We start from the raw sequence: 115,343 nt of genomic DNA, 5'->3' as shown, positions 1-115,343 counted from the left end.
GGCGTGGTCGCGTTCCTGGACAACCGAATGATCACTGCGCGGTACGCGGGCTTCCTGCAGAAGTCTCTCCCGCCGTTCTGGCCGACGACCGACCGCGACCTCGTGCTGCGTGCGCTCAAGCGACTGGACGAAACCGCCGAAGCTCCGGTGGCGCCGGCGAAGAAGCCTGTGCCGCATGCCGCCTCCAAGCCCGAGGTTCAGGAGCGCTTCGACGCCGAAGCCGGTCGGGTCACGTCCACCGACGCCGGCGACTACGACGAACTCGTGTTCACCGATGACGAACCGGCCGACGCCGTGGAGACCCCGGAACGGCAGGCCGCCGAGGAACACCCGGCGCCCGAACCGCTGTCGGCGGTGCCGGCCGAGACCGATGTCGTCGTCGAACCGGCCCCTGCTCAGGGCGGGGAATGGACCAGCGACGACGACGAAGAGTTGTCGGACGGTGTCTCACTCGGCCTCGATGTCGATGAACTGGCCGACCATCTCGACCGGCCGGTGGCCGAGGTCGAGGCACGCCTGAAGGAGCTGAACCTCAGCTGACGATCAGCCGTCGGTCAGCGCAGCACGACGGTGCTTGAGCCGTTGAGGAACACCCGGTGCTCGGCGTGCCAGGTGAGAGCGCGCGCCAAGACCTGCGTCTCGACGTCCCGACCGGCCACGACCATGTGGTCAGGGGAGTAGGTGTGGTCGATGCGGGCCACGTCCTGCTCGATGATCGGGCCCTCGTCCAGATCCGGCGTCACGTAGTGCGCGGTCGCACCGATCAGCTTCACGCCGCGGTCGTGCGCCTGGTGATAAGGGCGAGCACCCTTGAAGCTGGGCAGGAACGAGTGGTGGATGTTGATCGCACGACCCTCCAAGGTGCGGCACAGGTTGTCCGACAGCACCTGCATGTAGCGGGCGAGCACCACCAACTCGACGTCGTACTCCTGGACGAGTTCGAGGATGCGCGTCTCCGACTGCGCCTTCGTCTGCGCCGTCACCGGGATGTGGTGGAAGGGGATGTCATGGGTGGCGACGGTCTTCTGGAACGTCAGGTGGTTCGATCCCACCGCGACGATCTCGAGCGGCAACGAACCCACCTGCTGCCGGAACAACAGGTCGTTGAGGCAATGGCCGAGTTTGGACACCAGCACCAGTGCCCGGATCGGCTTCCCGGCCGGCCACAGGCCCCATTCCATGCCGAATTCAGTTGCCACTGAGGTGAACCCGTCCTGCAGCGCGTCCAGTGAGTGCTTCTCGCACCGGAACACCAACCGGATGAAGAAGCGCCCGGTGGACGGGTCCTCGAACTGTTGGCACTCGTTGATGTTCGCGCCCTGCTCGACGAGGTAACCGGTCATCGCGTGGACGATCCCGGGTCGGTCGACGCACGTGGCGGTGAGGACGAAGTCGGACGGATCGGACGGGTGGGTGCCCACAGTTGCTCCTACGGATGGGTGAGGCCCCGAAGATAGGTCATCGCAGCGGTGAGGATGGTGTCGGACCAGGGTGAAAGAGTGTGCCCCATGAGTTCAGTGCCCCCGCTCGTGCTGATCAGCGGCCCCGAACAACTGCTTGCCGATCGTGCCCTGCGCAGCACCATCGACCTGGTACGCGAGACCGAGCCCGACGCGGAGGTGGTGCGAATCGACGCCGCCACCTACGAGCCGGGCGAACTCATGCTGCACATCAGCCCGAGCCTGTTCGGCGGGCTGAAGATCGTGGTCGCACGCGACCTGGACCAGGCCGGCGACGAACTGATCGACGAAGTCACCGCGCTCGTGAAGGCCCCGATGGACGGCGCGGTGCTTGTCGCGATGCACAAGAGCGGAAACCGCGGCAAGCGTGCGCTGGACGCACTCAGGAAGGGCGGCGCACGGGTCATCGAGGCGCCGGCGATCAAGTCCGATCGCGACAAGGCCTCGTTCGTCAGCAACGAGTTCCGCGCTGCTCGGCGCAAGGTCACTCCCGAGGCGGTGCAGGCGCTGTTGGACGCCGTCGGGAAGGACCTCGGCGAACTCGCCGCGGCGTGCGCACAGCTGATCGCCGACACGACCGGCGTCGTCGACGAGGAGCAGGTCGACGAGTACTACGGCGGCAAGGTCGAGGCGACCGGCTTCAAGGTCGCGGAGATGGCCGTCGCCGGCAACGCGGGGGAGGCGCTGCGCCTGTTGCGGCACGCGCTCGCGTCGGGTCTCGACCCGGTCCCGATCGTCGCGGTCCTCGCCGGACAGCTGCGTCAGATCGCGAAGGTCGCCTCGGCCGGCAACGGATCGTCCGCGGCGCTCGCCCGTGACCTGAGCATGGCCCCGTGGCAGGTCGACCGTGCACGCCGCTCGGCCCGCGGCTGGGACGGCGACCGGCTCGGCCGCGCGATCCAGGCCGTCGCGGCCGCCGACTTCGACGTCAAGGGCGGCGGACGCGACCCGGTCTACGCCGTCGAGCGGGCCGTGCTGACGATCTGCCGCGAGCGAACGGCACGCTGACGGCGGGTAACGGCAGGTGAGCCGCGCCCGACCTGCGATTTGAGGGGATCACCGGCAGGCGTGTAGATTTGCTCCTTGCGTGCGCGTATTGGTCGTGCGCGCTCGCAGCAGTACCAACGCACCGAACTCGCCAGGGTCGTCCCCACGCCCCATCCGTTCCGGTGCGTCGTCGCCCTCTACGACAACCATCAGACCGAACCTTAGGAAGAACTTTCGTGGCAAACATCAAGTCGCAGATGAAGCGGATCAAGACCAACGAGATCCGTACCGAGCGCAACAAGGCCTACAAGTCGGAGCTTCGCACCTGGATCCGCAAGACCCGTGAGGCCGTTGCCGCCGGTGACGCCGACAAGGCGAAGGACGCCCTCAGGACCGCCGGCCAGAAGCTGGACAAGGCCGTCTCCAAGGGTGTCATCCACAAGAACCAGGCCGCGAACAAGAAGTCGGCGCTCACCAAGCAGGTGAACAGCCTCTGATTGCGGCTCCTTCGCAGTTCAGGCCCGTAGCAGGCGCTTGGCTTCTGCCACGGGCCTGATGCGTCCCGCCGCGTGAGCCTTGCGCTGTGGTCGCCTCAGTGCCACCACTGGGAGGCAGGGCCACCGTTCGTAGCAACGAAGCCCCGCACCGAACAGGTGCGGGGCTTCTGCGTCGGTCATCCGAAAGTCCGCAGGACTCGCGGGTCAGCGCGCGGGTTCTGCGGACTCTCGGGTCAGCTGAAGGGCGGGCGGGCGTCGATGGCGACCGAGCGACGTCCGGCCCAACGCCAGATACGGGCCGCGCGGTCGCGGTCCTGCTCGGTGACCAGGTTGCCCATCCAGCGCAGCGCCAGGGTCATCAGGAAATCCGAGCGCATGCCGACCGGGCCGAGCGCAGTCAACAGCTTGGGGTTGCTGAACACTCCGGCGAGCCGGCGGGCCACGGAGAACGCCTCGCCGTAGTGCTCGGTCAGCAGCGCCGGCCATGCGGTTTCGAGCGGGTCGCCAGCGACGAGCATGTCGGCGATGAAGCGACCGGTCTCCAGGCCGTAGTCGATGCCCTCGCCGTTGAGCGGGTTGATGCACGCGGCGGCGTCGCCGATGAGCGCCCAGTTCGGGCCGGCGACGTTCGACACCGCCCCGCCCATCGGCAGCAGCGCGGACGTCGGGTTCCGCAGTTCGCCGGACAGGCCGAACTCGTCGCCGATCGTGTTGGCGTACACCTTCATCAGTGGCTTGATCGCCACGTCGGCCGGACGCTTGGATGTGGCGAGGGTGCCCGCACCGAGGTTGACCGAACCGTCGCCGAGCGGGAACACCCAGCCGTATCCGGACAGAATCTGGCCTTCCTCGCCACGGAGCTCGAGGTGGGAGGAGATCCACGGGTCGTCGCTCATCGTCGAGGTGACGTACGAGCGGCCGGCGACGGCGTACACGGTGTCGCGGTGCCATTCGCGCCCGAGCACCTTGCCGAGCGGGGAGCGCACACCGTCTGCGACGACCAGCCGCTCGCACTCGATCTCGAAGGTGCCCTCGGCGCCGCGGAAGGTGACGGCGCGCACTCGTCCGCCGTCCAGTCGAGCGTCGATCGCCCGCGCACCCTCGACCCCGACTGCGCCTGCCTTCAGGGCGGTGGTGCGCAGGTGGTCGTCCAACTCGGTACGCGCAACGGCCGATCCGCGGTCGGGCAGACCTTCGACCTGCGGCCAAGGCAGTTCGAGCCGCTGCCCGAACCCGTGTGCCCGCAGACCCTGGTTGACGGTGTGCGCGAAAACCCAGTCGGTGAGTCCGAGACGGTGGAGTTCACCGATCGCGCGAGGGGTGAGTCCGTCGCCGCAGGTCTTGTCGCGGGGGAAGACCGCCGCGTCGGCGAGGACGACGTCCAGGCCGTAACGGGCGGCCCAGGTGGCCGCAGCCGAACCGGCGGGGCCGGCCCCGACGACGAGGACATCAGTGTGTGTCGGAGCGGGCATGGCAGCGATTCTCTCAGGGGCGTCGCGCGGTGCCAATTCGGCGTCGAACCTGCAGTGCCTGCTCCCGGGGCGGCAGGTCTCCCAGCTGCGATATTCTCTGCTGCATGCATCGCCTGCTTCTGCTTCGAACGCCGCGCTGAACAGACCGGACCTCAGCGCGGCCGCCCCTTGCCTGATGAGCGAGGGGCTTCTTGTTGGCACGGTTCGGTGCCGCAGAACGCGACACGGCAGACAACGAGCAGACGAAACGACGTGAGGGCACCATGAGCGACAGCAATCAGAGCGACACCCCGAAATTCCGGTACACCGCGCAGACCGCCGGCGAGATCGAACGCCGCTGGCAGGACCGGTGGGAGGAGCAGGGCACCTTCCAGGCGCCCAACCCGAGCGGCCCGTGGGCCGACCCGTCCGCCGACGGCAAGCAGAAGTACTTCCTGCAGGACATGTTCCCCTACCCCAGCGGCGCGGGCCTGCACGTCGGCCACCCGCTGGGCTTCATCGCGACCGACGTCTGCGCGCGCTACCAGCGCATGACCGGCAAGAACGTGCTGTACACGATGGGCTTCGACGCCTTCGGCCTGCCGGCCGAGCAGTACGCGGTGCAGACCGGCCAGCACCCGCGCAAGACCACCGAGGACAACATCGTCACCTACCGGCGACAGCTGCGGCAGCTGGGGTTGTCGCACGATCTGCGCCGCTCGTTCGCGACGATCGATCCCGAGTACTACAAGTGGACGCAGTGGATCTTCCTGCGCATCTACAACTCCTGGCACGACGAGCGCGCGGGCAAGGCCCGGCCGATCGAGGACCTGGTCGCGGCCTACGAAAGCGGTGAAATTGCCACCCCGAGCGGTGCGGCCTGGGCCGACCTGTCGGACGCCGAGCGCATCGCAGCCGTCGACGCACGCCGTCTGGCGTACAAGAAGGAAGTGCCGGTCAACTGGGCGCCCGGTCTGGGCACCGTCGTCGCCAACGAGGAGGTCACCAACGAGGGCCTGACCGAACGCGGCGACATGCCGGTCTTCCGGCGCAACCTGTCGCAATGGATGATGCGCATCACGGCGTACGCCGACCGCCTGATCGACGACCTGGACCGGCTGGACTGGCCCGAGTCGATCAAGGCCATGCAGCGCAACTGGATCGGGCGCTCGCAGGGTGCGGCCCTGCGCTTCCCGGTCAACGGCATCGACGCGTCCATCGAAGTGTTCACCACGCGTCCGGACACCATCTTCGGCGCCACCTTCATGGTGCTGGCCCCCGAACACCCGTTGGTCGACGCGATGACCCCGACGACGTGGCCCGAGGGCACCAAGCAGGCCTGGACCGGCGGCCACGGCGATCCGCGCACCGCGGTCGCCGACTACCGGCTGGCCGCCTCGCGCAAGAGCGAGGTCGAGCGGCAGGCCGACGAGAAGACCAAGACCGGAGTGTTCACCGGCACGTTCGCGACCAACCCGGTGACCGGGCGGCCGGTGCCGGTGTTCATCGCCGACTACGTGCTGATGGGTTATGGCACCGGCGCGATCATGGCCGTGCCCGGTCAGGACGAGCGCGACTGGGCTTACGCGTCCGCGTTCGACCTGCCGATCGTGCGTACCGTGCAGCCGTCCGACGGTCATCCCGACGACCAGCCTTTCACCGGGGACGGCGCGGCGATCAACTCTGCCAACGAGCGAATCTCCTTGGACGGCTTGGGAGTAGCCGACGCCAAAGTCAAGATCATCCAGTTCGTCGAAGCCGAGGGCATCGGCAACGGCACGATCAACTACAAGCTGCGCGACTGGCTGTTCAGCCGGCAGCGCTACTGGGGCGAGCCCTTCCCGATCGTGTACGACGAGTCCGGTGCGGCGCACTCGGTGCCGGAGTCGATGCTGCCGGTGCAGTTGCCCGAGGTCGCCGACTACTCGCCCAAGACCTACGAACCGGGCGACAAGGACTCCATGCCCGAGTCGCCGCTGACGCGCGCGACTGAGTGGGTCAACGTCGAGCTGGACCTGGGTGACGGGCCGAAGACCTACCGCCGCGAAACCGACACGATGCCGAACTGGGCCGGATCATGTTGGTACGAAATGCGATACACCGACCCGGAGAACACCGAGCGCTTCGTCGACCGCGAGTGCGAGGAGTACTGGATGGGTCCCGGACGCGGCGCGGGCGAGGGCAGGCCGAACGACACCGGTGGCGTCGACCTGTACGTCGGTGGCGTCGAACACGCGGTGCTGCATCTGCTGTACGCCCGTTTCTGGCACAAGGTGTTGTTCGACCTGGGCGAGATCACGTCCGAGGAACCCTTCCGCCGTCTGTTCAACCAGGGCTACGTGCAGGCGTACGCGTTCCGCGACCACCGCGGCCAGCCGGTCCCGGCGGCCGAGGTGCAGGAGACGACCGACGCCGACGGCACGACCTACACCTGGAACGGAGAGGTCGTCACCCGCGAGTACGGGAAGATGGGCAAGTCGCTGAAGAACGTCGTCACGCCCGACGAGATGTGCGACCAGTACGGCGCCGACACCTTCCGCATCTATGAGATGTCGATGGGTCCGCTGGACCAGTCGCGTCCGTGGGAGACGCGTGCGGTCGTCGGGTCGCAGCGCTTCCTGCAGCGGCTGTGGCGCAATGTCGTCGACGAGGAGACCGGGCAGGTGCGGGTCGTCGACGGTGAGCCGGACGAGGCGACGAAACGCTTGCTGCACAGGACGATCGACGGCGTCGGTCGCGACTACTCGCAGCTGAGCTACAACACTGCGGTCGCCAAGCTGATCGAACTGAACAACGCACTGACCAAGCTGGACGACGTGCCGCGTGCGGTGGTCGAGTCGCTGGTGCAGATGGTTTCACCGATGGCCCCGCACATCGCCGAGGAACTGTGGCAGCGCCTGGGCCATACCTCGACGATCACGTTCGAGCCGTTCCCGCAGGCCGACCCGGCGTTGCTGGTCGACGACACCGTCACCTGTGTCGTGCAGGTGCTGGGCAAGGTCCGCGACCGGCTGGAGGTCGCGGCCGACGTCAGTGACGCCGACCTCGAAGCGGCCGCGCTGGCGAGCGACCGTGTGCGAGCGGCCATGGGGGACAAGCAGGTTCGCAAGGTCATCGTGCGGGCCCCGAAGCTGGTCAACGTCGTCGTCGGATGATGAACGAGCGTCGGCGGGTAGGGGAGGAGATGCGATGACGATCGCGGTCGTGACCGACTCCTCCGCCTACCTGCCCACGCATGTCGCGGTGCGCGGACGCGTGTTCGTGGTGCCGCTGCACGTCGCGGTCGACGGTGTCTCACACGACGAAGGCGTCGACGTGAGCGCATCCGACGTCGCAGCAGCGCTGCGCGAGCACCGTCCGGTCTCTACCTCAAGGCCGTCGCCGGGTGCGTTCCTGGAGGTCTACGAGGACCTCATCGCGCGCGGCGTCGACCAGATCGTCTCGATCCACCTGTCACGACAGATGTCGGCCACCCTCGCGTCGGCCGAGATCGCCGCGGCGTCCTGCGATGCCGACGTCCGTGTGATCGACAGCGAATCCATCGGAATGGCAATGGGGTTCGCAGTCCTTGCCGCAGCGGGTGCAGTCGACGAAGGTGCGACGGTGGACGAGGTGGAACGCATCGCCCGCGACGTCGCGGCGAGGTCGCACACCTACTTCTACGTCGACACGCTGGAATACTTGCGGCGCGGCGGACGCATCGGGCGGGCCTCCTCGCTGGTGGGGTCGGCCCTGTCCATCAAACCGCTGCTGACCCTCACCGACGGCTACATCGAGCCCCTCGAGCGGGTACGCACCACGTCCAAGGCGTTGGCACGGTTGAAGAGCCTCGCCCGGCAGGCTGCGGTCGAACTCGATTCCGGCGACGGAGTCGACGTCGCTGTGCACCACCTGGATGCGCTCGAACGAGCCGAGCAGCTTGCCGAAGATCTTGCGGAAGCGGTGCCGGACGCCCGTCGAGTGTTGCTGGTCGAACTCGGTGCCGCCGTCGGTGCGCACGTGGGCCCGGGCACGATCGCGGTGGCGGTGGCTCCGCGCTGTCGCGCTCCGGGCGCCTGATCCTCCACAGCCCTTCTCCTGCGGCGCAGTTCTCCACAGGCTGAGCATCGGCCGGCGACGTGTTCTGCGAACCCGACCTAACGTGCCTGGCATGTCACGCAACCAGCCACCCGATCGACTCGCCGCGATCCTCGCCGAACTCGACGAAGGTCGGCGGACGCCGTGGCTGCCGGACGAGGACGATCTGATCGACCGTCGTCCGCTGTGGCCGGCGCTGCCCGGCCGTCGTCGACGTGCTGCGGCGACACACATTCCGGACCGCCGGGGCTCGGGAACCGATGGCGATCTCGACGACTTCGACGCTTCGGGGATGGAGGGCGAGACGGTCGAGGACGAGCCGCGTAGCCGGGCCGATCGGCGTCATCAGGGTCTCGGAGGCGGGAACGGGCGCGACAGCGAACGGGTCAGCCCCCACACCCCCTTGTTCCGAACACCGTTGCCCGACACCGAGGTCGACACACATCCCGGTCGCGCCGCTCTGATCGGAGCCCTCGTGGTCCTGTTGGTGGCGGGGGTCGTGTTCGGCGTACGGGTGTTCTCGGCCCGGAGCGCGGCCGAGCCCGTCCCACTCGCGCCCGCCGCCTCAACAGCTGTTACCTCGACCGGCTCGGCCACTGCTACCGCACCGGGTGGGAGGGGAGTTCGAGCACCGTACGCCACCTCGGCCGCCGCAGCTTCGCCGACGAGTCTCCTGGTTCACGTGGTCGGTCAGGTGCAGCGTCCAGGCGTGGTACGGCTCATATCAGGGTCCCGGGTCGAGGACGCCATCCGTGCGGCCGGTGGTGCGGGCCGAGGCGCAGACTTGTCTGCGGTCAACCTTGCCCGCCTGGTCACCGACGGAGAACAGGTGCAGGTGCCCAAGCCGGGGGAGAGCCCGATGCCTGCGCCGGCGCCGGCCGCGCAGTCAGGCGAGGGCACAGCGTCGACGAAAGCCGGCACACCCGCCGGACCGATTCCCCTGAACACCGCCACCGTGGCGGACCTGGACGCACTTCCGGGGGTCGGCCCGGTGCTGGCGGCGCGGATCATCGAGTGGCGTACCACGAACGGCAGGTTCAGCAGCGTCGACGAACTCGGTGAGGTGAGCGGTATCGGCGACAAGCTGCTGGAGCGGCTGCGCCCGCTGGTCGCCGTGTGATCCGATGGCGCAGACGCACCGTGCCCTCGACCTCCGTCTGCTCCTGCCGGCGCTGATCGCCTGGGGCGTCGCTGCCGCACTCCTCGGTGCCGCCACTTCGCTGGTGATCGCCGTTCTCGTCGGGTGTCTCGTCACCGGAATCGGCTGCTGCGGAATGGGCAGACCAACCGTACGAATGATCGGGTTCTGCGCTCTGGCAACGACCTTCATCCTCACCGCCGTCCTCGGCCATCGCGCTGTCGCGCAAGCCGGCTTGGTGCCGACGCTTGCTGAGCGTGGCGCCTCCGTCCGTCTCGAGGCGAGGGTGGTCTCCGATCCGGCACCGGTCCGGTCCCGCTTCGGCGGGGAGCAGGTCTGGCGCGTTCGCCTGCAAGCCACGCGGATCTCCGGACGCGGCGAGGTGGCCGGTGCACGAACGCCGATTCTCGCGTTCGGCGGGCAGGACGTGGGCCGGCTGCGCTGGCACGACACCGTCGTCGCCGCAGGACGCCTCCAACCCGCCGAGACGGGTGCCGACGTACGAGCGATCCTTCGCATTCGTCAGGTGCAGCGCACCCAGCCGGCAGGACGGATCGAAGAGACCGTCGAACACCTACGAACCGGTCTGCGCGACAGCACCGAGGGCTTGCCGACCGACCCCGCCGGGCTCGTGCCGGCACTGGTCATCGGTGACACCAGCCGCATGCCGCAGGAACTGAACGACGACATGCAGGCCACCGGCATGACCCACCTCAACGCGGTCTCCGGCAGCAACGTCACCGTCGTCCTGCTGTGCGTGCAAGGCCTGGCCGGCTACCTGCGGATCCCGCGGCGATGGCGCCTGCCTTTCGCGCTCCTCGGCCTCGCCCTGTTCGTGATGCTCTGCCGACCCGAACCGTCGGTCGTGCGGGCCTCGGCGATGGGAGTGGTCGGGCTGCTGGCGCTGCGCGGCGGGTCCCGGCGCGCAGGAGCCCCGGCACTGGCCGCAGCGATACTGGTGCTGCTCGCGATCGACCCGCACCTGGCTCGCTCCTTCGGGTTCATCCTGTCCAGTTTCGCCACCCTCGGGCTGTTGCTGTTCGCGCGCCCGTGGGCGGATGCCATCGCCCGATATCTCCCGAGACGTTGTGCACCACTCGCGGAAGCCATCTGCGTTCCTCTGGCAGCTCAAGTCTTCTGCGCACCGCTCACCCTGCTGCTCCAGCCCGGCGTCAGCCTGGTCGGAGTGCCCGCGAACGTCCTGGCCGCACCGTTGGTACCGATCGCGACGGTCGCCGGAGTGCTGGTCGTCTGCAGCGCACCGGTGTTGCCGCCGCTCGCCCAGTTGCTCGCCTGGGTGGCCGGCCTCCCGGCCTGGGGAATCGCCACGATCGCGCACCTCGGGGCCGACCTGCCCTATGGAACGCTGCCCTGGCCCGGCGGCTGGGCCGGGCTCGCCCTGCTGGTCCTCGTCATCGCGCTGGTGCTGACCACCGGGCACTGGTGGGCGCACCAGGCCGCGGCCCGACCGTGGCACGGCGCCGCTGCCGCGGTCACCGCGCTGGCCCTCGTCGTTCCGGTGCCCGCCGCACCTCCGTCGCGAGGGTGGACCGTCGCCATGTGTGACGTTGGGCAAGGAGACGCGACGATCGTCCGATCACCCCAGGGCGGAGTGTTGCTGATCGATACCGGTCCCGAACCCGACACCGTCGACAGTTGCCTGAGCCGACTCGGCGTCGAACGGATCGACGCCGTCGTGCTCACCCATTTCCACGCCGACCACGTCGATGGGCTTGCCGGGGTACTGCGCAGCGGCCGCACGGTGCGAGAGCTCGTCGCGACCTTCGTCGAGGGTGAGGACGACGCCGGCCCGCACGAGGAGGCATCACGCCGTGAACCGACGCTGGCTCTCGCCGCACGCGCACGGTTACCGGTGCGGTTGGTGCGGCGCGGCGACAGCGTGGACGCACCCGGCATCACGGGGAAGGTGCTGTGGCCGGCCCGCACCCTCGAGACCGGATCGGTGCAGAACAACGCGAGCGTGGTGCTCGCGGTCGTCGCCGGGGGCGTCCGGGCGTTGTTCACCGGCGACATCGAACGGGACGCCGGACGCGCCGTCCGACAGGAACTCCAGGCCACGGGGGAGGGATCCTTCGACGTGCTCAAGGTGGCCCACCACGGTTCGGCCAACCAGGACGCAGATCTGATGGCGGTGGTGCGCCCGCGGGTCTGCCTGATCGGGGTCGGCCAAGACAACGACTACGGGCACCCGGCGCCGGCGACGTTACGACTGCTCGCCGGATGCACCGTGTTGCGCACCGACCAGGACGGCATGCTGTTCGTCCACCCGCATACGGACGGTGGCGTCTCGGTCAGCAGCTCCGGCTGACGGGCTACCGACTGCGTTGTCAGACAGGCTGTTTCGCCAGGTCGCCGACGCAGGAGGAGTCGCCGGCTGCTTCCACGAGGGCGTCGATCATCGCGGCGACCGCCGGTACGCGGGTCAGGTCGGGGGTCGTCACCGCGTACACGGTGCGGTGGGAGGGCGGGTCGATGGGCAGCACCTTGACCCGTGCGTTCGGTGCCGACCGCAGGATCAGATCGGGCACCAGGGCGACGCCCAGACCTTCGGCGACCAGACCGAGAACGGCCACGTAGTCCTCGGTCTCGAACGCGACGTCCGGGCGATACCCGGCGGCTGCTGCGAGCGAGAGCAGGTGTCCACGGCAACGCGGACAACCGGCGATCCACGGCGCTTCGGCGAGAGCCGCGAGGTCGACACTGTCCTGAGAAGCAAGTGGGTGGTCCAGCGGCAGGGCGATCCGAACGTGGTCGAGCAGAAGTTCCTTGACCTCGAAGTCGTCGAGGTGGTCGCTGCTGATCTCCAGCCCGTCATAGGTGAAGGCCACAGCGACGTCACACTCGCCGGCTCGCAGGGCCGCCAGCGACTCCGGTGGCTCACCCTCTGCGAAGCTCACCTGCACCTGCGGGAAACGCTTCTTCACCAGCGACAGTGCCTTCGGCACCAGCGTCGAGGACGAGGAGGGGAAGGCCATGAGTCGCACGCGTCCTGACTGGAGACCGGCGATCGCCGCGACCTCGGATTCGGCTGCGCTGATCGCGCCGAGGACCGCGCCGGCGTGGCGGGCCAGGACTTCACCGGCTTCGGTGAGTCGCACGTTGCGGCCCAGTCGTTCGACCAGGGGAGTGCCCAAGCGCTCTTCGAGGCGACGGACCATCTGGGAGATTGCGGGCTGGGAGTAACCGAGCGACGATGCCGCGGCGGTGAAACTGCCCTCGTCAGCGATGGCACGAATCACCCGGAGGCCGGCAGCGTCGATCATGCGCACCAGCCTACAAACCGTTCGACCGACCCGCCTGCTCAGCATGAAATCGCAGCGCGAGCCGCAGATCCTCACCGGTCCAGGAACGCCGTTGTGCCGATCAGCTCGGGCGTGGCCCGAACGACGTCGGTCGAGCGCCCGCCTGGGCTCTGGCCAGCCCGAGGATGAGGCCGAGGGACGCTGCGGCGAATCCTTGCCTGACGCCCAGGGCCATGACGGCCGAACCGATGGCGACCAGCAGCGCCGGGTGCATCATCCAGGCCACCGCCGCACCGCCTCCGGCGCTGCTACCGAGGAGGCTGATCGGTGGTGGCCCCTGTGCGCCACCACCAGCAACAACGGCAGGATCAGGGGCGAAGGGGCCTCGGTCGTGTTCGCGCGTCCGCCCGTGGCGACAGCTGCCGCCCATCACCGCGAGCCAACCCAGCGTGACCCACCCCGATAGCGTACGAACCGATGCGCCCGCCGGCTCTCGATGAACCGCGGCCTCGAACTCGGAACAGACCCGACCCTTGGAGAACGAAGGTCCGATGGACGACCGCAGCCACCTGGCCCACCTGCTCCGCGAGGGCGACGTGTTGGTCATGACCGGGGCCGGGCTGTCCACCGAATCCGGGCTGCCCGATTACCGCGGACCGGACGGGGTACGCCGTGTGGAGCCCATGACCGTGAGCGAGTTCCGGGCCGGAGTCGCTGCGCGGCGACGTTATTGGAGCCGGTCCTATGTCGGATGGGAGAGGTTCCGGACGGCGCGGCCCAACGGAGCGCACCGTCACCTCGCCGCGCTGGAGGAGGCGGGCCTGTTCGAGACGACGATCACCCAGAACGTCGACGGCCTGGCCCAGCAGGCAGGGTCCCGCGATGTCATCGAGTTGCACGGCAACCTCGGGCGAGCCGTCTGCCTGAACTGCCGGGCGCTCGCCGACCGAGAGTGGATCCAGCAGCAGTTCGCCACGCGCAATCCGGTGTTCGCGCAGGACGCCGAGAGGGCGCGCGACCTGCCGCTGCGCCCGGATGGCGACGTCGACATCGACCCCTCGCTGATCCATGACATCGAACTGGTGGTGTGCCCGAACTGTGGCAGCGATCTGCTGAAGCCGGACGTCGTGATGTTCGGCGAATCGGTACCCAAGGATCTCGTCACCCATTGCTTCAATCGTCTCGAGCGGGCAAAGTCGCTGCTGGTGGTCGGATCCTCGCTCGGTGTGATGTCCGGCTTCCGTTTCGCGCGGCGTGCTGCCGAGCGCGACATGCCGATCGTGCTGGTCAACACCGGTTGGTCGCGAGCGGAACATCTGGCCACCAGACACGTACACCGCCCCCTGAGCGAGGTGCTGCAGGAGGCGGTGTGGGACGTACTGGGTGACGTCGACCGGGACGCGAGCGGCGATCGACGCCGGTGATCAGACCCGACGCAGGACGGCCGTGACCTTGCCGAGGATCACCGCGTGGTCACCGTCGATCGGGTCGTACGCCGGGTTGTGCGGCATCAGCCAGACCTTGCCGTCGCGACGCTTGAACGTCTTGACGGTGGCTTCGTTGTCGAGCATCGCGGCGACGATGTCGCCGTTGGTCGCGGTCGGCTGCTGGCGCACGACGACCCAGTCGCCGTCGCAGATCGCGGCGTCGACCATCGAGTCACCGACCACCTTGAGCAGGAACAGGTCGCCCTCACCGACGATCTGCTTGGGCAACGGGAAGACGTCCTCGACGACCTCTTCGGCCAGGATCGGCCCGCCGGCCGCGATGCGTCCGACGACGGGCACGTAGGAGGCTGCCGGACGCTGGTCGCCGGTGCCGGTCTCGTCAATGGCGGACTCGTCGCTCGAGGTGACGCTGGAACCGCCACGCACGCCCCGCTTGTCCTGCTGGTGATCGGGGGAGATGACCTCGATCGCGCGGGGACGGTTGGGGTCACGGCGCAGATAACCCTTGCGCTCCAGCATCGACAGTTGGTGGGCCACCGAACTCGGGCTGGTCAGGCCGACGGCCTCACCGATCTCCCGCATGCTCGGCGGGTAGCCGCGCCGGTCGACGGAGTTGCGGATCACTTCGAGGACCTTGCGCTGGCGGGTGGTCAGCGCTACGCCGCCCTCGTCGTCGGGCAGCTGGTGGATCTTGGCCATGTCGTCTGCGTCCTTCGTCATGCCGTCGGTGAGGTGGTGCGGGCGGGTCGATCGGTACGGCCCTGCATGCCCCGGGTGACGCGTCCTGGACGACCGATGAAGCCGATGTCGGCGAGCCGTGTAGCGCTCTTTCGAAGGAGGTTGTCGGTGGTCGGTGCCAGGCTGCGGAGCATGGAAAGAGGCTATGCGGCTCGGACACAGTTTTCAAACATTTGTACGAGGCGTGTCTCGCATCATTCGAACAGCCGTGCTATACATCGTACAGACGTTCTATCGCACACGTGTGCGAACGAGAACTTGATCCGGCGCCTCGCGCCAGGGACGGAGAACATCATGAGTGCAGTTGCTCACTGGGATCAGCCGCGTGTGGTCCGCACACCGCAGCGCCGGCGTCACCTGACCCTCGTGCCGTCGAACCAGCCGGTCGCACGAGTCGGCCGGGATGAGGTTCGGCTCACCATGCGCGGCCGTCGCCTGCTCGCCGCGCTCGTGCTCGCCACCCTGATCGCGGCGGGCTGGGGTGCCGGGCGGGCGTTCGCCTCCTCGCCGTCGACGACGCAGTTGGTGGTGCAGCCGGGGCAGACGCTGTCCGAGGTTGCGCACCAGGCATACCCACAGTTGCCGGTCGCCGAGGCGGTCGTGCGCCTTCAGCTCGCGAACGACCTCAACACTCTGCATGTCCACCCGGGCCAGTCGTTGACGGCTCCTCGCTGACGACGACTTCGCTTACATGGCGCGCCCCGTCTCCCTACCGTCGGGAACGGGGCGCGGGTGTGTCACGGGGGCATGGCGGGCGTGTCGCGACCAGTTCGCGAACGCCTCGGCGCCGTGACCAGCACGTTTGGTGAACGTGCCGGATCGGCCGAGAGACTTTCCGGTCCACGCCTTGCATCTTGGGGTCGAAGCGGAATAACATCCCTACATGTAGTAGTTACACCGATGTAAGTTGTCCACATGTAGGTCCCCAGGATCTCAACAGGAATGACGGGCTTCTTCACCGGTTATCCACAAGAACATCCCCAAATCGGACCGATCAAGGCCGCGTGGCCCGGGCATTCCTATGCCCTTGCGAGCCGAACCGACCCGGATCATCACCAGGAGGTGACCATGCACTGCCCGTTCTGTCGACACGACGACTCCCGGGTCGTCGACAGCCGCAGCAGTGATGACGGCACCTCCATCAAACGGCGTCGCCAGTGTCCGTCGTGCGGCAAGCGGTTCTCCACCATGGAGACCGCCGGCCTCACGGTGGTCAAGCGGTCCGGCGCCAGCGAACCGTTCTCCCGGCAGAAGGTGCTCGCCGGCGTCCGCAAGGCCTGCCAGGGCCGGCCGGTGTCCGAGGACCAGCTCGCCCTGCTGGCGCAGGAGGTGGAGGAGAGCATCCGCTCCGGCGGCGCGGCCGAGATCGACGCGCACGACGTGGGACTGGCGATTCTCGGCCCGCTGCGCACGCTCGACGAGGTGGCCTACCTGCGGTTCGCGTCCGTCTACCAGGCGTTCGACGATCTCGACGACTTCGAGGCGGCCATCGCCCTGTTGCGCGCCGAACGCGATCTCAGCTCGACCGACGGGGCCGGTCACCAGGCCGCAGCTCGAACAGGCGACGAGGCTGTCGGTGGTCGGGTTCAGACTGATCGAACCGTGACCGACCGCTGACCGCCGCCACGCGTACCACCGATTTCCAAGCAATCACACGCAGATCCACAACCGGCATCACACCGAGAGCCCACGGAGGAGCATTATGACGGAGACGACCAACGCACGCTCGCGCACGCGCAAGAGCGGCAAGGGTGTGAAGGTGGAACGCATCTTCACCACCCCAGGCGTGCATCCCTATGACGAGGTCACCTGGGAGCGTCGCGACGTCGTTCAGCAGAATTGGAAGACCGGCGAGACAATCTTCGAGCAGCGTGGTGTGGAGTTCCCCGACTTCTGGTCGCTGAACGCGTCCACGATCGTCACCACGAAGTACTTCCGCGGCGCACTCGGCACCGAGGCCCGTGAGACGAGCCTCAAGCAGCTCATCGACCGTGTCGTGCTGACCTACGTCAAGGCCGGCAAGGAGTTCGGCTACTTCGCCACCGACGACGACGCGACGCTGTTCGAGCACGAGCTCACCTGGTCGCTGCTGCACCAGGTCTTCAGCTTCAACTCCCCGGTGTGGTTCAACGTCGGCACCAAGAGCCCCCAGCAGGTCTCGGCGTGCTTCATCCTCGCCGTCGACGACTCGATGGACTCGATCCTCAACTGGTACAAGGAGGAGGGCTTCATCTTCAAGGGCGGCTCCGGTGCCGGCCTGAACCTCTCGCGGATCCGTTCCTCCAAGGAGTTGCTGTCCAGCGGTGGCACCGCCAGCGGCCCGGTCAGCTTCATGCGTGGCGCCGACGCCTCCGCCGGCACCATCAAGTCCGGTGGCGCCACCCGCCGCGCGGCGAAGATGGTCGTGCTCGACGTGGACCACCCCGACATCGAGGAGTTCATCGAGACCAAGGCGCGCGAGGAGGACAAGATCCGTGCGCTGCGCGACGCCGGTTTCGACATGGACCTCGGCGGCAAGGACATCCACTCGGTCCAGTACCAGAACGCCAACAACTCCGTCCGGGTCAGCGACGAGTTCATGCGTGCGGTCGAGGACGGTAAGCCGTTCGGTCTGCGTGCCCGCGGCACCGGTGAGGTCATCGAGGAAGTCGACGCCCGCGAGCTGTTCGACAAGATCAACAACGCCGCGTGGGAGTGCGCCGACCCGGGTGTGCAGTACGACGACACCATCAACGCTTGGCACACCAACCCCGAGTCGGGGCGCATCACCGCGTCCAACCCGTGCTCGGAGTACATGTCGCTCGACAACTCCTCGTGCAACCTCGCGAGCCTCAACCTGCTGAAGTTCCTGCGTGAGGACGACACCTTCGACGTGCCGACCTTCCAGAAGGTCGTCGAGATGGTCATCACCGCGATGGACATCTCCATCTGCTTCGCCGACTTCCCCACGGAGGCGATCGGCAAGACCACCGTCGACTACCGCCAGCTCGGCATCGGTTACGCCAACCTCGGTGCGCTACTGATGGCCACCGGCCACGGCTACGAGTCCGAGGGTGGCCGCAGCCTCGCCGCTGCCATCACCTCGCTGCTCACCGGTGCGGCCTACAAGCGCTCGGCCGAGATCGCCGGTGTCGTCGGTTCCTACGCCGGCTACGCCCGTAACGCCGACGCGCACAAGAAGGTCATGCGCAAGCACCAGGCCGCCAACGACCAGGTGCGCACGCTCGACACGATGGACGCCGACATCCACCGCGCCGCGACCAAGGCGTGGGCCGATGTCATCGAGCTCGGTGAGAAGAACGGTTACCGCAACGCGCAGGCCTCGGTGCTCGCACCGACCGGCACCATCGGCTTCATGATGGACTGCGACACCACCGGTATCGAGCCCGACTTCTCGCTGGTGAAGTTCAAGAAGCTCGTCGGTGGCGGCTCGATGCAGATCGTCAACCAGACCATCCCGCGCGCGCTGAAGAAGCTGGGCTACCAGGGCGAGCAGATCGAGGCGATCGTCGAGCACATCGCCAACAACGGTCACGTCATCGACGCACCGGGTCTGAAGACCGAGCACTACGAGGTCTTCGACTGCGCGATGGGCGAGCGTGCGATCAGCCCGATGGGCCACGTCCGCATGATGGCGGCCTGCCAGCCGTTCCTGTCGGGTGCGATCTCCAAGACGGTCAACCTGCCGGAGACGGCGACCGTCGAGGAGATCGCCGAGGTCCACTTGGAGGGCTGGAAGCTCGGCCTGAAGGCGCTCGCGGTCTACCGCGACAACTGCAAGGTCGGCCAGCCGCTGTCCGACGGCAAGGCCAAGGCGAAGCCGGTGCAGGATGCCGCCGAGCCGGAGAAAGTCGTCGAGTACCGCCCGATCCGTCGTCGCCTGCCCAAGCGTCGCAGCAGCCAGACCACCTCGTTCGCGGTCGGTGGCGCCGAGGGTTACCTCACCGCCAGCACCTACGACAACGGTGAACTGGGTGAACTGTTCCTGAAGTTCGGCAAGCAGGGTTCGACCCTCGCCGGCGTGATGGACGCGTTCTCGATCGCCGTCTCGGTCGCGCTGCAGTACGGCGTGCCGCTGGAGACCTACGTCGAGAAGTTCACCAACATGCGCTTCGAGCCGGCCGGTATGACCGACGACCCGGACGTGCGGATGGCGCAGTCGATCATGGACTACGTGTTCCGTCGCCTGGCGCTGGACCACCTGGACTTCGAGACCCGTTCGTTCATGGGGATCCACAGCGCCGAGGAGCGCGCCCGCCAGCTCGAGACCGGCTCGTACGCCTCGAACGAGGGCGACGACGTCGAGGGCGAACTGGAGAACTTCTCCCAGTCGGCCGCCACCAAGGAGGCGCCGAAGGTGTCCGCCGCACAGGCGAGCTCCGGCGCCGGTGCTGCCGACGTGCGTGAGGTCTCCCCGGAGATCCACTCCTCGGCCGAGCTGATGGAGAAGTTCCAGGGCAAGGCCGCCGACGCTCCGATGTGCATGACCTGTGGCACGAAGATGCGTCCGGCCGGTAGCTGCTACGTCTGCGAGGGTTGCGGAAGCACCTCCGGCTGCAGCTGAGCCGAGGGCGAAGGGCCGCCGGTTTTCCGGCGGCCCTTCGTCATGTCGTGAGTCTGTCTGGAAACGGTTGCGACTCAGCGCTTTCGGGCGTATCGCTCCAGTTCGTCGGCTGCCTTGGTAGCCAGACTGCGCACCCCCGAGATGGTCGGTCCGCCCGATGCGAGCACGACGATCACTTGGTCGCCCTCTGGGGAAGGGGAGTACCAGGTGCCGTTCTCGACGCCTCCCAGCGCACCGCTCTTGAACCACACCGTCGTCCAGGCGCGGCGCGGTGAACCCGGGTGAGGGCACCGTCATGATCTGCGAGGCGAGGGTGGAACGGGACGCTTTCGCGCGGGTGTGGAGCGCCACCCAGGCCCGGGCAACGTCCTCGGAGCTTGCGAAATAGCCAGACCGCTGCGCCAGGAGCCACCGATCGAGAAGTCGGGGCCACTCGCGTCAGCACGGCGGGAGGGTGCGAAGGACACAAACGCACATACCGGCGAGTAGCATCGCGAACGATGACAGCCAAGACGAAGTCCGGGACGACCTCGCGCGCCGAGGCGGCGGGCGAGGACGCGCGTGGTTTCGTCGCCGGCCTACGCGATGCCCACGGGTCGGCGACCACGAAAATCTTCGGTCGGGCGCGCTCCCTGCTCGGGCCTGTCGCCACACCGCTCGAGCTCGCCCACGATGTCGTCCTCTCCGGCACCTACAGCTCACTGGGACTGGCACTCGACGTCACCGGAGTTGTCGCACGTCCGGCCGCGGGATTCGTTGCGGGACAAGTTCCCTCGCGGGTGGTGAAACGCCGGGCGACGTCGGTGGCGGCCTTCGTCCAAGGCTTCACCGGAGACCGGCTGGTCGACGTCGGCCTGCCGATCTCGTACCCGATGACCTTGCGACGTTCCGGCTACGACGTGCCGATCACCAAGGCAGGTCTGTCGAACGCCTACCCGGACGCGTCCTCGAACCTCGTCGTGTTCGTCCATGGTTTCGTGGGTACCGAGCAGATGTGGAAGCGGCGCGCGAGCCGTGACGACGAGGGCCGCCGACTCTCCTACGGCCGCCGCCTCGAATCGCTCGGTGACTGGTCGGCGGTGTGGGTGCGCTACAACACCGGCCAGCGCGTCTCGACCAACGGCCGCGACCTCGGCCGCATGCTCGCCCGACTCGTCGCACGCTGGCCAGTCCCGGTCGATCGGGTGGTGCTGGTCGGCCACTCGATGGGCGGACTGGTCGTGCACAGCGCGCTGCTCCAGGCTGCGCCGGACGCGCCGTGGGCGGGCCTGGTCACCGACACCGTGTCGTTCGGCACCCCTTACCACGGAGCCCTCCTGGAGAAGAGCGTGAATGTCGTGGCGAAGGAGTTCGACAACCACCGGGCGACCCGTTGGGCCGGCGGGGTGCTCAGGTTCCGCAGCCAGGGCATCAAGGATCTGCGCCACGGCAACCTCGTGGAGGCGGACTGGAAGGGCTTCGATCCGGACGATCCGGAGGATCACCGGGCCCGCGACCGCAAGCACCTGCACCCGATCCGACACCTCGCGGTCGTCGGGATGATCGCGCCGCAGCCGCACGCGTGGTGGGGCCGTCCGCTGGGTGACGGCGTGGTGTCGCGATCCTCGGCTGCGGGCCTTGAGGGCGAGACCTGGGACACCGCGTACGTCGGCGGCGTCAATCACATGGATCTGCTCAACCACCCGAAGGTCTACAACGTCCTGGCCGAGCGCCTCGGGGTGGAACAGCTCCCATTGCGTCACCCGGGCGACTAATCTCACTGCATGTCCGGCGCAGCCTTCTTCGACCTTGATCGCACCCTTGTCCGCAAGGCCTCGGGTCCGGCCCTTTCCCGCGCGATGCGCGAAAGCGGGGTGGTGGGGTCGAAGCTGCCCGGCGAGTCATTGCTGTTCTGGTGGATGAACGCCTTCGGTGAGACGCTCGGCTCCATCGCGCTCGCGCGCCAAGCCGTGCTCATAGCGGCCGGCAAACCCGACGGCGCATTCGACGACGCGGCCCACAAGGCCGCCGAGGTGCTCGTCGACCAAGTAGGCCCGTTCGCCCGAATTCTGGTCGAACAGCACCACGACGCAGGCCGAAAGGTGGTCATGGCGACAACCACGCCGTACCACCTCATCAAGCCGCTGGCCGATGCGCTCGGGTTCGACGACGTGATCGCCACCCGCTACGCCGTCGGTGAGAACGGTACGTACAACGGGCGCCACGACGGCCGGTTCGTGTGGTCCTGGGGGAAGTTGGCCGCCGTCCGCGACTGGGCGGCCGCCAACGACGTCGACCTCGAGGAATCCTTCGCCTATTCCGACTCGGTGTTCGACATTCCGCTGCTCACCGCGGTCGGCAACCCCGGTGCGGTCAACCCTGACCCGCGACTGCTGGTGGTCGCCATGGCCAAGCGCTGGCCGATCCTGTCCTTCGATGCGCCGCCCGGCACCCTCACCTTCCCGGTGGTCGACCTGGAAGCCCGCCGGCTCGCGCTGATGCTGGCCCGGCCGGAGACCTTCCCGTACGTGAGGTTCGAGATCAACGGGCTGGAGAACATCCCCGCAGACGGTCCCGCGATCTTCGCCGGCAACCACCGCAGCTACTTCGACATGGCGACCATGGCGGTCGTCGTCGGACGCACGGGGCGCGGCGCGAGCTTCCTGGCCAAGCGCGAGATGTTCGACGTGCCGCTGCTCGGACCGGTGTTGCGGATGCTCGGTGGTCTGAGCGTCGACCGTGACCATCGCGATCCGGACGCGGCCGACCCGCTGGAAGAGGCCGCGGTCGCGCTCGCCGGCGGTGACCTGGTCGGCGTGATGCCGCAGGGGACGATCCCGCGCGGACTCGACTTCTTCTGCGATGAGTTGCGCGGCTACCCCGGCACGGCGCGCCTCGCCGCCATGACGAAGGCCCCGGTCATTCCGTTTGCGCTCAGCGGGACCGAACTGGTCTGGCCGCGTGCTGCTGCTGCGCCCAACGTGCTGAGTTTCCTGAACCCGCCGAAGATCGTGGTCAACATCGGCGAACCCGTGGAGTTGAAGTACCGCTCGGAGCAGGCCGACACAAAACGCATCATGGCGGCGATCTCGGCGATCCTGCCCGATGCGGCGAAGGGCCTGAAGCCGACCAGCATCGAGCAGGTGGCCTCGACCTACCCCGGCGGCCGCATCCCGCAGAGCGATCTGCCCGACATCGAGCGGGCCATCGCAGCCAACACCGCAAAGGGGCGCAAGGCAGCACTGAAGCGGCGGTGAACAAGAACTGAACGCGTCCTGAACGCTGCTGGCCCCGTTTGGTTCGCCGCGGTGAACTGCGGGTTTGCGTCAGGTGGTCGCACGTCGTCAGACTGCGGGCATGACCACCGAGATTCTCGTGTTGACGCTGGTCGTCATCACGGCGCTGGGGTTCGACTTCACCAACGGCTTCCACGACACGGGAAACGCCATGGCAACGTCCATCGCCACCGGTGCGCTGAAGCCGAAGACGGCGGTCACGCTGTCGGCGCTGTTGAATCTCGTGGGTGCCTTCCTGTCGGTGGAGGTCGCGGTCACCGTCACCAAGGACATCCTGCGGTTGCAGGCCTCGGACGGTTCGTTGCTCAGCGGGATCAGTCCGTCACTGGCGATGACGATCGTGTTCGCCGGGTTGATCGGTGGCATCCTGTGGAACCTGTTCACCTGGTTGCTCGGACTGCCGTCCAGTTCCTCCCACGCCCTGTTCGGCGGGCTCGTGGGCGCGGGCATCGCGGGCATGGGACTCGAGGGCGTCAAGTGGGACGGTGTCACGGCCAAGATCCTGCTGCCGGCGGTGTTGTCGCCGTTGATCGCCGGGTGTATCGCCGCCCTCGGCACGGCGCTGATCTACCTGTTGTCGCGATCGGTGCGCAGTGAGCGCAAGAAGAACAGTGCATTCCGCTGGGGTCAGGTCGGCACGGCCAGCCTGGTGTCGCTCGCCCACGGCACCGGTGACGCGCAGAAGACGATGGGTGTCATCGCGCTCGCGCTCATGGTGCAGGGCGACCTGACGGTCGACGGCATCGAGCAGAACGGTCTGCCGGTCTGGATCATCGTCAGTTGTGCCATCGCCATCGCGCTCGGCACCTACCTCGGCGGTTGGCGCATCATCCGCACGCTCGGTAAGGGCCTGGTCGACATCGAACCGCCGCAGGGAATGGCCGCACAGGCGTCCTCGGCGGCGATCATTCTGACCTCCAGCCATTTCGGCATGGCGCTGTCGACCACCCACGTCGCGACCGGTTCGATCATCGGTTCCGGCGTCGGCAAGCCGCAGGCGCAGGTGCGCTGGGGTGTCGCGGCCCGGATGGCCACCGCGTGGCTGATCACCCTGCCCAGCGCAGGCTTGATCGGCGCACTCTGCCTGTTCGTCTCCCGGTTGATCGGGGGACTGGCCGGTGACCTGGTGATCTTCGGTGTCCTGGTCGCGCTGTCGGTGTACATCTACCAGCGCAGTCGCCGCCAGGCGGTCACCGCGCACAACGTCAACCAGGACTGGGACGACAACGAGGCCGAGCCGCCCGTCCCGGCGTCGACGGGAGCGGCGCACTGATGAAGATTCTCGACTCGCTGCTCAACGTCGTGCTCGCCGGACTCGTCTTCGGTGTCGGCCTGCCGGTCATCTACGTGCTCGCCCTGCGCATGTGGGATCGCGCGGACCACGTCAACGGTGTGATCGCTCGTCGCGGTACGCTCGCGATGGCGTGGACGGGGTTCGCGTTGGTCGGCATCATGGTGCTGGTCGCGATCCTGTGGATCACGCGTAAGTCCTTGTCGCACTACCTCGGGATCACGGTTTTCTGACATGCACAACCCGCTCACCCAATTCGTCAACTGGTTGCGCGAGGGCTACCCCGAGGGTGTCCCGCCGTCGGACTACAGCCCACTGCTGTCGGTGCTGCAGCGTTCGCTGACCGACAACGAGATCGAGCAGGTCGTCACCGAGTTGCGGCGCAGCCGTGGCGGGGAGGTCGACGAGGACGAGATCCGTGAGTCCATCAAGAATGTCGCCCACGCTCTGCCCACCGACGACGACATCGCCCGGGTCAGCAAACGCCTGTACGACGCCGGTTGGCGCGATTCGGGAGTAGCCCGCGCCGGCGGGATCTCGCCCGAGACGGACGACCGAGACGCCGGCGATGCCTGACGCGACAGATCTCGGGTTCGCGCCGTCGGACCCGTCGTTCATCGCCGATCCTTACCCGGTGCTCACCGGACTGCGTGCCGCCGGTCGAACTGTCCCGTACGCCGAACGCGACGTCTGGCTCATTCCGCACTTCGCCGATGTGCATGCCGCGCTGCGCAATCGCTCGCTCGGGCGCAGTTTCGAGCACCGTCACACACCGGCCGAATTCGGACGTCCGGGCCTTTGCGACATGGAGTCGAGCTTTCCGCGTTTCGTCGAATCCGAACGCTGGTCGCTGCTGAATCTCGAACCCCCGGACCACACCAGAATTCGCCGGCTGGTGACGAAGGTGTTCACCGCCAAGGCGGTCCGCGAGTTCGAACCGCAGATCGCGCAGTTGGCGGATGTGGCGTTCCGCGGCGCACGCGACGCCGGCGACGCGCAGGGCGGAGTCGACGTCATCTCCCGGCTCGCGCAGCCCTTCTCCATCTCGGTCATCTGTGAATTGCTCGGGGTGCCGCAGGAACACGGCCCGAGCTTGCTCGACTGGTCCCACGCGATCGTGAAGATGTACGAGATAGCCACGACCGAACAGCAGCGCATGGACGCCGAACGGGCAGCGGGGCAGTTCGTCGACTTCGTCCAGGAACTCATCGAGGAACGACGGCGGACGCCGGGTACCGACCTCGTCTCCGAACTCGTCCTCGTCGCCGACAAGGGCGACCGGCTGACCGTCGACGAGATCGTCTGCACGGTCATCGTCCTGCTCAACGCCGGGCACGAAGCCACGGTGAATACCCTCGGCAACGGTCTCAACGCGCTGCTGCAGCGTCCCGACCAATGGGCGAGAATCACCGGCGGCGAGGTCGAGCCGATCGTGGCGGTCGAGGAGATGCTGCGCTTCGACCCGCCCCTGCAGATGTTCGAACGATGGGTGCTCGAACCCGTCGAGCTGGCCGGCCGCAGGTTCGAGACGGGGGAGCGGATCGCGATGCTGTTCGGTTCGGCCAACCGCGACCCGCAGCGCTTTCCCGACGCCGACGTCTTCGATGCGGCCCGCGGCGAGACGACCCACATCGGCTTCGGTGGCGGCGTTCACTTCTGCATCGGGGCCCCGCTGGCCCGCGCCGAACTCACCGCGATGTTGCACCGCATCGCGACCGCTGCGCCGAACCTCGAACTCGTGCGGGAGCCGGAGTACCACCCGACGTTCGTGATCCGAGGATTGCAGGAGTTGCGGGTGCGCTTTCTCACACAGCCCGTATCGCGGACCTGAGCCGGCAGCGCGCGACCGCGCTGTCAGAATGGCCCGCGTGAAGGCACTGTTGTTGGAGAGCATCCACCCCCTGGCCGAAGCGCTGCTGCGCGACAGCGGGATCGAGGTCGTCAGCCACGCGGGAGCGATGGACGAGGACGAACTGATCGCCGCACTCGTGGGGGTCGACCTGCTCGGCCTCCGGTCCAAGACCGACGTCACCGCCCGGGTGATCGAATCCGCCGATCAATTGCAGGCCATCGGCGCCTTCTGCATCGGCACCAACCAGATCGACAAGGCGAGTGCCGCCGAGCGCGGGATCGTCGTGTTCAACGCCCCGTTCAGCAACACCCGAAGCGTCGTCGAACTCGCGATCGCCGAAATCATCGTGATGGCCCGCCGCCTCACCGAGAAGGACTCGGCGCTGCACAGCGGTGTGTGGGACAAGAACGCCAAGGGCAGCCACGAGATCCGTGGCCGTCGGATCGGCATCGTCGGCTACGGCAACATCGGCAGCCAATTGTCGGTCGTCGCCGAGATGCTCGGCCTGCAGGTGTACTTCTACGACAGCGAGGACAAACTCGCGCTCGGCAACGCCCGCCGGTGCGACTCGCTGGACGAACTGCTGGAGATCGCCGAGGTCGTCACGCTGCACGTCGACGGACGCGAGGGCAACGCCGGGTTCTTCGGGGCCGAGCAGTTCGCCAAGATGCGTCCGCGTTCGCTGTTCCTGAACCTGTCGCGCGGTTTCGTCGTCGACTACGACGCGCTGCGTGAGCAACTGCTCGCCGGCCACATCGCCGGTGCTTCGGTCGATGTGTTCCCGGTCGAACCCAAGGCGCGCGGCGACCGGTTCGAGTCGCCGTTGCAGGGCATCCCGAACGTCGTGCTCACGCCGCACATCGGCGGATCGACCGAGGAGGCGCAGGAGGACATCGGCCGGTTCGTCGCCGGCAAGCTGCGCGACTTCATGCAGCGGGGAACGACGACGCTCAGCGTCAACCTGCCTGCCCTCACCCTCGAGGGACACCCGGGCGACCGCCGGATCCTGCACTTCCACTCCAACACCCCGGGTGTGCTCGCGACGGTCAACAACGTGCTCGCCCATCACGGCGTGAACATCGAAGGCCAGTTGCTCGGCACCCTGGGCAGCATCGGCTACGTGGTCACCGACGTCCGGGACCTGCCGCAGGCCGCGATCACCGAACTGCAGGAGCTGTCGGAGACCATCCGCCTGCGGGTGATCTGAAGAAAGTCGGGCGTACGGGGAACCGACCGGGCCGCGGGGCAGTCGGAACCACCGGAACCGCAAGGCTTCTGCTCATCGATCAAGGGGACGGCTGGCAGCCCGCTGCGCCGTACACCTCGTTAAGCTTCGCACTCAGGACCGTCGCGCGGCGCGCCACGGGGGGAACTGAACCACAGGAGGAGAACCACATGAACACCAAGCGTCAGCGTTCGCTCGCGGTCGCGGTCGTGGCCGCGTGCACACTCGGACTCACCGCGTGCCAGGACAGCGCACCGCCGGTGGCCCAGCCGACGAGCAGCACCACCCAGAGTCCGTCGTCCACCGAGAGCTCCAGCTCGTCCTCGCAGAGCCCGTCGTCGACCGAGAGCAGTTCCTCGTCGTCCTCGACCGAGTCGAGCAGCACGAGTTCCTCGAGCAGCGCCGGCGGCGGTGTCAGCCAGAGCTCGGCCGCCGGGCAGTGCAACAACACCAGCAGCTACTACATCGTCAAGGGCTCCGGCACCAAGGTGAAGAAGTACGGGGAGACCCAGTCGGTGACAGGTGACGTGGGTGACGCGACCCTCGACCTGACGATCTCCAAGGGCGAGGCGAAGGACGGCGGCACGGACTACCCGTACGACGACGACACCCAGGCGCTCATCTTCGACGTGAAGTTCAAGCGGACCAGCGCGGACGGCTTCTACGTCGCCACGCCGCTGGCCTTCTCCCTGATCGACGAGAACGGCCGCAACTGCACCCGTGCTTCCAGTTCGTCGAACAACGTCGTGCTGGGCAAGGACATGCTCGACGTCGAGTCGATCAATGACAAGACCACGGAGTACAGCGGCAAGATGGTTTTCGTCGTGCCCAAGAACAAGGACTACAGCAAGTACACGCTGCTGTGGAACAGCGACTACAAGGGTGGCACCGAGGCCGGCTACGGCTGGCAGGGCTGACCAAGCCGTCGATTCACGGAATGATCGGCCCACTCCCGTCGTTCGGGAGTGTGGCCGATCTTCCGTTGTCGATGGGCTCTCGCAGAAGGTGACCGGTTCCACCGGCCGCCGTGGCACAGGAGGCGGCGATCAGCTTGACTGACACCGTGAACAGCACCCCCGATCGGTCGACCGCTGCGTCCAGCGGCCCGATCCTGTCCGCCGGCGACGAGGAACGCCGCGCCGGCCTGCGCCGCATGCGAGCCGTCGCCCTCGGCCTGCTCGTCCTTGCCGCGATTGTCTTCGTGCTGACCCATGGACGTGGCGGCGCGTGGGGTTATGTGAATGCAGCGTCCGAGGCAGCAATGGTCGGCGCGGTCGCCGACTGGTTCGCGGTGACGGCGTTGTTCCGGCATCCGCTGCGACTGCCGATCCCGCACACCGCGATCATCCCCAAACGCAAGGACCAGATCGCGCACAGCCTCGAGGACTTCGTCACCGAGAACTTCCTCACCGAGGACAACGTCAACACCCGACTGGCCAGTGCGCAGATTCCCCTGCGGCTCGGCCATTGGCTGCAGGAACCGGGTAACGCGGGGCGCGTGGTCACCGAAGCGGCCCCCGCGCTCAGCAAGGCCGTGACGTCGATCAAGGACGACGAGGTGCGTCACCTGCTCGACCGGATCCTCCTGCCCCGCCTGGGTCGGGAGCCGGTCGGCCCGCTCACCGGACACCTGCTGCAGGGTGTGGTCGAGGACGGTTCGCACCACGGTCTCGTCGACATCGGCATTCGTGAACTGCACAACTGGGCCGAGCACAACGAGGCGACGATCACCGAGATCCTCGGCCAACGCGCCCCGTGGTGGTCGCCGAAGTGGCTGGACGACACCGTCACCGCGCGCGTGCACCTGGAAATCGTCAAATGGCTCGCCGACGTCCGGGACGACCCGAACCACTCGGCGCGGCAGGCGCTGGACAACCTGCTCGCCACCCTCGCTGATGACCTGCAGAACGACGAAGACACGATCGCGAAGGCCGAGGCCATCAAGGAGCGCTTTCTCGAGCACCCGTCGGTCGGCAATTCACTTGTCTCGCTGTGGGGTTCGGTACGCCGAGCGGTCGTGGAAGCCCTGGGCGACCCCGACGGTGAACTGCGCGCCCGTCTCGCGGTCGCGTTGCACGACCTAGGCGCGCGAGTCGTCCGGGACGACGAACTGCGTACTTCGCTCGATCGTCGCCTCGCCGAGACCGTCGGGTACGTCGTGCGCACCTACGGGCGTGAACTGTCGACGGTCATCTCCCAGACCATCGACAAGTGGGACGGAAACGAGGCCGCCGAGCGCATCGAGTTGCACGTCGGCCGAGACCTGCAGTTCATCCGGATCAACGGCACCATCGTCGGTGGTCTCGTGGGTCTGTTGATCCACACCCTCAGCCAGCTGCTCTGAAGCCGGTCTTCAGGTCGGCGACGATGTCGTCGATGTGCTCGATGCCCACGGCCAGGCGCACGAGACCCGGGGTCACGCCTGCGGCGAGGCGGTCCTGGTCCGAGCCCTGGCTGTGCGTGGTCGATGCCGGGTGGATCACCAGCGAACGCACGTCACCGATATTGGCCACGTGCGAATGCAGTTGCAGTGCCTCGACGAACTTCTTGCCGGCTTCGAGGCCGCCGGTGATCTCGAAGGAGATGACTGCACCCGAGCCCTGCGGCGTGTACTTCTGCGCGAGGTCGTGGAAGTCGTTGTCCGGCAGCGAGGCCCAGACGACCTTCTCCACCTGGTCGTGACCCTGCAGGAACTGTGCCACCTTGTGCGCGTTCTCCAGGTGGCGCTCGATGCGCAGGCTCAGGGTCTCGATGCCCTGGGCGATGAGAAAGGCGTTGAACGGGGAGACTGCCGCACCGAGGTCACGCAGCAACTGCACGCGCGCCTTGAGGATGAACGCGAGGTTGGCCCCGAGCGGGCTCCCCACGCCGAGATCACGGGCGTAGACCAATCCGTGGTAGCTCTCCTCGGGCGTGTTGTAGTTCGGGAACCTCTCCGGGTCCTTACCGAAGTCGAAGTTGCCCGAGTCGACGATTGCCCCCGCGATCGAGGTGCCGTGGCCGCCGAGGTACTTGGTCGCGGAGTGGACGACGATGTCGGCGCCGTACTCGATGGGACGCAGCACGTAGGGCGTCGCGACGGTGTTGTCGACGATCAACGGCACGCCGGCCTCGTGCGCGACGCCGGCAACGCCCTCGATGTCGAGGATCTCCGCCTTCGGGTTCGACACGGACTCTGCGAAGAAGAGCTTGGTGTTCGGACGCACCGCAGTGCGCCACTGGTCGAGATCGCGGGAGTCCTCGACGAACGTGACCTCGATCCCGAACTTCGGCAGCGTGTACTTCAACAGGTTCGCCGTGCCGCCGTACAGCGCCGGGCTGGCGACGATGTGCGAACCCGCCTCGGCGATGTTGAGGATCGCCAACGTCTCGGCGGCCTGTCCGGAGGCCACGAGCAGAGCGCCGACGCCGCCTTCCAGGCTGGCGATCCGCTGCTCGACGGCGTCCGTCGTCGGGTTCATCAAACGGGTGTAGATGTTGCCGAACTCGCTGAGCGCGAACAGGTTCTTCGCGTGATCGGTGTCCTTGAACACGTACGACGTGGTCTGGTAGATCGGCAACGCCCGCGCGCCGGTCGTCTCGTCGACGACCTGTCCGGCGTGGATCTGACGGGTCTCGAAGGACCACTCGGCAGCGCTGTCCTGGCCGGGGTTCTGGGTGTCGCTCATCGGCGTCTCCTCCTGCTCGGTGCAGGCGCTCGATCCGCCTGCGGCGGACCGACGTTCGAGTCCGCGCTTGCCGGGCGGCGATCTGCACCGTCCGGCCAGGTCTTCACCCGGGGCACCCCACCGCGGTGGAGGGTTGCCGGCCAGCGAGCCGGGGCTTGTCGCTGACGCTCATGACCTGACGCCAGATTACGTGAGCGGCGTCCGCCGGCTGAAGACAGGTCTCTGTATCCGGACGGTCGCCGATGGTCCGGAAATTCGGTTGCCGCGGACGTCCGATGTTCGACAGCCTGGGAGCAGTCGCGTACCCCGTCCGTGGGAGCGCCCGTTCGAAGGAGGAGCCGATGAGGAACCAGCAGCGGCACGACTGCCGCGTCCAGCATCAGAGCAGACCCTTCCGAGAAACGGAATACCACTCGTGCAGAACGAAACTCGCGCGCCGCAGGGCGCGTTCGCTCCCGACACCCCACTGATCGATCCCTTCGTCCCGGTCGACCTGCCCGACGGGCAGCGATGGTCGACCTGGAGCAGCATCGAACGGCTGCAGCGCGGCCCCGAACCCCGCCCGTCCTGGGTCGTGACCCATGACGAGTCCATCGACACCGAGCTCGGTGTGCTCAAGACCGGCAAGGAAGCCGACGTCTTCGTCATCGAGCGCACCGCCGTCTCCGCGCCCGAATACAGCACGCTGATGGCGGCCAAGCGCTATCGCGACGCCGAGCATCGATCCTTCCGCCGGCACGCCGGGTACACCGAAGGTCGACGGATCAAGGACACCCGAGAAGCTCGAGCCGTCGCCACCGGGACCGCGTTCGGCAAGCAGGTCGCTGCCGGTGTCTGGGCGCAGGCCGAATGGTCGGCGCTGGTCGACCTGTGGACCAGCGGCGTGCCGGTGCCGTACCCGGTGCAGATCGACGGTCGAGAGATCCTGATGGAGTTGGTCGTCGACGCCGACGGCCGCCCGGCACCCCGCCTGGCTGCCACGCGGCCGACCGCAGAACAACTGGAGGTCTGGTTCGATCAACTGCGTGCTGCACTGATCGTGTTGTGCGGCAAGGGAATCGTGCACGGAGATCTGTCGGCGTACAACATCCTTGTGGCCGAGTCCGGCCTCGTGCTGATCGATCTGCCCCAGATCGTCGACGTGATCGCCAACCCCAACGGGGTCGAGTTCCTGCACCGCGATTGCGTGAACGTCTGCACCTGGTTCTCCTCGAAGGGCCACGCGTGCGACGGCGACGAACTCTTCGCCGAACTGCTCGGGTACGCATTCTGAGGACTGCGCTGCGCGCGCTGCATAGGCTTGCCGCGTGCTTCGCAGACTCGGCGCCGTGGTCGTGGCCGTGACTTTCACGGTCACGGCGTGCAGTCGTCCGCCGCAGCCGCCGACCTATCCCCAGGAGTCCTGGTCGTCGGTCAGCCCCGCCACCGTGGGAAGCGCCCTGGAGGTGCAGGAGCCGGTCGGCGGGCAGGCGTGCGTCGACCCGCGTCCGTGGACGGGGGCGCAGCACGCGAACACCTGGATGGAAGGGCTGGACAACCTGCCGCAGTGGCGCGCGGCGGACGTCGGAGTCACCGTCCGACTCGGTGACGGACGCACGCTGTGGGTCTTCGGAGACACCGCGCGCGCGGGGGAGTTCCGCCCACGGTTCGTGTCCAGCTCGGCGTTGGTGACCAAGGGGCGGTGCACCTCCCAGTGGGTCGACCCGGCGGGTCCGTTCCTTGCGAACAGCGCGGGCTCGGTGTGCTGGCCATCGTCGATGACGGCCGTTTCTCACAGCACGTACGACGACGTGCTCGTCGGATGCAGTCGGGTGCGGCGCACCTCGGCCGACATCTTCGGGTTCGACTACCTCGGCATGTCGATCGCATCGCTGCGCGTGCCGCACAGCGGCGTCGCGACCCGTCCGGTCGTCACGCCGGTGACGCCGGATCGAGTGGACCCGACCCAGATCAACTGGGGGAGTGCGCTGCTGGCGGACGACGAGTGGATCTACATCTACGGTTCCCGCCAACGCTCCGGCGGTCCCGGGCCGCGCGAACTGGTGCTGGCGCGTGCCGCCGCGGACACCGTCACGCTCAGGTCGACCTGGCAGTACTGGGACGGTGCCGGCTGGGACGCGCAGGAATCCGCCGTCCGGCCGGTCATCGACTCGGGCAGTGGTGTCTCCCAGGCGTTGAGTGTGCACAAGCGGGGCAACGATTACCTGGCTGTCTCCAAGCTCGGCGGGGACCTGACCGACACCGTCGCGGTCTGGACTGCGAACAGCCCGCAGGGTCCCTGGACGGTCCGGTCGACGACGCACTTCCCGTACGAGCGTGGGCAGGTCGTCAGTTACCAACCACTCGCTCATCCGGAGTTCGACCTGGCGAGCGGCAAGCTGCTGGTGTCGGTCTCGCGCGTCGCAAAATCGGTCGTCGACCTCCTGCAGCGACCCAAGGCCTCGCGTCCGGTGTTTATCGAGGTGCCGATGCCGTGAGTGATCTGGGACAATCGACCGATCCCTCATGACTGAACCCACACCCACCCGCGCGCCGAACAGTTCGCCTGAGCGCCCTCGCTCCGGCCGTCGTCGTCCGCAGCGCAAGGCCGGCGCGGACCGTCGTCCGCGGGGTCTGTCCCCCCAACAGATCGAGCACCGCCGCGCGTCCGTGCCGGCGATCACGTATCCGGACCTGCCGGTCGTCGCCGCCAAGGACGAGATCGCCGAGGCCATCCGTGACCACCAGGTCGTGGTCATCGCGGGTGAGACGGGTTCGGGAAAGACGACCCAGATCCCGAAGATCTGCCTCGAACTCGGCCGCGGGGTCAGCGGCACGATCGGTCACACCCAACCCCGCCGGCTCGCGGCCCGCTCGGTCGCCGAGCGGATCGCCGAGGAACTGGGCACCGAGCTGGGGCAGGCCGTCGGCTACCAGGTGCGATTCACCGACACCTCGAGCCGCGACACCCTCGTCAAGGTGATGACCGACGGCATCCTGTTGTCGCAGTTGCAGCGGGACCGGATGCTCAGTCAGTACGACACGATCATCATCGACGAGGCACACGAGCGCTCGCTCAACATCGACTTCATCCTCGGCTATCTCAAGCAACTGTTGCCCAAACGTCCCGACCTCAAGGTGATCATCACCTCGGCGACCATCGACCCACAGCGTTTCGCCGATCACTTTGCGACACAAGGTAACCCGGTGCCGATCATCGAGGTGTCCGGACGGACCTACCCGGTCGAGGTGCGCTACCGACCGCTCGTGCGTGAGATGCCCGGCAAGGGCGCGGACGCCGCCCCGAACCTCGTCGACATCGACCAGGTCACCGGCATCATCGACGCCATCGAGGAATTGTGGTCACCCCACGAGGTTCTCTCTCCTGCGTCGCTCGATACTTCGCGGGGACCCCGACCCGGCAACAGCAGTCGCGTCGACGATGGTGGCCCGCAGGACGTGCTGGTGTTCTGCTCCGGCGAACGCGAGATTCGCGACGCCACCGACGCGCTCAAGGGTCTCGGCCTGCCGAACACCGAGATCGTCCCGCTGTACGGTCGGTTGTCGGCAGCCGAACAGCACCGGGTGTTCGCCAAGCACGACGGACGCCGGATCGTGGTGTCCACCAACGTGGCCGAGACCTCGTTGACCGTGCCGGGCATCCGGTACGTGATCGACACAGGCACCGCGCGCATCTCCCGGTACAGCCAGCGCACCAAGGTGCAGCGGTTGCCGATCGAGCCCATCTCCCAGGCCAGCGCCAACCAGCGGTCCGGACGCTGCGGCCGCCTGGCCGACGGCATCGCGATCCGGTTGTACTCGCAGGAGGATTTCCAGGCGCGCCCCGAGTTCACCGACCCGGAGATCCTGCGCACGAACCTCGCGTCCGTCATCCTGCAGATGATCTCGCTGGGCCTGGGCGATGTCGCGCGTTTCCCGTTCGTGCAGCCGCCCGACAGCCGGCAGATTACCGACGGACTGCGTCTGTTGCACGAGCTGAACGCGATCGACGACGAGACCGGACGTGAGAGCGGCGACGGACGCCGGGGCCGGCGGCGGCTCACCGCCGACGGTCGCGCGATCGCGACGCTGCCGGTCGACCCGCGGCTGGCTCGAATGATCGTCGAGGCCTCCCGCAACGGATCGTTGCGTGAGGTGTTGCCGATCGTCGCCCTGATGTCGATCCAGGACCCGCGTGAACGACCCGCCGATCAGCAGACCCAGGCCGACCAGAGCCATGCCCGGTTCAAGCACGAGTCGAGCGATTTCCTCACCGTCCTGAACCTGTGGAACTACCTGCGCGAACAGCAGAAAGCGTTGTCCGGCAGTGCTTTCCGTCGCATGTGCAAGCAGGAGTACCTGCATTACCTGCGCGTGCGCGAGTGGCAGGACCTGCACGCTCAACTGCGCGATATCTGCAAACAGCTCAAGCTGCAGCCCAGTGACAACAAGGCCGCGGACGACACCGTGCACCAGGCGTTGCTCACCGGGTTGCTCTCGCACGTCGGCCTGCGCGACCGGGACGCTCGTGACTACCTCGGCGCCCGGCAGGCCCGCTTCGCCATCCAGCCCGGCTCGGTGCTGTTCCGCGCTCAACCCGACTGGTTGATGGCCGGTGAACTGGTCGAGACCACGCGCCTGTGGGCACGTACCAATGCCCGCGTCGATCCGGCGTGGGTCGAGGCGGCCGGACAGCATCTGCTCAGACGCAGTTACTCCGACCCGCGATGGGAGAAGAAGCAGGCGCAGGCGATCTGCAGCGAACGGGTGACCCTGTACGGCGTCCCGCTGGCCGCCGGGAGGCCGGTGTCGTTCGGGCGGATCGATCAGGCGTACGCGCGGGAGTTGTTCATCCGGCACGCACTGGTCGAGGGGGAGTGGCAGACCCATCACCGCTTCTTCCACGACAACCGTGCCCTGCTGCGCGAGGTCGGTGAACTGGAGGAGCGCACCCGCCGGCGCGATCTGGTGGTCGACGACGACGTGCTGTTCGAGTTCTACGACGAACGGCTGCCGGACGACATCGTCTCCGGGGCGCACTTCGACCGGTGGTGGAAGGGGCAGAGCAAGAAGCAAGGCAAGCTGCTGACGTTCACCCGCGACCTGCTGCTCACCGACGAAGCAGCCGACCTCGACACGACGGACTTCCCCAAGGCCTGGCACCAGGGCGAGCTGAACCTGCGGCTGAGTTACCAGTTCGACCCGGGTTCCGATGCCGATGGAGTCACGGCGCACATCCCCGTGGAACAGTTGAACCAGGTGCAGGACGTGGGCTTCGACTGGTCGGTGCCCGGGGTGCGCGAGGAATTGGTGACCGCCCTGTTGAAGTCGTTGCCCAAGAACACCCGCAAGCACTTCGTGCCGACTCCCGACCACGCCAGAGCCGCCGTCGCACAGCTGGATTCGGCTTCCGGCCAGGATCTGGTGGATGCACTTGCCGATGTCCTGTTCGACCGCAGCCGCGTTCGGATCCCGCGCGGGGAATGGGACTGGTCGCGCGTGCCGGACCACCTGCGGATGACCTTCCGGATCGAGGGCAAGGGCGGCAAGAAGCTCGCGGAGGGCAAGGACCTTCCGCTCCTGCAGCAACAGCTTCAGGGTTCGGTTCGGCAAGCAATGTCCAGTGTTGGAGAAGCACTGGAGCGCAAGGGAATTCGCTCCTGGGACGACCTGACGCTGCAGGACAAGGTCGAGAGCAGGAGCGGCGGACGCATCGTCGTCGGCTACCCGGCGCTCGTCGATCAAGGCGATTCCGTTGCGCTGCAGGTGCTCCCGAGCCCGTCCGAGCGCGAGTACGCGACCCACTTCGGCGTCCGTCGCCTGGTGCTGCTCAACACCGATGTGCCGTGGAACCGGATTCTCGGGCTGCTCAGCAACACCCAGAAACTCGCCCTCGGCAACCACCCGCACCCCACCCGGGACGCGTTGTACGACGACATCCTCGCGTGTGCGGTCGACGCGATCATCGCTCGCGAACTGCCCGGCGGACGCGTCCGTGACCCGCAGCAGTACGAGACGGCGCTGCTCGTCGTTCGGCAGCAGATCGTGCCGGAGGTGATCGAAATCGTCGATCGGGTCGGTCCGTGTCTCGACGTGGCTCGCCAGGTGCGTCTGGCACTCGACCGGATGACCGCGCCGTCCACCGCCGATCTGAGGAAACAGTTGGAGCGGCAGTACGCGTCGCTGATCCACCCGGGGTTCGTGGCCGAGACCGGCGCCGCCCGGCTTCCGCGGCTGCGCGTCCACCTGCGGGCGATGCTCGAACGCATCGAGAAGGCGCCCACCGACATTGCCCGGGACGCCGAACGGCAGGGCGACGTCGACCACGTCCGCGCAGAACTCGACAAGCTGCTCGCCGCGCTGCCGGCTGCCCGCCACACCGACCCGGACGTCGTCGCGCTGCGTTGGATGATCGAGGAGCTGCGGGTCAGCCTGTTCGCCCAGAAACTCGGCACGGCCGGGCCCATCTCGATCAAGCGCATCTTCAAGGCGATGGACGAGGTCGAGGACGCCACCTGATCTCTGGTGCGTCGTTAGGCTCGACCCATGGCGACTTTGTTCACGAAGATCATCGACGGCGAGATCCCCGGTCACTTCGTCTGGAAGGACGACTCCTGCGTCGCGTTCCTGGTGATCGACCCGCTGACCGACGGCCACACCGTCGTGGTGCCGCGCGAGGAGATCGACCACTGGCTCGATGCCCCACCGCAGCTGCTGAGCCACCTCACGCAGGTCGCGCAGACCATCGGCAGGGCCCAGCATGCTGCCTGGGACAGCGCCCGGGTGGGGGTTCTCGTCGAGGGTTTCGAGGTGCCGCACCTGCACGTGCATGTCTGGCCGGCCAACGGTGTCGAGGACTTCGATGTCCACAACGTGACCAAGGGCCAGGACCAGAAGGTGCTCGCCGCGAATGCGCAGCGGCTGCGCGACGCACTGCGGGAGCAAGGGAACAGCGAGCACGTGCCGGACTGATCCCACCCGGGGGAATGACCGCGCTGTGCAGCACGTTGAACCGCGGCAGAGACCTTCTTTCCTTCGACCAGGAGACTTCCCATGCGGGACCCGATGGAGCTCGTCCGTTTCGAGCAGGACGCCCACGCCAACGAACTCGGCGCGCGGACGCTGATCGTCGCGCTCGGCGGGTTGATCGACGCCGGCAACACCCAACGGCTACTCGTCCAGCACCTGCTGGCCAACGGTGACCCGGTCGTCGTCGCGTCCTTCGACATCGATCAACTGCTCGACTACCGCGGACGGCGTCCGTTGATGACCTTCGAGCGCGACCGGTTCACCTCGTATGAGGACCCTTCCCTCAACCTCTACCGCCTGACCGACGACGAGGGCACGCCCTACCTGTTGCTCGCGGGCCCGGAGCCGGACTACCAGTGGGAGCGTGTCAGTGAAGCCGTTCGCGTGTTGACCCGACGCCTCGGCGTCCAGCTCGTCATCAGTGCGCACGGCATCCCGATGGCGGTGCCGCACACCCGCCCGGTGGGTATGACCAAGTACGCGACCGACCGGCGTCTCATCCCCGACAACGACGCCGTCTTCGGCGAGGTGCAGGTGCCCGGCAACCTGGAGCAACTGGTCCACCTTCGCCTCGGTGAGTCGGGCGTTGACGCGATCGGCCTGGCGCTGCACGTGCCCCACTACCTCGCAGCGATGGACTTCGGCGACGCCACGGTGGCCGCGATCGACACGATCGTGGGGTTCACCGGGTTGTCGCTGCCGGTGACCGACCTGGCGATGCAGGCCGAACTGCACCGCGCCGAGATCAGCCGGCAGATCGAGGCCAACCCCGAGATCCGCGACGTGGTGCAGGGCATTGAGCAGCAGTACGACGCGTTCGCGCAGGGGCGTCAGCGGCAGAACCTGCTGGCCACCGAACTGGCCGAACTTCCGAGCGCCGAGGAGATCGGTGCCGAGTTCGAGGAGTTCCTGCGCACCGAGGTCGGCGACGACGACGAGGACTGAGCCGCCCGGAGACTGAAAGTCCGCAGAACTGCGCAGGTCACCCGCGCGTTCTGCGGACTTTCATTCTTTGGCCTCGCTCCAGCGCTGGAAGATCCCGGTGTCGGCCACGAACCGCACCGGCGCGCCCTCCGACCAGCGTCTGGCCGCGTCCTGCAGCGCGGTCTCAACCGCCTGCATCGTCGAATCCGCCTGTGCGGCAGGGGTATGCACCAGCAGTTCGTCGTGCAGGCAGAGGACGATCTCGCCGCCGAGCGGTGCAATCGCAGCCCGGACGGTGAGCGCCCACGCCTTGAAGAACTCCGCCGCCGCACCCTGGACGACGGCATTGCGGGTGAACCGTCCGCGGCCACGTGCGCGAGCAGAGGTGTCGTCCGGGCCCACGGAGACAGGGACCAGGCGTCCGCCGTACGTCATCACCGACTCACCGCGTTCACCTCGTAGGGCTGCATCCCGCAGGTACGCCATCGCCACCGGGTAGGTGTGCTCCAGCCGGCCCAGCACCTGACCGGCGGTGCCGCTCGTCTGCCCGTACATCGCGGCCAGCATCGCGATCTTCGCCGTCGGGCGGTCGACACTCAGATCCGTCGCGATCTCCGCGTACAGATCATCGGCGCGGGTGGCCTCGGCCAGGGCCGGGTCGCGCGACACGACCGCAAGGACGCGCGGCTCGATCTGACCGAGATCGGCGCGCACCAGGAGGTGACCGGCTGCGGCTGCCACACCGGGACGCAGAGGAGCGGGCAGGCTGTGCAGCCCGGACCCTGCGGTCATCCGACCGGCCCCTCCGTCGGAGGCGTCCCACTCTCCGCGTAGCCGGTCGTCGGGACCCACGAAACGATCGAGCCAATGCCACCCGTACGTCGTCGCGATCCGTTCGGCCTTGCGCCAGTCCAGCAAGGCGTCGACCAGGGGCGACCCGGCCCGATACGGCTCCAGATGCCAGGCGCGAGTGTCCTCGACATTGATTCCGCTGCGCCGCAACATGTCCCGCACGGCCAGCGGGTTGCGAAGGTCGATTCTCCCACCACCGGGAAGGTGCTGCCACACGACGGCATCTCGGCCGCGGCGAATCTCCGCAGCATGCCCGTCGTCGGTCGGACGCGGACCCGCCGCCTGGGCGATCAACCCTTCGAGCGTGGGCCGGTCGATCGGCAGTCCGTGCTCCGCCAACTCGACGCACAGCATCGCGGCCCCGGATTCGCTTGTTGCACAGGACAAACCGCCACATCGATCGTCGAGCACATCGGCCTGCCACAACGCTGTGTCGAGAGCGGCACGACCCCACAGTTCGCGGTTTCCGCCGTCACGCAACCACTCCGGCGATCCTGTCCGTGCCGGCAACGGCTGCCCCGGACTAAACGTGGTGTCCTCGTCGGCGAGACCTGCGAACAGGTCGGGCCCACCCGGCCGTGCCTGACGTTCCTCGATGGGGGCGGGGATCGGCAGCCCGAACCGCGTCGACCAGACCGCGACAGGATCGTCCCGGTGGCCCCCCGCGATCAAACGGTGGACGGCGGCGATGTCCCAGACGCGTGACAACCGGCCGTCGCCGATGAGCGCGCGGGCCGAGGAAGCGCTCCACCAGACCACGCGCCGTCCCTCGAGGACGCCGGCTTCGTGTACCGCGCGTGCATCACGGTGGTGACTCACCTGCTCGTCGACAACGCACACTTGCCCGTCCGGAGAGACCACGACCGCGGCCGCGACAGACAGCGAACCCCGCAGCGATCGCTGCGGGGTTGCCGTGTGTTCTGGTGCGCTCAGCGCTGACCGTCCTGCGGGGGCTCCCACCCGGACTGACCGTGCTGGCCCTGCTGGCCGTAGCCCTGCTGGCCCGGCTGCGCCTGGGTCGGGGCGTCTGCGCCACCGGCCGCGCGCACGTCGTCACGGTTCACCGCCTGGGTCGCGGCATCCGAGACATCGCCACCCTGCTGCTGTCCGTAACCACCCTGCTGGCCGTGCTGCTGGCCGTAGCCGCCCTGTTGCGGCTGCTGGCCGTAGCCCTGCTGACCGGGCTGCTGGCCGTAGCCACCCTGCTGTGGCTGCTGACCATACGCCTGCTGTCCGTAACCACCCTGCTGGTTGTGCTGCTGGCCATACGCCTGCTGTCCGTAACCACCCTGCTGGTTGTGCTGCTGGCCGTAGCCCTGGGTGCCCTGAGCCGGGGTCTGGGAGCCCGCGGAGACACCGTAGGAGCCCGGCGTGCCGTAACCATCGCTGTATCCCTGGCCGTACTGGTAGCCACCCTGGTTGTAGGTGTTGTCGTAACCCGAACCGGTTGACTGGGACTTCTTGCGACGCATCATCATCAGGACGGTGCCCAGGATGCCGCCGAGCAGCAACAGCAGACCGAGGATCAGCACCGGAGTGCGCCACCCGCCGCCGATGTTGTCGGCGCGGTTGCCGGCGAACAACTGACCCTTGGCGTTCTCGCACTTGGTCTCGTAGGAGGCCTTGGCCATGCCGTCGGGGCTGCGACCGATCTCCCAGTACTTCTTGCCGTCGGCCTGCACCGAGAAGTCCTCGGACGGCTGACCGAACGAGGTGGTGTTGCCGTTCGCGACCACGCTGCACCGTGCGGTGCCACGATCGCTCTGCTCGGTGCTGTAGACGGAGAAGGCGGACGATTCCACGCTCTGACCGTTGGAGAACCCGTTCAGGCTCACCTTCGGGCTGGCCAGCGCGCTGACCAGCACGAGGATCAGACCGACGAGGGCAGCCGCGGCCGGAATCGCCAACATCGCGTTCTTGTTGCCGGAAGAATTGGACATGCCGACAAAAGTAGCCCATCGTGGCCCAGCGATCGGCTACCGCCTCGCTGCTGTCTGCGGGGAATCCCGCGCCTGTGGCGCTCGATTCAGGACGATCAGGCGAGCCCGGCAGGGTCCTCGACCGGTTCGGCAGCAGCCCGGACGTGATTCCACAGCGCGTGCAACCCGCGTAGGCGCAACGGCGAGACCGCATCGCCGAGACCGAGTTGCCCGACCAGATCCGTCGGAGCGGTGCGCACCTGCTGCGCCGGTCGCCCGTCCAGCGTCGGCACGATCAGTCCGGCGAATCCGCGTACGACGACCGCGCTCGACGGCACCGTGATGGCCAGATGGAAGACATCGGACGCGTCCAGTCGGGCCGCCCAACTCACCGGCGACTGGCACTCGGGCAGCCGGCGCAACTCACCTGCGGAAGCCGACGGCGCGGGCAGGTCCTCACCCAGTTCGACCAGCCACTCCAGTCGTTCGGCCAACGGCACCATGGCCGCTTCATCCAGAAGCTCCGACAGCGTTTCCATCACGCCATCATCGTCGACGGATTCACCCTCGCGGCAGCCGCGGTCGGACGCGTCCGGCTGCCATGATGAGCCACATGTTCGGATTCGGAGACAAGAAGGACGACCAGAAGAACGTCCCGGTGAAGCTCGACAGTGGACCGATGGGTAGTTCCGCCCTCGGGTTCGCCGAGAAGCTTCTTCAGGTCGGTATCGACGGCAAGGGCAGTTTCGACTCCGCCCAGAAGATTGCTGCGAAGGCGCTGCAGGACAGCGGTGGCGACCAGGAGAAGGCGATCAAGGAGATCGTCTCCGACACTCGCCGCCTTGCTGCCGCCAACGGGTTCGTCACCGGCCTGGGTGGCTTCGTCACGATGGCCGTCGCGCTGCCGGCGAACGTCGCGGGCTTCTACCTGCTGTCCACCCGCATGGTGGCGGCTGTGGCCCACATTCGTGGCTACGACCTGCGTGACCCCAGCCTGCGGTCGGCGATCCTGCTGACCCTGGTCGGCGCCGACGCCAACGACATCATCAACAAGGCCGGCGTCGTCGCCACCGGTCGCCTGGCCGGCATGGCCGCCCAGCAGTTGCCGCCCCCGGTGCTGATGGTCGTCAACAAGGCCGTCGGGTTCCGGCTGATCGGCCAGGTGGGGGAGAAGGTCGCCACCCGTCTGGGTAAGGCCATCCCCTTCGCCGGCGGTTTCATCGGCGCCGGCATGGACTCCTGGATGCTGCACAAGGTCGCCAAGAACGCCGCGGAGCAGTTCCCTCGACGCTGATCGCATGACCGACGAAGCGGGACCGGTTGCGCACAGCCCGATCCCGCTCGGCGTGTCCTCCACAACCGGTGGAAGGGAGCACGACAGGAGTCTCCTGCCGGCACTGAAGTCAGCGGATGGAACCGATCCCTGCCCTGACCGGAGCCGGCGAACTGCTGGCCTACGTGCCCTACCAACTCGGGTTCAACCCGTCCGACAGCGTCGTCCTCGTCGGCTTCGACGAGGACGACCACCTGGTCGTCACCGCCCGCTTCGATCCGGTGGTGCCGGAGGCGGTGAACGACATCGCCCATCTGATCGGCCAGGGACGTCTGCGCACCTTGGCGAGCGCCGCACTGGTGAACTACGGCGACGGCGAAGCTGTCCTCCTCACCTCGTCGGTACTACGAACCGCCCTGCGCTGCAACGGAATCGAGCTGGTTCACGTTTGGGAGGTCGATAACGGCACGTCCACCTGGGCGGCTCTGTGGTGCTGCTGTGGACAGTGCCCGGAGCAGCGGACCCCGCTGACCGAGGCACACCTGATCCCGGCGGCCGTGGAAGCCGTCTACCGCGGCTGCAGTCCCGCACCCAGTCGTGACGACCTGGAAAACCGGTGCACCCCGACTCAGGACGAAGCGCAGATCGCTGCCGAGGTCGAGGAATTGTGGAGCGTCATGGAGGCGGACGTCGAAACCGGCCGCGACCTCGAACTGTTGGCCGTCCATCGGATCCTTCGCGGCGACCCTGCTGCGCTCGACGATCCGGTGACGGTGAGTCGGGCCCTCGCGGCCGTCCAGGTGGTCGGCGTGCGCGACGGACTGCTCTGCTGGCTGCGTCCGGATGTGTTCCCACCGACCCGGCTGAGCAGAAGTGACCGGGACCGGTGGCAGCAGTCCGGCGAGCTCCCTTCGCCGAATCGCGCCGAGCGCGCCGGGACGGTTCACATCCTCATTCGCTGGGCATGCCGCGTCCCGGCACAGCTGTCTGCTCCGCTCTGGGCCTGCGTCGCGGCGTCCGAGTGGGCCGACGGCGGAAGCGCGGTCGCCACCATCGCGCTGGACCGTGCCTTCGAGGCCGATCCCGGATGTCGGCTCGCGAGTCTCGTCCGCAACTGCCTCCTGACAGGCACGCTGCCCGGCGGACGCATCGACCCGGCAGCCTGACCTTGCAGCGTGTCCGGATGCAAGAACAGGGGGCTGTCCGAACGCCGGCTCTGAGGTATCGTCGCTCCCGTCAAGAGTCCCAGCGTCAAGCCCCGGCTTGCTGGGCGGCAACCCTCCACCGCGTGGGGTGCCCCGGGTGAGGACAAGGTCCCGACCGTTCGGTCGGCGACAAGCGCGGGGCTGCATGAGCCCCCGGTTCCGCTGGGAGAGGCGATGAGCAGCAGTCACCACACGGGCACTCCGTCGACGTCGGTTTCGGCCCGGCACAACCACGCCCGTTCGACGCTCATGACCCCGGCTGCCCCAGGGTTGCGACCGAAGACTCCTGCGCAGAGTGCAGCGATCGGGGACGACCCGTACGACAATCCTGCGCTGCGTCGCTTCGATGCCGGGGCCTTCACGCTCGAATCCGGACGCACGATCGACGATGTCGTGGTCGGCTACCAGACCTGGGGCACCCTCTCGGAGATGGCCGACAACGCGATCCTGGTCGAGCATGCCCTCACCGGTGACGCGCACGTCGTCGGTGCGACGGGTCCGGGTCAACCCAGCGGCGGATGGTGGCCCGGCCTCATCGGGCCGGGTGCTCCGCTGGACACCGACCGCTTCTTCATCGTGGCCTCGAACGTGCTCGGGGGATGCCGTGGCACCACCGGCCCGAGCAGCCCGGCCCCGGACGGGCGCCCATGGGGATCACGCTTCCCGCAGATCACCATCCGCGACCAAGTGCTGGTCGAGGCCGCCCTCGCCGATCACCTCGGCATCGAACGCTGGCAACTCGTGCTCGGCGGCTCGATGGGCGGCATGCGTGCGCTGGAATGGCTGGGCAGCTTCCCGCAGCGTTGCGACAGCGTGCTCGCGATCGCGACGACCGGTTGTGCGACGGCCGACCAGATCGCCTGGGGACAAGCACAGGAACTCGCGATCAGTTCCGACCCCGACTACTGCGCCGGTGACTACTACCCCGGCCCCGGGCCACGTGCGGGCCTCGGTCTGGCTCGTCGCATCGCGCACACGACCTATCGCAGCGCCGACGAACTCGAGCAGCGGTTCGGTGTGGAGCCGCAGAGCACCGAGGACCCGCTCGGTGGCGGACGCTTCGCCGTCGAGAGCTACCTGGACCACCAGGCCGGAAAACTCGTCCGACGGTTCGACGCCGGAAGCTACCTGCATCTGACCCGTGCGATGGCGACTCACGACATCGGACGCGGTCGTGGGGGTGTCGCAGCCGTCGTCGCGGCCTACCCCGGACGCCTTCACGTGGCCGCCGTCGACTCCGACCGTCTCTTCCCGCCACATCTGTCGCACGAATTGGCAGCGGCCGCCGGCGTACGCACCTCGCTGATCCGGTCCGCGTGCGGTCACGACGGCTTCCTGGTCGAGACCGACCAGATCGAAGCGATCGTCACCGACGCTCTGCTTGCGGGGTCGGCCGGCTCCACCCCCCGGGTGGGGTAGCGTCGCCGAACGACGAAAGAGAAAGGGGAGAGATGATGAGGATCGTGGTGGCATTCCTGGCCACGCCCGAGGGAGAGGCGGCGTTCGCCGCAGCCGCCGCTCAGGGGCGAGCCCAAGGGCTCGAGGTGAGCGTCGTGCCGCTCGACCGAACCGCCGTACCGCGGGCGCAGGCGCTCGCGGACGCGTCCGGCGCGGCGTCGGTCACCGTCACGCCCGCGCTCGGGGGCCAAGACCTCGTCGAGTCCTTCCTGGCGACTGCACGCGATCTGGACGCGAGTCTGATCGTGATCGGGCTGCGGCGCCGCACGACCGTCGGCAAGCTGATCCTCGGCACGAACGCGCAACGCATCATGCTGGACGCACCGGTTCCGGTGCTCACGGTCAAGCCCGACACCGCCTGAAGACTCGGTCCTACTGCGTTCGGGAACGCCCCGGGATTGGGCCGCGGGCAGCGCGTCGTTTTATAATGTCTACAAGTACGCGCCCCGCTTCGGGCCCGACCCGAAGAGTGAACCGCGAATGCTTGAAATCCCCATCGGTGAACCGCCACTCGGCGGTGTGTCGTTATGCCCTCGTGCCATCGGCACAGCCCCGCAACGGAATGGAAGGTAGTCAGTGACTTCCGCGTCGAAAACCGCTGAGACCAAACAGCTTCCGGCTGAATTCTCCCACCCGGCCCTGCAGCAACTGCTTGAGAAGGGTGCCGCGACCGGATCGGTCGACGGCGACGACGTGAAGGCGGCGCTGGAAGAAGCGTCGCTGGAGCCGAAGCGGATGAAGGCGGTGCTGAAGGAGCTCGACCGGCAGGGCATCACCGTCGAGGTCCCCGAGATCGTCCCCGTCAAGAAGACTGCCGCGCGCAAGACTGCTGCGAAGAAAGCTCCGGCGAAGAAGACCGCGGCCAAGACCACCACCGCCAAGACCGCTGCGGCGCAGGACGATTCGGCCGACGACACAGAGGTTGCGAAGGCTCCGGCGAAGAAGACCGCTGCCAAGAGCGCGGCGAAGAAGACCACCGCGAAGGCGCCGGCCAAGAAGACCGCCGCCAAGAGCGCGGTGGCGGACGAGGTCGCAGAGGCTGTCCCGGCGAAGAAGGCTGTCGCCAAGAGCGCTGCGAAGAAGTCCACGACCAAGAAGACCGCGGTGAAGAAGGGCGACGAGGTCGAGCTCGAAGAGGTCGAGATCGAGGATGTCGACCTGGAGCTCGGCGACGAAGCGAAGGTCGACCCGAAGACCGTCGTCAACTCCGAAAAGGACGAGGCCAAGGACGACGACGCCGAGGAGTCCACCGAGGAGACGAAGGCCGAGGAGACAGAGACCGGCGGATTCGTCATCCGTCAGGACGACGAGGACGACGCCCCCGCGCAGCAGGTCGTCACCGCCGGTGCCACCGCCGACCCGGTGAAGGACTACCTGAAGCAGATCGGAAAGGTCGCCCTGCTCAACGCTGAGCAGGAGGTCGAGCTCGCCAAGCGCATCGAGGCCGGTCTGTTCGCGGAGGAGAAGCTCAACTCCGGCGAGAAGATGGACATGACCATCAAGCGTGAGCTGTGGTGGATCGCCCAGGACGGTAAGAAGGCCAAGAACCACCTGCTCGAGGCCAACCTGCGGCTGGTCGTCTCGCTCGCCAAGAGGTACACCGGCCGCGGCATGCTCTTCCTCGACCTGATCCAGGAGGGCAACCTCGGTCTGATCCGTGCGGTCGAGAAGTTCGACTACACCAAGGGTTACAAGTTCTCGACCTACGCCACGTGGTGGATCCGTCAGGCGATCACCCGAGCGATGGCCGACCAGGCGCGCACCATCCGTATCCCCGTGCACATGGTCGAGGTCATCAACAAGCTGGCTCGCGTGCAGCGTCAGATGCTGCAGGACCTCGGACGCGAACCCACTCCGGAGGAGCTTGCCAAGGAGCTCGACATGACTCCGGAGAAGGTCGTGGAGGTGCAGAAGTACGGTCGCGAGCCGATCTCGCTGCACACTCCGCTCGGCGAGGACGGCGACAGCGAGTTCGGTGACCTCATCGAGGACTCCGAGGCGGTCGTCCCGGCTGATGCAGTGAGCTTCACGCTGCTGCAGGAACAACTGCACTCGGTGCTGGACACCTTGTCCGAGCGTGAGGCCGGCGTGGTGGCGATGCGCTTCGGTCTGACCGACGGTCAGCCGAAAACCCTGGACGAGATCGGCAAGGTCTACGGCGTGACGCGTGAGCGGATCCGCCAGATCGAGTCCAAGACGATGAGCAAGCTGCGTCACCCCTCGCGTTCCCAGGTGCTGCGCGACTACCTGGACTGATCCGGTTCGAACAACAGGAAAGGGCCCCGGCGACGGGGCCCTTTCTGCGTGCGTGTGTGGGGCGCCGCTGACGTCAGTTCTTGCGCCAGGGCATCACCTTGCGCAGGAACCACCGGCGTCCGGTGCGCGGAGCGAAGCGGTGGACCAACTTGTGGCGGAAGCCTGCGTTGCGGCGGACGGCCTCGATGACGGCGGCGGTGTCGGTGCGGACGTCTAGATCGTCGTCCGCACGTCCGTATCGGGCCTTCTCCAAGGTGCGCGTCGCACGGTCGAGGGCCTGCGAGGACTCGCTGCCCAGGGCACCTGCTCGCCGGTAGTGCTGAAGTTGGGCACGGGGTGAGACATCGGGTGGGTGGGGGACGCCGAGGTCGTCCAGGTCGTCGCGGAAGGTGAGCCAGTCGGCCTCCACCTGTTCACGCAGGTCGTCGGTGCGTCGCCGCCTTTCGGCTTCGCGTCGAGCGGCCAACGGCAGGAACGAACCCAGCAGACCGAGGAACAGTGCTACGAGCACCAGCCAACCGAGGTACTTGAAAGCGGTGCCGAACCAGGACGGAGTGTCCGAGCCGGAGCCGCCGCCGCTGTCGGTGGCGGACGACGTCTGGGCGGGAGCGGTGGACACGTCGGCCGAGGTGGTCGGTGTCGTCTGCTCCGGCCGCTCGGTACGGCTCGGCCCGCTGGTCTGCGGCACGGCGTAGTCGGGAACGCTTGCGGCGCGGCTGCCTGGAGTCGGCTCGAACCGCGTCCAGCCCAGACCGGGGAAGTACAGCTCGGGCCAGGCGTGGGCGTCGGACTGGATGACGGTGTACTGGTCGGCGCTCAGCGAGGGGCTGCCGCCGAGGAATCCGATGGCCATCCGTGCAGGAATCTGCTCCAGTCGAGCGAGCATGATCATCGCGGTGGCGAACTGGACGCAGTAGCCCTGCTTGGTGAGCAGGAAGTTGGTGATCGGGTCGGCGGTCTGGTCGTTCACCGTGCGCCGAGTCGGGGCCAGCGTGAGGGAGTAGGTGAAACCGCCGCCGGAGCGCAGGTAGTCCTGGATAGCGACCGCTCGCTCGAACGGGTTGTCACCGCCCCCGATGCGTGACAGCGTGCGCCGCAGCTCCGGCAGCGCTCGGGGATCGATGGCCAGGTCGCGCTCGAACCCCTCCGGGGTGGACCTGGAGGTCGGACGAGCCGACGGTCCGAGCAGTGCATACTTCACCGAGTACTGCGACACGCTGCGTTGCGGGCTGATGACCGATGTCGTGGGGTCGTACTGCCAGGAGGCACCCCCGAGGTCGACGCTGAGCGTCGGGGTCGGGGTCGCGAGAAGGCCTGCGGTGAGAGTGCTGGACTCGACCCGGATCGACTGCTCGACGTAGCCCGCATCGGGTCGCAGTCCGGCCGGTTGGATCCGCGCGTTGTCCGAGCCGCCTTGCTGATCTGCCGGGTCCGTCTGGCTCCACTGCCCGTCGTTGTAGGCCGATGAGGTGAACACCCGCAGGGGGCCGGGCGTCGGGTCCTGAGTGCTGTAGGTGATCACCGGTGTGCGGTCGTTGCTCACCAGACTCCGACTGACGTCGAGGGTGTTCGACAGTCCGACCGAGCCGGTGCCGCCGGTGCGCCGGCCGAGTCCTTCGCCGAGGTAACGCTGGTCGGTCGACGGCAGCACGTGCGGCACCACCAGTGCGCCGATCAACGCCAGCAAACCCACCGTCCGCGCGACCGACGCGAAGCCGCCCAGTCCCAGCCGATCGCCGAGCAGAGTGGGAGCAGTGGCGCGGGCCGTCGTGTTGGACCAGCGCTGGACGTTTCCTCGGGCAGTCAGGCCGACCATCAACAGCCAGCCCGTCGCCGCGGCGAGGAAGTAATGCGGCGCGAGGCCGTCCGTCGTGTTCGCCGCACTGATCAGGTAGATGCTCATGATCGGCAGGCCTGCAACAGCCGGGGCAGCCAGACCGACGGCAAGGACATCGGTGAGCACGGCCAGCATCGCGATCAGACCGACGATCGCGAACCGCAGCCCCTCGGTTTCCGGCGCGGGAGCCGCATACGTGCGGATGGTGCCGTCTGCCTCGGTGATCAGGGCCCTGACCGTCTCGACGGTGGGCTCGCCGGAACCGCGGACATACAGGAACCACAACGCTGCCGCGACCACCACGAACTGCACCCAGACCACCGCGAACTCCGGGATGGGCACCGCGCGAGCAAGGACCGCGCACCCGAGCGCCAGTGCGACGACGAGCACGGCATCCCACACCCAGTCGCTGCCGCGGACAAGGGTCGTGATCGGCCACGCCGCGATCAGCGCGGTGACGCCGGCCAGCAGCGTCAGTGGGGCTTGACGGAACCTCACAACGCACCCACCCGTACCAGCGAACGCCTGGTGATGGTGGTCCACGCCTGCTCGATCGTCATGTCGGCGGGTACATCGACGACGCGCCAGCCGTAGTCGGCGAGGCCGACCGTCCGCTCCGGCGAAGGACCGCCGAAGGACGCGGTGTCGAGGCGAAGGGCGAGGGCGGACGCCCCCGGCTGACGCAGCGATCCCAGATCGTTCAGCAGTCCGGCGAGGTCGTCGGCGACGGCAGCGACCACGACAGCTCCGGTGCCTGCCACATCGTGAGCGCCCTTGAGGACCGAGGCGAAGTTCGTGTCGTCGCCGCCGAGGGCGGCACGCGCCAGCCAGAGTTGGACCACCGTCGGTGGCAGATCGTTCAGGTGTGCTCCCGCAGCAACCGTCTCCTTGCTCACCAGGTGCACCAGATAACCGAGTTCGTGCATTCGGGCCGCGATCGAGGCCAGCGCGGTGACCGCCCACTCGAAGGATGAATGCTCGCCGTGTCCGGCGTGCGCGCTGGAACGCGAGTCGAGCAGCAGGACGCAGGACCGCCTCGCCGGGCGATCGAGCTGCCGGACCATAAGTTCTCCGCGGTGCGCCGTGGCGGGCCAGTGCACCTTACGCAGATCGTCGCCGTCCTGATAGTTGCGCAGACTGACGTCCTCCTCGCCGTGCAGCGCGATCATCGCGGGGGTCGTTCCTTCCTGCCCCGAACCGGCGCCGGGCGGATGGCTGGCACCGAGCGCCACGATGCGGGGGAGCACCAGCAGCCGGTCGACCGCCTGGACGGTGACTTGTCGTTCGGTCATCCCGAACGGGTCGCGGATGCTGACGTGCACAGGACCCACGTCGTGCTCACCGCGGACCCGTGGTTGAACGGTGTACTCCACCACCCGGGATTCGCCGGCTCCCATGCCGGGCAGGACGAATCGGGGTGAATCACCGAGGGTGTAGTCGAGGGTCTCCTGAGCCAGGCCGTAGCGGGACCGGCGTCGGTCGGTGTTGGTGAAGGTGAGGGTGATCGCACACCGGGATCCGGCGGTGACGACATCAGGCTGCAGTTGCCGGGTCACCTCGACGCGGCGGTCCCGCCGCCGCGACAACCACCAAGTCGCAACGACCAGGGCGAGCAGAAGGCCACCCAGACGCACGACGTCCAGGAAACCGAGCACGACGCCGCCGACCAGGAGGGTGAGCCCCGCAGATAGGAACGACCGCCCGCGGGTGGTCAGTCGTGCCTTCTTCATCTGGTGCTCACCTTGTACTCAGGATGCCGAACGCGCGATTCAGCGGGCGGAAGCCGCGGGCACCGGCACCCGCTGCAGGAGTTGCTCCAGCACCTCGCCTGCACCATGCCGCAGGTGCTGCTGGTCGGCGCCCAGGATCACCCGGTGTGCCAGAACCGGGAGGGCGACCCGTTGGACATCCTCGGGGATGACGTGGTCGCGGCGATCGAGTGCAGCGTTGGCCCGCGCCGCACGCAGCAGACCGAGAGCGGCACGCGGCGAGGCGCCGAGGCGAAGCGCGGAGGTCGAGCGGGTGGCTGTCACGATGTCGACGACGTACTGGCGCAGGGCGGGGCTCGCGTAGACCTGGGCGACGCGGGCGATCGCTGCCGCGACGGACGTCGCATCGGTGACCGGGCGCAGCCGCGCCAGCGGACTGCCCGCACCGTGCGAGTCGAGCATGGCCAGTTCGGCGGCGGCGGTCGGGTAACCCATCGAGATACGGGCCATGAACCGGTCGCGCTGCGCTTCGGGCAACGGGTAGGTGCCCTCCATCTCGATCGGGTTCTGGGTGGCCATCACCATGAACGGGCGCGACAACTCGTAGGTCGTGCCGTCGACGGTGACTTGTGCCTCTTCCATGCACTCCAGGAGCGCGGACTGGGTCTTGGGCGAGGCCCGGTTGATCTCGTCGCCGACCACGAGGTTGGCGAACACCGCTCCCGGACGAAATTCGAACGTGCGGGCATCCTGGTTGAAGACACTGACGCCGGTGATGTCACTGGGCAACAGGTCCGGCGTGAACTGGATCCGTCGCATCGTGCCGTCGATCGACCGGGCGAGCGTCTTGGCGAGCATCGTCTTGCCGACGCCCGGGACATCCTCGATCAACAGGTGACCTTCGGCGAGCAGCACGATGATTGCGGTGCGCACGGCGTCCGACTTGCCCTCGATGACCGAGGACACCGCCTCGTGAATGCGTGCGGCGAGGTCGTGCACCTCGTCCAGTGACAGCTGCGGATCAGGGTCGCTCTCGCCTCGCATCCGGTGATTGTCCTCGGTCCTGGCTAGTTGCGACGCATCCTGCATGGGTAGATCCTGCCCGACCACGGCCCCGGATCCCATCACCGGTTGGCCACGACTTGCTCGGCTCACTCATCCTCCACTTTGCTCCACCGTCCCGTCGGGTCCGGCGCTGAAGGACGCAATCAGCCTTCACCCGACCCGACAATCACCCGGGTTTCCGGTGGTTCAACGTGCAGCTGTCCCATTTTTCGCCCGTTGTCGCGTGGATGGATCGAAGAGATGGCCGAAAATCCCTCCACCTCGCACCAGTGGCTCTGACCTGGGAAAACACTCGAAAAGAGTCCGAATTCAATCCCTTTGAGGGCGACAGGTGGGGTCTGGTGGAGTAAAGTGGAGCAAACAGGAGCACTGCGGAGTCGATCGGGCGGGAAGGGGCGGTGAGGATGACCTTGTTTCTCGGTACCCATCAGCCCCGGCTGGATGACAAGGGCCGCATGTTCCTGCCCGCCAAGTTCCGCGAGAAGCTCGCTTCCGGGCTGGTCATCACCCGTGGTCAGGAGCGCTGCCTGTACGTCTTCGCGATCGCCGACTTCGAAAAGCTCGCCGCAGAAATGAGCCGCACCCCGGTCACCAACAAGGCGGCCCGCAATTTCCAGCGTGTGCTGCTGTCGGCCGCCTCGGACGAGATCCCCGACAAGCAGGGGCGCATCACAATCCCCGCGATCCTGCGGGAATACGCCGGTCTCACCAAGGAGTGCACGGTGATCGGCGCCGGCAACCGGGTCGAGTTGTGGGCCACCGAGGCGTGGAACGAACTGCTGGCCAGCACCGAGGACGAGTTCGCCGACCAGGCACAGGAGGTGATTCCGGGCGGTCTGTTCTGACCTCTTCTGACCTCTTCTGACCTGTGGCCTCCATCCGCTGACGCGTGCGCGTCGACATCACTTCCCCGGTGCCGACGACATGCAGCGGCTGGGGACCGGAGATCAGAAAACGGCAGCCCGCAGGAATCACCACCACAACATTTACCGCCCACCACTGACAACACACCGCAGACGAGCGAAAGGCGAAGCGATGAGCGACAACCGGACAGTGGCCGACCGCCACGTTCCGGTCATGCGCGACCGCATCATCGAGCTGCTGCGTCCGGCACTGGTCACGGGAGAGACAGGTCTGCGTCCGGTGTACCTCGACGGGACGCTCGGCATGGGTGGTCACACCGAGGCGATCCTCAAGGCCTGTCCGGACGCGGTCGCGTACGGCATCGACCGCGACACGGAGGCGCTGCGTCTGGCGGGGGAGCGGTTGGCACAGTTCGGGGACCGGTTCATTCCGGTGCACGCTCGCTACGACGACGCGATCGAGGAACTGGCCGAACTCGACGTCCATCGCGTTGACGCGGCCTTGTTCGACCTGGGTGTCAGTTCCCTGCAGCTCGATGAGACCGAGCGCGGTTTCTCCTACAGCCGGAACGCCGCCTTGGACATGCGGATGGATCAGACCCAGGGGATGACCGCCGCCGATGTCATCGCCGAGTACGACGAGGGCGACCTTCGGCGCATCCTGCGGGAGTACGGCGAGGAACGGTTCGCCGGCAAGGTCGCCAAGGCGATCGTGCGCCGCCGTGAGCAGTCGCCGATCCGCACCTCCGACGAACTCATGCAGGTGCTGCGGGACGCCATCCCGGCGGCCTCGCAACGCACCGGCGGGCACCCCGGGAAGCGGACCTTCCAGGCCCTGCGCATCGAGGTGAACGCCGAACTGCTCAGCTGGCAGGCCGCCTTGCCTGCGGCGATCGATGCGCTCGCGATCGGGGGACGCATCGCGGTGCTGTCCTACCACTCGCTCGAGGACCGCATCACCAAGCACGAACTGCAGGCCGGCGCGCGTTCGACCGCCCCCGCCGGTCTGCCGGTCGAACTGCCCGAACACAAGCCCTACCTGAAACTCCTCACCCGTGGCGCCGAGCAACCCGGCGACGCCGAGGTGAACACGAACCCGCGCGCGGCGTCCGCCCGTCTGCGCGTAGCTGAACGAATCCGTGCCACGAAGGGAACCAAGCGATGAGCCAGGCCACCGCCCGCCCGTTGACGGTCCGCCGCGCCCCGCGGGGAGCCAACCCGACCGCCACCCGTGCGCGGCTCAAGCTCGTCCAGCCGGCGACGCACACGAGCGAGGGGGGCGTCGGTTTCGTCATCCTCTGCGCGACGCTGCTGGTCGGCGGCCTGCTCACCGTGCTCCTGCTCAACACTGCACGAGCCCAGCAGCAGTACACGATCGGTGACCTGCAGAATGCCTCGTCCCGGTTGTCGGCCAAGGACCAGGAACTGGGCACACAACTCACCTACGCCCGTGCTCCGCAGCAGGTCGCGCTCAAGGCCCAGGAGTTCGGGATGGTGCCGGCCGGGAAGATTCGGTACGTGCGCGCCTCCGATCACCGACTCGTCGGCGTGGCGGAAGGCAGCGCTGCGACCGCCCCGTTTACCGTGAGCACGTTGCCCAGGACACCGGCCACCCCGATCGCCGAACTCGCCGTGAACTCGGCGGGCACGGCAGGACTGGTGGAGAAGCCGAAGCCCAAGGCAGCGCCGGAGGCAAAGAAGCCGGCGCCGCCCGCAGCTTCGACCAAACCGTCGGACAAGGCGACCGCGACACCCAGCACCAAGCCCAGCTCCAAGCCGCAGAACAGCCCGAAGTCCACGGGTGGCACGGCCACCAAGCCCGCCCCCCAGAAGAACGAGAAGACGACGTCGCCCACGCCGACGTCCGCGAGGTGAGCCAGTGACGCAGTCCCGTCGACCGGGTTCGCGATCCAGCACGTCATCCAGCACGTCATCGTCCACGCGCAGGTCCTCGAACCCGCGGACGGCAGGTCGCCCGACCCGGCCGCCGCGACCGGCGGGCAGGACTTCCGGGGACTCCTCACGTCCCTCGCCCACGATCGACCTGGCGGCCGCACGCGCCGGTCGTCGCAGCAGTGGTTCCACCGCTCGTCCGCGCGCCGGATCGAGCGCCGCTCCCCGTCCGCAGACCGGTGGCTCCGGCCGCTCCAGGCCGCGTCTTCCGGTCCAGCTCGGTCTGGGACACCCGCGTCGTCGCGCTCGCGCGTTGCTGGTCGCGTTCGCGATGATCTTCACCGTGTTCGCCGCTCAGTTGCTGCGGGTTCAGGGTCTCGACGCAGCCTCGGTGTCGCAGCAGGCTTTCTCCGAACGCGCCAATCGGGTGACGATTCCCGCCATGCGAGGCGAGGTGGTGGATGCCGACGGCATCACGCTGGCCAGGTCTGTCGAACGACGCAACATCACCGCCGACCCGTTGGCCGCTTCGACCTGGGTCAAGCGTGACCGGCAGCCTGACGGCAGCGTGAAGAAGACGAAGATGGGACTCAAGGGCGCCGCGGAGGCGATCGCGGCGATCGTCGGTGCCGATCCCGCAGCCCTCAGCTCCTCCTTGCAGCGTGCCGAGACGCAGAATCGGCGTTTCCTTTACCTGGTCAAGGACGTCTCGCCGCAGCAGTGGACGCAGGTCAGCGATCTGCGCATCCCCGGCATCTTCAGCGAACGAACGGTCAAGCGCGAGTACCCGCAGGGCACATCGGTCGCGCCGCTCGTCGGGTGGGTGGGAGCCGACGGCAGCCCCGGCGGTGGCATCGAGGCGATGCAGAACCGCCGACTCAACGGCAAGCCGGGCACGCATGTGTACGAACGCGCGGCCGACGGCACCGTGATCGCGACCGCCGACAATTCCGACACGCCTGCCGTCGACGGCAAGCCGGTGCAACTCACGATCAACAACGACCTGCAGTGGACGGCGCAGAACCTCATCGCCGCACAGGTGAAGAGCACCAAGTCGCTGTCGGGTGAGGCTGTCGTGACCGACGTCAAGGGCAACATCGTCGCGGTCGCCAGTTATCCCAGCTTCGACAACAACCAGATCGCCTCGGCCAAGGGTTCACTGCTGTCGCGCCCATTCGCCGACGCCTACGAGCCGGGTTCGACCAGCAAGGTGATCACGATGGCTGCTGCGCTCGAAGAAGGCAAGGTGACCCCGCAGTCGGTGTTCACCGTGCCCTACCAGTTGGAGCGTGCCGACCAGAAGTTCAAGGACTCCCATCCGCACCCCACCGAGCAGTACACGACGGCGGGGATCCTCGCCGACTCCTCCAACACCGGCACGATCCAGGTCGGGGAGAAGTTGTCGCCGCAGGTGCTGCGGGGCTACATGAACAAGTTCGGTCTCGGCGTTCCGACCGGAGTCCGATTCCCCGGAGAGAGTTCCGGGTATGTTCCGCCGGTCGACAAGTGGAAGGGTCCCACGCGGTACACCGTGATGTTCGGGCAGGGCGTCAGCGGTAACTCCATGCAGCAGGTCTCGGTGTTCCAGACGATCGCGAACGGCGGCGTCCGCGAGCCGCTCAAGCTGGTGAAGGGTGTCGGCGACGGATCCGGTGGCTACACGGCTGCGCAGGACGACCGGGTCGCCGTTCAGGTCGTGTCGCCGAAGGTCGCCGGTGAAGTCAGCCGGATGCTGCAGTCCGTCGTCGGCGAGGGGGGCACCGCGCCGAAGGCGGCGGTTCCGGGGTACAACGTCGCGGGCAAGACCGGTACCGCAGAGCGGTACGACGAGAAGACCCGCCGCTACGCCGGTTACACGGCCTCGTTCATCGGGTTCGCGCCGGCGGAGAAGCCGCAGTACATCGTGTCGGTGACCCTGCAGCGTCCGCAGGCGGTGAGTATCTACGGCGGTGAGATCGCCGCCCCGGTGTTCTCCCAGTTGATGCAGGCCGCGCTGCGTCACGGTCGCGTTCCACCCAGCAGTAGCAAGCCGACCCTGTACGACCTGAAGTACGTCCCACCGAAGAGCGAGAAGCAATGATCACAATGACCCTGCGCCAGATCGCCGACGCGGTCGGCGGACGGTTGGAGCCGGCAGACGCAGGCGATGTCCGGGTCGATGGCGCGGTGATCTCCGACTCACGTCTGGCCGAGCCGGGAAGCCTGTACGTCGCACGCGTCGGTGAGTTCGCCGATGGCCACGACTTCGCTTCCGCGGCAGCCGAATCGGGCGCGGTCGCGACTCTGGGCAGCCGGGCGATCGAGGGCATGCCGACGGTCGTCGTCGACGACGTACAGACCGCGTTCGGCGTCCTCGCACGAGCCGTCGTCGATCGTGCCGATGACCTGCGGATCGTCGGCATCACCGGCAGCTCGGGCAAGACGTCCACCAAGGACCTTCTCGGTCAGGTGCTGTCACCGCTGGCGGAGTCGGTCGTCCCCGAGGGTTCGTTCAACTCCGAGATGGGGGTGCCGCTCACCGTGTGCCGCGTCAGCACGGGTACCCGCTACCTCGTCGCGGAGATGGGCGCCGACGGTGTGGGGCACATCGCCTACCTCACCCGGATCGCACCGCCGCAGGTCGGCATCGTGCTCAATGTCGGACGCGCCCACGTGGGGGAGTTCGGATCGGTGGAGGCGATCGCGCAGACCAAGGGTGAGCTCGTCGAGGCGCTCCCTGCAGACGGTCTGACCGTCCTGAACGCCGACGACCCGCGCGTCGCCGCGATGAAGAGCCGCAGCATGGCCCCGGTCCTGCTGGTCGGTACTGGTGAGGACGCCGACCTGCGTGCCGTCGACGTCGAACTCGACGACAAGTCGCGTGCCTCGTACACACTCGTCGGCGACGGTGAGCCGCGTCGAATCCGGTTGGGACTGTTCGGGGTACACCACGTCGGCAACTCACTCGCGGTCTACGCGGCCGCCCGCCATCTGGGTGTGGACGCCGACCACATCGTGTCCGTGTTCGAGAACGCCGCCGCGGTCAGCCGCTGGCGGATGGAAGTGCACGAGCTCGGCAACGGCGTCACGATCGTCAACGACGCCTACAACGCCAATCCTGACTCGATGGCTGCGGCCCTGCGCGCGCTGTCCACGATGACGGCCTGCGGTCGCAAGGTCGCGGTACTGGGTCAGATGCTCGAACTCGGCGAATCATCGGCCGAAGAACACGCCGGTGTGGGACGCAAGGCGGCCGAGTTCGGCGTCGACCTGCTGATCACCGTCGGTGCCGGCGCGGACGCGATCGGCAGCGCCGCGCAGGCCGCAGGGGTGGAGTGCAAACACGTCGACGACGTCGACGCCGCGTTCCAGTTGCTCACCGGTACGTTGAAGCCGGGCGACATCGCCCTGCTGAAATCAAGCCGTGACTCCGGACTGCGCTACCTTGGCGACCGGCTCGTGGACACGGACGGAAAGGGTGCCAGGGCGTGAAGGCCATCTTGATCGGTGCGTTGATCGCACTCGCCACCGGCCTGGTCGGCACTCCGGCGTTCATCAAGTTCCTCGTCCGTAAGGGCTACGGACAGTTCATCCGTGACGACGGTCCCACGACGCACCACACCAAGCGCGGCACGCCCACGATGGGTGGCGCCGTCATCATCGTCGGTTGTGTGCTCGGGTACTTCCTGGCGCACCTCGTGTTGTGGACGCCGCCGACCGTCTCCGGACTGCTGGTGATGTACCTGATCGTCGGCCTCGGCGCGGTCGGGTTCGCCGATGACTGGATCAAGATCAGCAACCAGCGTTCACTCGGGTTGCGGGCCTGGCAGAAGCTGGTCGCGCAGACCTTCGTCGGCGTCTCCTTCGCGCTGTTGGCCCTCAACTTCCCCGACACCGGCGGACGTACTCCGGCCAGTTACAAGGTGTCCTTCGTGCGCGACACCTGGTTCGACCTGGCGTTCGCCGGCACCGGCGTCGGCATGGTGCTGTTCGTGCTCTGGGCGAACCTCATCATCGCGGGCACCTCCAACGGCACCAACCTGACCGACGGTCTCGACGGACTGCTCACCGGCGCGAGCGTGATGGTGTTCGCCGCCTACGTGCTGATCTCGATCTGGCAGTTCAACCAGAACTGCGAAACGATCGGCAGCAACAAGTGTTACGACGTCCGCGACCCGCACGACCTTGCCCTGGTGGCGGCCTGCGTGATGGGTGCCTGCTTCGGATTCCTGTGGTGGAACGCCACCCCCGCGAAGATCTTCATGGGCGACACCGGCTCGCTCGCGCTCGGCGGGGCGCTGGCCGGTCTGGCGATCATGACCCGCACCGAGCTGCTCGTCGTGATTCTCGCCGGGCTGTTCGTGCTGGAGACCCTGTCGGTGATCATCCAGGTCGGGTCGTTCAAGTCCCGCGGCAAACGCGTGTTCCGGATGGCGCCGTTGCATCACCACTTCGAGATGGTCGGGTGGAACGAGGTCACGGTCGTGATCCGGTTCTGGATCATCGCCGGGCTCTGCGTGGCACTCGGACTCGGACTGTTCTACGCCGAATGGGTTGCCGGATGACCGGCGACCAGCTCTGGCCGGTCGACCCTTCGTACGAACCCCGCGGGGGCGAGCGTGACCTCACGCATCGCGACGCCGATTGGTCCGGCCTTGACATCGTCGTGATGGGCCTCGGCCTGTCGGGTTACGCCGCCGCCGATGCGCTGCTGAAACGCGGTGCGAAGGTCACGGTCCTGTCGACCGACGAGTCCGGGACCGTGCAGGAGCGCGCCAAGATCCTGGAGATCCTCGGTGCCGAGATCCGCTGGGGAAACGAGCATCAGCAACAGGTACCGGCAGGCACCGACCTGATCGTCACCTCGCCCGGCGTCCGACCGGATCACCCGTTCATGCGGTCCGCCGCAGCGGGCGGCGTCCCCGTCTGGGGCGAGGTCGAACTCGCCTGGCGGATGCGACCGCGACAGAGTGCGGCGCCATGGCTGACGATCACCGGTACCAACGGCAAGACCACCGCGGTGACCATGCTCGAACAGATCCTGCGCTCCGCCGGTCTACGGGCCACCGCGGCCGGCAATGTCGGGCTGCCGATCCTCGAAGCAGTTCTGCATCCGCAGCCCTACGAGGTGCTCGCCGTCGAACTGTCGACCTTCCAGTTGCATTGGTCGCGCAGCATCTCCCCGTATGCATCCTGCCTGCTCAACGTCGCTCCCGACCACATCGACTGGCACGGGTCCTTCGAGAAGTACCGCAGGCAGAAAGGCCGCATCTTCGACCGCACCCAGGTCGCGTGCGTCTACAACGTCGACGACCCCACCACCGAGAAGCTCGTGGAGGACGCCGATGTCGTGGAGGGTTGCCGCGCCGTCGGATTCACCCTCAAGACGCCGCACCCCTCGATGCTGGGGGTCGTGGACGATGTGCTTGCTGACCGCGCCTTCGTCGAGGACCGAGCCCACCAGGCCGCCGAACTGTGTCAGCGCAAGGACCTCGGACGCGATGGCAAGCCGCCGGCGCCGCACTACGTCTCGGACGCTCTCGCCGCAGCCGCCCTGGCGCGTGCGTATGGCGTTCGACCGCTGGCCGTGCGTGACGGACTACGCGCCTATCAGCCGCAGCCACACCGGATGGCGAACGTCCTGACCCGTGGTGACGTGCGCTTCGTCGACGACTCCAAGGCCACCAACCCGCCTGCCGCCGAGGCCGCGATGCGTGCCTTCGATTCGATCGTGTGGGTCGCCGGTGGTCAGCTCAAGGGAGCCGATGTCGATGCCCTTGTGGCCGACAACGCCTCTCGGCTGCGCGCTGCCGTGCTCATCGGCGCCGACCGGGAACAGATCGCGCAGGCAATCAGGCGACACGCACCGGATGTTCCGGTGGTCGTGCTCGATCGCACCGACACTGAGGTCATGGACGAAGCTGTGCGCCGTGCTGCCGACCTGGCATACCCGGGCGACGTCGTCCTGCTCTCGCCGGCTGCGGCGTCGCTCGACATGTTCGCCTCGTACGGTGCCCGCGGCGAAGCCTTCGCCGCCGCTGCACGCACGCTGGCGAACACCGACTGAGCGATGACCGCCCACTCACCGGCTGGCACCGGGCGCTTCGACCTGCGTGCCACGCTGCAGCGGATGGAGTCGCCGACGGCCCCGTACTACCTGCTGCTCGGCGCGACCAGCGGACTGACCGTGCTCGGTCTGATCATGGTGCTGTCCGCCTCGAGCGTCACCTCCTACCAACAGTCCGGCTCCTCGTTCACCGTCTTCAAGAGCCAGGCGATGTTCGCGGTGATCGGTGTGATCGGCGCCGTGGTGGCCGCGCGGATGCCGATGAAGGTCTGGCGGCACCTGGGCTGGCCGACCTTCCTGCTCGCCATGGCGCTGCAACTCCTGGTGTTCAGCCCGTTGGGTGTCAGCGTCATGGGCAATACCAACTGGATCGAGGTCGCCGGTTTCCGGATGCAGCCGTCGGAGTTCGGCAAGATCTCTCTGGTGCTGTTGGCTGCAGGCGTGCTGACGATGAAGCGCAAGCGGCTGGCGGAATTCAAGCACGTGGTGATCCCGTTGATCTTCCCGTGCGGCCTGGGCTTCATGGCACTGGTGATGGGTGGTCACGACCTCGGCACGACCTTGGTGCTGGCCGCGATCCTCGGTTCGGTGCTCTTCGTCGCCGGAATCAAACTGCGGATCTTCGGCATCAGCCTCGCCGTCGCCGCTGCGACGGCCACCGTGTTGGTATGGACCTCCGGCAACCGTATGGGCCGGATCAGCACCTGGCTCGGCGGCTGCTCCGAGGGTGCCCTCCAGGACGGCTGCTGGCAGCCGGTGCACGGCAAGTACGCCCTCGCCGACGGTGGCTGGTGGGGAGTCGGCCTGGGCGCCAGCCGAGAGAAGTGGGGTTGGATGGCCGAGGCCCACAACGACTTCATCTTCGCCATCCTCGGCGAGGAACTCGGCCTGCCCGGCACGTTGACCGTGCTGTGCCTCTACCTGGCCATCGGTTACGCCTGCTACCGCCTGATCTCAACCAGCAAGGACTTCTTCGTCCGCTTGGCGACCACCGGCGTGATGGCGTGGATCCTGGTGCAGGCAACGATCAACATGGCCTCCGTGTTGGGACTGCTGCCGGTTATCGGTGTGCCGTTGCCGCTGGTTTCATCCGGTGGCTCCCAGTTGGTCACCAGCCTGTTCGCGCTCGGCATGGTGATGTCGTTCGCTCGCAACGAACCCGAATGCAAGGCGGCACTCGCCCAACGCCCGAAGCTGGTAGGCCGCACCCGGGCGATCCTGCCCACCGGCCGACGCGGAAGATGATCCCATGACGATCGAACGAGTTGTCCTGGCCGGCGGTGGAACCGCCGGCCATGTGTCGCCCCTGCTGGCCACCGCGGACGCGCTGCGTGCCCGCCACCCACAGGTCGAGATTTCAGTGCTCGGCAGCGAAGGTGGGCTGGAAGAAGACCTCGTGCCCGCGCGCGGCTACGACCTGACCCTCATCCCGAAGGTAGCGTTCCCTCGTCGTCCGAACGGTGCTGCCGTCCGTTTCCCGGGTAGCTTCCGCAAGGCCGTCAAGCGCACCCGCAATCTGCTCGACGAACGCGACGCCCAGGTGGTCATCGGTTTCGGCGGACACGTCAGCACGCCGGCCTATCTTGCTGCCCGCGGACGCAGGACGCCCTTCGTCATCCATGAGCAGAACGCCCGTCCGGGCCTGGCCAACAAGCTCGGTGCCCGGATGACGCCGTACGTCGCCACCACCTTCTCCAGCACTCCGTTGCCCGGCGCCGAGGTCATCGGACTGCCGCTGCGCCGGGAGATCACCGAACTCGATCGCTCGGCACTGCGAGGTCAGGCTCGTGAGACGTTCGGGCTGGACGCCGAACGGCCGACGCTGTTGGTCACCGGCGGATCGCTGGGTGCCCTCTCGTTGAACGAAGCCGTGTGGGGTGCGCGCGACGCCCTCGCCGAAGCCGGCGTCCAGGTTCTTCACCTCACGGGGCGTGGCAAGGGCTTCGACGCCGCGGAGGCGAAGGCGCCGTACACCGTGCTCGAATATGCCGACCGGATGGACCTCTGTTACGCAGCCGCCGACCTGGTCGTCACCAGGTCCGGTGCGGGAATGGTCTGCGAGACGAGCGCGGTGGGACTGCCGTCGGTGTACGTCCCGCTGCCGATCGGCAACGGTGAGCAGAAGCTGAATGCCGCCGACACCGTCGCCGCCGGGGGAGCGCTGCTCATCGACAACGACGATTTCACCCGCTCGTGGGTCGAGAGCGAACTGGTCGGACTCGTCACGGACGCAGATCGGCTCTCGATCATGAGTGCGGCCATGCGGGAACAGCAGCACGCCGGCGCCGCGGACGCGTTGGTCGACCTCGCCGAGCGTGCGATCGCCGAGTCGGTGGAGGAGAACAGGTGAGCAACGGCGTCAACGAGCGATTCGACTTCGACGCGCCGCTCCCGGCACTCGACGAGGTTCACCGCGTGCATTTCATCGCCGTCGGCGGCTCGGGCATGTCCGGAGTCGCACGGCTGATGCGTGCTCGCGGGTTGGAGGTCAGCGGCTCGGACAATGCCGAGGTGCCGGTGCTGGACAAACTCGCGGCCGAAGGAATTGGGGTCACGATCGGCTACGAGGCCGCCACGGCTGCTGCGTTGCCCGACGGAACGCTGGTCGTGGTGTCGTCCGCGATCAAGGAGGACAACCCCGAACTGTCCGAGGTCCGTCGACGCGGCCTGCCGGTGTTGCACCGTTCGCAGGGTCTGGCGTTGGTGCTCGAGGCTCGATCCGCGTTGGCCGTCGCAGGGGCGAACGGCAAGACCAGCACGTCCGGTATCGCCACGGCAGCGCTGCGCGACCTCGGGCGTGACCCGTCGTTCGCGATCGGTGCCGAGGTTCTCGGTGTCGGAGCGAATTCAGGAATCGGAGCAGGGCAAGAGTTCGTCGTCGAGGCCGATGAGAGCGACGGATCGTTCGTCGTCTACCACCCGCGCGTCGCGATCATCACCAGCGTCAAGGACGACCACCTCGACTTCTACGGCACCACTGAGCGGCTGGTCGAGGCGTACCGCGCCTTCGCCCTCACCACGGATCCGGACGGCCTCATCGTGTGCTGTGCAGACGATCCGGGCAGCGCGGATCTTGCTCGCTGGGCCCGGGACCACGGACGCACGGTGCTCACCTACGGCACGCAGGAGGGCGCGGACGTCCGGATCGAGAAGCTCGCGGAGCAGGGCTGGTCGGCCGGCTGCCTTCTGTGGGATATCGCGGGAAACGCGCATAACCTTCAACTCAACGTTCCGGGTTTTCACAACCTTGAGAACGCCGCCGGCGTGGTCGCTGCGTTGGTGTACGGGTTCGGTGTCGACCCGGTTGATGCGGTCGCTTCGGTGGCGGCATTCCGGGGCACGTCGCGCCGGTGCGAACTCAAGGGTGAGATCGGCGGCATTCGCGTCGTCGACGACTACGCCCACAACCAGGGAAAGCTCGCGGCGGCCGTGCGCACCGGTCGGCATCTGCGTGGCGACGGCCGACTGATCGTCGTCTTCCAGCCGCACCTGTACAGCCGTACTCGCGACCAGGCGATCGGTATGGCCGAGGCGCTCGACGGTGCTGACGTCGTGCTGCTGATGAACATCTACGGGGCTCGCGAGCAGCCGGTCGAGGGTGTGACGAGTGATCTCATCGCCCAGGCCATGCGTCGTCCCTGCACCCGGACGCACTCGGCTCAGGAGACGGTCGACCTCGTCGTCACCACGGCGCGTCCGGGCGACCTCGTCCTCACGGTGGGTGCCGGGGACGTCACCGCACTCGGACCGCAGATCCTGGAGCGTTTGGCCGAGTCAACGTCAAGTCGAACTTGACAGTCGCGGCGGGCCAGGAGAACGCGTAACATGCGGCGCAAGTACCTTGGGTTGCCCGTGGCATGACGTCGCCCAACGACTGAAGACCATAGATCTCGACAGGAAGGCCAACGTTCGTGGCATCTCCGCAGAATTACCTCGCAGTCATCAAGGTCGTCGGCATCGGCGGCGGCGGGGTGAACGCCGTGAACCGGATGATCGAACAGGGGCTCAAGGGCGTCGAGTTCATCGCGATCAACACCGACGCGCAGGCATTGCTCATGTGCGACGCCGACGTGAAACTCGAGGTCGGTCGTGAGCTGACCCGCGGGCTCGGCGCGGGCGCCGACCCCGAGGTCGGTCGCAAGGCCGCCGAGGACCACCAGGAAGAGATCGAAGAGGTCCTCAAGGGTGCCGACATGGTCTTCGTGACCGCAGGCGAAGGTGGTGGCACCGGTACCGGTGGTGCACCGGTCGTCGCGAAGATCGCCAAGAACCTCGGCGCGCTCACCATCGGTGTGGTCACCCGCCCGTTCACCTTCGAAGGACGCCGCCGAGCGGGTCAGGCCGATCTCGGCATCAACGCGCTGCGTGACGAGGTCGACACCCTCATCGTCATCCCGAACGACCGACTGCTGTCGATCAGCGACCGCAACGTATCGATGCTCGACGCCTTCCGCAGCGCCGACCAGGTGTTGCTGTCCGGTGTCCAGGGCATCACCGACCTGATCACGACCCCGGGTCTGATCAACCTCGACTTCGCCGACGTGAAGTCGGTCATGCAGGGCGCGGGCTCCGCGCTGATGGGAATCGGTTCGGCCCGCGGCGAGGACCGTGCGGTCCAGGCCGCCGAGTTCGCGATCTCCAGCCCGCTGCTCGAAGCCAGCATCGACGGCGCGCAGGGCGTGCTGCTGTCGGTCCAGGGTGGTAGCGACCTGGGTCTGTTCGAGATCAACGAGGCGGCACGCCTGGTGCAGGAAGCCGCTCACCCGGAGGCCAACATCATCTTCGGTGCGGTCATCGACGACGCCCTCGGCGACGAGGTGCGCGTCACCGTCATCGCGGCCGGCTTCGACGGTGGTGCTCCTCAGAAGCGCACCGACGACCGTGCGCTCGGTCAGATCCAGGGTTCGCCGCAGCGGCAGGCTCCGGGACAGGTGAGCCAGCAGGGCGGGCAGCAGAACGCGCAGCAGTCGGGCCAGCAGTCGGGTCAGCAGGGCGGTCAGCGGGTGCAGTCACCCGCCGAGGCGGCCGGCACGACCCCGGCGGGTCAGCAGTCCGGCGGCGCGCAGCAGGGCGGACAGCGTCCCCAGTTCGGCCAGGGTGGCCAGCAGGGCGGAGCCAACTCGGTCCAGCAGCGTGACGGTCAGCAGTCGGGTCAGCAGTCGGGTCAGCAGGGTGGAGGGCAGGGCCCGGATGGTCAGGGTCGCCAGCAGCCCGGTCACGTCCAGCAGTCCTCGACCTCGCGTCCGCCGCGTGAGGTGACGTTCGACGACGGTGACGACGACCTGGACGTTCCCGACTTCCTGAAGTGATCACCGCCATTGTTCTGGTGGCGTGAACGACGCGAGGTCGGCGACTGGTTCGTCGACCTCGCGTTCACTGATGTCGCCGGCGGCGTGAGCACCGGCGGATGGAGTTCGCTGAACCTCGCAGGACACGTCGGTGACGACGCGGATGCCGTGGCGACCAATCGCGCTCGAGTGGCCGACGCCCTCGAGCTACCGGCATCCGCCCTGAACTTCATGGTGCAGGTTCACGGCGCGGATGTTGCGGTGCTGCCGTGCGACCCCGCGCCGAGCGCAGACGCCCAGATCGGCGCCGACTTCGACCAAGCGCTCGTCGTGCTCGTGGCCGACTGCACCCCGGTGTTGCTGTACGCCACCGATCGCCCGCTTGTCGCGGCGGTGCACGCCGGGCGTCCGGGCATGGTTGCGGGAGTCGTTCCGAACACCGTGCAGAAGATGCGTTCGCTCGGGGCCGCCGATCTGCGCGCCGTCGTCGGACCGTCGGTGTGCGGGCGTTGCTACGAAGTGCCGGACGAGATGAGAAGCGTTGCAGCGCAGCAGTTCCCGGCGAGTCATGCGGTGAGTTGGTCGGGCACCGCCGCGATCGATGTCGCCGGTGGCGTGGTCTCGCAGTTGCACGATCTGGGGGTGGCCCTCGACTGGGTGCCAGGGTGCACCCGTGAGGAGCAGAATCTGTTCTCCCACCGCCGTGACCACGGAGCCGGCCGCTTTGCCGGCGTGGTCGCGCTGCGCAGGAACGCCGCATGAGCCGCTCGGCGGAACTCCGCGACAACCTGACGACGGTGCAGCGGCGCATCGCCGGTGCCGCACGGTCGGTCGGTCGCGACCCGGGCGAGGTGGACCTCGTCGTCATCACCAAGTACTTCCCGGTCGACGACGTCCGTCGATTGATCGATCTGGGCGTTCAGCACGTCGGTGAGAACAAGGATCAGGAGGCCTCGCAGAAGCTGGCCGACCTGTCGGCTGCGGAACGTGAAAGCGTGCGCGTCCATTTCGTCGGGCAGTTGCAGTCGAACAAGGCCGGCCACGTGTCGGCGTATGCCGACGTCGTCCAGTCGGTCGACCGCGCGAAGATCGTGGACGCGCTGGCCAAGGGCGCAGCCCGCCACGAACGCGATGTGGACGTCATGTTGCAGGTCGACCTCGATGGCACCGACCCCGGACGCGGGGGAGTCCTGGTCGACGATCTGCTCGATCTGGCGCAGTCGGTCGCCGATGCCGACCGCCTGACCCTGCGTGGGGTCATGGCCGTCGCGCCCCGCGGCGGCGACGCCGGAGATGCATTTGCCCGGCTCGCTGAACTCGCCGGCACGGTGCAGGCGGTGCACCCGGGGGCAGACTGCATCTCCGCGGGTATGAGCGCTGACCTCGAAGCCGCGATCGAGCACGGCGCGACACACGTCCGGGTCGGCAGCGCGATTCTTGGGCCACGCCCGAGCCTCTGACCTGCCCGGCCGGGACCTGCGCCGGGCGCATGCGAAGTCGTGTCCGCGTGTCGCAGTAGGTAATCCACGGCATCGGTGCGCCGCGCCGGTAGCGTCAGCCGCGACCACACCGGACGACCCAGCGGCTCACCGCTTCAAGGAGCATCTGATGGCAGGCGCACTGCGCAAGACCATGGCGTACCTCGGACTCGCCGAGGAAGACCGTCGCTACAAGGACGAATACGACGAGTACGGCCACGAAAACCACGACGGCTACGACGACTACTCCGACTCGGGTTTCGACGTCGAGCACGAGCCCGAGGTCGAGACGCAGCCTGCTGCGGTCACTCCTTTGCGTAAGAACATCGCTGCGGTCGCGGCGCACCCCAAGGCAGGCGACATGAGCCGTATCAACGCGATCCACCCGCGCACCTACAACGAGGCGAAGGAGATCGGTGAAAGCTTCCGCAACGGAATCCCGGTCATCATGAACCTCTCCGACATGGACGACACCGACGCCAAGCGCTTGGTCGACTTCGCCGCCGGTCTGGTCTTCGGTCTGCACGGCACCATCGAGCGCGTGACGGCGAAGGTCTTCCTGCTGTCGCCGTCGGGCGTCGAGGTGGCCACCACGGGCAGCGACGCCAAGGCCTCGCGCGGTCTGTTCAACCAGAGCTGAGATGATGATGTGGCGGGCCTTGTCCGGGGCTCGCCGCAATCGTCTGGAGTGGTAAGTGGAACAGCTGAGATCCGTACTCGCGACGATTCTGTACCTGTACTTCATCGTCCTGCTGGCTCGGCTGGTGTTCGACTGGATCCAGGTCTTCGCCCGTGAGTGGCGTCCCAAGGGTCCGGTGCTGGTGGTCGCCGAGGGCGTCTACACCCTGACCGACCCGCCGCTCAAGGCGTTGCGCAAGGTCATTCCGCCGCTGCGTCTGGGGCAGGTGCGGCTCGACCTCGCATTCCTGGTCCTCATGCTGAGTGTGAGTTTGCTGCTCAGTGTCATAAGCTGACCGGCGACGTAATTTCGATCGTCGGTTCGTCGTGCCGTCCCGCGTGCGCACGTATCGACCTGATGGGCCCCAAGAGGTGACCACATGGCGTTGACGCCTGAGGACGTAGTCAAGAAGGAATTCACCAAGCCGAAGGGCTTCGGTAAGAGCGGCTATGACGAGATTCAGGTGGACGACTTCCTCGACGAGATCGTCGTCGAGTTGCGCCGGCTGAACGCCGAGAACGAAGACCTCGCAGCCCAATTGGCCGACTGCCGTCGTTCCACCGGTCGCCCGGCGAATCTCGGTAAGAGCGATTCCGCGACGTCGGTCCCGGCCGCGTCCACCGATGCGCCGACGCAGGCGACTCCGGTCGTCACCCCGGCCTCATCCGCTCCGTCGCAGGACTCGCAGGCAGCGGCGGCGAAGGTCGCCGACGCCGAGCGTGGGCTCAAGGATGTCGAGGGCCGTCTGAAGACCGCCCGGGAACAGCTCGCCGAGGCGCAGCGCGACACCCAGGCCGAGCAGAAGAAGCTGCAGGAGTTGCGGGCACAGGTCGCGCAGGCCGAGCAGGAGCTGAAGGACGCCAAGGACCGCGCCGCTCAGGCGCCTGCCGCCGCTGCCGCACCGCAGCAGCCCGACGGTGGCGCTCACGGTTTCGCCGGTGGCGCAGCGGGTGGAGCCGCCGGCGTCATCGCGCTGGCCCAGAAGCTGCACGACGAGCACGTGCGCGAGGGGGAGACCACGCGCGACAAGCTCATCAGCGACGCCAAGAACCACCACGACAAGGTGGTCGGCGAGGCCAACGCCAAGCGCGATGACCTGATCAAGACCGGTCAGCGCAAGTACGACGAGTTCATCTCCACCGGTCAGGCCAAGCACGACGAACTGGTCTCCGCGGGTCAGGCCAAGCACGACGACCTGATCAAGACCGGCCAGGCACGCCATGACGAACTGATCAACACCGGTCAGACCCGTCACGACGACCTGATCAAGACCGCGACCGACGAGCGCACTTCAGTGCTGACCGATCTCGGTTCACAGCGCGACGGTCTGAACGCGAAGATTGAATCGCTGCGCGGGTTCGAGAGCGACTACCGCAGCAAGCTGCGCGGCTACATCGAGGGTCAGCTCGACCAGCTCAAGACCGTCGGCCTCGACGACGTCAAGGGCAACAAACAGGGCTGATTGGTCCTCCGTCCGTCGAGGGGCAGCCACTCCACGTCGGAGTGGCTGCCTGTTTGCGTTCAGTACCAGCCGGATTCGCGCAATGTTCTGGCGTTTCGGCCCCAAACCTGCGAGTGATTCGCATATTCTCGGGCAATCCGTCGGTGTGGCGGATGTCTCGGTCGCCGGTGGGTGACCCACTCACGAAAGGCCGGCATGGCGGCGTCAGACAAGCAGCAGGGTTCCCGCGTCGGGTCGCTCCTTCGCAGTGCGGGCGGAGTCGTCGGGCGCGCGGCGGGGGTCGGTCGCGGTCGTGCGGCCTCGAACGGCACCGAGGAAGCACCGACCAAGAAGGCTGTCCCCGCGGCGAAGAAGACCACTGCCAAGAAGTCAGCCGCGAAGACGGCTCCGGCAAAGGCTGCTGCCAAGAATTCGGCTCCTGCCAAGAAGGCGACCACGGCACAGACCACCGCGAAGAAGACGACGGCGGCCGGGTCCGCCGCGTCGGCTGCGAAGAGCACGACCAAGGCTGCACCGGCGAAAGCAGCTGCGAAGAGCACCGCCAAGAAGACCGCTGCGAAGACGACCACCGCCAAGAAGACCACCGCCAAGAAGGCACCCGCGACGACCTCGGCGAGCGCGGCCAAGAAGGCGACGAAGAGCGCCCCGGCGAAGACGGCAGCACACAAGGCGTCGTCCACGACGGCGGCAACCACCGAGACAGCTGCCAAGACGGCGCCCGCCAAGAAGGCGACGGCGAAGTCCGCGACCACCGAGAAGACCGCGCCGACGAAGGCCACCGCGGCCAAGAGCGCGCCGACGAAGAAGGCCGCGTCCAAGGCTCCGGTCAAGACCGCCATCGAGGCACAGGCCGCGCCGGTGCCGGTGCCCACGGCGAAGAAGAGCTCCGCGAAGGCGGCTGCCGATCTCGTCGTCCGCGAGGACGAATCGCCGTGGACCGCAGACGAGATCGCCGACGTGCGTAAGGAACTCACCGACGAGATCAACCACTTCGAGCACGAGCTGAAGTCGATCGAAGCCGACATCGCCGGTCTCCTCGACGACGGCAACGTCGGGGCGGGTGACGACCAGGCCGACGTCGGCAGCAAAGCCCTCGAGCGGGAGTACGAGTACTCGCTCGCCCAGACCAACCGTGCGTCGATGGAGCAGGCGGCGCGCGCGCTGGCCCGCACCGATGACGGCACCTACGGTCAGTGCGAAAGCTGCGGCAAGCCCATCGGCAAGCTTCGGCTGCAGGCCTTCCCGCGTGCGACACTGTGCCTGCAATGCAAACAGAAGCAGGAACGCCGCTGAGTCCATCCGTCCGTAGATCCCGCGCGACCCGTCGAGGGTCCGTCGGCCTGCTCGCAGTGGTCGCTGCGACCGGGTTCGCCCTCGACCAGGGCACCAAGGAGTGGGCCCTGGCGGCCCTCGAACCCGGGCAGCCACGAGAGTTGATCGGGACGCTGCTGCAGCTGCGGCTGACGTTCAACCCGGGCGCGGCGTTCTCCATCGGCACGAACGCGACCTGGGTGTTGACGATCATCGCGTGCGTCGTCATCGCGTTCACCATCTACTCGGCACGCAAGCTGCGCAGTCGGGTCTGGGCGCTCGGTCTGGGTCTGCTGATCGGCGGAGCGCTGGGCAACCTGACCGACCGTTTCTTCCGTGAGCCCGGCTTCGGCAAAGGGCATGTCGTCGACTTCCTCGAACTGCCGAACTGGCCGATCTTCAATGTCGCCGACATCTGCGTCGTCACCGCCGCCTGTCTGATCGCGTTGCTGTCGATCCGCGGCATCGGTCTCGACGGCACCAAAGTGACCGAGGATGCGCCGGCCCACAGCAGGCAGGTGTCCGACGATGAGTGAACTCAAAGCGCTGTCGATTCCCGAAGGTCTCGAAGGCGAACGCGTCGACGCCGCAATGGCTCGGATGCTCGGTCTTTCCCGGACCCGTGCGGTCGAACTGGTCACCTCAGGTGCGGTGACCCTCGACCATCGTCCGGTCGCCAAGTCCGACCGTGTGAGTGCCGGTCAGTGGCTCGAAGTCGACATCCCCGCGCAGGTCGACCGCACCCCGCAGGTCAAGCCCCAGAAGATCGACAACCTGCGCATCATCCACGACGACAGCGAAATCGTCGTCGTCGACAAGCCGGCGGGTGTCGCCGCACACCCGAGTGTCGGTTGGGACGGTCCGGACGTCGTGAGCGGACTGGCCGGGGCCGGTTACCGCATCTCCACCTCGGGTGCTCCGGAGCGGCAGGGCATCGTCCAGCGCCTCGACGTCGGCACGTCCGGTCTGATGGTCGTCGCCAAGTCGGAGCGGGCCTACACGGTGCTCAAGCAGGCGTTCCGTGACCGGACCGTCGACAAGACGTATCACGCTCTCGTGCAAGGACTTCCGGACCCTGTCGTCGGCACGATCGAGGCTCCGATCGGTCGCCACCCCAATCACGACTACAAGTTCGCGGTGATGCAGTCGGGTCGCGAGAGCGTGACCCACTATGAACTGCTCGAGGCCTTCAGATCGATGTCGCTGCTCGAGATCCACTTGGAGACCGGCCGCACCCATCAGATCCGGGTGCACTTCTCCGCGCTGCACCACCCCTGCGTCGGCGATCCGCTCTACGGGTCCGACCCCACCGTGGCCAAGAAGCTCGGCCTCGACCGCCAGTGGTTGCACGCGGTGAAGCTCGGCTTCGAGCACCCCGGTTCAGGGGAGTGGGTGACTTTCGAAAGTCCGTACCCTGCGGACCTGCAGCACGCGCTCGAGGTCGCTCGTGGCTGACCTCGGACGCCGAGCGTCACGTGCGACCGCATCCAACGAACGCCTGTCGTACAAGATTTCACGACTGCTCTGCGTCGTGGCACTCATCTCTGCCGTCCTCGTCGGTGGCTTCGGGGTCATGCAGTTCGCCCTCGGGCAACCGGCTTCGGACCTGCTGACCCTCGCCGGCCTGCTACTGGTCGGGTGCTTGTTCCTGTCATTCGTCGCCGTCGTTCACCGCGCCATTGCTGAGCACATCGAAGAGGACCGCTCCTGACCGGGGGACATAACACAGGCCTCATTCGTCCCACCGTGCGCGCTGAGGAGGCGGCTGTCGCAGGTCGGACTTAGACTCGTCGCGATGTCCAGCCAGAGCCACACCCGCAGCGATTTCGTCCACCTCCACGTGCACACCGAGTACTCGATGCTCGACGGTGCTGCGCAGGTGAAACCGCTGCTGGCGGAGGTCGATCGCCTTGGCATGCCGGCCGTCGCCATGAGCGATCACGGCAACATGTTCGGCGCCTACGACTTCCAGGGCGCGGCCAAGGATTTCCCCGACGTGAAGCCGATCATCGGCATCGAGGCGTATGTCGCGCCGTCCGACCGGCGCAATCGCAAGCAGGAGTTCTGGGCCACCAGCGGTCAGCGCGACAACAACGTCGACGGCGAGGGTGGCAAGGACATCTCCGGTGGCGGTCGTTACCTGCACATGACGATGTGGGCCAAGAACGCGACGGGTCTGCGCAACCTGTTCGCGCTGAGCTCGCTGGCCAGCTTCGAGGGTTTCTACGGCAAGCCGCGCATGGACAACGAGATCATGGCGGCGCGCTCCGAGGGCATCATCGCCACCACCGGCTGCCCCTCCGGCGCGGTTCAGACCCGGCTTCGCTTGGGGCAGTTCGAGGAGGCCTGTGCGGCGGCGGCCGAACTGCAGGACATCTTCGGCAAGGAGAACTTCTACCTCGAGCTGATGGACCACGGCGTCGACATCGAGCGCCAGGTCCGCGAGAACCTGTTGCGGGTCGCCAAGCGTCTCGACCTGCCGCTGCTGGCCACCAACGACTCCCACTACGTCACCGAAGACCAGGCCGACAGCCACGACGACCTGCTGTGTGTCGGCGTCGGCCGCAACAAGGATGACCCCAGCCGGTTCAAGTTCAACGGGTCGGGTTACTACATCAAGTCGGCCGACGAGATGCGTGAACTGTTCCGGGAGCTGCCGCAGGCGTGCGACAACACGTTGCGCATCGCCGAACAGATCGAGAGCTACGAAGACGTCTTCAAGCACATCGACCGGATGCCGCAGTTCCCCGACGTCCCCGCCGAGCAGACCCAGTCGCAGTACCTGCGCGAACAGATCAAGATCGGCGTCACCGAGCGGTACGGCGACCAGGTGCCCGACGGCGTCTGGGAGCGCATCGAGACCGAGATGTCGGTCATCGAGCCGATGGGCTTCAGCTCCTACTTCCTCGTCGTCGCCGACATCTGCAAGTACGCACGGGACAACGGCATCCCGCTCGGCCCGGGTCGTGGTTCGGCCGCCGGTTCGCTGGTCGCCTACCTGACCCGCATCATCGAGCTCGACCCGCTCGAACACGGCCTGCTGTTCGAGCGATTCCTCAATCCCGAGCGCATCAGCCCACCCGACGTCGACCTCGACTTCGACGACCGCCAGCGCGACAAGATGGTGCGCTACGTCACCGAGAAGTACGGCGCCGCCTACACCGCACAGGTCAACACCTTCTCCACCATCAAGGCCAAGGCCGCCATCAAGGACGCGAACCGCATCCTCGGTTTTCCGTTCAGCCTCGGCGACCAGATCTCCAAGGCGATGCCGCCCGACGTCCAGGGCAAGGGCGTTCCGCTGGCCTCGACCTACGACAAGGACCACCCGCGCTACAACGAGGGCGTCGACTTCCGGTCGATGATCGAGGCGCAGCCGGAGGTGAAGAAGATCTTCGAGACAGCGCGCGGTCTCGAGGGCAAGATCCGTGGCACCGGTGTGCACGCGGCCGCCGTCATCCTGTCGTCCGAGCCGTTGCTCGACCTGATCCCGATGCATCGCCGCGACAAGGACGGCACGATCATCACCGGGTTCTCCTACCCTCAGTGCGAGGACATGGGCCTGGTCAAGATGGACTTCCTGGGTCTGCGCAACCTCGGCATCATCGACCAGGCGCTGAAGAACATCGAGGCCAACCGTGGCGAGCAGATCACCACCGAGACGATCCCGCTGGACGACCCGAAGACCTACGAGCTGCTCGGTCGTGGTGACACGCTCGGTGTGTTCCAGCTCGACGGCGGCGGGATGCGGACGCTGCTGCGTCAGATGGCGCCGACCGGGTTCGAGGACATCACCGCTGTGCTCGCGCTGTACCGGCCGGGACCGATGGCAGCGAACGCGCACACCGATTATGCCGACCGCAAGAACGGTCGCAAGCCGATCGCCGCGATCCACCCCGAGCTGAAGGACGCGCTCGACCCGATCCTGGGTGAGACCTACCACCTGCTCATCTACCAGGAGCAGATCATGGCGATCGCCCGGGAGCTGGCCGGGTACTCCCTCGGTGGTGCAGACCTGTTGCGTCGTGCCATGGGTAAGAAGAAGCCCGAGGTGCTGGCGAAGGAGTGGGACAACTTCTCCGCCGGAATGACCGCCAACGGCTACTCCAAGGAAGCCACCCAGGCGTTGTGGGACGTCATGCTCCCGTTCGCGGGCTACGCCTTCAACAAGTCGCACGCCGCCGGGTACGCACTCGTGTCCTGCTGGACCGCCTACCTGAAGGCGAACTACCCTGCCGAGTACGCCGCGGCGCTGCTGACGTCCGTCGAGGATTCCAAGGACAAGATGGCGATCTACCTCGCCGACACGCGCAAGCTCGGCATCAAGGTGTTGCCGCCCGCTGTCAACGAGTCGATCGACGACTTCACCGCTGTCGGCGAGGACATCCGTTTCGGTCTGGCCGCTGTACGCAATGTCGGCGGCAACGTCGTCGACGGCATCGTGCAGGCGCGGCAGGAGAAGGGACGCTTCACCTCCTTCGAGGACTTCCTGCGCAAGGTGCCGGCGGTGGTGTGCAACAAACGCACCATCGAATCCCTCATCAAGGCAGGGGCTTTCGACGACCTGCAGCACAAGCGCCAAGGTCTGGTGCACGTGCACGAGACGTATGTCGACTCGCTGGTGGAGGAGAAGCGCAACGAGGCCCACGGCCAGGACAGCCTGTTCGGCGGCTTCGGGGACGACGACGCGGTCACCTTCGCGGCGCTGCCGCCGATCCCCGACATCGAGTGGGACAAGCAGACACTGCTGGCGTTCGAGCGCGACATGCTCGGCCTCTACGTGTCCGACCACCCGCTCTTCGGAATCGAACACGTGCTCGCCCAGCACGCCGACACCCCGATCTCGCGGCTGCTCGGCGAAGACCCGCCCAAGGATCGTTCCCAGGTGACGATCGCCGGACTCGTCACCAGCCTCACCCTGAAGCGCAACAAGAAGGGTGAGTTGTGGGCCATCGCCGAGGTCGAGGACCTCGAGGGTTCGGTCGAGGTGTTGTTCTTCGCCAAGACGTACATGACGGTCTCGACCATGCTCAACACCGACACCGTGTGTGTGATCCGGGCGCAGGTGATGTCGCGCGACGACTCGATCAGTCTCAACGCCCAGGAGATGACCATCCCCGAACTCAAGGGCGACCTGCGCGGGCCCATCGTGCTGACCATGCCGCTCGCCCGGGCCAACAACGGTCTGGCGCTGAAGCTCAAGGGCGTGCTGGCCGAACACCCGGGCGGCACCGAGGTCCATATCCGCCTCGTCCAGCCCGGACGTCAGGTCACGGTGAAACTCGACGAGAAGCTGAAGGTCGCGGCGTCGCCCGCACTCTTCGGCGATCTGAAGGCGCTGCTAGGCCCGACCTGCCTGACAGCCTGAGACAGCAACCGAAAGTCCGCAGAACCCGCGAGGCGACCCGCGAGTTCTGCGGACTTTCGCTGCGGGTTAGCGTGTCCCGGTGACCGATTCTGGGACCCCTCTGCAACCGCCACTGGCCGAACGCATCCCGAGTGAGCGCGTCTTCCACGGCGACGTGTTCGTCGACGACTTCGCCTGGATGCGTGACCACGACGACCCGCGCCTGCTCCCGCACGTCAAGGCGGAGAACGCGTACACCGAGGCGGTCACCGGTCACCTCGCTGTGGGCACGGAGGCCATCTTCGCCGAGATGAAGTCCAGGATCGTCCAGGACGACATTTCGGTGCCGGTTCTGCTCGGTGACTGGTGGTACTACGCGCGCACGGTCGAGGGGCAGCAGTACGAGATTCATTGCCGCACACCACGATCCGTACACGCCGATCGACCCACACCCGTCCCCGGGACGCCGCTGGCGGGGGAGCAGGTGCTGGTCGACGGCAACGCCGAAACCGAGGGCGAGGAGTTCTTCGAACTGGCCGCACTGGAGATCGACCGCACCGGGGAACGGATGGCGATGCTGGTCGACCGCACCGGCGGCGAGCTCTATGACCTCGACGTTCGCGAGATCGCGTCCGGACAGGTGCTCGACCACACGGTGAAGCAGGCAAGTCACGATCTGGCGTGGTCCTACGACGGCACGCACCTGTTCTACGTCCGCCGCGACGACGCTTGGCGTGCTCACCAGGTTTGGCGCCACGAACTCGGCTCGAACACCGAGTCCGACGTGCTGGTGCTGGAGGAGGCGGACGAGATGTTCGCTCTCGGCATCGAATCCTCACGCGACGACAAGTGGCTGGTCATCCAGTCCGGGTCGCAGCTGACCAGCGAGGTCCGACTGCTCGACCTGCGTGACCCGCTCTCCGAACCGCTGCTCGTCGAACCCCGCAAACACGGACTCGACTACTCGGTCGAGGTTGACGGCGACCGAATCATCGTGACGCACAATGGAACTCATGCCGACTTCGCGCTCGCCTGGGCACCGCTGGACGCTCCGGGCCGAGCGAACTGGAAGCCGGTGTACGACCCGGCTGCGGGGGAGCGGGTGCTCGGGGCGCTGGCATTCGAGGGCTTCGTGACGATGTTCCTGCGCCGCGGCGGTCTGCCGACCGCCGACCTGCTGTCGAAGGCGATCGCGGGTGAGGATCCGTACGGCGACCCGCGTCCGATCGACGTGAACGGTATTCCCCGCATCGGCCCCGGTTCGAATCCGAGCTATGACCAGACGACGGTGCAACTCGTCGCCACGTCGCTTCTCACGCCACGCACGGTCGTGGACGTCGATTCCGACGGAGCGAGCTCCGTGCTGAAGGTGCAGGACGTGCGCGGGTTCGACCCGGAGAAGTACGTGGAGGAGCGGGTCTGGGTCACCGCGCGGGACGGCGTCCAGGTGCCGGTCGACATCGCCCGCCGGGCCGACGTCCGCGCCGATGGCACCAACCCCGGATTCATCTACGGCTATGGGTCCTACGAGGTGAGCATCGATCCGGCGTTCTCCGCGCTGCGACTGTCGATGCTCGACCGAGGGGTCGTGTACGCCTTGGCGCACCCGCGTGGCGGCGGTGAGATGGGCCGAGCCTGGTACGACGACGGCAAGATGCTCGCCAAGAACAACACTTTCGACGACTTCGTCGACTGCTCGCGCTGGTTGATCGATCAGCAGTGGGTTGCACCGGATCGGCTTGCGGCAGAAGGAGGTTCGGCCGGAGGACTGCTCATCGGTGCTGTCGTCAACCGGGCGCCGGAGGTCTTCCGTGTGGTGCACGCCGCGGTGCCGTTCGTCGACGCCCTCACCACGATCCTCGACCCGACCCTGCCGCTCACGGTCGGGGAATGGGAGGAATGGGGCAACCCGATCGAGGATCCCCGCGTGTACGCGTACATGAAGGGTTACAGCCCGTACGAGAACATCCGTCCCGTGCAGTACCCGGCGATCCTCGCGACCACGAGCATCAACGACACCCGCGTCTCGTTCGTGGAACCGGTCAAGTGGGTGCAGCAGCTGCGCGAGATCACCACCAACGGGGCCGACCACCCGATCGTGCTGAAGACCGAGATCGTCGCCGGGCACGCCGGCAGCAGCGGACGCTACGACGCCTGGAAGCAGGACGCGTTCGAGATCGCGTTCATGCTCGACCAGATCAAGGCCCTCTGACACTTTCCTGACGCCGAGTGGCCGGGCTATGAACCAGCGTCCGGGTTATATCCCGGCCACCGGTTCACAGCCCGGCCACTCGGTGCGTTCGGATCAGGCCGTCTCCGCCTCGGACTTGATCTTCGCCAGGGTCTGCTTCATGCCGGTCATCAGGTGGGCCTCGAAGGTCGGCTCGCCGCCGAGCACCTTGTCGATCAGCACCTTCGACAGTTTCGTGGTGTCGTTCGAGACGTCACGGGTCTCGGTAAGGCGGGTGCCGCCGTCCGCGGTGGGTTCGAGTTCGTAGATCCAGGTGCTGTGGTTCTCACGGATCTTGAACGCGATCCTGCGCTCGGGCTCGTAAGCGGTGACCTTGCTCTGGGTGGGCCAGACCTTCAGACCCATCCGGTTGATGTTCACCATCGTGGCGCCTTGCTTGATCTCGCCACCGCGCACGATGACCTTCGCCGTGCTCGGGCTCCATTCGGCCATCCGCTTGAGGTCGGAGACGATCTCCCAGACCCTCGCCGGCGGTGCGTCGATGTCGATCGAGGTGGTCAGGTTCGCGGGCATGAACAACTCCTGGACGTCTTCGGGTGATCTGCTCGCGATGTTATGCGGACCGACCCGCTCGCAGGGTCGAACGCCGCCGTCCCGGACGAGTGGCGTCGCTTGAAGTAGGTCGATCGGACGCGTTGCCGGGCGCCTCGCCGACGGACGACAGATCTTCTGGTACGACCCCGACGGCGTTCGCTGCGAGCGCCGGCGACGGTGCCCGCCGCCTGGACTCTCGCTCCCCGTCAGCGCTTCTTGGCCGGGATCCGAAGTCCGCTGGCGATCAGCCGGCGGATCAGCTGACCGCCGCTCACCTCGACCGCGCCGGCGGCGACGACCTGCGCGTAACGGTCCTGCGGAATGTCATAGTGGTCACCGTCGAACAGGTGATCCGGAAGACCGACGGACCGCGCGAAGCTGTGCAACTCCGCGTACGACTCGTCACTGACCAGATGCGACCACAGGCGGTCGTACGCAGGCCAGAACGGCGGGTCGATCAGGACGGTCATGGGCAGTGACTTCACCACGTCGGACGCCGCGGCGCAACTACCGGGCCATGTGCGGCGTCCTGACTCATCTCTCCTGGAGTGCGGCGCCCAACTGCTGCGCGTATTCGGCGGCCTCCCCGTCGGTGTACTTCGTTCGTGGCCAGAAGAATCCGCGTAACCCGTCGCCCTTGGTCCTCGGGACGACGTGGCAGTGCAGGTGTGGAACTGATTGCGACACAGCATTGTTCATCGCGACGAACGTGCCCTGTGAGTCCAGGGCCTGCGGCATCCGTGCGGCGATGTGCTGCACGACGTCGAAGAACGGCGGCACCTGGCCGGACGGCAGGTCGGCGAGTGTCTCGTGGTGCTCGCGAGGCACAACGAGCACATGTCCCTTGAAGACCGGGCGGGTGTCGAGGAAGGCGATGGTGCCGGGGGACTCGTGCACGAAGAAGGCCGCAGTCTCGCCCGAGATGATCTGGCAGAACACGCAGTCGCTCATCGGGCGAGTATCCCGCATCGGATGGGCCGGTCCACCCGTTCCGGTGCTGCGACAGGGCAGGATCTGTGGAATGAACCAACGCGATGTCGAAGGTGCCGCACGTCAGGTCGGTGACTCCGAAGTCGTCGAGTACGGCGCACGGGTCGGGTTCGCCGCGAGCGGTCTGTTGCATCTGCTGATGGCGTGGATCGCGGTCCGTATCGCGTGGTCGAAGGGCGGTGGCAGTGCCGACCAGACCGGCGCCCTCGGCAACCTGTCCGGTCAGCCCGGCGGGAAAGTGATCCTGTGGGTCCTGGTGGTCGGATTCGCCTTGCTCGCGCTGTGGCATCTGACCGAGGCGGCCACCGGCTCGCCCGGGACGGAGGCCAAGGACCGGGCGAAGGACGCCGTCCAGGACGTCGCGAAAACGGTGTTGTTCATGGGTCTTGCCTGGACCACCTACAAGTTCGCCTCGGGCGGTTCGTCCTCCAGCAGTGGCAACACCCGCGACTTCACCGCGAAGCTGATGCATCAGCCCTTCGGACGCGTTCTCGTGGCCATCATCGGTTTGGTGATCCTGGGTGTCGGTGCGTACCACTTCTACAAGGGCTGGACCGAGAAGTTCCGGGAGGACCTGCAGGGCAACCCCGGTGCTGCGGTGATCCATGCCGGTCGAATCGGCTACGTCGCCAAGGGAATTGCACTGGCCATCGTCGGAGGGTTGTTCGTCGTCGGGGGAGCGAAGGGCTCCACGAAGGAGACGACGGGCCTCGACGGTGCGCTGCGCACCTTGCTCGAGCAGCCGTTCGGCAAGATCCTGCTCACCGCCGTCGCTCTCGGCATCGCCTGTTACGGCATCTACTCCTTCGCGTGCGCGAAATTCGCGAAGGTCTGACGAGGTCCGAGCAATTCGGGCAGTCATCGGCACAGGCGGCTATGTATCGCCCTGCGGCGGTTGACTCTCGTTGGGCGTGGTTTCCGGCAAGGCATGGGAGGACGTGCTGCGCCCTGGGGATTGCCACCTCACCGACCTGACTGGGGGCGACCCGAGAGTTTGCGCAGTGAACGTACCCACGCCCACGCTGCGTCCGGACGCGCAGGTCATGGCGTGCGCACCCGGATGTGCCGCGGGCATCTGTACGCAAGGTCCGCGTCACTGAGAGCTCAAAGCGAGCGCCGCCCCCGATGACGGGGACGGCGCTCGCTCGATGTGCAAGTGACCTGACGAATCACAGGTCGTAGTACATCTCGAATTCGTGCGGGTGCGGACGGAAACGGATCGGGTCGACCTCGTTGAGGCGCTTGTAGTCGATCCAGGTCTCGATGAGGTCCTCGGTGAACACGTCGCCCTCGGTGAGGTAGTCGTGGTCGGCCGCGAGTGCGTCCAGCACCTCGGGCAGCGAACCGGGCACCTGCTCGATGTTCGCGTGCTCCTCCGGCGGCAGCTCGTAGAGGTCCTTGTCGACCGGCTCCGGCGGCTCGATGCGGTTCTTGATTCCGTCCAGACCGGCCATCAGCTGAGCCGCGAACGACAGGTAAGGGTTCGCCGACGGGTCGGGGATTCGGAACTCGATGCGCTTGGCCTTCGGCGAGGTGCCGGCGATCGGGATGCGGACGCAGGCCGAACGGTTGCGCGCCGAGTACACCAGGTTGACCGGAGCCTCGTAGCCCGGCACCAGACGGTGGTAGGAGTTCACCGTCGGGTTGGTGAAGGCCAGCAGCGACGGAGCGTGCTTGAGCAGGCCACCGACGTACCAGCGGGCGATGTCGGACAGGCCGCCGTAACCCTTCTCGTCGTAGAAGAGGGGCTCGCCGTCCTTCCAGAGCGACTGGTGGGTGTGCATGCCCGAACCGTTGTCGCCGAACAGCGGCTTCGGCATGAAGGTGGCGGTCTTGCCGGCCTGGAAGGCGGTGTTCTTGATGATGTACTTGAACTTCATGACGTCGTCGCCGGAGCCGAGCAGCGTCGAGAAGGTGTAGTTGATCTCCTGCTGACCGGCGGTGCCCACCTCGTGGTGCGCGCGCTCGACGTTCAGGCCGACCTTGTCCATGTTGACGCACATCTGGTCGCGCAGGTCGGCCATGTGGTCGACCGGCGGGACGGGGAAGTAGCCACCCTTGACGCGCGGCTTGTAGCCCAGGTTGCCGCCCTCTTCGACGCGGCCGGTGTTCCAGGCACCCTCGACGGAGTCGACGTAGTAGTAACCCGAGTGCGAGTTCGTCTCGAAGCGTACGTCGTCGAAGATGTAGAACTCGGCCTCGGCACCGAAGAACGCGGTGTCGGCAATGCCGGTCGACTTCAGGTAGGCCTCCGCCTTCGCGGCGATGTTGCGCGGGTCGCGGCTGTAGGCCTCACCGGTGAACGGGTCGACGATGGAGAAGTTCATGATGAGCGTCTTGCGCTCACGGAACGGGTCGAGGTAGGCCGACTTCGGGTCCGGGATCAGCTTCATGTCGGACTCGTGGATGGCCTGGAAACCTCGGATCGACGAGCCGTCGAACATCTGGCCGGTCTCGAACGCGTCGTGGTCGAACGTCTTGGCAGGCACGTTGAAGTGCTGCATCACGCCCGGCAGGTCACAGAAACGAACATCGACGAACTCGACGCCTTCGTCCTTGATGTACTTCAGGACCTCGTCGGCGTTGTTGAACATGGAACCTCCATCTGGAATGTCACAGCCGGGGTATTCCTCGGCCGTTCGACTGAGTCGACCTTATCGGGGCGCGGTTTCCCGGCAGTGACCCGATTGTTTCGCCCGTGTTACGTCTTGGGCCCCGATGAGCCCGAACATTTCGCGGCATCACGGCTGGCTTAGGCTCGGGACGTGGTTGATCGTCGTGATGTAGGCAGCTGGCTGGAGGGTCCCGGAGCGGTCCGCGAGCGGGCCGAGGGTGACTATCCGGGACGCGACCTGGGCTTGCCGGAGTCGGGACCGGGTTCGATCGCCCGCACCGGCCCCCGCGCGATCGCACTGGTCATCGACTGGGCGCTGTGTTCGCTGATCGCTGCCGGTCTCCTCGGATTCAGCTGGGGTGAACCGGGAGCTGGCAGCTTCAAGCCGTTGCTGGTCTTCGTGATCGAGAACATCCTGCTCGTCGGCACGCTCGGCATGACGGTCGGCCACCGGATCATGGGGTTGATGGTGCTGCGGGTGGACGGCGAACGTGCCGGCCTGGTGCCTGCGACGATCCGGACCCTGCTGCTGGCCCTGGTTCTGCCGGCAGTGATCTGGGACAAGGACGAGCGCGGCTTCCATGACCGGATCGCTCGCACGATGATCGTCCGCACCCGCTGAGGCGCTCACCCGCGCTGCAGTTCACCGGAGCATCCGGTCAGAAACGTCGTAACCCCACGACCATCGAGGTCGTGGGGTGACGAACTGCAGCGGGTGTGTACGTCAGCGGCCGCGCATCCCGCGGCGGTCCGGACGCGCGTTGCGCGGGTCCATGCCCGGGGGGATCGGCGGACGCTTCGTGCCGAGCGCGCGCAGGCGCTTGTTGACGGCAGTTACCTCGGCGGTGGTGAGCTTCTTCTCCAGCTTGCCCATGCGCTTGGTGATCTCGCTGACCGCGACGGTGTCCTCGCCCTGGCCCACGCGGTAGATCGTGATCGGAACCTCGGGACCGACGACCCGTTCGACCCGCTTCTTCTCCGAGTTGAGCAGCTTGCTCGCATTGGCCTTCGGACCTTCACCGATGAGCACGACGCCGGGGCGTCCGACTGCGCGAAAAACCATTGCGGCAGAACCCATGTCGCGAGGGTTGCGGGCACGGCCCGCGTCGGCCGCGACCGGCTCCTGCTCCACGAACCACCCTCGACGCAGCGCACCCAACGCAGCACCGGACGCCCCCGGCTGGCCGTCGAGCTGGCTGTACGCGGCCCGCTCGGCCAACCGGCCGAACACGATCATCATCAGCAGCAGTCCGACCATCAGGCCGATGAAGCCCAGATAGAACGGGTGTCCCCACGCCAGGCCGATCAGCAGCAGGGGAAGGAAGCCGGCGAGGAACGCGAGGGCCATCCACAACGGGATCCGCGGGTTCTGCTTGACGGCGCCCTTGTAGAGGGTGGAGATCTGGCTGAACCGACCCGGCTTGTTGGGGTCCTTGGGCCTGCGTTCGCGGCGCGACTTCTTCGGCGCCTTCGCGGTGGAGGAGGTGGACATGCGGTTCAGGATACTTGCGGGGCGAGCTTGGCCATGAGCGACGCCGCTTCCTGACGGGCGGGCTCGGATGCTGCCTGCGCCAGGTGGCTGAGGTGTTCCGGCACCTCGCGTCCGAGTGCGGCCATGGCTGTGGAGTACAGGCGTCCGGCGCGGTAGGACGAGCGGACCAGGGGTCCGGCCATCACCCCGACGAAGCCGAGGTCACGGGCCACGTCGCTCCAGTGCACGAACTCCTGCGGCTTCACCCATCGGTCGATCGGGTGATGCAGGGGAGAGGGACGCAGGTACTGGGTGATCGTGATGATGTCGCAGCCGGCCTGATGCAGGTCGGTGAGCGCCTGCTCGATCTCGTGCTCCTCCTCGCCCATGCCGAGGATGAGGTTGGACTTGGTGACCAGCTCCTGCTCCTTGGCCATGGTGAGCACCTTGAGCGACTTGTCGTAGGTGAACGCCGGACGGATCCGCTTGAAGATGCGCGGCACCGTCTCCAAGTTGTGCGCGAACACCTCCGGACGTGCGTCGAAGACCTGACCGACCAGGTCCGGCTTGGCGCCGAAGTCGGGCGGGAGGATCTCGACGCCGGTGTTCGGATTGAGTTCGTGGATCTTGCGGATGGTCTCCGCATACAGGCGTGCGGCGCCGTCCGGCTGGTCGTCGCGGGCGACGCCGGTGACTGTGGCGTACCGCAGGTTCATCTGCTGGATGGATTCCGCTACGCGGCGCGGCTCGTCCATGTCGAGTTCGGTCGGGCGACCGGTCGCGATATCACAGAAGTCGCAGCGACGGGTGCAGACGTCACCACCGATGAGGAAGGTGGCCTCGCGGTCCTCCCAGCACTCGAAGATGTTGGGGCAACCGGCTTCCTGGCAGACGGTGTGCAGCCCTTCGCTCTTCACCATCGTGTGCAGCTTGGTGTAGGCCGGACCCATCTTCGCGGTGGTGCGGATCCATTCGGGCTTGCGCTCGATCGGCGTCTCGGCGTTGCGGGCCTCGACGCGCAGCAGGCGGCGTCCCTCCGGTGCGATGGTCATCCTCGAACGGCTCCCTCGATCAACAGACAGTCACGCGCGTGGCGGCGGTGACACGGTTCGTACCAGCGTACGCGGCCGGGTTCAGTCGTCTCGCCCGGAATGGGCTTACTGCCGCGTAGGGGGCTCGGGTCAAAGCACTGAGCGTTTAGCCCAGGATCGAGTCCAGCCGCTTCTCGACGTAGGGCAGCACCTCGGCGACCGTGACGTCGCGACCGAGTTCCCGGGTGAGGTTCGTGACACCCGCGTCCGGAATCCCGCACGGGACGATGGTGGTCGACCACGAGAGATCGCAGTCGCAGTTGAGTGCGAAACCGTGCATGGTCACGTCCCGGCTGACCCGGATGCCTATTGCTCCGACCTTGCGCTCCGGCCTGCCGTCGGACGCCGGGAACCACACGCCGCTGCGTCCCTCGACACGTCCGGCATCCAGCCCGAGATCGCCGCAGACATCGATCATCATCTGCTCGAGCCGTCGCACGTACGCGACCACGTCGATCGGGTCGTCGAGTCGGACGATCGGGTAACCGACCAACTGGCCCGGGCCGTGCCAGGTGATCTTGCCCCCACGGTCCACGTCGATCACCGGGGTGCCGTCGAACGGACGCTCGTGTGGTTCGGTGCGCTTTCCCGCGGTGTAGACCCGAGCGTGCTCGAGCAGCAGGACGGTGTCCTCGCGGGTGCCGTCGACGACCTGCGCATGCACCTGCTTCTGCAGGTCCCAGGCGTGCTGGTAGTCGACGAGATCGGGGTCGAAACCGACGTGTTCGATGCGCATTGACTCAGGGTAGAACCGAGCTGGACCCTCGACGTGCGCGGTTCGGTACGCGCGGGTAGGTGGACGGCGTCCATACAGAAGGCGCGGACCGAGAGGCTCACGCTGCAGACAATGAACACCTTCATCGCTGCGACGAAAGAGCGAACCCTCGTGCCGGCTGGTGGCGGTGGCTCGGGTCAGTACGCCGCGGGCGACGTAGGAGTAGATCGTCGCGGGCTGCACCCCGAGTATTTCGGCTGCCTGCGCTGTCGTGATCAACTCGCCGCTCACGGTTCGACCGTAGGGCAGCACTACCGTGTTCGCATGCGCGTTGGAATCGCCGGGTACGGCATGGCGGGACGTGGAATCCATCGAGCGCAGCTGCGAGCCGCCGGGTTCGAGATCGCGGCTGCGGCAACGTCTTCGGCGGAGCGTTCGGATGCGGTGCGTGCCGACGAGCCGGACGCCGTTGTCGTGCCGGATCTGGACGCCCTTCTCGAGGTGTCGGGCTTGGACCTCGTCGTGCTCGCGACACCGAGCGGGAAGCACTTCGAACACCTGATGGCCTGCATCGCGGCCGGCTTCCCGACTGTCGTCGACAAGCCGATCGCGGTCGACTCCTCGGCTGCCCGAGAGGTGGTCGAGGCTGCTGTGGATGCCGGTTGCCCGTTGACGGTTTTCCACAATCGTCGCTGGGACCCGCCGCACCTGACCGCGAAGAAGCTGATCTCGGACGGCACCATCGGCGACGTCATTCGCTACGAATTCCGTTGGGAGCGTTGGCGTCCCGAACCCAAGGATCGTTGGCGCGAGCAGGCGTCGGCCGCCGACGGAGGGGGGCTGCTGCTCGATCTCGGGACGCACCTGGTCGACTCAGCGGTCGATCTCTTCGGACCGGTGGAGTCGGTCTTCGCGACGGTCTCGGCTCACACGACCGTCGCCGAGGATGCTGCGGTGCTCCTGTGTCGACACGCCTCGGGTGTCGTGTCCGAGCTGTCGACCACCTCGCTCGCGGGCGCTCCCGGACCACGGTTGCGGATGAGCGGGACGAAGGCGGCGTACGTCGTCACCGAGTTCGAGACCGAACCCAACGCCTTTCTCGGGTTCGAGAACTCCGAGGGCCACATCGGTTGGATCGCTCGTGGCGAGACCAGGGAACCGGTCCGCGAAGTGCAGGCCTCCACGACCTTCTACCAGCAGGTCGCGGCCGCGCTGCGCAGCGGCGACGTCCAGGCGGCGATGCCGGTGGACCCGTGGGACGCGGTCCACACGGCGCGGGTGATCGATGCGGCCCGGCGCTCGGCCGAGAATTGGCAAGCGGTCCTGGCAACGACATTCGGCCGCTGATCCCTTCGTGCCGAAGACCTGGTCGAGTTCGGCACAGCTGACCTGGTTCGCCGGGCGAACCTCGACCCGGGCGAACCTCGACCCGGGCGAACCTCGACCCGGTCGGTCCTCGCCCCTGTCGTCACTCCACGACGAGGTGCTGGTGACCGTCGATGTGCTCGCGTGCGAGGTCGAGGCGGCCGGCGTGCGTAGCCGTTTCGGTGAGCAATCTCAGGACGACTTCTCGCGACGTCTCGAACGCAGGGAAGGGGAAGATATCCGGGCCGGGCCACCACTTCGGGGCACAGTCGACATCGAGGTCTGCGAGGAGATCGTCGACGTGCATGGTCCAGCGTCGGTAGGTGTCGATCGCATCAGCGCCGCGCGTCACCGGCACCTGCCACCCGTCCTGGACGAGCCCGATCGCTTCCTCGTCGCCGCCGAGAACCGCTGCACCCCAGAAGATCTCGTCGTCGTAGGTGAGGTGGTTGATCATTCGGGCGATCGACCATCCGGACGGTGCCACCGGCTGGAGCAACTGGTCATCGCCGAGGTCGTCCGTCGTCGCCAGCACGTGTGCTCGCTGGGCATTCAGGTGAGCGAACAGCAGCGTGCGTTCATCGATCATGCCGCCCAACTTATCGGGGGTCGGAATGACTGTCACCGGCGCGACGATTGGTGCCCGAGGGCGTGCTCGACCTTCGCGGTGACTCCGGTGTCGGAATCGACCAACTCCTCGTCTATCGCGGCGTACCGCGCCATGGCCATGGCTTGGACCGCTTGTGAGGTGGACGCCAACTGGTGCGGAGCCTTTAACGGCTTCTTCGAGCATGCGGTCGGCGTCGGCGTCGGCGGGGCCGACGCCGAGGAACGCACTCACCGTCACATCATCACTGCTCGGGCCCGGGTGGTGTGGATAACTTCCGACGGCGTTGTCGATCGGTGGGACGGTGTCGGCATGGACGAGCTCATGGACGGCAGCGGGAAGCCGGTGATTCCCGGTTACGAGGTGATCGACCGACTGGGCGCCGGGGGATCGGGTGAGGTCTGGGTAGTGCGACGTCCGGACGGAATTCGTCTGGCAGCCAAACTGATTCACTCGTCTCACGAGCGTACCGTCGGGGAGGAGGACTTCCTGCGCAGACTGGATCATGATCATGTGGTCCGGTTGCGCGACACCGTGCGGGAGGAAGGCGGGGACGAACGCACCGTGCTCATCCTCGATCTGGCCGAAGGTGGATCGTTGGCAGATGCGATCGAAGCCCGGCGCACCCTCACCCCAGGTGAACTGGTGACCGTGCTGACCCCGATCGCGCGAACCCTGCACGACCTCCACGGCTCCGGACTCGTCCATGCCGACATCTCGACCGGCAACATCCTGTTCACCGACGCCGGCAAACCGCTGCTGGCAGACCTCGGCGTTGCCAGGCTGGCCGGCAGCTATGACGACACCACCTGGGCCACGGATGCGTGGGCCGCGCCCGAGGTACTCGCGGGACAGCCCGCGGGACCGGCGTCCGACGTCTACGCACTCGGCGCAGTGGCTTGGGCCTGCGTGACCGGCACTCCGCCACCGCCGTTGCTCCAGCGCCCCGAGCTTCAGGGTGTGGCATCGCACCTGGATGGGTCGGTCATCGAGTTGATCGACGAGGCGATGTCGTTCGATCCGGAAGAACGTCCCAGCGCAGGCGAGTTCGCGCTGCGCCTGTGGCGATGCGCCGAAGCGCGACCGGCGCCGGTGGCCGGCAGTCGAGGATCGCGCCGAGCAGCAGACGCCCAAGGACCGGTGCTGCTCACGCGTCGGATGATCCGTGCGGCCAAGGCCGTGGAGGATGCCGAGACCGACCCTGAACCGTCTCTGCGGTCACGGCTCGCCTCGAAGCGTCCCGCTCGACACGCGCTGGTAACCGGAGCGGGTGCGGCACTGGTTACCTCGGTCGTCGCGGCGGGAGTCTGGGCGCTCGTGCCCGACGAACCGACGTACGCCACCGGCCACGTCGATCCGTCCACGCCGACTTCTGCGCGGCCGGCGGTCCAGCAGCCGTCGGCTGCCGCTCCACCCGCCGCGAAGCTTGTCCCGAAGCCGGTCCCGGAGCCGGCTGTGGCGCTCAAGACCCCGTCCCAGATCGTCAGCGACCTGGTGGCGGCTCGAGCGAGGGCATGGAACCAGGAGGACCCCCAACTTCTGGTCCATGCCCTCGCCCCGAATTCACCCGCGGACAAAGCAGATCGGACCGCACTCGCGACGGCGCAGCGGCAGGGTGCCGATTACGGGCAGGTGAGGTTCGACGTGGGACAGGTCTCGGTCACCAAGAGGTCGGCCAGCCGGATGACGGTGATCACCACGGTGCAACGACCCGACTACGTGGTCACCACAGCCTCCGTCACACATGACCGACCGGCCAACTCCCAGCGCGTGACTCTCGAACTGGTGCGGTCGGGTCAGTCGTGGTTGATCCACTCGTGGCGATGAACAACCCGTCCGGCAAACGCGAAGGCCGGCCCCGTCGCCGGGACCGGCCTCAAGCGGGTGCTGCTCAGACCTCGAAGGCGCCCTCTTCCAAGCGCTCCTTCATGTGCGTCAGGAACCGCGCAGCATCGGCGCCGTCGACGATGCGGTGGTCGTACGACAGGGCCAGGTAGACCATCGAGCGGATCGCGATCGTCTCGCCACCGTCACCGTCCGGCACCACGACCGCACGCTTGACCACCGAGCCGGTGCCCAGGATGCCGACCTGGGGCTGGTTGATGATCGGGGTGTCGAACAGCGCACCACGGCTGCCGGTGTTGGTGAGGGTGAACGTGCCACCGCCCAGTTCGTCCGGCGTGATCTTGTTGCCGCGGGTGCGGTCGGCGAGGTCGGCGATCTTGCGCGACAGACCGGCGATGTTCAGGTCGCCGGCGTTCTGGATGACCGGGACGAACAGACCCTTCTCGGTGTCGACCGCGATGCCGAGGTTCTCCGCGGGGTGGTACACGATCGAGTCGTCCTGCACGCTCGCGTTGAGCTGCGGGTACGCCTTGAGTGCCTCCACCGCGGCCAGCGCGAAGAACGGCATGAAGCTGAGCTTGACGCCTTCACGCTGCTGGAAACCGGCCTTCGCCTTGTCACGCAGACGCGCGATCTTGGTCACGTCGACCTCGACGACCGTGGTCAGCTGGGCCGAAACCTGCAGCGACTCCACCATGCGCGTCGCGATCAGCTTGCGCATACGGGTCATTTTCTCGGTCGTGCCGCGCTTCGGCGAGACCGCAGCCGGAGTCGACTGGCCACCGGACGCGGCGGGTGCCGGTGCGTCCTGCGAAGCGGCCGGAGCCTCTTCCTGCTCGGGCGCCTTCGCGGCCTCCGCGGCAGCCTGGACATCCTGCTTGCGGATGCGTCCACCGACACCGGACCCCTTGATCGACGACAGGTCGACTCCGGCCTCCTCGGCAAGCTTGCGCACCAACGGGGTGACGTACCCGGCGTCACCGGCGGTCGAAGCGGGCTTCGCGTCGGTGCTGTCCGGCTTCTTGTCCTGCTTGGGAGCCTGCTCCTGCTGCTGTGCGGCTTGCTGCTTCTGCTGCTTGGCCTCGTCCTCCTTGCCGGGGGCGGCCTCGGGCTCGGGAGTCTCTTCCTTGTTCTCGGCCGCAGCGGCGGCCTTGTCCTGCGTGTCGCCGGACTCCTCCTGTGCCTTCGGCTCTTCCTGGGCGTCCTGCTTCGGCTCCTCGGACTTCTCCTCGGACTTCGCCGGCGTCTCGTCCTTCTTGGGCTGGGATCCGCCGGCTTCTCCGCCGACGACGGCGAGGTCGGCGCCGACCGGAACGGTCTCGTCCTCCTGCACCAGGATCTTGGTCAGCTTGCCCGCAACGGGGGAGGGCACCTCGGTGTCGACCTTGTCGGTCGAGACCTCGAGCAGCGGCTCGTCGACAGCGACGTCATCGCCCTCGGCCTTCAGCCAGCGGGTGATGGTGCCTTCGGTGACCGACTCGCCCAGAGCCGGCATCTTGATGGTCTCGCCGCCCTCGACGTCGCCATCACCAGAGCCGCCGGACGACTCCGACGAGGAGTCGGACTCGGCCTGGTCGGCGCCCTCTTCCTTGGCCGTCTCCTCGGAGGCCTCTTCCTTGCCCTCGGCAGCCGCGGCTTCCTCGGAGCCGGCGGACGAGTCGTCCGACTTCTCCTCGGTCTTCTCCTGCGCCTTCGGCTCTTCCTTCTCCTCGCCGGAGTCGGAGGAGTCGGACGAGCCGGATGCCTCACCGTCACCGATCACTGCGAGGTCGGCGCCGACCGGAACGGTCTCGTCCTCCTCGACCAGGATCTCCTGCAGGGTGCCGGCAACCGGCGAAGGGATTTCGGTGTCGACCTTGTCGGTCGAGACCTCGAGCAACGGTTCATCGACGGCCACCTCGTCGCCGACACTCTTCAGCCATCGGGTGACGGTGCCTTCCGTCACGGATTCGCCGAGTGCGGGCATCGTCACGCGTTCAGACATGTGTGCAGTCTCCTTGTGTTGGGTGGCTCAAGTCCATCTTCGTCTCATGCATGCGCATGCAGGGGCTTTCCGGCCAGTGCGAGATGCGCTTCGCCGAGAGCCTCGTTCTGGGTGGGGTGGGCGTGGATCATCGACGCGACGTCGTCGGGCAGTGCCTCCCACCCGACGATCAGCTGCGCCTCGCCGACCTGTTCGCCCATACGGGCGCCGATCATGTGGACGCCGACCACGGCGCCCTCCTTGGCGCGGACGAGCTTCACGAAACCCTGCGTCTGCAGGATCTGGCTCTTGCCGTTGCCGCCGAGGTTGTACTCGTAGGTGCTGATCTCGCCGTGCTCGGCCTTCGCCTGCTCCTCGGTCAGGCCGACCGAGGCGATCTCGGGGTCGCAGTAGATGACGCGCGGGATGGTGCTCTCCACGAGCGGGGCAGGCTCGAGACCGGCGATGTCCTCGGCCACGAAGATCCCCTGGGCGAACCCGCGGTGCGCCAACTGCAGACCGGGGACGATGTCGCCCACCGCGCGCACGGACTCCACAGTGGTGCGGCAGCGCTCGTCGGCCAGGACGAATCCGCGGTCGACCTTCACGCCGGCCTCCTCGTAGCCGAGCCTGTCGGTGACCGGGCCGCGGCCGACGGCCACCAGCAACAGGTCGGCATCGATCGTTTCACCGGACTCCAACTGCACGCTCACGCCGTCGTCGCTCGCCGTGGCAGCGGCGAACTTCACGCCGGTCTTCGAGGTGATCTTGCGCTTCTTGAAGGAGCGTTCGAGTTGCTTGGAGATCGCTTCGTCCTCGGCCGCGACCAGGCGGGGCAACGCCTCGACGATGGTGACCTGAGCACCGAAGGAGTTGAACACCGAAGCGAACTCGACGCCGATCACGCCTCCACCGAGCACGACGACCTTCTCCGGGACGAAGTCGAGCGTCAGGGCCTGGTCGCTGGTCATGATGCGCGGCCCGAGCTCGAGACCGGGCAGGCTCTTGGCGTACGAACCGGTGGCGAGGACGACGTGCTTGCCGGTCAGTGTGCGGTCGCCGACGGTGACCGTGGTGGGGGATGACAGGCGTCCCTCACCCTCGACGTAGTCGATGGCGGCCGACTTCACCAGGCCCTGCAGGCCCTTGTGCAGACGGGAGATGACGCCGTCCTTGTACTTGTGCACGCCCGCCATGTCGATCGATTCGAGGGCGGTATTGACCCCGAACTTCGCGCCTTCGCGTGCGGAGTCGGCGACCTCGGCGGCATGCAGCAGCGCCTTGGTCGGGATGCAGCCGCGGTGCAGGCAGGTGCCGCCGAGCTTGTCCTTCTCGACCAGCGCGACACTCAGACCCAGTTCGGCGGCCCGCAGCGCGCATGCGTAACCGCCGCTGCCTCCGCCCAGGATCACGATGTCGTAGGTCTGGTCGGTGGATCGCGCCATTGGCTCGTAGCTCCTCACGGGGTTGCGCACAGGGGACCGCGTCGAGATCGTCGACGCCGACAATCTTGGCACTGCCGCCGAATTCGCCGAACAGGTGGTTGTCAACTGGAGAGTAATCACTGGAACGGGTGCCACGTCCGTGCGAGAGTGTTCCGACACGGGAGACCTTGCGCGATGGTCTTCCAGCCGAGCAGAAGGAGTGGACATGTCAGGCGACAAGCCGTCACCCAGCGATGAGATGAAGGCGAAGTTCCGCGAGGCCCTCGACAAGAAGAAGGCGCACGGCGGACGGGACGTGTCCGATCACTCGGCGCAGTCCAAGGTTGCCGGCACGCACGACGCCGAGACTTCGGGGACGCAGCAGATGTTCCGCCGCAAGTCCGGCGGCTGACAGACCGGGCAATCAGGCCGAAACGACGAAGGACGCGCCACGGATGTCCGTGGCGCGTCCTTCGTCGTTCGGAAACAGCGATCAGGCGCGTCCCTCGGCCAGCGCCACCAGCGTGCGGACGCTGTGTCCGGTGGCTCCGACGGGGGTGTAGCCGTAGGCGCCCGCCTCGTTGTAGGCCGGACCGGCGATGTCGAGGTGTGCCCACGGCAACTGCGCGCCGGACGTGTCGTCACCGACGAACTCGCGCAGGAACAACGCGGCGGTGATCATCCCGCCCATGCGCTCGCCGGTGTGCTTCATGTCGGCGACGTTGGACTTCATCGGCGGACGCAGTTCGTCCAGCAGCGGGATCGGCCACATCGCCTCACCGGCGGTGGCGGCAGCGTTCAACACCTCGTCCCGCACGCCGTCGACGTTGGACAGGACGGCCGTGGTGCGCGGACCGAGCGACAGGACGGCGGCGCCGGTGAGGGTCGCGACATCGATGACCAGGTCGGGGTCGGCCTTCGAGGCGAAGCACAGACCGTCGGCCATGACCAGGCGGCCTTCGGCGTCGGTGTTGATGATCTCGACGGTCTTGCCGTTCGGCATGGTCACGACGTCACCAGGGCGCTGGGCGTCCGAGCCGGTGAGGTTCTCGGCGAGGCACAGGTAGGTGGTGACCGCGATCGGCAGACCGAGCGCCGCGATCGCAGCGGTCGCCGCAGCCACCGATGCGGCTCCCGCCATGTCGCACTTCATCGTCACCATGCCGGTCGCCGGCTTGATGCACAGGCCACCGCTGTCGAAGGTGATGCCCTTCCCGACGAGCGCGATGTGCGCCTTGGCCTTGGCCGGCTTGTAGGTGAGGGTGACCAGGCGCGGCGGACGCGACGAACCGCGTCCGACACCGACCAGGCCGCCGCAGTTCTGACGGGCGAGCGCCTTCTCGTCCAGCACCTGCACCTTGACCTCTGTGCCGGCGAAGTGCCGCTTGGCCTCGGCCGCGAAGGAGGCCGGGTAGAGGTCGAGCGGGGGCATGTTGACCAGGTCGCGGGCCCAGGCCTGCTCGTCGGCGAGGATCTGTGCGCGCTTCACCCCGGTCTTGGTGGTGGACGCCTTCGCGACCGACGAGGACACGGACGCCTTCGCCAGCGGCTTGGGCTTGGCGCCGGTGGCGCGGTAGGAGGTGTACTCGTAGGCGCCGAAGCGCAGACCCTCGACGGCCGCGACCGTCAGCGCCGCGGTGTCACTGGGGAAACCGAAGGACGCGTGGGCCACGTCCGGCAGGGCGCGAGCGGCCGAACCGGCGGCGCGACGGACCGCCTCGACGTCGGCGTCGACCGGCTCGTGGTCGAGACCGGACCCGGCTGCGACGACGTACCCGCTCGTGCCGGCGATGCCGGTCAGCTTCACGATCTCGTCGGCCGCACCGCAGGCGCCGAGGACGGAGAGCGCCTCGTTCACGGACTCGGCCACCGCCGGGTCGAGGTTCGCGCCGGAAACGCTCGCCTTGCCGTCGACGGCGAGGGTCATCACGACCAGGACGGGCGCCGAGACCTTGTCGGCGGGACGGTCGGTCAGGGTCACTGTGGTCACGGGTGAGTGTCCTCTCGGAGTACTTCTACGGTGGTGTTGTCGGCGTAATGCTCGGTTGCCCACCCGCGACAATACGCGGGCGAACCACCGGTAGGTTCGCCCCATGAGTGACGCATCCTTGAAAGCTTCCCCGTTGCACGACCGCCACCAGGCGCTCGGCGCGAAGATGGCCGACTTCGGTGGCTGGCAGATGCCGATCGAGTATCCCGGCGGCGGAGTGCTGCGCGAGCACACCGCGGTCCGTGAGGCCGTCGGCATCTTCGACGTCAGCCACCTCGGCAAGGCGCTGGTGAAGGGTCCCGGCGCGGCCGACTTCGTCAACCGTTGCTTCACCAACGATCTGCGCAAGATCTCCCCGCCTAAGGCCCAGTACACGATGTGCTGCGACGAGGAGACCGGCGGCGTGGTTGACGACCTCATCCAGTACCTGCGCAGCGACGACGAGGTTTTTCTGGTCCCGAACGCGGCCAACACCGCCGAGGTCGTGCGCCGCTTGAACGAGAAGCTGCCCGAAGGCATCACGGTCACCGACCAGCACACCGAGTACGGCGTCATCGCCGTCCAGGGCCCCAAGTCGTTCGAGGTCGTCGAGGCGCTCGGCCTGCCGACCGATCTGGAGTACATGTCGTTCACCGAGGCCGACTGGAACGGCAAGCCCGTCATCGTGCTGCGTTCCGGATACACCGGGGAGAAGGGCTTCGAACTCGTCCCGCGCTGGCAGGACACTCCCGCCGTCTGGGACGCCCTCGTCGAGGCGATGGAGCCGTTCGGTGGTCTGCCGTGCGGGCTCGGCGCCCGCGACACGCTGCGCACCGAGATGGGGTACCCGCTGCACGGCAACGACCTGTCGATGGACATCACCCCCAACATGGCGCGCTCCGGCTGGGCCGTCGGGTGGAAGAAGGACGCGTTCTGGGGCAAGGACGTGCTCGAGACGCAGAAGGCCGCGGAGGACTACCGCCTCACCTGGGGCCTGCTGGTCACCGGCCGCGGCATCCCGCGTGCGCACTGCGAGGTGAAGGACTCCGACGGGAAGGTCACCGGTGAGGTCACCTCCGGCACGATGTCACCGACGCTGAAGCAAGGCATCGCGCTCGCGTTGCTCGACCGCGACATCACCGAGGGCACCCAGGTCACCATCGACGTCCGCGGCCGCGGCGTCGAGGCGAAAGTGGTCAAGCCGCCGTTCGTCCAGGTCGAGACCGACTGAGTACGTCAGTACGAGAAATCCGCGCACCCGCAACCGGGTGCGCGGATTTTCTTCGGGAGGTCAGTGGATGGCGGGAGCGTCCGACAGGTCCAGGACGCGTCCGGCGATCACCACATGCGTTCGCCGGCTGGCCTGGCTGATGATGGTGTTCACCCGACCGAGGCACTCCTGGTAGACGCGGGCCTGCGGGTCGGGCGACAGCGGCGAGAGACCGACCTCGTGCGAGACGGCGACGGCTTCGTACGGGGCGTCCGACCAGAGCGCGGCCAACTCGTACGCAGCCTGCTCGATCCGTTCGAGTGATTGCTGCGGGTCGTCCCAGGTCTGCCACTCGTTGAGCAGACCGACCACCCAGGTGCCCAGGCAGTCGACGAGTACCGGGTTGCGGGTGCGCAGGATCGCTCGGGTGACGTCGAGGGAGTCGGTGACGTTCCAGGAGTCGCTCACGTGCACCTGTTCACGCGGACCGTGGATCTGCGCCGCCCGTCCCGAACGTGCTGCCTCGCCGCCGGCGTTGATGACGGTGACCATCCCGTCCGCAGGTAGGAAACGCCGCGCGTACTGGGCCTTGCCGCTGCGCGTTCCGCCGAGTACGAGTGTGGTCGTCATTCGTTCCCCTCCTGAGTGCACCGGTAGAGCACCGGTCGCGGGCTGCGTCGTACAGGGTACTTCCGGTGGTGCAGCCTCGGGCAAAGGCCTGCGTCAGCACGCGGGTATATGTCGTGTCCCGACTGACAGCTCGGGCATCCCTGTGAAACACTGACGGGACGTACGCGGGCCAACCTCGCGTTTCGAATCTCACGGAAGTGCGCCGCCACCCCGGCGATCGACCGCTCAACAGTCCGGCTCCCAAGCCGGTGCTCATCGACGAGCCGATCTTCGAAGGTGGAGACCTTTGTCTGCTATGACTCATCCCTCACGCCCCGATACCTCCGGACCCGTGTTCGCCGCCCACGAGGGCGGCAAGCTGGAGTCCGTTCCGAGCAAGCCCTTGCGTGACCGCAAGGACCTTGCTCTGCTGTACACCCCCGGCGTCGCCGACGTGTGCCGCGCCATCGCCCAGGACCCGCAGTTGTCGTTCGAGTACACGACGCGACGCAACACCGTCGCGGTCGTCACCGACGGCACCGCGGTGCTGGGTCTCGGTGACATCGGGCCGGTCGCGGCCCTGCCGGTGATGGAGGGCAAGGCGGTGTTGTTCAAGCACTTCGCGAACGTCGACTCCGTGCCGGTATGTCTGGAGACGGGCACCGTCGAAGAGATCGTCGAGGCCGTCGTCCGCCTGGCACCGACCTACGGCGGCATCAACCTCGAGGACATCTCGGCGCCCCGCTGCTTCGAGATCGAGCGCCAGCTCAAGGAGCGCCTGGACATCCCGGTGTTCCACGACGACCAGCACGGCACCGCGATCGTCGCGTTGGCTGCGCTGATCAATGCCGCGAAGGTCGTCGGACGCGAACTGTCGAGTCTGCGCGTCGTCATCGGTGGTGCGGGCGCGGCCGGTGTCGCGATCGCGAACATCTTCCGCCGGGCCGGCATCGACGACCTCGTGGTGTGCGACTCGCGCGGGATCATCGAGCCGCAGCGCACCGACCTCACCGACATCAAGCGCAAGCTCGCCGCGACGACCAACCCCCTCGGGTTGCGCGGCAAGCTCGGCGACGCCCTGCTCGACGCGGACGTCTACGTCGGCGTCTCCGGTGGCACTGTGCCGGAGTCGGACGTGGCCAAGATGGCCGACAACTGCATCATCTTCGCGCTCGCCAACCCCGATCCCGAGGTGCACCCGACGGTCGCGCAGAAGTACGCAGCGGTCGTCGCCACCGGCCGGTCGGACTTCCCGAACCAGATCAACAACGTGCTCGCGTTCCCGGGACTGTTCCGCGGCGCGCTCGACTCCGGGGCTCCGCAGATCACCGAGGCGATGAAGATCGCTGCGGCAGAAGCGATCGCGTCCTTGGTGGACGAGCCGTCCGCGACCGAGATCGTGCCGAGTGCGTTCGATGACCGCGTCGCCCCGACAGTCGCCAAGGCCGTCGCCGACCTGGCTTGAGACACAACGAAATCCGGGTGAGCCTCAGCGGCTCACCCGGATTTTGCATGTGCGGGGTTCTAGCGGCGTCCGCCGCCGAGGAGATCGCCCAGGATGTCGCCGAGTCCGCCCGGCAGGCTCGACCCGCCGGCCTGACCGCCCTGACCGCCCTGACCGCCCTGTCCGCCGGCCATGCCGCCCAGGATGCTGCCGAGGATGTCAGCGAGTCCGCCACCACCCGGCCGGCTCTGACCCGCGTCCGGTGCGGGCTGACCCGGCTGCTGCGGTGCGGTCTGACCGCCGCCGAGTCCGCCGCCGAGTCCGCCTCCGCCGAGTCCGCCGCCGAGTCCGCCTCCGCCGAGCACCTTGCCGGCGATGTAGTTCAGCACGATCGGTGCGAGGACTGGCAGCAGCTTCTTGATCAGGTCGCTGCTCGCCCCACCCTCGAGCCCGCCCAGGCGGTTGGCTACCTCGTCCTGGTTCGGACCGAAGACGTGGCTGACGATCTTCTGACCCTCGCGCGGGTCCACGGCGTCCAGTGAGGGAGTAATGCCCTGGTGCTCACCGAGGGCGTCGAGCAATGACTGTGCGCCGCGTTCGTCCTGCGCGTTGGCCTGCATGCCACCGAGAAGGGTGGGGATCAGTTGCTCGGCCGCCTGACGGGTGCTCGCCTCATCAGCGCCGATCTGCTGCGCGAGGCGGTCCATCGGGAGCTGGGAGAGGATGTCCTGGCGTGCGTCCATGGAAACTCCTGGTCCGGTGTCGTCGCCGTCGACGACGTTCCGAGCAACCCTAGTGCGCTGCCACCCGTGTGGGTAGCGCGAACGTTTACGGTCGATTCATGAACGAATGGACGTGGACCTACACCGGCGGCGAGCAGGACGCATCCGCCGCCTTCCCGACGCAGGCCGAGGCCGAGGCGTGGCTGTCGGAGAGTTGGCAGGAACTCGCCGACCAAGGCGTCACCGCGGTCACGCTGCGGCGGGGTGAGTTCGACGTGTACGGCCCGATGCCGTTGTCGCAGAACTGATTACCCAGACTCCAGGGGTATCGAGATTCGCGCTCGTCAGGACGCCCGCAGATCGCGAGACCCCGCGCGCCCGATCAGTCGAGGAAGATGTCCAGCTCGAGCTGGTCGTCGGTGCCGCCGTACTGCAACAGGTCGGTGACGCCCTCCTCGCGCAACACCTCTTCATCGATGAAGAAGTTGCCGGTGCACTCGCGCGGGTCGCGCACCAGGATCGCGTGTGCGGCGTCGGCGACGATCTGTGGGGAGCGGCTCTTGATCATCGCCTCGTCGCCGCCGAGCAGGTTCTGGACGGCTGCAGTTGCGATGAGGGTGCGCGGCCACAGGCTGTTCGCCGCGATCCCGGCGCCGCGCAGTTCCTCGGCCAGGCCGAGGGTCACCAGGCTCATGCCGTACTTCGCCATCGTGTAGCCGAGGTGCTGCCCGGCCCACTTCGGGTCGAGGTTGATCGGCGGCGAGAGAGTCAGGATGTGGGCGTGCTCGGAGCGCTGAAGTTGGGGGAGCGCCGCGGCTGCGAGCAGGTATGAGCCGCGAGCGTTGATCTGGTGCATGAGATCGAACTTCTTCATCGGCAACGAACTCACCGGTGACAGGTCGATGGCGCTCGCGTTGTTGACGACGATGTCGATGCCGCCGAATCGCGACACCGCCTGCTCGACGGCCGATCGGACGGAGTTCTCGTCGCGGACGTCGCCCACGACCGCCAACGCCTGGCCACCGGCCGCCTCGATCTCGGCGGCAGCGGTGTGAACGGTGCCCTCGAGTTTGGGGTGCGGTTGGTCGGTCTTGGCCAGCAGGACGACGTTCGCGCCGTCCTGCGCTGCCCGCAGTGCGATCGCGAGCCCGATGCCGCGGCTACCGCCCGACATCAGGATGGTGCGTCCGGCGATGGTGTTGCTTGCCATGTGAGTCTCCTTGGCGTTCAGCGGTTCTCTTCGAGAACTCGGTTCAACAAAGTAGTCCGCCCGGCCGGAGGCTCGGACTCAGCGGGGAGCTTCGCCGCGCTTGACCTGCGGGCGCGGCATGCGCGACAGGCGCATCTGGAAAGCGCGCATGATCGCGTAGGACTTCGAACCCTTCGGCGGGTCCTCGCCGAACCGGGCACGGATCTTCTTCTTCAGGCGCAGCCACAACAGGACGCAGTCGACGACGCCGACCACGATGACCAGCCAGACCAGGATCAGCGAGGCGACCTGGAAGTTGCGGTTCGGGATGACCGTCATCACCAGCACGATCAGCATGAGCGGGAGCAGGATCTCGCCGATGTTCCAGCGGCTGTCGACCGTGTCGCGGATGAACCGTTTGATCGGACCACGGTCGCGCTTGGGCAGCGCGCTCTCCTCGCCGCGGGCGAACGCGTCCTTCTGCCTCATCCGCTCGAGGCGTGCTTCCTGTTTGGCGTTCTTCTTGGCGGCATCACGGTCGGCTGGTACCAACGGCTGACGGCGGGCGGCCTGCTGATCGCGGCGCTTAGGGGTCGGCCGGCCCTTCTTGCCGGGGACGCCGTTCTCGCTCACCGACTCCCGGATCTCGTGATCCTCGACGGTGGGCTGCTGGGATTCCTTCTTACGGCCGAACACAATCCACGATCTTACGGTGCGTTCGACGATGCGCCCGACCACACCCGCAAGTCCAGGTTCGTGGCGCTGACCTCGCCGGACCGCGGGCTTCCGGGCGGATACGGTGGCAGGGTGACCACAGATCGAGTCGAAGCCCTCCGTGACCGCGTCCGAGAACTCATGCCGCAGGTGCGTGCCGATCTCGAAGCCCTGACCCGCATCCCGAGCGTCTCGCTCGATTCCTTCGACCAGGCGCAGGTCGACAAGAGCGCGGACGCCGTCGCCGATCTGCTCAGAGCCGAGGGGTTGGAGGTGCAGATCGTCCGCGAGGGTGGGCGTCCGGCGGTCATCGGACGGCTGGCCGCACCCGAAGGCGCTCCGACCATCACCCTGTACGCCCACCATGACGTCCAGCCACCCGGTGACGACAAGGACTGGGACACTGCGCCGTTCGAGCCCACCGAACGTGACGGACGTCTGTTCGGCCGTGGTGCAGCCGACGACAAGGCCGGCGTGATGGCGCACCTCGCCGCGATCCGCGCCCACGACGGCAAGCCGCCGGTGGGGGTCAACGTGTTCGTCGAAGGTGAGGAGGAGATCGGCTCCGACTCGCTCGCGACGATCCTCGACAAGCATGGCGACCTGCTGCGCGCCGACGCGATCGTGCTCGCCGACTCAACCAACTGGGAGGTCGGTGTCCCGGCCCTCACCACCACCCTGCGCGGGATGGTCCGTGTCGCGATCCAGGTCAAGACCCTCGACCACGCGATCCACTCCGGTATGTACGGCGGTGCCGTACCGGACGCGATCACCGCGCTCGTCCGTATCCTTGCCGGGCTGCACGACGACCAAGGAAACGTTGCGGTGCAAGGACTTTCGCAGGGACTGGCCGCCGAACTCGATTACGACGAGGCTCGTCTGCGAGCCGAGAGCGGTCTGCTCGACACGGTCTCGCCGATCGGTACGGACTCGATCCTGTCGAGGCTGTGGACCAAACCCAGCATCACCACGATCGGCATCGACGCGCCGTCCGTCGACACCGCGTCCAACACGCTCGTGCCGTCGGCGCGCGCCAAGGTCTCGATGCGCCTGGCGGCCGACGAGGACCCGCGGCACGCCTATGACCTGCTGCGACAGCACATCGAGAAGACGACGCCCTGGGGTGCGGTCGTCGAGGTGAGCCTGGACGACGAGGGTGCCGGTTTCGCCGCGGACGCGCAGGGGCCGATCTACGACATCGCCCGCAGTTCGTTCCAGGACGCGTGGGACGGACGGGAGCCGGTCGACATCGGGGTCGGCGGATCGATCCCGTTCGTGGCCGCGTTCGCCGAGAAGTTCCCGGACGCCGCGATCCTGGTGACCGGCGTCGAGGATCCCGACTCGCGTGCCCACGGAGCCAACGAGTCGCTGCATCTGGGCGAGTTCGAACGCGTCTGCCTGGCCGAAGCTTTGTTGCTGGAACGACTTGGAGGTCGTGATGACTGAACGCAAGGGATACATCGAGAGCACCTACGAGCGGGACACCCGCTACATCGGCGACCGCATCCTCGCCGACACCTACAGTGATCGCGCCCGTGAGATCAAGGACGCGGGCGTCGAGGTGTGGCCGGTCGAACCCGGCCGCTACCGCCTGGTCGCCGCGCGCGCCTGCCCGTGGGCGAACCGGACCATCATCGTGCGGCGGTTGGTCGGTCTGGAGGACGTGCTGTCGATGGGCCTCACCGGCCCGACCCATGACTCCGACAGCTGGACCTTCGACCTCGACGAAGGTCAGGTCGACCCGGTCCTGGGCATTCCCAAGCTCAAGGACGCATACGACAAGCGCGAGCCCGGCTACCCGCGCGGCATCACCGTCCCCACGATGGTCGAGATTGAGTCCGGCAAGGTCGTCACCAACGACTTCCCGCCGATGACGCTCGACTTCTCCACCGAGTGGACGCAGTACCACCGCGAGGGTGCGCCCGACCTCTACCCCGAGGCGCTGCGCGAAGAGATGGAGCCGGTGATGCGGCGCATCTACACCGAGATCAACAACGGCGTGTACCGGTGCGGATTCGCGGGGGAGCAGAGCTCGTACGAGGACGCGTACGACCGGCTGTTCACCGCCCTGGACTGGGTCAGCGAGCGCCTGGCGGACCAGCGGTACCTGATGGGCGACACGATCACCGAGGCCGACGTCCGGCTGTTCACCACGCTGGTCCGCTTCGACCCCGTCTACCACGGCCATTTCAAATGCAACCGACAGAAACTGACCGAGATGCCGATCCTGTGGGCATACGCGCGCGACCTGTTCCAGACGCCCGGTTTCGGCGACACCGTCGACTTCCAGCAGATCAAGCAGCACTACTACGTGGTGCACAACGACGTGAACCCGACGGGCATCGTCCCCAAGGGGCCGAACCTGCTCGGCTGGGGCGAGCCGCACGGCCGCGAAGGACTCGGTGGCAGCCCGTACGGCGAAGGCACCGCTCCGGGTGAGGTGCCTGTTGCGGAGCGCGTGCCGGTGGCGCACAACCCGTTGCTGGGTGACGACGGACAGCTCCTGGTGCGAACCCCGGGGGCCTGACACAGCTGACCCACAGTCGGATCACATCGGCACTCAACGTGATTCATCGACGTTGAACGGTTCGTGAACGACCTTCTCGACCGGATCGCCGCCACGACGCCGCCCGACCGCACGATTCTTCTCGTGTGCGCCGCGGTGGCGCTGGCGGCGTTGCTGGTGCGGGAGGTCTTTGCCCTGACCCGTCACCTGGTGACCCTGATGCACGAGGGCGGTCACGCGTTCGTCGTGATCGCCGCGGGGCGATCTCTGCACGGCATCCGCCTGCACTCCGACGCCTCGGGCGTCTCGGTCTCCCGCGGCCGTCCGTCCGGCGCGGGCATGGTCGCCACCCTCTTCGCCGGATATGTGACCCCTGGCCTGGTCGGCCTTGCCGGCGCGTACGCGGTGCCGAACGGATGGTCGAACGCCTACCTGTGGGGTGTGGTCCTGCTCTGTGCAGCGATCCTGCTGCAGATACGCAACCTGCACGGCCTGTGGGTGGTGCTGGCGTTGGGCGTCGGGCTCGGGTTGATCACCTGGTTCGGCACGGACCTCGTGCGGTCGACGGTGGCGGGCACCCTGGCTTGGTTCCTGCTGCTCAGCGGACCCTGGGGGATGGTCGGCCTGTGGAAGGCGCGCCGACGCGACCGTAGCCGCACCGACGTCGACCAACTCGCCGCGATCACGCCCGTTCCCGCTGTCATCTGGTGGACGCTGATGCTGCTGGTGACCGTGGCGACCGGCGTCGTCGGCGGTCTGCGGTTGACCGCCTGAGTCACCCGTTGAACGGTCAGCTCTGCCGTGCGGTGGAATAGCAGTCATGCGAGTACTCGTGGCACCCGGACCGTTCGGCCGGCTCGGAGCGGGTGAGGCTGCATCGGCGATCGCCAACGCCTGGCGAGAGGCGAGCCCACACGTCGAGGTGGTGACCGCACCGCAGGCGGACGGCGGCATCGGAACAGCCCAGGTGCTCGGCTCCGCGCAGCACGCACAACCGATCGTGGTCGACGCCGAGGGAGCCGCGGTTCCGGCCTTCCTGTCTGCGGACCGCTCGCGAGCCTGGATCGACTCGGCCGAGGCGGAGGCTGCCGGGGGAGAAGACTCCGCGCCGCTCGGTGCTGCGGTGGCCTCGCTGCTTGCCGACGGCGTGCGGACGCTGGTCATCGGACTCGGCGGTGTTCGCAGTCTCGACGGCGGCCGCGGATTCGTTCGGGCTCTTGCCGGGTCGGCGGACGCGGACGGTGTGCGCCGGGCCCGTGAGTTGCTCGCCGACACGACGGTCACCGCCGTCGCGAACACAGACCGGCAACTGCTCGGCTTCCACGGGGCGTGTTACCCGGCTATAGCGGAACTGGGACTCGACAAGACCGACGCCCAAGCCGCCGAGCAGGCGATGGGCGAGTGGCTGGACGTCGTCCGCGCGGCAATACCGGCACGGCGAGACCTGTTGCAGGGCAGGCCGATTCGCCCGGAGAAGGAGCGGGGGGCCGGTGCGGCCGGTGGTTTGGGTTTCCTGTTGTTCGCGCTGGGCGCACAGCTGGTCGCCGGTCCTACCTACGTCGCGGGGCAGACCGGCCTCGCCGAGAAGATCACGCACTGTGACCTCGTGGTCACAGCGACCCAGGTCTTCGACTGGCGGGTGCTCGAACACAGCGTGCTGGCCGAGGTGACCTCGGCCGCCGCTACGGCAGCGACCCCGGCCGTGGTGCTCGCAGACGAGGTACACGTCGGCCGCCGGGAACAGATGTCGCTCGGTGTCCAAGGTGCTTACTCGGTCAACAAGTCCGGCTGGATGCGTCCCGTACCCGCGTCGGCGGCCGAGCTCGCCGAATCACTGCCGGGTCTGGCTCGCCGAGTGGCGGGCACGTGGACACCACCACCGAGAACCGACGTACCCTAGGTACGTCCGAACGAACGGGAAGATTCTGGCCGACCTTCTCGTTACACACCCCGGACGCCTGGACCGGCGCCGAAACCGGCGGTTCAGCCCGAATGCACTCGCCCGCAAAGGAAATGTGAGACATGAGCATCGACAGCAATGCGACCGAGGCCCAGACCGACACGCAGACGGAAACACACGGTGTGGAGCTGACCGATGTCGCCGCGGTCAAGGTGAAGAGCCTGCTCGAACAGGAGGGTCGCGACGACCTGCGCCTCCGTGTCGGCGTGCAGCCCGGCGGCTGCTCCGGCCTGATCTACCAGCTGTACTTCGACGAGCGCACCCTCGACGGTGACCTCGTGCGCGACTTCGGCGGTGTCGAGGTCGTCGTCGACCGGATGAGCTCGCCGTACCTGCTGGGTGCGACGATCGACTTCGCCGACACCATCGAGAAGCAGGGCTTCACGATCGACAACCCGAATGCCGGCAGCAGCTGCGCGTGCGGCGACTCTTTCAGCTGAGCCGCTTCCACAGCAAGCATCGAGCCCCGGACACCCTCGCGGTGTCCGGGGCTCGGTCGTTCTCACGTCCTCGGCGGGAGCAACGCGGGTTCGGTACCGGTGAGCGGTGGCAGGCGCCACCCGAGGTCGAACGTGCCTGTTTCGGCATCCGCGACGAACCGGAAGCGGTGCGGCGATTCGATCGCGATCACATCGGCGACGAATCGGGTCGGCGTCTGCCACCCACCGCGTGCCAGAACGGGCATCGACGCGCCGTGCGGGAAGGTCCACGTCGTCTGCGTCCAGGTGGCCGCAGTGACGGTGAGTTCGAAGGCGCCGACGCGTGCCTCCAGCGCGACGGTGGTCCGGCCGTCCGCCACGCTCACCGTCGCGTCGTTCCAGTGCTCAGGGAACCGTCCCGCACCCGAATACGGATCGACCTGCGCGCCGATGAGTTCGGCTCGGACCCAGCGGTGTTCGCCGGCGGGTGCGTCGAACGGATCCACTTCGTCAATGTCGAGTGTCAGGGTCGACAGTCGATCGGCAAGCGTCGCATCCGACTCCGGATCGCCGGGGCGGTCGATCGCCGGCAGCACGTGCTCCCACAGCAGGTTGAGGATGCGCTGCATGTCAACCGTCTCGGCCGTCATGGCGACCACCGTCCGTTGCTGGGGAAGAACGATCGCGAACTGCCCGAACGCACCGTCGCCGCGATAGCCGTGCCGGGCGCACCACAGGCCGAACCCGTAGCCCTGATCCCAGTCCGGGTCGGCCTGCGGATCACGGTTGGACGGCCCGAACGGCACTCGTGCGCGGCGCACCCAGTCAGCCGACAGGATCCGATCCCCACGCCAGACGCCCTCGTCGAGGTAGAGCTGAGCGAGCTTGAGCAGCGCATCGGTCGCCGCGTGAATTCCGGTGAACCCCAAGGCATTTCCAGCAGCGTCCGTCTGTGTGATGACCGGGCCGATGCCGAGTGGATCGAGCAGCCGAGGACGCAGGTACGGCAGCAGGCCCTCGCCGCTGACGTGGGCCACGACGCGCGACAGCAGGTAGGTGGCGACCTGGTTGTAGGCGAAGGTAGACCCCGGTTCGTGGTCGAGTCGGGTACGCAGGATCAGGTCGATCCAGTCGACGTCCGCCGGCTTCCCGTCGGCGGCGAACGCGCCTTCGGTGCCGCGTCGCCAGGCGTCGTCGTCGTGACCCACCGTCATCGACAGACAGTGCGCGATCGTGACGTCGAACCACGCCGGGTCGATCCGTGAACGGTCGGTCTTGAGCAACCACCACGGCAACTTCTCCAGCACTCGATCACGCAGGTCGAGTTCGCCCGCGTCGACCAGCAGGCCGACCGCGGTGGCGGTGAACATCTTGCTGCAGGAGTAGAGGAGATGGACGCGGTCGGCGGTGTAGGGCGACCAGTGCCCCTGCGCGATCAACTTTCCTTCACGCGCGATCATCAGCGAGTGCAGGTCGCAACCGGCCCGTTCGGTGGCGTCCACGAACCTGTGGATCCCGGCGGCGTCGACCCCGATGGACGACGGTGGTGCGGTGGGGAAGGCAATCGCGTGAGTCACGCGCCCACGTTATCCAGACCAGCCTGTCCACGCCCGGATTCTCATCACGAATGGGCCGGCCGGTAGGTTGCAGCCCATGAAGATCGCCGTCACCGGTTCCATTGCCACCGACCACCTGATGACCTTCGACGGTCGCTTCGCCGACTCGCTGGTGGTCGAGCAGCTCGACAAGATCTCGGTGAGCTTCCTGGCGCAGGACCTGCAGATCCGCCGCGGTGGCGTGGCGGCGAACATCGCATTCGGTATGGGCAACCTCGGTGTGCGTCCGGCCCTGGTCGGTGCGGTGGGCGAGGACTTCGCCGACTACCGGTCGTGGCTCGAGCGCCATGACGTCGACTGCGAGTCGGTGCACACGTCCGAGACCAAGCACACGGCGAGGTTCGTGTGCACCACCGACAACGACATGGCCCAGATGGCGACCTTCTACGCCGGCGCGATGACCGAGGCGCGCGAGATCGAACTGGCGCCCGTGGCGGCTCGCCTCGGTGGCCTCGACCTGGTGCTCATCGGCCCCAACGACCCCGAGGCGATGCGCCGCCACACCAGCGAGTGCCGCAACCGCGGCATCGACTTCGTCGCCGACCCCTCGCAGCAACTCGCGTTCGGTGACGGACCGCTGATCCGCGAACTCATCGACGGCGCCGCCTACCTGTTCACCAACGAGTACGAGGCGCAATTGGTCCAGCAGAAGACCGGCTGGAGCGCGGACGAGGTGCTCGGTCGGGTCGGCGTACAGGTGATGACCAAGGGCAAGGACGGCGCCGTCGTGCTGCGTCACGGCGAAGAGCCCATCGAGGTCGGTGTCGCGGGGGAGCGCACCAAGGCCGATCCGACCGGTGTCGGGGACGCCTTCCGCGCCGGTTTCCTGTGCGGTCTGGCCTGGGAACTCCCCCTCGAGCGGTGTGCTCAGGTGGGCTCGATGCTCGCCACCTACGTGGTGGAGACCGTCGGCACCCAGGAGTACGAGCTGAAGCACGCCGAGTTCCTCGACCGTTTCGAGCAGGCGTACGGCGCCGACGACCGCGCCGACATCGAGGCGTACCTGAAGAAGGCTTGAGCCGGGCCCGATCAGTCCGATGCCAGCAGAACTCCCGCCCTCGCGATACGACTTCGAGGTCGACATCCCGCCGCACTCCGGTGACTTTGTCATCGGTGGTGCGGATCTCGCCCCTGCCACATTGGTGGATGCCTACCGGCACGGGTTCTTCCCGATGGGCATGAGTGAGGGGGGCGCACCGCCGATGGGTTGGTGGTCACCCAGCCCGCGCGGCGTCCTGCTGCACGGCGACCACCATGTGTCCCGGTCACTGCGCCGAAGCCGGCCGCAGTTCGAGATCACCGTCGACGCCGCGTTCGACGAGGTCGTCGCCGGCTGCGCCGACCCCTCCCGCTCGGGCGCCTGGATCACCGACACCATCGCGCAGGCCTACGGACGTCTGCACGCACTCGGTCGGGCGCACTCGATCGAGGTCTGGTCGAAGCACGGCGACCTGGTTGGCGGGTTGTACGGGGTGTCCGTCGGCGGGCTGTTCGCCGGGGAGTCGATGTTCCATCGGGTCACCGACGGCAGCAAGGTCGCGCTCTGGGCGGCGGTCGATCTGGTGTTCGACGACGCGGGGGCGAACCGCCTCTTCGACGTGCAGTGGCAGACGCCGCACCTAGCCAGGCAGGGCGTCCGACCGGTGTCTCGTGAGCGGTACCGGGCGTTGCTCGAAACAGCGCTCTTGCAGCGTCCGCCCGCCGGTTTCGTCTGATCGGCACCGATCCCCCCGGGAGCGTCCCAAGCAGGAAGTGCCGGATACACATCGATCCGGTGACAGGACAGGCCGAACGGTCCACCCTGGCCGCGCAAACGAACGAGGTTGGGATATGGTTTCAGCGTGCCTGGAACCAAGAGAAACCCCTCCGTGGGGTCTTCACGTCAGCGGACGCGGACGCACATGATCCGCGCGGTCGGCCTCGGCGGCGCAACGCTGCTGCTCAGCGGCTGCACCGAATACCAAGAGCGGGGCTTCCTGCCCAAGGGCGTCACCGAGCTCTCGCCGGAGATCACCGACTTCTGGGTCGCGACCTGGGCGTGGGCCATGGGCGTCGGTGTTTTCGTATGGGCGCTGATGTTCTGGTGCATGGCGCGCTACCGCCGTAAGAAGACCGACACCGGTCTTCCGCCGCAGATCGCCTACCACGTGCCGATCGAGATCCTCTTCACGGTCGTGCCGATCCTGATGGTCGCGGTGCTGTTCGGCAAGACGGTCGAGATCGACAACAAGATGCTCGACACCTCCCAGAAGCCCGACGTGACGGTCAATGTCGTCGGCAAGCAGTGGAGCTGGGACTTCAACTACGTCGACGAGAAGGCATACGACGTGGGCACCCAGGCCGTCATGGACGGCAAGCCGGGCGCGGAGAAGACGATCCCGACGCTCTACCTCCCCGTGAACAAGCGGGTCGAGTTCGTGCTGACTGCTCGCGACGTCATTCACACCTTCTGGGTGATCCAGTTCCTGCACAAGATGGACATGATTCCGGGCCGGGTGAACAAGTTCCAGGTCACCCCGTCCGAAATCGGCACCTACAAGGGCAAATGCGCCGAACTCTGCGGCGCCTACCACTCGCAGATGCTCTTCAACGTGAAGGTCGTCAGCGAGGCCGACTACAACAAGCACATCCAGTCGCTCAAGGACCGTGGCTACAACGGATTCCTGTCCAACTCGATGGCGCGCAAGGGCTCGACCTTCGCACCGGGTGAGCAGCAGTACCTGCCCGCCGGGTTCGACCAGGACGACGTCGTGGAAGGAACCAAGTAATGGCAACTACCACTCCGGTCGGAGCTCAGCTCGGGGGCGACACCCCCAAGGGTCCGCCGCAGCGTCACCCCGGCCGCACCGTGGTCAAGTGGATCACCTCCACCGACCACAAGGTCATCGGCAACCTCTACTTCATCTCCTCCTTCCTGTTCTTCCTTCTCGGTGGCGTGCTCGCCCTGATGATCCGCGCAGAGTTGTGGGCGCCGGGTCTGTCGGTCGTCGACAACCCCGAGCAGTTCAACCAGTTGTTCACCATGCACGGCACGATCATGCTGCTGTTGTTCGCGACGCCGCTGTTCGCCGGTTTCGCCAACGCGCTGGTGCCGCTGCAGATCGGTTCTCCGGACGTCGCGTTCCCGCGCCTGAACATGTTCGCCTACTGGCTGTACCTGTTCGGTGGACTCATCGCCGCGTTCGGCTTCCTGACCCCGCAGGGTGCGGCCGCCTTCGGTTGGTTCGCGTACGCCCCGCTGAGTAACTCCACCTTCAGCCCCGGTCTCGGCGGAAACCTCTGGGTCTTCGGCCTCGGCCTCGGTGGTTTCGGCACGATCCTCGGTTCGGTCAACTTCATCACCACGATCGTGTGCATGCGTGCGCCCGGTATGACGATGTTCCGCATGCCGATGTTCACCTGGACGGTGCTGATCACCTCGATCCTGGCGCTCATCGTGTTCCCGGTGCTGGCCGCTGCGATGTTCGGCCTCGGCATGGACCGGGTGTTCGGTGCACATGTCTTCGACCCGGAAACGGGTGGAGCGATGCTCTGGCAACACATGTTCTGGTTCTTCGGGCATCCAGAGGTCTACATCATCGCCCTGCCGTTCTTCGGCATCATCTCCGAGATCCTGCCGGTGTTCAGCCGTAAGCCGATCTTCGGCTACAAGGGTCTGGTCATGGCCACCGTCGCCATCGCCGCTCTGTCGGTGAGCGTCTGGGCGCACCACATGTATGCGACCGGGCAGGTGCTGTTGCCGTTCTTCGCGGTGATGACGATGCTCATCGCCGTCCCGACCGGTGTGAAGTTCTTCAACTGGATCGGCACCATGTGGGGCGGATCGATCACCTTCGAGACTCCGATGCTGTGGGCGCTCGGCTTCCTGGTGACCTTCTTGTTCGGTGGTCTGACCGGTGTCATCCTGGCCAGCCCGGCCCTGGACTTCTCGCTGACCGACTCCTACTTCGTGGTCGCGCACTTCCACTACGTGATCTTCGGCACCGTCGTGTTCGCGATGTTCGCCGGCTTCTACTTCTGGTGGCCCAAGTTCACCGGTCGGATGCTGGACGAGACCCTCGGCAAGATCCACTTCTGGTTGCTGTTCATCGGCTTCCACATGACCTTCCTCATCCAGCACTGGCTGGGTGTCGACGGCATGCCGCGCCGGTACGCCGACTACCTGCCGGAGGACGGCTTCCAGTTCATGAACCAGGTTTCGACCGTCGGTTCGATGATCCTGGGCGTCTCGATGCTGCCGTTCTTCTACAACGTGTGGAAGACCTGGCGCACCGCTGCGATGGTGGAGACCGACGACCCGTGGGGCTACGGCGCCTCGCTGGAGTGGGCGACCTCCTGCCCGCCGCCGCGTCACAACTTCGACCGCATCCCGCGGATCCGCTCGGAGCGTCCGGCGTTCGACCTCAACCACCCCGAGGCCGCACCGCCGTCCGTCTCGGCATCGAAGAAGGTTCTGGCGGACATCTCCGCCGGACGGGAAGGTGACGTGCGATGAAGACCGAAGCAAGGCTCTTCTACGGGATCGGCATTTTCATCCTGCTGGTGTTCGCGATCTACACCTTCTTCACCATGCGGGACGCTCGAGGTATCGAGCCGGTCGGTGTTGCCGGCCTGCTGCTGACCGCCGGTCTGTGTTTCATGTGCGGCTTCTTCTTCTCCCTTTCCGGCAAGAAGAGCGACCCGCGTCCTGACGACGACCCCGACGGCGAGATCTCGGACGTCGAAGGTGACTTCGGCTTCTTCGCGCCGCACTCGTGGTGGCCGCTGATCCTGGCTTTCGGGTGCGCGCTGGTGATGTTCGGTGCCGCCGTCGGGTGGTGGATCGTCATCATCTCGATGCCGGTCCTGGTCATCGGTGCGATCGGTTGGACCTTCGAGTTCTTCCGCGGTGAGGACTCCGTCTGACGCACGCACAAGACAACACGACGAGCCCCGGCCCACTCGGCCGGGGCTCTCGCGTGCGGTGATGCTCAGCCCCAGCCGAGTTCGTGCAGACGGTCGTCGTCGATGCCGAAGTAGTGGCCGATCTCGTGCAGCGTGGTGACGCGGATCTGTTCGATGAGGTCGGCCCGGTCACGGCTGTGCCGGGTGAGCGGGCCCTGGAACAGGAAGATGCGGTCGGGCAAGGAGCCGTACATGTAGCTGTCCATGCGCTGGGGCAGCGGGATGCCGACGTACAGGCCCAGCAGCTCGGCGTGTTCACCACGTTGTTCGTCCGTCGGCTCGTCCTCGATCAGGATGACGACGTTGTCCAGGCGGTCGAAGAGGTCCTGCGGGATCTCGTCGAGGGCATCGGCGACGGCGTCCTCGAAGTCCGCGCGGGACAGCGGGACGGTCACGTCAACTGGCGTGGCTGACGCGTCGCCTGGAAGGCGCCATCGACAAGCTTGGGGACGCCGTTACTAGCGTTCAGCTGACCGATGAGGTTGACGTCGTCGCCGTAACCCTTGGAGATGAGCTCGATGCCACTGCTGATGGTCTTCAACCGGCCGGCCAACGTACGTTTCACCGCGCGGTACGCCTCCACGGCGACCTCAGCTTCGGGGGAGCGAGCTTCGGCGGGCAGCCCGCACAGGATGGCGCCGGCGCCCCAGAGATCTTCGCTGGCGACGCGCATCGCGCCGTCGGGCCAGCGTTCGCCGGCCGGCACGACCAGCACTTCGCCGCCGTTCTCCAGGTGCGTGGCGGCATGCTCGCAGACTGCACGCGCATTGCGCAGGCAGCCCACGACGACCTCAGCCCCGGTCTCTGCCAGGGCAGCGCTGATCGTCGAGCCGTTGGGGGAGGGAAGCACCAGGGCCTTGAAGGGTTCTGCGGCCAGGATCGAGGCGGGGGACAGCGACAATTGTCCGGGCGGATCTCCGACCCCGCGCTCATGCCGTTGACTGGCCAGCACCGCTCCGGTCTTCTCGGCCAGACGGGCGGCACCGGAGTCGCGCCATCGGTACGGGTAGACGACCGCGCCTCGATCGGTTGCCAGCGAGACGCAGGTGCTGAAACTGCACACGTCCACCACGACGGCGAGCAACGGTGCCTTCGCCTCGAGGGCCATGTGCCGCGCGCCCGAGCCACCCCAGACACAACGAACCGGCCAATGACCTTGCAGGAGAGCGGGATTGTCCGCATTCTTCATAGGTGATCAGCCGGTTCGTCGGTGTGGTTCGGTGACAGGGTGCGAGATCAGTGGGTGTCGCTGGTCTCGCGGTCGTCGGTGTCGCGACGGTTGTACGCGCTGTGCTCGCCGAGTTCCTGCGCGGTACCGACACCGGAGAAGTGCCCGAAGGACGGCTTCTTGGTGGCGGCGATCGCAGCCTGCTCCAGTTCGGCTTCGCGGCCGTGCGTGTGGTGCTCGGCTGCGAGCTCGGCCGGGGTCACCGGCTCGATGCGGTCACTGAAGTAGAAGTTCGACAGCTTGGCGCGCAGCTTCTCGCCCTTGGTGCCCTTGCGGCGCACACCGTTCGCGTCGACGTCCGGACCGGCCTCGACCGGGCGGTAGGACTTGTACGACACCAGCGGCCAACGCTTGTACTCGTCGATCGGCTCGTGGGCCTCGAAGAAGCGACCGTCGGCCGTGCGGACGATACGCCCGGTCTCGCGTCCGTGCAGGACGAGATCGCGGTCGCGACGCTGCAGACTCAGGCAGATCCGCTTGGTCACCCAGAAAGCGATGATCGGGCCGAGGAACACCATGATGCGGAAGAACCAGGTGATGTCGTTGATCGACAGATGCAGCTTGATCGCCATCAGGTCGTTACCGGCTGCGAACAGCAGGATGAAGTAGAACGTGATGAACGCCATGCCGATGCCGGTGCGCGTCGGGTTGTTGCGCGGGCGGTCGAGCAGGTGGTGCTCCTTGGTGTCACCGGTGACCCAGCGCTCCAGGAACGGGTAGATACCCATCGCGGTCCACATCAGCGGGATGAGCAGCACGGCGCCGATCATCACGTTGAAGCTGTAGGTGTGGCCCAGCAGGTTGAATTCGAGCCAGCCCGGTAGCAGTCGCAACGCGCCGTCGGCGAAGCCCATGTACCAGTCGGGTTGCGAGCCGGCAGTCACCTGCGTCGGCTCGTACGGGCCGTACAACCAGATCGGGTTCATGGTCACCAGTGCGGACACCAGGGCGATGACACCGAACACGATGAAGAAGAAGCCACCGGCCTTGGCCGTGTAGACCGGCATCAGCGGGAAGCCGACGACGTTCTTCTCGGTGCGACCCGGCCCGGGGTACTGGGTGTGCTTGTGCACCATCACCAGCAGGATGTGCGCGGTGAACAGGCCGATCAGAAGCGCCGGCAGCAGCAGCACGTG

103 protein-coding genes and 2 riboswitches (2 of these 105 running past the window's edge) are annotated in these 115,343 nt (G+C 67.1%); of the genes, 70 read left to right on the top strand and 33 right to left on the bottom strand.

Translation table 11 applies throughout. The annotated features are described in order from the left end of the window. Window positions 1-540, top strand: the end of a protein-coding gene (locus ACYU8W_RS08730; RefSeq protein WP_499468329.1) for an ATP-dependent DNA helicase. It extends 1,818 nt beyond the left edge of the window; the window shows 540 of its 2,358 coding nt (coding positions 1,819-2,358); its start codon lies beyond the left edge, outside the window; its stop codon occupies window positions 538-540. Window positions 541-554: 14 nt separating this feature from the next. Here ACYU8W_RS08730 and purU read toward each other — a convergent pair whose 3' ends face one another. Further along, entirely contained in the window at window positions 555-1,421 is an 867-nt protein-coding gene (purU, locus tag ACYU8W_RS08725; RefSeq protein ID WP_499468327.1) for a formyltetrahydrofolate deformylase, read from the bottom strand. 87 nt (window positions 1,422-1,508) lie between these two features. Between purU and holA the strand changes: the two genes are divergently transcribed. Then, window positions 1,509-2,468 carry a DNA polymerase III subunit delta gene (gene holA / locus ACYU8W_RS08720; protein WP_499468325.1) on the top strand — a complete coding sequence of 320 codons (960 nt, stop codon included), beginning with the start codon at window positions 1,509-1,511 and terminating at the stop codon, window positions 2,466-2,468. Between the two features lie 215 nt (window positions 2,469-2,683). Further along, the gene (gene rpsT, locus ACYU8W_RS08715) at window positions 2,684-2,944 is read left to right on the top strand and encodes a 30S ribosomal protein S20 (protein WP_129624111.1); all 261 of its coding nucleotides are present in this window, start codon (window positions 2,684-2,686) and stop codon (window positions 2,942-2,944) included. Between the two features lie 233 nt (window positions 2,945-3,177). On the opposite strand, the gene ACYU8W_RS08710 is transcribed toward rpsT, so the two are convergent. Further along, window positions 3,178-4,416 carry a geranylgeranyl reductase family protein gene (locus ACYU8W_RS08710; protein WP_499468323.1) on the bottom strand — a complete coding sequence of 413 codons (1,239 nt, stop codon included), beginning with the start codon at window positions 4,414-4,416 and terminating at the stop codon, window positions 3,178-3,180. A gap of 263 nt (window positions 4,417-4,679) precedes the next feature. On the opposite strand from ACYU8W_RS08710, the gene leuS reads away from it, so the two are divergent. The 4 genes from leuS (at window position 4,680) to ACYU8W_RS08690 (ending at window position 11,939) form a co-directional block, all read left to right on the top strand. Next, window positions 4,680-7,550, top strand: coding sequence for a leucine--tRNA ligase (gene leuS, locus ACYU8W_RS08705; protein ID WP_499468321.1), 2,871 nt, complete (start codon window positions 4,680-4,682; stop codon window positions 7,548-7,550). A 34-nt stretch (window positions 7,551-7,584) separates the two neighbouring features. Further along, window positions 7,585-8,454 (top strand): DegV family protein, encoded by an 870-nt coding sequence (locus ACYU8W_RS08700; RefSeq protein WP_499468319.1) that lies wholly within the window; start codon window positions 7,585-7,587, stop codon window positions 8,452-8,454. Window positions 8,455-8,545: 91 nt separating this feature from the next. After that, complete coding sequence (locus tag ACYU8W_RS08695) at window positions 8,546-9,592, top strand: helix-hairpin-helix domain-containing protein (protein ID WP_499468317.1); 1,047 nt, start codon at window positions 8,546-8,548, stop codon at window positions 9,590-9,592. A gap of 4 nt (window positions 9,593-9,596) precedes the next feature. Continuing rightward, window positions 9,597-11,939 carry a ComEC/Rec2 family competence protein gene (locus ACYU8W_RS08690; RefSeq protein WP_499468315.1) on the top strand — a complete coding sequence of 781 codons (2,343 nt, stop codon included), beginning with the start codon at window positions 9,597-9,599 and terminating at the stop codon, window positions 11,937-11,939. Window positions 11,940-11,958: 19 nt separating this feature from the next. Here ACYU8W_RS08690 and ACYU8W_RS08685 read toward each other — a convergent pair whose 3' ends face one another. Beyond that, on the bottom strand, window positions 11,959-12,894 hold the full coding sequence (locus tag ACYU8W_RS08685; RefSeq protein ID WP_129624105.1) for a LysR family transcriptional regulator: 936 nt from the start codon (window positions 12,892-12,894) through the stop codon (window positions 11,959-11,961). A gap of 100 nt (window positions 12,895-12,994) precedes the next feature. Continuing rightward, entirely contained in the window at window positions 12,995-13,159 is a 165-nt protein-coding gene (locus ACYU8W_RS08680; protein WP_499468312.1) for a hypothetical protein, read from the bottom strand. Between the two features lie 265 nt (window positions 13,160-13,424). On the opposite strand from ACYU8W_RS08680, the gene ACYU8W_RS08675 reads away from it, so the two are divergent. Further along, window positions 13,425-14,297, top strand: coding sequence for a Sir2 family NAD-dependent protein deacetylase (locus ACYU8W_RS08675; protein ID WP_499468310.1), 873 nt, complete (start codon window positions 13,425-13,427; stop codon window positions 14,295-14,297). Here the strand turns inward: ACYU8W_RS08675 and lexA are convergent, their stop codons facing one another. Both lexA and ACYU8W_RS08665 read right to left on the bottom strand, forming a co-directional pair. Then, window positions 14,298-15,020 carry a transcriptional repressor LexA gene (lexA, locus tag ACYU8W_RS08670; protein WP_499468566.1) on the bottom strand — a complete coding sequence of 241 codons (723 nt, stop codon included), beginning with the start codon at window positions 15,018-15,020 and terminating at the stop codon, window positions 14,298-14,300. Between the two features lie 17 nt (window positions 15,021-15,037). Next, window positions 15,038-15,193, bottom strand: a complete 156-nt coding sequence (locus ACYU8W_RS08665; protein WP_499468308.1) for a hypothetical protein — start codon at window positions 15,191-15,193, stop codon at window positions 15,038-15,040. Window positions 15,194-15,353: 160 nt separating this feature from the next. Between ACYU8W_RS08665 and ACYU8W_RS08660 the strand changes: the two genes are divergently transcribed. The 3 genes from ACYU8W_RS08660 (at window position 15,354) to ACYU8W_RS08650 (ending at window position 19,623) form a co-directional block, all read left to right on the top strand. Then, the gene (locus ACYU8W_RS08660) at window positions 15,354-15,734 is read left to right on the top strand and encodes a LysM peptidoglycan-binding domain-containing protein (RefSeq protein ID WP_499468306.1); all 381 of its coding nucleotides are present in this window, start codon (window positions 15,354-15,356) and stop codon (window positions 15,732-15,734) included. 393 nt (window positions 15,735-16,127) lie between these two features. Next, window positions 16,128-16,676, top strand: coding sequence for a transcriptional regulator NrdR (gene nrdR / locus ACYU8W_RS08655; RefSeq protein ID WP_499468304.1), 549 nt, complete (start codon window positions 16,128-16,130; stop codon window positions 16,674-16,676). An 85-nt stretch (window positions 16,677-16,761) separates the two neighbouring features. Continuing rightward, window positions 16,762-19,623 carry a vitamin B12-dependent ribonucleotide reductase gene (locus tag ACYU8W_RS08650; RefSeq protein ID WP_499468302.1) on the top strand — a complete coding sequence of 954 codons (2,862 nt, stop codon included), beginning with the start codon at window positions 16,762-16,764 and terminating at the stop codon, window positions 19,621-19,623. Between the two features lie 74 nt (window positions 19,624-19,697). Here ACYU8W_RS08650 and ACYU8W_RS08645 read toward each other — a convergent pair whose 3' ends face one another. After that, window positions 19,698-19,874: a hypothetical protein gene (locus tag ACYU8W_RS08645; protein ID WP_499468301.1), complete on the bottom strand. Its 177-nt coding sequence runs from the start codon at window positions 19,872-19,874 to the stop codon at window positions 19,698-19,700. 249 nt (window positions 19,875-20,123) lie between these two features. Between ACYU8W_RS08645 and ACYU8W_RS08640 the strand changes: the two genes are divergently transcribed. From ACYU8W_RS08640 to ACYU8W_RS08600, 9 genes are all read left to right on the top strand, one after another. After that, on the top strand, window positions 20,124-21,377 hold the full coding sequence (locus tag ACYU8W_RS08640) for an esterase/lipase family protein (protein ID WP_499468299.1): 1,254 nt from the start codon (window positions 20,124-20,126) through the stop codon (window positions 21,375-21,377). A gap of 9 nt (window positions 21,378-21,386) precedes the next feature. Continuing rightward, on the top strand, window positions 21,387-22,859 hold the full coding sequence (locus ACYU8W_RS08635; protein ID WP_499468297.1) for an HAD-IB family hydrolase: 1,473 nt from the start codon (window positions 21,387-21,389) through the stop codon (window positions 22,857-22,859). A gap of 100 nt (window positions 22,860-22,959) precedes the next feature. Next, window positions 22,960-24,171, top strand: a complete 1,212-nt coding sequence (locus ACYU8W_RS08630; RefSeq protein WP_499468295.1) for an inorganic phosphate transporter — start codon at window positions 22,960-22,962, stop codon at window positions 24,169-24,171. Beyond that, on the top strand, window positions 24,171-24,422 hold the full coding sequence (locus ACYU8W_RS08625; protein WP_499468294.1) for a hypothetical protein: 252 nt from the start codon (window positions 24,171-24,173) through the stop codon (window positions 24,420-24,422). The genes ACYU8W_RS08630 and ACYU8W_RS08625 overlap by 1 nt, the downstream gene beginning before the upstream one ends. Before the next feature lies 1 nt (window position 24,423). Continuing rightward, the gene (locus tag ACYU8W_RS08620) at window positions 24,424-24,765 is read left to right on the top strand and encodes a DUF3349 domain-containing protein (protein WP_499468292.1); all 342 of its coding nucleotides are present in this window, start codon (window positions 24,424-24,426) and stop codon (window positions 24,763-24,765) included. After that, complete coding sequence (locus ACYU8W_RS08615; protein WP_499468290.1) at window positions 24,758-26,020, top strand: cytochrome P450; 1,263 nt, start codon at window positions 24,758-24,760, stop codon at window positions 26,018-26,020. Before ACYU8W_RS08620 ends, ACYU8W_RS08615 begins: the two co-directional genes overlap by 8 nt. 28 nt (window positions 26,021-26,048) lie before the next feature. Continuing rightward, complete coding sequence (gene serA / locus ACYU8W_RS08610) at window positions 26,049-27,248, top strand: phosphoglycerate dehydrogenase (protein WP_129624093.1); 1,200 nt, start codon at window positions 26,049-26,051, stop codon at window positions 27,246-27,248. Between the two features lie 188 nt (window positions 27,249-27,436). Continuing rightward, window positions 27,437-28,183 carry a DUF4352 domain-containing protein gene (locus tag ACYU8W_RS08605; protein ID WP_129624092.1) on the top strand — a complete coding sequence of 249 codons (747 nt, stop codon included), beginning with the start codon at window positions 27,437-27,439 and terminating at the stop codon, window positions 28,181-28,183. A gap of 146 nt (window positions 28,184-28,329) precedes the next feature. Continuing rightward, a complete protein-coding gene (locus ACYU8W_RS08600; RefSeq protein ID WP_499468288.1) occupies window positions 28,330-29,610 on the top strand; it encodes a DUF445 domain-containing protein in 1,281 nt (426 codons plus the stop codon). Here the strand turns inward: ACYU8W_RS08600 and ACYU8W_RS08595 are convergent. Next, on the bottom strand, window positions 29,594-30,934 hold the full coding sequence (locus ACYU8W_RS08595; protein ID WP_499468286.1) for a bifunctional o-acetylhomoserine/o-acetylserine sulfhydrylase: 1,341 nt from the start codon (window positions 30,932-30,934) through the stop codon (window positions 29,594-29,596). The genes ACYU8W_RS08600 and ACYU8W_RS08595 overlap by 17 nt on opposite strands. Before the next feature lie 58 nt (window positions 30,935-30,992). Next, a riboswitch (SAM riboswitch) is annotated at window positions 30,993-31,110 on the bottom strand. 239 nt (window positions 31,111-31,349) lie between these two features. Here ACYU8W_RS08595 and ACYU8W_RS08590 point away from each other — a divergent pair. The 5 genes from ACYU8W_RS08590 (at window position 31,350) to ACYU8W_RS08570 (ending at window position 38,887) form a co-directional block, all read left to right on the top strand. Beyond that, entirely contained in the window at window positions 31,350-32,207 is an 858-nt protein-coding gene (locus ACYU8W_RS08590) for a serine protein kinase RIO (RefSeq protein ID WP_499468284.1), read from the top strand. A 34-nt stretch (window positions 32,208-32,241) separates the two neighbouring features. Next, window positions 32,242-33,411, top strand: a complete 1,170-nt coding sequence (locus ACYU8W_RS08585; protein WP_141928050.1) for a DUF5005 domain-containing protein — start codon at window positions 32,242-32,244, stop codon at window positions 33,409-33,411. A 28-nt stretch (window positions 33,412-33,439) separates the two neighbouring features. Beyond that, entirely contained in the window at window positions 33,440-37,432 is a 3,993-nt protein-coding gene (hrpA, locus tag ACYU8W_RS08580) for an ATP-dependent RNA helicase HrpA (protein ID WP_499468282.1), read from the top strand. Between the two features lie 27 nt (window positions 37,433-37,459). After that, entirely contained in the window at window positions 37,460-37,885 is a 426-nt protein-coding gene (locus tag ACYU8W_RS08575) for an HIT family protein (RefSeq protein WP_141928052.1), read from the top strand. 81 nt (window positions 37,886-37,966) lie between these two features. Continuing rightward, window positions 37,967-38,887, top strand: coding sequence for a PAC2 family protein (locus tag ACYU8W_RS08570; RefSeq protein ID WP_499468280.1), 921 nt, complete (start codon window positions 37,967-37,969; stop codon window positions 38,885-38,887). Window positions 38,888-38,947: 60 nt separating this feature from the next. Here ACYU8W_RS08570 and ACYU8W_RS08565 read toward each other — a convergent pair whose 3' ends face one another. From ACYU8W_RS08565 to ACYU8W_RS08555, 3 genes are all read right to left on the bottom strand, one after another. Continuing rightward, entirely contained in the window at window positions 38,948-40,477 is a 1,530-nt protein-coding gene (locus tag ACYU8W_RS08565; RefSeq protein WP_499468278.1) for a DNA polymerase, read from the bottom strand. Window positions 40,478-40,647: 170 nt separating this feature from the next. Further along, on the bottom strand, window positions 40,648-41,658 hold the full coding sequence (locus tag ACYU8W_RS08560) for a hypothetical protein (RefSeq protein ID WP_499468276.1): 1,011 nt from the start codon (window positions 41,656-41,658) through the stop codon (window positions 40,648-40,650). A gap of 95 nt (window positions 41,659-41,753) precedes the next feature. After that, window positions 41,754-42,176, bottom strand: coding sequence for a SufE family protein (locus tag ACYU8W_RS08555; RefSeq protein WP_499468274.1), 423 nt, complete (start codon window positions 42,174-42,176; stop codon window positions 41,754-41,756). A 74-nt stretch (window positions 42,177-42,250) separates the two neighbouring features. On the opposite strand from ACYU8W_RS08555, the gene ACYU8W_RS08550 reads away from it, so the two are divergent. The 5 genes from ACYU8W_RS08550 to ACYU8W_RS08530 all read left to right on the top strand — a co-directional run bounded on the left by ACYU8W_RS08550 (window position 42,251) and on the right by ACYU8W_RS08530 (window position 47,829). Continuing rightward, complete coding sequence (locus ACYU8W_RS08550; protein ID WP_129624084.1) at window positions 42,251-42,931, top strand: EcsC family protein; 681 nt, start codon at window positions 42,251-42,253, stop codon at window positions 42,929-42,931. Window positions 42,932-43,047: 116 nt separating this feature from the next. Beyond that, window positions 43,048-44,076, top strand: a complete 1,029-nt coding sequence (locus ACYU8W_RS08545; RefSeq protein ID WP_499468272.1) for a DUF4192 domain-containing protein — start codon at window positions 43,048-43,050, stop codon at window positions 44,074-44,076. A gap of 68 nt (window positions 44,077-44,144) precedes the next feature. Beyond that, window positions 44,145-44,257, top strand: a riboswitch (SAM riboswitch). A gap of 32 nt (window positions 44,258-44,289) precedes the next feature. Continuing rightward, window positions 44,290-45,534 carry a homoserine O-acetyltransferase MetX gene (metX, locus tag ACYU8W_RS08540; protein ID WP_499468270.1) on the top strand — a complete coding sequence of 415 codons (1,245 nt, stop codon included), beginning with the start codon at window positions 44,290-44,292 and terminating at the stop codon, window positions 45,532-45,534. A gap of 35 nt (window positions 45,535-45,569) precedes the next feature. After that, window positions 45,570-45,935 (top strand): universal stress protein, encoded by a 366-nt coding sequence (locus ACYU8W_RS08535; RefSeq protein ID WP_499468268.1) that lies wholly within the window; start codon window positions 45,570-45,572, stop codon window positions 45,933-45,935. 214 nt (window positions 45,936-46,149) lie between these two features. Further along, entirely contained in the window at window positions 46,150-47,829 is a 1,680-nt protein-coding gene (locus ACYU8W_RS08530) for an RNA polymerase sigma factor (RefSeq protein ID WP_499468266.1), read from the top strand. A 73-nt stretch (window positions 47,830-47,902) separates the two neighbouring features. Here ACYU8W_RS08530 and ACYU8W_RS08525 read toward each other — a convergent pair whose 3' ends face one another. Genes ACYU8W_RS08525 through ACYU8W_RS08515 form a run of 3 tightly spaced genes read right to left on the bottom strand, consistent with a single transcriptional unit; the run spans window position 47,903 to window position 52,419 of the window. After that, window positions 47,903-50,164 (bottom strand): transglutaminase TgpA family protein, encoded by a 2,262-nt coding sequence (locus ACYU8W_RS08525; RefSeq protein WP_499468264.1) that lies wholly within the window; start codon window positions 50,162-50,164, stop codon window positions 47,903-47,905. After that, complete coding sequence (locus ACYU8W_RS08520; RefSeq protein WP_499468262.1) at window positions 50,161-51,396, bottom strand: DUF58 domain-containing protein; 1,236 nt, start codon at window positions 51,394-51,396, stop codon at window positions 50,161-50,163. Before ACYU8W_RS08520 ends, ACYU8W_RS08525 begins: the two co-directional genes overlap by 4 nt. 39 nt (window positions 51,397-51,435) lie before the next feature. After that, window positions 51,436-52,419, bottom strand: coding sequence for an AAA family ATPase (locus tag ACYU8W_RS08515; RefSeq protein WP_499468260.1), 984 nt, complete (start codon window positions 52,417-52,419; stop codon window positions 51,436-51,438). 431 nt (window positions 52,420-52,850) lie between these two features. On the opposite strand from ACYU8W_RS08515, the gene mraZ reads away from it, so the two are divergent. The 22 genes from mraZ (at window position 52,851) to ACYU8W_RS08405 (ending at window position 79,019) form a co-directional block, all read left to right on the top strand. Then, a complete protein-coding gene (gene mraZ / locus ACYU8W_RS08510; RefSeq protein ID WP_499468564.1) occupies window positions 52,851-53,285 on the top strand; it encodes a division/cell wall cluster transcriptional repressor MraZ in 435 nt (144 codons plus the stop codon). A 190-nt stretch (window positions 53,286-53,475) separates the two neighbouring features. Further along, a complete protein-coding gene (gene rsmH, locus ACYU8W_RS08505) occupies window positions 53,476-54,468 on the top strand; it encodes a 16S rRNA (cytosine(1402)-N(4))-methyltransferase RsmH (RefSeq protein WP_499468258.1) in 993 nt (330 codons plus the stop codon). Beyond that, the gene (gene ftsL, locus ACYU8W_RS08500; protein WP_499468256.1) at window positions 54,465-55,178 is read left to right on the top strand and encodes a cell division protein FtsL; all 714 of its coding nucleotides are present in this window, start codon (window positions 54,465-54,467) and stop codon (window positions 55,176-55,178) included. Before rsmH ends, ftsL begins: the two co-directional genes overlap by 4 nt. 331 nt (window positions 55,179-55,509) lie before the next feature. Further along, window positions 55,510-57,276 (top strand): peptidoglycan D,D-transpeptidase FtsI family protein, encoded by a 1,767-nt coding sequence (locus tag ACYU8W_RS08495; RefSeq protein WP_499468254.1) that lies wholly within the window; start codon window positions 55,510-55,512, stop codon window positions 57,274-57,276. Next, on the top strand, window positions 57,273-58,667 hold the full coding sequence (locus ACYU8W_RS08490) for a UDP-N-acetylmuramoyl-tripeptide--D-alanyl-D-alanine ligase (RefSeq protein ID WP_499468252.1): 1,395 nt from the start codon (window positions 57,273-57,275) through the stop codon (window positions 58,665-58,667). Before ACYU8W_RS08495 ends, ACYU8W_RS08490 begins: the two co-directional genes overlap by 4 nt. Then, the gene (mraY, locus tag ACYU8W_RS08485) at window positions 58,664-59,740 is read left to right on the top strand and encodes a phospho-N-acetylmuramoyl-pentapeptide-transferase (protein ID WP_499468250.1); all 1,077 of its coding nucleotides are present in this window, start codon (window positions 58,664-58,666) and stop codon (window positions 59,738-59,740) included. The genes ACYU8W_RS08490 and mraY overlap by 4 nt, the downstream gene beginning before the upstream one ends. After that, window positions 59,737-61,242, top strand: coding sequence for a UDP-N-acetylmuramoyl-L-alanine--D-glutamate ligase (murD, locus tag ACYU8W_RS08480; RefSeq protein ID WP_499468248.1), 1,506 nt, complete (start codon window positions 59,737-59,739; stop codon window positions 61,240-61,242). The genes mraY and murD overlap by 4 nt, the downstream gene beginning before the upstream one ends. Before the next feature lie 3 nt (window positions 61,243-61,245). Then, window positions 61,246-62,487: a putative lipid II flippase FtsW gene (gene ftsW / locus ACYU8W_RS08475; protein ID WP_499468246.1), complete on the top strand. Its 1,242-nt coding sequence runs from the start codon at window positions 61,246-61,248 to the stop codon at window positions 62,485-62,487. A gap of 4 nt (window positions 62,488-62,491) precedes the next feature. Beyond that, window positions 62,492-63,592: an undecaprenyldiphospho-muramoylpentapeptide beta-N-acetylglucosaminyltransferase gene (murG, locus tag ACYU8W_RS08470; protein ID WP_499468244.1), complete on the top strand. Its 1,101-nt coding sequence runs from the start codon at window positions 62,492-62,494 to the stop codon at window positions 63,590-63,592. After that, window positions 63,589-65,037 (top strand): UDP-N-acetylmuramate--L-alanine ligase, encoded by a 1,449-nt coding sequence (murC, locus tag ACYU8W_RS08465; protein WP_499468242.1) that lies wholly within the window; start codon window positions 63,589-63,591, stop codon window positions 65,035-65,037. Before murG ends, murC begins: the two co-directional genes overlap by 4 nt. 116 nt (window positions 65,038-65,153) lie before the next feature. After that, entirely contained in the window at window positions 65,154-66,551 is a 1,398-nt protein-coding gene (ftsZ, locus tag ACYU8W_RS08460; RefSeq protein ID WP_499468240.1) for a cell division protein FtsZ, read from the top strand. A gap of 9 nt (window positions 66,552-66,560) precedes the next feature. Further along, a complete protein-coding gene (pgeF, locus tag ACYU8W_RS08455; protein ID WP_499468238.1) occupies window positions 66,561-67,292 on the top strand; it encodes a peptidoglycan editing factor PgeF in 732 nt (243 codons plus the stop codon). After that, window positions 67,289-67,990, top strand: a complete 702-nt coding sequence (locus ACYU8W_RS08450) for a YggS family pyridoxal phosphate-dependent enzyme (RefSeq protein WP_499468236.1) — start codon at window positions 67,289-67,291, stop codon at window positions 67,988-67,990. Before pgeF ends, ACYU8W_RS08450 begins: the two co-directional genes overlap by 4 nt. 148 nt (window positions 67,991-68,138) lie before the next feature. Continuing rightward, window positions 68,139-68,648, top strand: a complete 510-nt coding sequence (locus ACYU8W_RS08445) for a cell division protein SepF (RefSeq protein WP_499468234.1) — start codon at window positions 68,139-68,141, stop codon at window positions 68,646-68,648. 55 nt (window positions 68,649-68,703) lie between these two features. Then, window positions 68,704-68,982, top strand: a complete 279-nt coding sequence (locus ACYU8W_RS08440) for a YggT family protein (RefSeq protein WP_499468232.1) — start codon at window positions 68,704-68,706, stop codon at window positions 68,980-68,982. 84 nt (window positions 68,983-69,066) lie between these two features. Beyond that, window positions 69,067-70,149: a DivIVA domain-containing protein gene (locus ACYU8W_RS08435; RefSeq protein WP_499468230.1), complete on the top strand. Its 1,083-nt coding sequence runs from the start codon at window positions 69,067-69,069 to the stop codon at window positions 70,147-70,149. A gap of 171 nt (window positions 70,150-70,320) precedes the next feature. Next, window positions 70,321-71,442: a TraR/DksA family transcriptional regulator gene (locus tag ACYU8W_RS08430; protein WP_499468228.1), complete on the top strand. Its 1,122-nt coding sequence runs from the start codon at window positions 70,321-70,323 to the stop codon at window positions 71,440-71,442. Further along, on the top strand, window positions 71,415-71,996 hold the full coding sequence (gene lspA / locus ACYU8W_RS08425) for a signal peptidase II (protein WP_499468226.1): 582 nt from the start codon (window positions 71,415-71,417) through the stop codon (window positions 71,994-71,996). The genes ACYU8W_RS08430 and lspA overlap by 28 nt, the downstream gene beginning before the upstream one ends. Continuing rightward, window positions 71,989-72,915, top strand: a complete 927-nt coding sequence (locus ACYU8W_RS08420) for an RluA family pseudouridine synthase (RefSeq protein WP_205744622.1) — start codon at window positions 71,989-71,991, stop codon at window positions 72,913-72,915. Before lspA ends, ACYU8W_RS08420 begins: the two co-directional genes overlap by 8 nt. After that, entirely contained in the window at window positions 72,908-73,171 is a 264-nt protein-coding gene (locus ACYU8W_RS08415) for a hypothetical protein (RefSeq protein ID WP_499468224.1), read from the top strand. Before ACYU8W_RS08420 ends, ACYU8W_RS08415 begins: the two co-directional genes overlap by 8 nt. Window positions 73,172-73,255: 84 nt before the next feature. Next, the gene (gene dnaE / locus ACYU8W_RS08410) at window positions 73,256-76,828 is read left to right on the top strand and encodes a DNA polymerase III subunit alpha (RefSeq protein ID WP_499468223.1); all 3,573 of its coding nucleotides are present in this window, start codon (window positions 73,256-73,258) and stop codon (window positions 76,826-76,828) included. Window positions 76,829-76,907: 79 nt separating this feature from the next. Then, entirely contained in the window at window positions 76,908-79,019 is a 2,112-nt protein-coding gene (locus ACYU8W_RS08405) for a S9 family peptidase (protein ID WP_499468221.1), read from the top strand. 93 nt (window positions 79,020-79,112) lie between these two features. On the opposite strand, the gene ACYU8W_RS08400 is transcribed toward ACYU8W_RS08405, so the two are convergent. From ACYU8W_RS08400 to ACYU8W_RS08390, 3 genes are all read right to left on the bottom strand, one after another. Beyond that, complete coding sequence (locus ACYU8W_RS08400) at window positions 79,113-79,571, bottom strand: SRPBCC family protein (RefSeq protein ID WP_499468219.1); 459 nt, start codon at window positions 79,569-79,571, stop codon at window positions 79,113-79,115. Between the two features lie 227 nt (window positions 79,572-79,798). Next, the gene (locus tag ACYU8W_RS08395) at window positions 79,799-80,062 is read right to left on the bottom strand and encodes a DUF4031 domain-containing protein (protein WP_129624057.1); all 264 of its coding nucleotides are present in this window, start codon (window positions 80,060-80,062) and stop codon (window positions 79,799-79,801) included. 64 nt (window positions 80,063-80,126) lie between these two features. Next, window positions 80,127-80,543, bottom strand: coding sequence for an HIT family protein (locus tag ACYU8W_RS08390; protein WP_499468217.1), 417 nt, complete (start codon window positions 80,541-80,543; stop codon window positions 80,127-80,129). 70 nt (window positions 80,544-80,613) lie between these two features. On the opposite strand from ACYU8W_RS08390, the gene ACYU8W_RS08385 reads away from it, so the two are divergent. Then, the gene (locus tag ACYU8W_RS08385) at window positions 80,614-81,417 is read left to right on the top strand and encodes a DUF1206 domain-containing protein (RefSeq protein WP_499468215.1); all 804 of its coding nucleotides are present in this window, start codon (window positions 80,614-80,616) and stop codon (window positions 81,415-81,417) included. Between the two features lie 334 nt (window positions 81,418-81,751). On the opposite strand, the gene glnA is transcribed toward ACYU8W_RS08385, so the two are convergent. Then, window positions 81,752-83,176, bottom strand: coding sequence for a type I glutamate--ammonia ligase (glnA, locus tag ACYU8W_RS08380; protein WP_129624054.1), 1,425 nt, complete (start codon window positions 83,174-83,176; stop codon window positions 81,752-81,754). 171 nt (window positions 83,177-83,347) lie between these two features. Here glnA and ACYU8W_RS08375 point away from each other — a divergent pair, with 171 nt between their 5' ends. Beyond that, complete coding sequence (locus ACYU8W_RS08375; RefSeq protein WP_129624053.1) at window positions 83,348-83,818, top strand: RDD family protein; 471 nt, start codon at window positions 83,348-83,350, stop codon at window positions 83,816-83,818. A gap of 102 nt (window positions 83,819-83,920) precedes the next feature. Here the strand turns inward: ACYU8W_RS08375 and ACYU8W_RS08370 are convergent, their stop codons facing one another. The 3 genes from ACYU8W_RS08370 to lipB form a co-directional block, all read right to left on the bottom strand. After that, window positions 83,921-84,688, bottom strand: a complete 768-nt coding sequence (locus ACYU8W_RS08370; protein ID WP_499468212.1) for a DUF4191 domain-containing protein — start codon at window positions 84,686-84,688, stop codon at window positions 83,921-83,923. Window positions 84,689-84,693: 5 nt separating this feature from the next. Further along, a complete protein-coding gene (gene lipA / locus ACYU8W_RS08365) occupies window positions 84,694-85,719 on the bottom strand; it encodes a lipoyl synthase (protein WP_499468210.1) in 1,026 nt (341 codons plus the stop codon). Window positions 85,720-85,864: 145 nt separating this feature from the next. Next, entirely contained in the window at window positions 85,865-86,845 is a 981-nt protein-coding gene (gene lipB / locus ACYU8W_RS08360) for a lipoyl(octanoyl) transferase LipB (RefSeq protein ID WP_499468208.1), read from the bottom strand. Here lipB and ACYU8W_RS08355 point away from each other — a divergent pair. Beyond that, a complete protein-coding gene (locus tag ACYU8W_RS08355) occupies window positions 86,798-87,820 on the top strand; it encodes a Gfo/Idh/MocA family protein (protein WP_499468206.1) in 1,023 nt (340 codons plus the stop codon). The genes lipB and ACYU8W_RS08355 overlap by 48 nt on opposite strands. 121 nt (window positions 87,821-87,941) lie before the next feature. Here ACYU8W_RS08355 and ACYU8W_RS08350 read toward each other — a convergent pair whose 3' ends face one another. Next, window positions 87,942-88,427, bottom strand: a complete 486-nt coding sequence (locus tag ACYU8W_RS08350) for a mycothiol transferase (RefSeq protein ID WP_499468204.1) — start codon at window positions 88,425-88,427, stop codon at window positions 87,942-87,944. A 138-nt stretch (window positions 88,428-88,565) separates the two neighbouring features. Here ACYU8W_RS08350 and ACYU8W_RS08345 point away from each other — a divergent pair, with 138 nt between their 5' ends. Further along, window positions 88,566-90,272: a serine/threonine protein kinase gene (locus ACYU8W_RS08345; protein ID WP_499468202.1), complete on the top strand. Its 1,707-nt coding sequence runs from the start codon at window positions 88,566-88,568 to the stop codon at window positions 90,270-90,272. 64 nt (window positions 90,273-90,336) lie between these two features. On the opposite strand, the gene sucB is transcribed toward ACYU8W_RS08345, so the two are convergent. Both sucB and lpdA read right to left on the bottom strand, forming a co-directional pair. Next, window positions 90,337-92,274, bottom strand: coding sequence for a 2-oxoglutarate dehydrogenase, E2 component, dihydrolipoamide succinyltransferase (gene sucB, locus ACYU8W_RS08340; protein ID WP_499468200.1), 1,938 nt, complete (start codon window positions 92,272-92,274; stop codon window positions 90,337-90,339). A gap of 44 nt (window positions 92,275-92,318) precedes the next feature. Continuing rightward, window positions 92,319-93,698, bottom strand: a complete 1,380-nt coding sequence (gene lpdA / locus ACYU8W_RS08335) for a dihydrolipoyl dehydrogenase (protein WP_499468198.1) — start codon at window positions 93,696-93,698, stop codon at window positions 92,319-92,321. Between the two features lie 205 nt (window positions 93,699-93,903). On the opposite strand from lpdA, the gene ACYU8W_RS08330 reads away from it, so the two are divergent. Continuing rightward, window positions 93,904-94,089 carry a DUF5302 domain-containing protein gene (locus ACYU8W_RS08330; RefSeq protein ID WP_499468197.1) on the top strand — a complete coding sequence of 62 codons (186 nt, stop codon included), beginning with the start codon at window positions 93,904-93,906 and terminating at the stop codon, window positions 94,087-94,089. Window positions 94,090-94,170: 81 nt separating this feature from the next. Here the strand turns inward: ACYU8W_RS08330 and ACYU8W_RS08325 are convergent, their stop codons facing one another. Next, window positions 94,171-95,667 carry a leucyl aminopeptidase gene (locus ACYU8W_RS08325; protein ID WP_499468195.1) on the bottom strand — a complete coding sequence of 499 codons (1,497 nt, stop codon included), beginning with the start codon at window positions 95,665-95,667 and terminating at the stop codon, window positions 94,171-94,173. Between the two features lie 103 nt (window positions 95,668-95,770). Here ACYU8W_RS08325 and gcvT point away from each other — a divergent pair, with 103 nt between their 5' ends. Further along, the gene (gene gcvT / locus ACYU8W_RS08320; RefSeq protein ID WP_499468193.1) at window positions 95,771-96,877 is read left to right on the top strand and encodes a glycine cleavage system aminomethyltransferase GcvT; all 1,107 of its coding nucleotides are present in this window, start codon (window positions 95,771-95,773) and stop codon (window positions 96,875-96,877) included. A gap of 60 nt (window positions 96,878-96,937) precedes the next feature. On the opposite strand, the gene ACYU8W_RS08315 is transcribed toward gcvT, so the two are convergent. Then, complete coding sequence (locus ACYU8W_RS08315) at window positions 96,938-97,486, bottom strand: bifunctional adenosylcobinamide kinase/adenosylcobinamide-phosphate guanylyltransferase (RefSeq protein ID WP_499468191.1); 549 nt, start codon at window positions 97,484-97,486, stop codon at window positions 96,938-96,940. 295 nt (window positions 97,487-97,781) lie between these two features. On the opposite strand from ACYU8W_RS08315, the gene ACYU8W_RS08310 reads away from it, so the two are divergent. Continuing rightward, window positions 97,782-98,930 carry an NAD(P)-dependent malic enzyme gene (locus ACYU8W_RS08310; protein ID WP_129624039.1) on the top strand — a complete coding sequence of 383 codons (1,149 nt, stop codon included), beginning with the start codon at window positions 97,782-97,784 and terminating at the stop codon, window positions 98,928-98,930. Window positions 98,931-98,989: 59 nt separating this feature from the next. Here ACYU8W_RS08310 and ACYU8W_RS08305 read toward each other — a convergent pair whose 3' ends face one another. Further along, window positions 98,990-99,652 carry a DUF937 domain-containing protein gene (locus tag ACYU8W_RS08305; protein WP_499468189.1) on the bottom strand — a complete coding sequence of 221 codons (663 nt, stop codon included), beginning with the start codon at window positions 99,650-99,652 and terminating at the stop codon, window positions 98,990-98,992. Between the two features lie 98 nt (window positions 99,653-99,750). Between ACYU8W_RS08305 and ACYU8W_RS08300 the strand changes: the two genes are divergently transcribed. After that, on the top strand, window positions 99,751-99,939 hold the full coding sequence (locus ACYU8W_RS08300; protein ID WP_499468187.1) for a hypothetical protein: 189 nt from the start codon (window positions 99,751-99,753) through the stop codon (window positions 99,937-99,939). A gap of 74 nt (window positions 99,940-100,013) precedes the next feature. Here ACYU8W_RS08300 and ACYU8W_RS08295 read toward each other — a convergent pair whose 3' ends face one another. Both ACYU8W_RS08295 and ACYU8W_RS08290 read right to left on the bottom strand, forming a co-directional pair. After that, the gene (locus ACYU8W_RS08295; RefSeq protein WP_499468185.1) at window positions 100,014-100,841 is read right to left on the bottom strand and encodes an SDR family oxidoreductase; all 828 of its coding nucleotides are present in this window, start codon (window positions 100,839-100,841) and stop codon (window positions 100,014-100,016) included. 78 nt (window positions 100,842-100,919) lie between these two features. Beyond that, complete coding sequence (locus ACYU8W_RS08290; RefSeq protein ID WP_499468183.1) at window positions 100,920-101,516, bottom strand: DUF3043 domain-containing protein; 597 nt, start codon at window positions 101,514-101,516, stop codon at window positions 100,920-100,922. A 111-nt stretch (window positions 101,517-101,627) separates the two neighbouring features. On the opposite strand from ACYU8W_RS08290, the gene ACYU8W_RS08285 reads away from it, so the two are divergent. From ACYU8W_RS08285 to ACYU8W_RS08265, 5 genes are all read left to right on the top strand, one after another. Next, a complete protein-coding gene (locus ACYU8W_RS08285) occupies window positions 101,628-102,980 on the top strand; it encodes a dipeptidase (protein WP_499468181.1) in 1,353 nt (450 codons plus the stop codon). Next, window positions 102,973-104,061, top strand: a complete 1,089-nt coding sequence (locus tag ACYU8W_RS08280; RefSeq protein ID WP_499468179.1) for a glutathione S-transferase family protein — start codon at window positions 102,973-102,975, stop codon at window positions 104,059-104,061. Before ACYU8W_RS08285 ends, ACYU8W_RS08280 begins: the two co-directional genes overlap by 8 nt. Window positions 104,062-104,124: 63 nt before the next feature. Beyond that, window positions 104,125-104,814 carry a M50 family metallopeptidase gene (locus tag ACYU8W_RS08275; RefSeq protein ID WP_499468177.1) on the top strand — a complete coding sequence of 230 codons (690 nt, stop codon included), beginning with the start codon at window positions 104,125-104,127 and terminating at the stop codon, window positions 104,812-104,814. Between the two features lie 46 nt (window positions 104,815-104,860). Further along, complete coding sequence (locus tag ACYU8W_RS08270; RefSeq protein ID WP_499468175.1) at window positions 104,861-105,940, top strand: glycerate kinase; 1,080 nt, start codon at window positions 104,861-104,863, stop codon at window positions 105,938-105,940. A gap of 122 nt (window positions 105,941-106,062) precedes the next feature. Continuing rightward, complete coding sequence (locus ACYU8W_RS08265) at window positions 106,063-106,440, top strand: HesB/IscA family protein (RefSeq protein ID WP_499468173.1); 378 nt, start codon at window positions 106,063-106,065, stop codon at window positions 106,438-106,440. Between the two features lie 62 nt (window positions 106,441-106,502). Here the strand turns inward: ACYU8W_RS08265 and ACYU8W_RS08260 are convergent, their stop codons facing one another. Then, window positions 106,503-107,996: a serine hydrolase domain-containing protein gene (locus tag ACYU8W_RS08260; protein ID WP_499468171.1), complete on the bottom strand. Its 1,494-nt coding sequence runs from the start codon at window positions 107,994-107,996 to the stop codon at window positions 106,503-106,505. A 76-nt stretch (window positions 107,997-108,072) separates the two neighbouring features. Here ACYU8W_RS08260 and ACYU8W_RS08255 point away from each other — a divergent pair, with 76 nt between their 5' ends. From ACYU8W_RS08255 to ctaF, 5 genes are all read left to right on the top strand, one after another. Then, window positions 108,073-109,053: a carbohydrate kinase family protein gene (locus ACYU8W_RS08255; RefSeq protein ID WP_499468169.1), complete on the top strand. Its 981-nt coding sequence runs from the start codon at window positions 108,073-108,075 to the stop codon at window positions 109,051-109,053. 19 nt (window positions 109,054-109,072) lie between these two features. Then, on the top strand, window positions 109,073-109,750 hold the full coding sequence (gene aat / locus ACYU8W_RS08250; RefSeq protein ID WP_499468167.1) for a leucyl/phenylalanyl-tRNA--protein transferase: 678 nt from the start codon (window positions 109,073-109,075) through the stop codon (window positions 109,748-109,750). 186 nt (window positions 109,751-109,936) lie between these two features. Beyond that, window positions 109,937-110,803, top strand: a complete 867-nt coding sequence (ctaC, locus tag ACYU8W_RS08245; protein ID WP_499468165.1) for an aa3-type cytochrome oxidase subunit II — start codon at window positions 109,937-109,939, stop codon at window positions 110,801-110,803. Next, window positions 110,803-112,530: an aa3-type cytochrome oxidase subunit I gene (ctaD, locus tag ACYU8W_RS08240; RefSeq protein ID WP_499468163.1), complete on the top strand. Its 1,728-nt coding sequence runs from the start codon at window positions 110,803-110,805 to the stop codon at window positions 112,528-112,530. Before ctaC ends, ctaD begins: the two co-directional genes overlap by 1 nt. Then, entirely contained in the window at window positions 112,527-112,940 is a 414-nt protein-coding gene (gene ctaF / locus ACYU8W_RS08235) for an aa3-type cytochrome oxidase subunit IV (protein ID WP_129624027.1), read from the top strand. The genes ctaD and ctaF overlap by 4 nt, the downstream gene beginning before the upstream one ends. 65 nt (window positions 112,941-113,005) lie before the next feature. Here the strand turns inward: ctaF and ACYU8W_RS08230 are convergent, their stop codons facing one another. The 3 genes in view from ACYU8W_RS08230 to qcrB are tightly spaced (at most 47 nt apart) and all read right to left on the bottom strand, a layout consistent with a single transcriptional unit that may run on beyond the window. Further along, window positions 113,006-113,374, bottom strand: a complete 369-nt coding sequence (locus tag ACYU8W_RS08230; protein ID WP_129624026.1) for a metallopeptidase family protein — start codon at window positions 113,372-113,374, stop codon at window positions 113,006-113,008. Continuing rightward, window positions 113,371-114,168: a 2-phosphosulfolactate phosphatase gene (locus tag ACYU8W_RS08225; RefSeq protein ID WP_499468160.1), complete on the bottom strand. Its 798-nt coding sequence runs from the start codon at window positions 114,166-114,168 to the stop codon at window positions 113,371-113,373. Before ACYU8W_RS08225 ends, ACYU8W_RS08230 begins: the two co-directional genes overlap by 4 nt. Window positions 114,169-114,215: 47 nt before the next feature. Then, window positions 114,216-115,343, bottom strand: partial view of a cytochrome bc1 complex cytochrome b subunit gene (qcrB, locus tag ACYU8W_RS08220; RefSeq protein WP_129624024.1) — the 3' portion only. The gene runs 684 nt beyond the window's last position; 1,128 of the gene's 1,812 nt are visible here — the last part of the coding sequence; its start codon lies beyond the right edge, outside the window; its stop codon occupies window positions 114,216-114,218.

The organism is Yimella radicis (assembly GCF_054778255.1).
The sequence above is the reverse complement of the archived record's forward strand: the minus strand, read 5'-3'. Positions and strand labels throughout refer to the sequence as shown.

Coding starts and splice junctions, on each gene's coding strand:
- ctaC (WP_499468165.1), top strand. CDS start 109,937: ATGATCCGCGCGGTCGGCCTCGGCGGCGCAACGCTGCTGCTCAGCGGC.
- ACYU8W_RS08300 (WP_499468187.1), top strand. CDS start 99,751: ATGAACGAATGGACGTGGACCTACACCGGCGGCGAGCAGGACGCATCC.
- ACYU8W_RS08350 (WP_499468204.1), bottom strand. CDS start 88,427: ATGATCGATGAACGCACGCTGCTGTTCGCTCACCTGAATGCCCAGCGA.
- ACYU8W_RS08370 (WP_499468212.1), bottom strand. CDS start 84,688: ATGTCCACCTCCTCCACCGCGAAGGCGCCGAAGAAGTCGCGCCGCGAA.
- murG (WP_499468244.1), top strand. CDS start 62,492: ATGACGATCGAACGAGTTGTCCTGGCCGGCGGTGGAACCGCCGGCCAT.
- lspA (WP_499468226.1), top strand. CDS start 71,415: ATGCAAACAGAAGCAGGAACGCCGCTGAGTCCATCCGTCCGTAGATCC.
- sucB (WP_499468200.1), bottom strand. CDS start 92,274: ATGTCTGAACGCGTGACGATGCCCGCACTCGGCGAATCCGTGACGGAA.
- lpdA (WP_499468198.1), bottom strand. CDS start 93,698: ATGGCGCGATCCACCGACCAGACCTACGACATCGTGATCCTGGGCGGA.
- ctaD (WP_499468163.1), top strand. CDS start 110,803: ATGGCAACTACCACTCCGGTCGGAGCTCAGCTCGGGGGCGACACCCCC.
- ACYU8W_RS08560 (WP_499468276.1), bottom strand. CDS start 41,658: ATGTCCAATTCTTCCGGCAACAAGAACGCGATGTTGGCGATTCCGGCC.
- ACYU8W_RS08520 (WP_499468262.1), bottom strand. CDS start 51,396: ATGAAGAAGGCACGACTGACCACCCGCGGGCGGTCGTTCCTATCTGCG.
- ACYU8W_RS08700 (WP_499468319.1), top strand. CDS start 7,585: ATGACGATCGCGGTCGTGACCGACTCCTCCGCCTACCTGCCCACGCAT.
- ACYU8W_RS08695 (WP_499468317.1), top strand. CDS start 8,546: ATGTCACGCAACCAGCCACCCGATCGACTCGCCGCGATCCTCGCCGAA.
- ACYU8W_RS08620 (WP_499468292.1), top strand. CDS start 24,424: ATGCACAACCCGCTCACCCAATTCGTCAACTGGTTGCGCGAGGGCTAC.
- gcvT (WP_499468193.1), top strand. CDS start 95,771: ATGAGTGACGCATCCTTGAAAGCTTCCCCGTTGCACGACCGCCACCAG.
- ACYU8W_RS08400 (WP_499468219.1), bottom strand. CDS start 79,571: ATGCCCGCGAACCTGACCACCTCGATCGACATCGACGCACCGCCGGCG.
- ACYU8W_RS08490 (WP_499468252.1), top strand. CDS start 57,273: ATGATCACAATGACCCTGCGCCAGATCGCCGACGCGGTCGGCGGACGG.
- ACYU8W_RS08225 (WP_499468160.1), bottom strand. CDS start 114,168: ATGAAGAATGCGGACAATCCCGCTCTCCTGCAAGGTCATTGGCCGGTT.
- ACYU8W_RS08630 (WP_499468295.1), top strand. CDS start 22,960: ATGACCACCGAGATTCTCGTGTTGACGCTGGTCGTCATCACGGCGCTG.
- ACYU8W_RS08575 (WP_141928052.1), top strand. CDS start 37,460: ATGGCGACTTTGTTCACGAAGATCATCGACGGCGAGATCCCCGGTCAC.
- ACYU8W_RS08435 (WP_499468230.1), top strand. CDS start 69,067: ATGGCGTTGACGCCTGAGGACGTAGTCAAGAAGGAATTCACCAAGCCG.
- ACYU8W_RS08690 (WP_499468315.1), top strand. CDS start 9,597: ATGGCGCAGACGCACCGTGCCCTCGACCTCCGTCTGCTCCTGCCGGCG.
- ACYU8W_RS08385 (WP_499468215.1), top strand. CDS start 80,614: ATGAACCAACGCGATGTCGAAGGTGCCGCACGTCAGGTCGGTGACTCC.
- nrdR (WP_499468304.1), top strand. CDS start 16,128: ATGCACTGCCCGTTCTGTCGACACGACGACTCCCGGGTCGTCGACAGC.
- ACYU8W_RS08710 (WP_499468323.1), bottom strand. CDS start 4,416: ATGCCCGCTCCGACACACACTGATGTCCTCGTCGTCGGGGCCGGCCCC.
- ACYU8W_RS08390 (WP_499468217.1), bottom strand. CDS start 80,543: ATGAGCGACTGCGTGTTCTGCCAGATCATCTCGGGCGAGACTGCGGCC.
- ctaF (WP_129624027.1), top strand. CDS start 112,527: ATGAAGACCGAAGCAAGGCTCTTCTACGGGATCGGCATTTTCATCCTG.
- ACYU8W_RS08295 (WP_499468185.1), bottom strand. CDS start 100,841: ATGGCAAGCAACACCATCGCCGGACGCACCATCCTGATGTCGGGCGGT.
- ACYU8W_RS08665 (WP_499468308.1), bottom strand. CDS start 15,193: ATGCTCCGCAGCCTGGCACCGACCACCGACAACCTCCTTCGAAAGAGC.
- ACYU8W_RS08310 (WP_129624039.1), top strand. CDS start 97,782: ATGACTCATCCCTCACGCCCCGATACCTCCGGACCCGTGTTCGCCGCC.
- lipA (WP_499468210.1), bottom strand. CDS start 85,719: ATGACCATCGCACCGGAGGGACGCCGCCTGCTGCGCGTCGAGGCCCGC.
- ACYU8W_RS08280 (WP_499468179.1), top strand. CDS start 102,973: ATGACTGAACGCAAGGGATACATCGAGAGCACCTACGAGCGGGACACC.
- ACYU8W_RS08635 (WP_499468297.1), top strand. CDS start 21,387: ATGTCCGGCGCAGCCTTCTTCGACCTTGATCGCACCCTTGTCCGCAAG.
- ACYU8W_RS08595 (WP_499468286.1), bottom strand. CDS start 30,934: ATGAGCGACACCCAGAACCCCGGCCAGGACAGCGCTGCCGAGTGGTCC.
- ACYU8W_RS08640 (WP_499468299.1), top strand. CDS start 20,124: ATGACAGCCAAGACGAAGTCCGGGACGACCTCGCGCGCCGAGGCGGCG.
- rsmH (WP_499468258.1), top strand. CDS start 53,476: ATGAGCGACAACCGGACAGTGGCCGACCGCCACGTTCCGGTCATGCGC.
- ACYU8W_RS08305 (WP_499468189.1), bottom strand. CDS start 99,652: ATGGACGCACGCCAGGACATCCTCTCCCAGCTCCCGATGGACCGCCTC.
- serA (WP_129624093.1), top strand. CDS start 26,049: ATGGCCCGCGTGAAGGCACTGTTGTTGGAGAGCATCCACCCCCTGGCC.
- aat (WP_499468167.1), top strand. CDS start 109,073: ATGCCAGCAGAACTCCCGCCCTCGCGATACGACTTCGAGGTCGACATC.
- ACYU8W_RS08555 (WP_499468274.1), bottom strand. CDS start 42,176: ATGGAAACGCTGTCGGAGCTTCTGGATGAAGCGGCCATGGTGCCGTTG.
- ACYU8W_RS08650 (WP_499468302.1), top strand. CDS start 16,762: ATGACGGAGACGACCAACGCACGCTCGCGCACGCGCAAGAGCGGCAAG.
- ACYU8W_RS08515 (WP_499468260.1), bottom strand. CDS start 52,419: ATGCGAGGCGAGAGCGACCCTGATCCGCAGCTGTCACTGGACGAGGTG.
- leuS (WP_499468321.1), top strand. CDS start 4,680: ATGAGCGACAGCAATCAGAGCGACACCCCGAAATTCCGGTACACCGCG.
- dnaE (WP_499468223.1), top strand. CDS start 73,256: ATGTCCAGCCAGAGCCACACCCGCAGCGATTTCGTCCACCTCCACGTG.
- lipB (WP_499468208.1), bottom strand. CDS start 86,845: ATGGATTCCACGTCCCGCCATGCCGTACCCGGCGATTCCAACGCGCAT.
- ACYU8W_RS08420 (WP_205744622.1), top strand. CDS start 71,989: ATGAGTGAACTCAAAGCGCTGTCGATTCCCGAAGGTCTCGAAGGCGAA.
- ACYU8W_RS08450 (WP_499468236.1), top strand. CDS start 67,289: ATGAGCCGCTCGGCGGAACTCCGCGACAACCTGACGACGGTGCAGCGG.
- metX (WP_499468270.1), top strand. CDS start 44,290: ATGAGCAGCAGTCACCACACGGGCACTCCGTCGACGTCGGTTTCGGCC.
- ACYU8W_RS08605 (WP_129624092.1), top strand. CDS start 27,437: ATGAACACCAAGCGTCAGCGTTCGCTCGCGGTCGCGGTCGTGGCCGCG.
- ACYU8W_RS08535 (WP_499468268.1), top strand. CDS start 45,570: ATGAGGATCGTGGTGGCATTCCTGGCCACGCCCGAGGGAGAGGCGGCG.
- ACYU8W_RS08265 (WP_499468173.1), top strand. CDS start 106,063: ATGAGCATCGACAGCAATGCGACCGAGGCCCAGACCGACACGCAGACG.
- ACYU8W_RS08545 (WP_499468272.1), top strand. CDS start 43,048: ATGGAACCGATCCCTGCCCTGACCGGAGCCGGCGAACTGCTGGCCTAC.
- ACYU8W_RS08625 (WP_499468294.1), top strand. CDS start 24,171: ATGAAGATTCTCGACTCGCTGCTCAACGTCGTGCTCGCCGGACTCGTC.
- ACYU8W_RS08615 (WP_499468290.1), top strand. CDS start 24,758: ATGCCTGACGCGACAGATCTCGGGTTCGCGCCGTCGGACCCGTCGTTC.
- murD (WP_499468248.1), top strand. CDS start 59,737: ATGACCGGCGACCAGCTCTGGCCGGTCGACCCTTCGTACGAACCCCGC.
- ACYU8W_RS08570 (WP_499468280.1), top strand. CDS start 37,967: ATGCGGGACCCGATGGAGCTCGTCCGTTTCGAGCAGGACGCCCACGCC.
- ACYU8W_RS08270 (WP_499468175.1), top strand. CDS start 104,861: ATGCGAGTACTCGTGGCACCCGGACCGTTCGGCCGGCTCGGAGCGGGT.
- ACYU8W_RS08355 (WP_499468206.1), top strand. CDS start 86,798: ATGCGCGTTGGAATCGCCGGGTACGGCATGGCGGGACGTGGAATCCAT.
- ftsL (WP_499468256.1), top strand. CDS start 54,465: ATGAGCCAGGCCACCGCCCGCCCGTTGACGGTCCGCCGCGCCCCGCGG.
- ACYU8W_RS08685 (WP_129624105.1), bottom strand. CDS start 12,894: ATGATCGACGCTGCCGGCCTCCGGGTGATTCGTGCCATCGCTGACGAG.
- ACYU8W_RS08395 (WP_129624057.1), bottom strand. CDS start 80,062: ATGACCGTCCTGATCGACCCGCCGTTCTGGCCTGCGTACGACCGCCTG.
- ACYU8W_RS08330 (WP_499468197.1), top strand. CDS start 93,904: ATGTCAGGCGACAAGCCGTCACCCAGCGATGAGATGAAGGCGAAGTTC.
- ACYU8W_RS08255 (WP_499468169.1), top strand. CDS start 108,073: ATGAAGATCGCCGTCACCGGTTCCATTGCCACCGACCACCTGATGACC.
- ACYU8W_RS08550 (WP_129624084.1), top strand. CDS start 42,251: ATGTTCGGATTCGGAGACAAGAAGGACGACCAGAAGAACGTCCCGGTG.
- hrpA (WP_499468282.1), top strand. CDS start 33,440: ATGACTGAACCCACACCCACCCGCGCGCCGAACAGTTCGCCTGAGCGC.
- ftsW (WP_499468246.1), top strand. CDS start 61,246: ATGACCGCCCACTCACCGGCTGGCACCGGGCGCTTCGACCTGCGTGCC.
- ACYU8W_RS08675 (WP_499468310.1), top strand. CDS start 13,425: ATGGACGACCGCAGCCACCTGGCCCACCTGCTCCGCGAGGGCGACGTG.
- ACYU8W_RS08445 (WP_499468234.1), top strand. CDS start 68,139: ATGGCAGGCGCACTGCGCAAGACCATGGCGTACCTCGGACTCGCCGAG.
- glnA (WP_129624054.1), bottom strand. CDS start 83,176: ATGTTCAACAACGCCGACGAGGTCCTGAAGTACATCAAGGACGAAGGC.
- ACYU8W_RS08345 (WP_499468202.1), top strand. CDS start 88,566: ATGGCTTGGACCGCTTGTGAGGTGGACGCCAACTGGTGCGGAGCCTTT.
- holA (WP_499468325.1), top strand. CDS start 1,509: ATGAGTTCAGTGCCCCCGCTCGTGCTGATCAGCGGCCCCGAACAACTG.
- ACYU8W_RS08660 (WP_499468306.1), top strand. CDS start 15,354: ATGAGTGCAGTTGCTCACTGGGATCAGCCGCGTGTGGTCCGCACACCG.
- lexA (WP_499468566.1), bottom strand. CDS start 15,020: ATGGCCAAGATCCACCAGCTGCCCGACGACGAGGGCGGCGTAGCGCTG.
- ACYU8W_RS08315 (WP_499468191.1), bottom strand. CDS start 97,486: ATGACGACCACACTCGTACTCGGCGGAACGCGCAGCGGCAAGGCCCAG.